General features: G+C 66.7%; 103 protein-coding genes, 1 other RNA gene and 2 pseudogenes (1 of these 106 only partly in view). 44 read left to right on the top strand and 62 right to left on the bottom strand.

What is annotated here, in order from left to right; all coding sequences use genetic code 11:
* The 3 genes in view from J2X70_RS13855 to J2X70_RS13845 are tightly spaced (at most 14 nt apart) and all read left to right on the top strand, a layout consistent with a single transcriptional unit that may run on beyond the window.
* Positions 1-725, top strand: partial view of a carbon-nitrogen hydrolase gene (locus J2X70_RS13855; protein WP_025875046.1) — the 3' portion only. 163 nt of this gene lie to the left of the window's left edge; 725 of the gene's 888 nt are visible here — the last part of the coding sequence; its start codon lies beyond the left edge, outside the window; the stop codon is at positions 723-725.
* A gap of 14 nt (positions 726-739) precedes the next feature.
* Positions 740-1270 (top strand): GNAT family N-acetyltransferase, encoded by a 531-nt coding sequence (locus tag J2X70_RS13850; RefSeq protein WP_025875048.1) that lies wholly within the window; start codon positions 740-742, stop codon positions 1268-1270.
* Complete coding sequence (locus J2X70_RS13845) at positions 1263-2495, top strand: TraB/GumN family protein (RefSeq protein WP_032951769.1); 1233 nt, start codon at positions 1263-1265, stop codon at positions 2493-2495. Before J2X70_RS13850 ends, J2X70_RS13845 begins: the two co-directional genes overlap by 8 nt.
* 195 nt (positions 2496-2690) lie before the next feature.
* On the opposite strand, the gene J2X70_RS13840 is transcribed toward J2X70_RS13845, so the two are convergent.
* The 3 genes and pseudogenes from J2X70_RS13840 to J2X70_RS13830 all read right to left on the bottom strand — a co-directional run bounded on the left by J2X70_RS13840 (position 2691) and on the right by J2X70_RS13830 (position 10437).
* Positions 2691-5771 (bottom strand): efflux RND transporter permease subunit, encoded by a 3081-nt coding sequence (locus J2X70_RS13840; protein ID WP_309910788.1) that lies wholly within the window; start codon positions 5769-5771, stop codon positions 2691-2693.
* Positions 5768-9223 (bottom strand): annotated as a pseudogene (locus J2X70_RS13835) (efflux RND transporter permease subunit); the annotation flags it as partial. The gene J2X70_RS13840 and the pseudogene J2X70_RS13835, both read right to left, overlap by 4 nt.
* Positions 9224-9285: 62 nt before the next feature.
* Entirely contained in the window at positions 9286-10437 is a 1152-nt protein-coding gene (locus J2X70_RS13830) for a MexH family multidrug efflux RND transporter periplasmic adaptor subunit (protein WP_025875055.1), read from the bottom strand.
* Positions 10438-10642: 205 nt separating this feature from the next.
* On the opposite strand from J2X70_RS13830, the gene J2X70_RS13825 reads away from it, so the two are divergent.
* Together J2X70_RS13825 and J2X70_RS13820 are read left to right on the top strand one after the other, a co-directional pair.
* Positions 10643-11035, top strand: a complete 393-nt coding sequence (locus tag J2X70_RS13825; protein ID WP_140227110.1) for a c-type cytochrome — start codon at positions 10643-10645, stop codon at positions 11033-11035.
* Positions 11036-11044: 9 nt separating this feature from the next.
* Positions 11045-11506, top strand: a complete 462-nt coding sequence (locus tag J2X70_RS13820; RefSeq protein ID WP_032977578.1) for a cytochrome c — start codon at positions 11045-11047, stop codon at positions 11504-11506.
* A 132-nt stretch (positions 11507-11638) separates the two neighbouring features.
* On the opposite strand, the gene J2X70_RS13815 is transcribed toward J2X70_RS13820, so the two are convergent.
* The 3 genes from J2X70_RS13815 to J2X70_RS13805 all read right to left on the bottom strand — a co-directional run bounded on the left by J2X70_RS13815 (position 11639) and on the right by J2X70_RS13805 (position 15038).
* Positions 11639-13519 carry an ATP-binding cassette domain-containing protein gene (locus tag J2X70_RS13815; protein WP_025875062.1) on the bottom strand — a complete coding sequence of 627 codons (1881 nt, stop codon included), beginning with the start codon at positions 13517-13519 and terminating at the stop codon, positions 11639-11641.
* Positions 13520-13618: 99 nt separating this feature from the next.
* The gene (locus tag J2X70_RS13810; RefSeq protein WP_202968380.1) at positions 13619-13825 is read right to left on the bottom strand and encodes a hypothetical protein; all 207 of its coding nucleotides are present in this window, start codon (positions 13823-13825) and stop codon (positions 13619-13621) included.
* Between the two features lie 334 nt (positions 13826-14159).
* A complete protein-coding gene (locus tag J2X70_RS13805) occupies positions 14160-15038 on the bottom strand; it encodes a LysR substrate-binding domain-containing protein (RefSeq protein ID WP_309910782.1) in 879 nt (292 codons plus the stop codon).
* Between the two features lie 102 nt (positions 15039-15140).
* Here J2X70_RS13805 and J2X70_RS13800 point away from each other — a divergent pair, with 102 nt between their 5' ends.
* The 3 genes from J2X70_RS13800 to dbpA all read left to right on the top strand — a co-directional run bounded on the left by J2X70_RS13800 (position 15141) and on the right by dbpA (position 18000).
* Entirely contained in the window at positions 15141-16220 is a 1080-nt protein-coding gene (locus J2X70_RS13800; protein WP_309910780.1) for a YeiH family protein, read from the top strand.
* A gap of 28 nt (positions 16221-16248) precedes the next feature.
* Entirely contained in the window at positions 16249-16521 is a 273-nt protein-coding gene (locus J2X70_RS13795; protein WP_309910778.1) for a hypothetical protein, read from the top strand.
* 102 nt (positions 16522-16623) lie between these two features.
* Entirely contained in the window at positions 16624-18000 is a 1377-nt protein-coding gene (gene dbpA / locus J2X70_RS13790; RefSeq protein ID WP_025875072.1) for an ATP-dependent RNA helicase DbpA, read from the top strand.
* Positions 18001-18078: 78 nt separating this feature from the next.
* On the opposite strand, the gene J2X70_RS13785 is transcribed toward dbpA, so the two are convergent.
* Positions 18079-18618, bottom strand: a complete 540-nt coding sequence (locus J2X70_RS13785; protein ID WP_032951771.1) for an adenine phosphoribosyltransferase — start codon at positions 18616-18618, stop codon at positions 18079-18081.
* A 300-nt stretch (positions 18619-18918) separates the two neighbouring features.
* On the opposite strand from J2X70_RS13785, the gene J2X70_RS13780 reads away from it, so the two are divergent.
* Together J2X70_RS13780 and J2X70_RS13775 are read left to right on the top strand one after the other, a co-directional pair.
* Positions 18919-21342: a membrane-bound PQQ-dependent dehydrogenase, glucose/quinate/shikimate family gene (locus J2X70_RS13780; RefSeq protein ID WP_309910776.1), complete on the top strand. Its 2424-nt coding sequence runs from the start codon at positions 18919-18921 to the stop codon at positions 21340-21342.
* Positions 21343-21443: 101 nt separating this feature from the next.
* Complete coding sequence (locus J2X70_RS13775) at positions 21444-22298, top strand: IclR family transcriptional regulator C-terminal domain-containing protein (protein WP_025875077.1); 855 nt, start codon at positions 21444-21446, stop codon at positions 22296-22298.
* 80 nt (positions 22299-22378) lie between these two features.
* Here J2X70_RS13775 and pcaC read toward each other — a convergent pair whose 3' ends face one another.
* The 14 genes from pcaC to J2X70_RS13705 all read right to left on the bottom strand — a co-directional run bounded on the left by pcaC (position 22379) and on the right by J2X70_RS13705 (position 37112).
* Positions 22379-22765, bottom strand: a complete 387-nt coding sequence (pcaC, locus tag J2X70_RS13770; RefSeq protein WP_025875079.1) for a 4-carboxymuconolactone decarboxylase — start codon at positions 22763-22765, stop codon at positions 22379-22381.
* Positions 22766-22788: 23 nt separating this feature from the next.
* Positions 22789-23574 (bottom strand): 3-oxoadipate enol-lactonase, encoded by a 786-nt coding sequence (pcaD, locus tag J2X70_RS13765; RefSeq protein ID WP_059063877.1) that lies wholly within the window; start codon positions 23572-23574, stop codon positions 22789-22791.
* A gap of 25 nt (positions 23575-23599) precedes the next feature.
* Positions 23600-24943, bottom strand: coding sequence for a 3-carboxy-cis,cis-muconate cycloisomerase (locus tag J2X70_RS13760; RefSeq protein WP_309910773.1), 1344 nt, complete (start codon positions 24941-24943; stop codon positions 23600-23602).
* A 90-nt stretch (positions 24944-25033) separates the two neighbouring features.
* Complete coding sequence (gene pcaG, locus J2X70_RS13755) at positions 25034-25597, bottom strand: protocatechuate 3,4-dioxygenase subunit alpha (protein ID WP_309910771.1); 564 nt, start codon at positions 25595-25597, stop codon at positions 25034-25036.
* A gap of 4 nt (positions 25598-25601) precedes the next feature.
* Positions 25602-26312 (bottom strand): protocatechuate 3,4-dioxygenase subunit beta, encoded by a 711-nt coding sequence (gene pcaH, locus J2X70_RS13750; RefSeq protein WP_032977592.1) that lies wholly within the window; start codon positions 26310-26312, stop codon positions 25602-25604.
* Positions 26313-26380: 68 nt separating this feature from the next.
* Positions 26381-27589: a 3-oxoadipyl-CoA thiolase gene (gene pcaF, locus J2X70_RS13745; RefSeq protein WP_309910872.1), complete on the bottom strand. Its 1209-nt coding sequence runs from the start codon at positions 27587-27589 to the stop codon at positions 26381-26383.
* Between the two features lie 7 nt (positions 27590-27596).
* Entirely contained in the window at positions 27597-28244 is a 648-nt protein-coding gene (locus J2X70_RS13740; RefSeq protein WP_033830892.1) for a 3-oxoacid CoA-transferase subunit B, read from the bottom strand.
* On the bottom strand, positions 28241-28921 hold the full coding sequence (locus tag J2X70_RS13735; RefSeq protein WP_025875093.1) for a 3-oxoacid CoA-transferase subunit A: 681 nt from the start codon (positions 28919-28921) through the stop codon (positions 28241-28243). The genes J2X70_RS13740 and J2X70_RS13735 overlap by 4 nt, the downstream gene beginning before the upstream one ends.
* A gap of 171 nt (positions 28922-29092) precedes the next feature.
* Complete coding sequence (locus J2X70_RS13730) at positions 29093-30412, bottom strand: MFS transporter (RefSeq protein ID WP_080149067.1); 1320 nt, start codon at positions 30410-30412, stop codon at positions 29093-29095.
* Positions 30413-30465: 53 nt separating this feature from the next.
* Positions 30466-31317 carry a type I 3-dehydroquinate dehydratase gene (gene aroD, locus J2X70_RS13725; protein ID WP_025875097.1) on the bottom strand — a complete coding sequence of 284 codons (852 nt, stop codon included), beginning with the start codon at positions 31315-31317 and terminating at the stop codon, positions 30466-30468.
* A gap of 35 nt (positions 31318-31352) precedes the next feature.
* Positions 31353-32642, bottom strand: a complete 1290-nt coding sequence (locus tag J2X70_RS13720) for a carbohydrate porin (protein ID WP_025875099.1) — start codon at positions 32640-32642, stop codon at positions 31353-31355.
* A gap of 22 nt (positions 32643-32664) precedes the next feature.
* Complete coding sequence (locus tag J2X70_RS13715; RefSeq protein WP_025875101.1) at positions 32665-34176, bottom strand: NosD domain-containing protein; 1512 nt, start codon at positions 34174-34176, stop codon at positions 32665-32667.
* A gap of 649 nt (positions 34177-34825) precedes the next feature.
* Complete coding sequence (locus tag J2X70_RS13710) at positions 34826-36391, bottom strand: YdiU family protein (protein ID WP_309910764.1); 1566 nt, start codon at positions 36389-36391, stop codon at positions 34826-34828.
* Positions 36392-36422: 31 nt separating this feature from the next.
* A complete protein-coding gene (locus tag J2X70_RS13705) occupies positions 36423-37112 on the bottom strand; it encodes a glutathione S-transferase (protein ID WP_093819888.1) in 690 nt (229 codons plus the stop codon).
* A gap of 91 nt (positions 37113-37203) precedes the next feature.
* Here J2X70_RS13705 and J2X70_RS13700 point away from each other — a divergent pair, with 91 nt between their 5' ends.
* A complete protein-coding gene (locus J2X70_RS13700; protein WP_025875106.1) occupies positions 37204-37623 on the top strand; it encodes a hypothetical protein in 420 nt (139 codons plus the stop codon).
* A gap of 78 nt (positions 37624-37701) precedes the next feature.
* Here the strand turns inward: J2X70_RS13700 and J2X70_RS13695 are convergent, their stop codons facing one another.
* The gene (locus J2X70_RS13695) at positions 37702-37911 is read right to left on the bottom strand and encodes a cold-shock protein (protein ID WP_025875108.1); all 210 of its coding nucleotides are present in this window, start codon (positions 37909-37911) and stop codon (positions 37702-37704) included.
* A 304-nt stretch (positions 37912-38215) separates the two neighbouring features.
* On the opposite strand from J2X70_RS13695, the gene J2X70_RS13690 reads away from it, so the two are divergent.
* A complete protein-coding gene (locus J2X70_RS13690) occupies positions 38216-38704 on the top strand; it encodes a YaiI/YqxD family protein (RefSeq protein ID WP_025875110.1) in 489 nt (162 codons plus the stop codon).
* 13 nt (positions 38705-38717) lie between these two features.
* Here the strand turns inward: J2X70_RS13690 and J2X70_RS13685 are convergent, their stop codons facing one another.
* A complete protein-coding gene (locus J2X70_RS13685; protein ID WP_309910761.1) occupies positions 38718-39587 on the bottom strand; it encodes a pseudouridine synthase in 870 nt (289 codons plus the stop codon).
* Positions 39588-39767: 180 nt separating this feature from the next.
* On the opposite strand from J2X70_RS13685, the gene J2X70_RS13680 reads away from it, so the two are divergent.
* The 3 genes from J2X70_RS13680 (at position 39768) to J2X70_RS13670 (ending at position 43658) form a co-directional block, all read left to right on the top strand.
* Positions 39768-40316: a YaeQ family protein gene (locus J2X70_RS13680; RefSeq protein ID WP_025875114.1), complete on the top strand. Its 549-nt coding sequence runs from the start codon at positions 39768-39770 to the stop codon at positions 40314-40316.
* The gene (locus J2X70_RS13675) at positions 40313-41497 is read left to right on the top strand and encodes an NAD(P)/FAD-dependent oxidoreductase (protein ID WP_059063859.1); all 1185 of its coding nucleotides are present in this window, start codon (positions 40313-40315) and stop codon (positions 41495-41497) included. The genes J2X70_RS13680 and J2X70_RS13675 overlap by 4 nt, the downstream gene beginning before the upstream one ends.
* A gap of 91 nt (positions 41498-41588) precedes the next feature.
* Positions 41589-43658 carry an EAL domain-containing protein gene (locus J2X70_RS13670; RefSeq protein ID WP_059063907.1) on the top strand — a complete coding sequence of 690 codons (2070 nt, stop codon included), beginning with the start codon at positions 41589-41591 and terminating at the stop codon, positions 43656-43658.
* 118 nt (positions 43659-43776) lie between these two features.
* Here J2X70_RS13670 and fabV read toward each other — a convergent pair whose 3' ends face one another.
* From fabV to queA, 6 genes are all read right to left on the bottom strand, one after another.
* A complete protein-coding gene (gene fabV / locus J2X70_RS13665; protein WP_309910758.1) occupies positions 43777-45036 on the bottom strand; it encodes an enoyl-ACP reductase FabV in 1260 nt (419 codons plus the stop codon).
* A 679-nt stretch (positions 45037-45715) separates the two neighbouring features.
* On the bottom strand, positions 45716-46696 hold the full coding sequence (gene secF / locus J2X70_RS13660; protein WP_025875120.1) for a protein translocase subunit SecF: 981 nt from the start codon (positions 46694-46696) through the stop codon (positions 45716-45718).
* Positions 46697-46711: 15 nt separating this feature from the next.
* Positions 46712-48568: a protein translocase subunit SecD gene (gene secD, locus J2X70_RS13655; RefSeq protein WP_033830879.1), complete on the bottom strand. Its 1857-nt coding sequence runs from the start codon at positions 48566-48568 to the stop codon at positions 46712-46714.
* Positions 48569-48629: 61 nt separating this feature from the next.
* Positions 48630-48974, bottom strand: coding sequence for a preprotein translocase subunit YajC (gene yajC / locus J2X70_RS13650; protein ID WP_025875124.1), 345 nt, complete (start codon positions 48972-48974; stop codon positions 48630-48632).
* 134 nt (positions 48975-49108) lie between these two features.
* Positions 49109-50239: a tRNA guanosine(34) transglycosylase Tgt gene (gene tgt, locus J2X70_RS13645; RefSeq protein ID WP_025875126.1), complete on the bottom strand. Its 1131-nt coding sequence runs from the start codon at positions 50237-50239 to the stop codon at positions 49109-49111.
* A gap of 137 nt (positions 50240-50376) precedes the next feature.
* On the bottom strand, positions 50377-51444 hold the full coding sequence (queA, locus tag J2X70_RS13640; RefSeq protein WP_309910754.1) for a tRNA preQ1(34) S-adenosylmethionine ribosyltransferase-isomerase QueA: 1068 nt from the start codon (positions 51442-51444) through the stop codon (positions 50377-50379).
* A gap of 210 nt (positions 51445-51654) precedes the next feature.
* Between queA and J2X70_RS13635 the strand changes: the two genes are divergently transcribed.
* Together J2X70_RS13635 and J2X70_RS13630 are read left to right on the top strand one after the other, a co-directional pair.
* Positions 51655-53151: an aminotransferase class III-fold pyridoxal phosphate-dependent enzyme gene (locus J2X70_RS13635; protein ID WP_218789122.1), complete on the top strand. Its 1497-nt coding sequence runs from the start codon at positions 51655-51657 to the stop codon at positions 53149-53151.
* A gap of 194 nt (positions 53152-53345) precedes the next feature.
* Positions 53346-53939 carry a TIGR00730 family Rossman fold protein gene (locus J2X70_RS13630; protein ID WP_025875132.1) on the top strand — a complete coding sequence of 198 codons (594 nt, stop codon included), beginning with the start codon at positions 53346-53348 and terminating at the stop codon, positions 53937-53939.
* A 19-nt stretch (positions 53940-53958) separates the two neighbouring features.
* Here the strand turns inward: J2X70_RS13630 and J2X70_RS13625 are convergent, their stop codons facing one another.
* Positions 53959-56805 carry an EAL domain-containing protein gene (locus tag J2X70_RS13625; protein WP_309910751.1) on the bottom strand — a complete coding sequence of 949 codons (2847 nt, stop codon included), beginning with the start codon at positions 56803-56805 and terminating at the stop codon, positions 53959-53961.
* Positions 56806-57052: 247 nt separating this feature from the next.
* Between J2X70_RS13625 and J2X70_RS13620 the strand changes: the two genes are divergently transcribed.
* The 5 genes from J2X70_RS13620 to J2X70_RS13600 all read left to right on the top strand — a co-directional run bounded on the left by J2X70_RS13620 (position 57053) and on the right by J2X70_RS13600 (position 61216).
* Positions 57053-57571: an RNA polymerase sigma factor gene (locus J2X70_RS13620; RefSeq protein WP_229291374.1), complete on the top strand. Its 519-nt coding sequence runs from the start codon at positions 57053-57055 to the stop codon at positions 57569-57571.
* Positions 57568-58551, top strand: a complete 984-nt coding sequence (locus J2X70_RS13615) for a hypothetical protein (protein ID WP_309910749.1) — start codon at positions 57568-57570, stop codon at positions 58549-58551. The genes J2X70_RS13620 and J2X70_RS13615 overlap by 4 nt, the downstream gene beginning before the upstream one ends.
* 34 nt (positions 58552-58585) lie before the next feature.
* Positions 58586-59182 (top strand): YigZ family protein, encoded by a 597-nt coding sequence (locus tag J2X70_RS13610; protein ID WP_223482269.1) that lies wholly within the window; start codon positions 58586-58588, stop codon positions 59180-59182.
* A complete protein-coding gene (locus tag J2X70_RS13605) occupies positions 59175-60953 on the top strand; it encodes an ABC transporter transmembrane domain-containing protein (protein WP_223482268.1) in 1779 nt (592 codons plus the stop codon). The genes J2X70_RS13610 and J2X70_RS13605 overlap by 8 nt, the downstream gene beginning before the upstream one ends.
* Positions 60954-61021: 68 nt before the next feature.
* Positions 61022-61216: a hypothetical protein gene (locus tag J2X70_RS13600; RefSeq protein ID WP_025875144.1), complete on the top strand. Its 195-nt coding sequence runs from the start codon at positions 61022-61024 to the stop codon at positions 61214-61216.
* 168 nt (positions 61217-61384) lie between these two features.
* Here the strand turns inward: J2X70_RS13600 and J2X70_RS13595 are convergent, their stop codons facing one another.
* From J2X70_RS13595 to J2X70_RS13585, 3 genes are all read right to left on the bottom strand, one after another.
* On the bottom strand, positions 61385-62509 hold the full coding sequence (locus J2X70_RS13595) for a prephenate dehydrogenase (protein WP_080149109.1): 1125 nt from the start codon (positions 62507-62509) through the stop codon (positions 61385-61387).
* Positions 62506-63414 (bottom strand): pyridoxal kinase, encoded by a 909-nt coding sequence (gene pdxY, locus J2X70_RS13590; protein ID WP_059063846.1) that lies wholly within the window; start codon positions 63412-63414, stop codon positions 62506-62508. Before pdxY ends, J2X70_RS13595 begins: the two co-directional genes overlap by 4 nt.
* A gap of 587 nt (positions 63415-64001) precedes the next feature.
* Complete coding sequence (locus J2X70_RS13585; protein ID WP_309910746.1) at positions 64002-65201, bottom strand: MFS transporter; 1200 nt, start codon at positions 65199-65201, stop codon at positions 64002-64004.
* Between the two features lie 73 nt (positions 65202-65274).
* On the opposite strand from J2X70_RS13585, the gene J2X70_RS13580 reads away from it, so the two are divergent.
* On the top strand, positions 65275-66072 hold the full coding sequence (locus tag J2X70_RS13580) for a helix-turn-helix transcriptional regulator (protein ID WP_033830869.1): 798 nt from the start codon (positions 65275-65277) through the stop codon (positions 66070-66072).
* A gap of 99 nt (positions 66073-66171) precedes the next feature.
* Here J2X70_RS13580 and dnaJ read toward each other — a convergent pair whose 3' ends face one another.
* The 4 genes from dnaJ to hrcA all read right to left on the bottom strand — a co-directional run bounded on the left by dnaJ (position 66172) and on the right by hrcA (position 71232).
* Positions 66172-67305, bottom strand: a complete 1134-nt coding sequence (gene dnaJ, locus J2X70_RS13575; RefSeq protein WP_025878872.1) for a molecular chaperone DnaJ — start codon at positions 67303-67305, stop codon at positions 66172-66174.
* A 154-nt stretch (positions 67306-67459) separates the two neighbouring features.
* A complete protein-coding gene (gene dnaK / locus J2X70_RS13570) occupies positions 67460-69385 on the bottom strand; it encodes a molecular chaperone DnaK (RefSeq protein ID WP_025878871.1) in 1926 nt (641 codons plus the stop codon).
* Between the two features lie 203 nt (positions 69386-69588).
* Positions 69589-70104, bottom strand: a complete 516-nt coding sequence (gene grpE / locus J2X70_RS13565) for a nucleotide exchange factor GrpE (RefSeq protein ID WP_025878870.1) — start codon at positions 70102-70104, stop codon at positions 69589-69591.
* A gap of 63 nt (positions 70105-70167) precedes the next feature.
* A complete protein-coding gene (gene hrcA / locus J2X70_RS13560; protein ID WP_025878869.1) occupies positions 70168-71232 on the bottom strand; it encodes a heat-inducible transcriptional repressor HrcA in 1065 nt (354 codons plus the stop codon).
* A 115-nt stretch (positions 71233-71347) separates the two neighbouring features.
* On the opposite strand from hrcA, the gene recN reads away from it, so the two are divergent.
* Positions 71348-73009, top strand: coding sequence for a DNA repair protein RecN (gene recN / locus J2X70_RS13555; protein WP_059063844.1), 1662 nt, complete (start codon positions 71348-71350; stop codon positions 73007-73009).
* A gap of 203 nt (positions 73010-73212) precedes the next feature.
* Here the strand turns inward: recN and J2X70_RS13550 are convergent, their stop codons facing one another.
* The gene (locus J2X70_RS13550; protein WP_025878867.1) at positions 73213-74130 is read right to left on the bottom strand and encodes a LysR family transcriptional regulator; all 918 of its coding nucleotides are present in this window, start codon (positions 74128-74130) and stop codon (positions 73213-73215) included.
* 97 nt (positions 74131-74227) lie between these two features.
* On the opposite strand from J2X70_RS13550, the gene J2X70_RS13545 reads away from it, so the two are divergent.
* Positions 74228-75478 (top strand): SGNH/GDSL hydrolase family protein, encoded by a 1251-nt coding sequence (locus tag J2X70_RS13545; protein ID WP_218789114.1) that lies wholly within the window; start codon positions 74228-74230, stop codon positions 75476-75478.
* A gap of 63 nt (positions 75479-75541) precedes the next feature.
* Here the strand turns inward: J2X70_RS13545 and fur are convergent, their stop codons facing one another.
* The gene (gene fur, locus J2X70_RS13540) at positions 75542-75949 is read right to left on the bottom strand and encodes a ferric iron uptake transcriptional regulator (RefSeq protein ID WP_025878865.1); all 408 of its coding nucleotides are present in this window, start codon (positions 75947-75949) and stop codon (positions 75542-75544) included.
* 103 nt (positions 75950-76052) lie between these two features.
* Between fur and bamE the strand changes: the two genes are divergently transcribed.
* The gene (bamE, locus tag J2X70_RS13535) at positions 76053-76448 is read left to right on the top strand and encodes an outer membrane protein assembly factor BamE (RefSeq protein ID WP_032977650.1); all 396 of its coding nucleotides are present in this window, start codon (positions 76053-76055) and stop codon (positions 76446-76448) included.
* 35 nt (positions 76449-76483) lie between these two features.
* On the opposite strand, the gene J2X70_RS13530 is transcribed toward bamE, so the two are convergent.
* Together J2X70_RS13530 and J2X70_RS13525 are read right to left on the bottom strand one after the other, a co-directional pair.
* The gene (locus J2X70_RS13530) at positions 76484-76741 is read right to left on the bottom strand and encodes an RnfH family protein (protein WP_309910742.1); all 258 of its coding nucleotides are present in this window, start codon (positions 76739-76741) and stop codon (positions 76484-76486) included.
* A gap of 3 nt (positions 76742-76744) precedes the next feature.
* Positions 76745-77170 carry a type II toxin-antitoxin system RatA family toxin gene (locus tag J2X70_RS13525; RefSeq protein WP_025878862.1) on the bottom strand — a complete coding sequence of 142 codons (426 nt, stop codon included), beginning with the start codon at positions 77168-77170 and terminating at the stop codon, positions 76745-76747.
* Positions 77171-77227: 57 nt separating this feature from the next.
* Between J2X70_RS13525 and smpB the strand changes: the two genes are divergently transcribed.
* Together smpB and J2X70_RS13515 are read left to right on the top strand one after the other, a co-directional pair.
* Positions 77228-77731: an SsrA-binding protein SmpB gene (gene smpB / locus J2X70_RS13520; protein ID WP_025878861.1), complete on the top strand. Its 504-nt coding sequence runs from the start codon at positions 77228-77230 to the stop codon at positions 77729-77731.
* A complete protein-coding gene (locus tag J2X70_RS13515) occupies positions 77731-78159 on the top strand; it encodes a GNAT family N-acetyltransferase (RefSeq protein ID WP_309910740.1) in 429 nt (142 codons plus the stop codon). The genes smpB and J2X70_RS13515 overlap by 1 nt, the downstream gene beginning before the upstream one ends.
* A gap of 82 nt (positions 78160-78241) precedes the next feature.
* On the opposite strand, the gene J2X70_RS13510 is transcribed toward J2X70_RS13515, so the two are convergent.
* Both J2X70_RS13510 and J2X70_RS13505 read right to left on the bottom strand, forming a co-directional pair.
* On the bottom strand, positions 78242-78814 hold the full coding sequence (locus J2X70_RS13510) for a hypothetical protein (RefSeq protein WP_025878859.1): 573 nt from the start codon (positions 78812-78814) through the stop codon (positions 78242-78244).
* Between the two features lie 142 nt (positions 78815-78956).
* On the bottom strand, positions 78957-79388 hold the full coding sequence (locus J2X70_RS13505) for a GNAT family N-acetyltransferase (protein ID WP_309910737.1): 432 nt from the start codon (positions 79386-79388) through the stop codon (positions 78957-78959).
* 163 nt (positions 79389-79551) lie between these two features.
* Between J2X70_RS13505 and ssrA the strand changes: the two genes are divergently transcribed.
* The 11 genes from ssrA to J2X70_RS13450 all read left to right on the top strand — a co-directional run bounded on the left by ssrA (position 79552) and on the right by J2X70_RS13450 (position 87751).
* Positions 79552-79944, top strand: a transfer-messenger RNA (tmRNA) gene (gene ssrA, locus J2X70_RS13500).
* 119 nt (positions 79945-80063) lie between these two features.
* Positions 80064-80417 (top strand): TM2 domain-containing protein, encoded by a 354-nt coding sequence (locus J2X70_RS13495; protein WP_309910870.1) that lies wholly within the window; start codon positions 80064-80066, stop codon positions 80415-80417.
* A gap of 24 nt (positions 80418-80441) precedes the next feature.
* The gene (locus J2X70_RS13490) at positions 80442-80765 is read left to right on the top strand and encodes a HEAT repeat domain-containing protein (protein ID WP_309910735.1); all 324 of its coding nucleotides are present in this window, start codon (positions 80442-80444) and stop codon (positions 80763-80765) included.
* Positions 80766-80857: 92 nt separating this feature from the next.
* Positions 80858-81325: a hypothetical protein gene (locus tag J2X70_RS13485; RefSeq protein ID WP_032977818.1), complete on the top strand. Its 468-nt coding sequence runs from the start codon at positions 80858-80860 to the stop codon at positions 81323-81325.
* Positions 81326-81441: 116 nt separating this feature from the next.
* Positions 81442-83445 carry an alpha/beta hydrolase gene (locus J2X70_RS13480; RefSeq protein WP_309910732.1) on the top strand — a complete coding sequence of 668 codons (2004 nt, stop codon included), beginning with the start codon at positions 81442-81444 and terminating at the stop codon, positions 83443-83445.
* Between the two features lie 65 nt (positions 83446-83510).
* Entirely contained in the window at positions 83511-84491 is a 981-nt protein-coding gene (locus J2X70_RS13475) for a hypothetical protein (protein WP_100436108.1), read from the top strand.
* Between the two features lie 78 nt (positions 84492-84569).
* Positions 84570-85442, top strand: coding sequence for a glyoxalase III HchA (gene hchA / locus J2X70_RS13470; protein ID WP_059063830.1), 873 nt, complete (start codon positions 84570-84572; stop codon positions 85440-85442).
* A gap of 5 nt (positions 85443-85447) precedes the next feature.
* On the top strand, positions 85448-86152 hold the full coding sequence (locus J2X70_RS13465; protein WP_059063827.1) for a PA1136 family autoinducer-binding transcriptional regulator: 705 nt from the start codon (positions 85448-85450) through the stop codon (positions 86150-86152).
* Positions 86153-86240: 88 nt separating this feature from the next.
* Entirely contained in the window at positions 86241-86477 is a 237-nt protein-coding gene (locus J2X70_RS13460; protein ID WP_100436600.1) for a hypothetical protein, read from the top strand.
* Positions 86478-86521: 44 nt separating this feature from the next.
* Positions 86522-86761, top strand: coding sequence for a hypothetical protein (locus J2X70_RS13455; protein ID WP_223485122.1), 240 nt, complete (start codon positions 86522-86524; stop codon positions 86759-86761).
* Positions 86762-86896: 135 nt separating this feature from the next.
* Positions 86897-87751, top strand: coding sequence for an endonuclease/exonuclease/phosphatase family protein (locus tag J2X70_RS13450; RefSeq protein ID WP_309910729.1), 855 nt, complete (start codon positions 86897-86899; stop codon positions 87749-87751).
* An 18-nt stretch (positions 87752-87769) separates the two neighbouring features.
* Here J2X70_RS13450 and J2X70_RS13445 read toward each other — a convergent pair whose 3' ends face one another.
* Positions 87770-88033, bottom strand: a complete 264-nt coding sequence (locus J2X70_RS13445) for a hypothetical protein (RefSeq protein WP_025878847.1) — start codon at positions 88031-88033, stop codon at positions 87770-87772.
* A gap of 141 nt (positions 88034-88174) precedes the next feature.
* On the opposite strand from J2X70_RS13445, the gene J2X70_RS13440 reads away from it, so the two are divergent.
* Positions 88175-88552, top strand: coding sequence for a VOC family protein (locus J2X70_RS13440; RefSeq protein ID WP_033830848.1), 378 nt, complete (start codon positions 88175-88177; stop codon positions 88550-88552).
* A gap of 41 nt (positions 88553-88593) precedes the next feature.
* Here J2X70_RS13440 and J2X70_RS13435 read toward each other — a convergent pair whose 3' ends face one another.
* The 6 genes from J2X70_RS13435 to J2X70_RS13410 all read right to left on the bottom strand — a co-directional run bounded on the left by J2X70_RS13435 (position 88594) and on the right by J2X70_RS13410 (position 96417).
* Entirely contained in the window at positions 88594-90015 is a 1422-nt protein-coding gene (locus J2X70_RS13435) for an efflux transporter outer membrane subunit (RefSeq protein WP_025878845.1), read from the bottom strand.
* A complete protein-coding gene (locus J2X70_RS13430; protein ID WP_025878844.1) occupies positions 90009-90746 on the bottom strand; it encodes an SDR family oxidoreductase in 738 nt (245 codons plus the stop codon). The genes J2X70_RS13435 and J2X70_RS13430 overlap by 7 nt, the downstream gene beginning before the upstream one ends.
* Positions 90747-90809: 63 nt before the next feature.
* Positions 90810-93980, bottom strand: coding sequence for a multidrug efflux RND transporter permease subunit (locus J2X70_RS13425; protein ID WP_025878843.1), 3171 nt, complete (start codon positions 93978-93980; stop codon positions 90810-90812).
* 127 nt (positions 93981-94107) lie between these two features.
* On the bottom strand, positions 94108-95331 hold the full coding sequence (locus tag J2X70_RS13420; protein WP_025878842.1) for an efflux RND transporter periplasmic adaptor subunit: 1224 nt from the start codon (positions 95329-95331) through the stop codon (positions 94108-94110).
* A gap of 91 nt (positions 95332-95422) precedes the next feature.
* Positions 95423-96193 carry an SDR family NAD(P)-dependent oxidoreductase gene (locus J2X70_RS13415; protein WP_025878841.1) on the bottom strand — a complete coding sequence of 257 codons (771 nt, stop codon included), beginning with the start codon at positions 96191-96193 and terminating at the stop codon, positions 95423-95425.
* Positions 96190-96417, bottom strand: coding sequence for a hypothetical protein (locus tag J2X70_RS13410; protein WP_025878840.1), 228 nt, complete (start codon positions 96415-96417; stop codon positions 96190-96192). The genes J2X70_RS13415 and J2X70_RS13410 overlap by 4 nt, the downstream gene beginning before the upstream one ends.
* Positions 96418-96564: 147 nt before the next feature.
* Here J2X70_RS13410 and J2X70_RS13405 point away from each other — a divergent pair, with 147 nt between their 5' ends.
* A complete protein-coding gene (locus J2X70_RS13405) occupies positions 96565-97596 on the top strand; it encodes a LysR family transcriptional regulator (RefSeq protein ID WP_025878839.1) in 1032 nt (343 codons plus the stop codon).
* 181 nt (positions 97597-97777) lie between these two features.
* On the opposite strand, the gene J2X70_RS13400 is transcribed toward J2X70_RS13405, so the two are convergent.
* Complete coding sequence (locus tag J2X70_RS13400) at positions 97778-98473, bottom strand: OmpA family protein (protein WP_025878838.1); 696 nt, start codon at positions 98471-98473, stop codon at positions 97778-97780.
* 141 nt (positions 98474-98614) lie between these two features.
* Positions 98615-100030: a deoxyribodipyrimidine photo-lyase gene (locus tag J2X70_RS13395; protein WP_309910725.1), complete on the bottom strand. Its 1416-nt coding sequence runs from the start codon at positions 100028-100030 to the stop codon at positions 98615-98617.
* Between the two features lie 112 nt (positions 100031-100142).
* Here J2X70_RS13395 and J2X70_RS13390 point away from each other — a divergent pair, with 112 nt between their 5' ends.
* A complete protein-coding gene (locus J2X70_RS13390; RefSeq protein ID WP_309910722.1) occupies positions 100143-100724 on the top strand; it encodes a hypothetical protein in 582 nt (193 codons plus the stop codon).
* 105 nt (positions 100725-100829) lie between these two features.
* On the opposite strand, the pseudogene J2X70_RS13385 reads toward J2X70_RS13390, so the two are convergent.
* From J2X70_RS13385 to J2X70_RS13370, 4 genes and pseudogenes are all read right to left on the bottom strand, one after another.
* Positions 100830-100964, bottom strand: a pseudogene (locus tag J2X70_RS13385) (inorganic diphosphatase); the annotation flags it as partial.
* Between the two features lie 10 nt (positions 100965-100974).
* Positions 100975-102282, bottom strand: a complete 1308-nt coding sequence (locus tag J2X70_RS13380; RefSeq protein ID WP_309910868.1) for a metallophosphoesterase family protein — start codon at positions 102280-102282, stop codon at positions 100975-100977.
* A gap of 53 nt (positions 102283-102335) precedes the next feature.
* A complete protein-coding gene (locus J2X70_RS13375; protein WP_309910720.1) occupies positions 102336-103454 on the bottom strand; it encodes a phytase in 1119 nt (372 codons plus the stop codon).
* Positions 103454-106012 (bottom strand): TonB-dependent receptor, encoded by a 2559-nt coding sequence (locus tag J2X70_RS13370; RefSeq protein ID WP_309910718.1) that lies wholly within the window; start codon positions 106010-106012, stop codon positions 103454-103456. The genes J2X70_RS13375 and J2X70_RS13370 overlap by 1 nt, the downstream gene beginning before the upstream one ends.
* Before the next feature lie 153 nt (positions 106013-106165).
* On the opposite strand from J2X70_RS13370, the gene upp reads away from it, so the two are divergent.
* Complete coding sequence (gene upp, locus J2X70_RS13365; protein ID WP_025878832.1) at positions 106166-106798, top strand: uracil phosphoribosyltransferase; 633 nt, start codon at positions 106166-106168, stop codon at positions 106796-106798.
* 117 nt (positions 106799-106915) lie between these two features.
* Positions 106916-107209 carry a PsiF family protein gene (locus tag J2X70_RS13360; RefSeq protein ID WP_309910716.1) on the top strand — a complete coding sequence of 98 codons (294 nt, stop codon included), beginning with the start codon at positions 106916-106918 and terminating at the stop codon, positions 107207-107209.
* 348 nt (positions 107210-107557) lie between these two features.
* Here J2X70_RS13360 and J2X70_RS13355 read toward each other — a convergent pair whose 3' ends face one another.
* From J2X70_RS13355 to rsmD, 6 genes are all read right to left on the bottom strand, one after another.
* Positions 107558-108445: an MBL fold metallo-hydrolase gene (locus tag J2X70_RS13355; RefSeq protein WP_025878830.1), complete on the bottom strand. Its 888-nt coding sequence runs from the start codon at positions 108443-108445 to the stop codon at positions 107558-107560.
* A 120-nt stretch (positions 108446-108565) separates the two neighbouring features.
* On the bottom strand, positions 108566-110293 hold the full coding sequence (gene ggt, locus J2X70_RS13350; RefSeq protein WP_309910714.1) for a gamma-glutamyltransferase: 1728 nt from the start codon (positions 110291-110293) through the stop codon (positions 108566-108568).
* Positions 110290-110571, bottom strand: a complete 282-nt coding sequence (locus J2X70_RS13345) for a YfhL family 4Fe-4S dicluster ferredoxin (protein ID WP_025878828.1) — start codon at positions 110569-110571, stop codon at positions 110290-110292. The genes ggt and J2X70_RS13345 overlap by 4 nt, the downstream gene beginning before the upstream one ends.
* 132 nt (positions 110572-110703) lie before the next feature.
* Entirely contained in the window at positions 110704-111195 is a 492-nt protein-coding gene (locus J2X70_RS13340) for a hypothetical protein (protein WP_025878827.1), read from the bottom strand.
* Between the two features lie 78 nt (positions 111196-111273).
* Complete coding sequence (gene coaD / locus J2X70_RS13335) at positions 111274-111783, bottom strand: pantetheine-phosphate adenylyltransferase (RefSeq protein ID WP_008267036.1); 510 nt, start codon at positions 111781-111783, stop codon at positions 111274-111276.
* Between the two features lie 26 nt (positions 111784-111809).
* Positions 111810-112388 carry a 16S rRNA (guanine(966)-N(2))-methyltransferase RsmD gene (gene rsmD, locus J2X70_RS13330; protein WP_025878826.1) on the bottom strand — a complete coding sequence of 193 codons (579 nt, stop codon included), beginning with the start codon at positions 112386-112388 and terminating at the stop codon, positions 111810-111812.
* Positions 112389-112629: the final 241 nt, after the last annotated feature.

Raw genomic sequence — 112629 nt, 5'->3', positions numbered from 1 at the left:
AGCACGAATCGGTCGATGAATTCGACCTGGCCGAGCCGATTCCGGGCCCGAGCACCGAGCGCTTGGGCGCGCTGGCCAAGAAGCATGGCGTGGTGCTGGTCGGCTCGCTGTTCGAGCGCCGCGCTGCCGGCCTGTACCACAACACCGCCGTGGTCTTCGAGAAGGACGGCACCTTGCTGGGCAAGTACCGCAAGATGCACATTCCCGATGACCCGGGCTTCTACGAGAAGTTCTACTTCACCCCGGGCGATATCGGCTTCAAGCCGATCGACACCTCGGTCGGCCGCCTCGGCGTGCTGGTGTGCTGGGACCAGTGGTACCCGGAAGCAGCGCGCCTGATGGCGCTGGCCGGTGCTGAGCTGCTGCTGTACCCCACCGCGATCGGCTGGGACCCGGATGATGTGCAGGACGAAAAGACCCGCCAGCGCGACGCCTGGGTACTGAGCCACCGTGGCCATGCCGTAGCCAACGGCGTGCCGGTGCTCAGCTGCAACCGCGTCGGCCACGAGGCTTCGCCGCTGGGCGCCTCGGGCATCCAGTTCTGGGGCAACAGCCACGTGCTGGGCCCGCAGGGCGAGTTCCTGGCCGAAGCCGGCACCGACGCGACCATCCTGATGTGCGAGGTCGACCTGCAGCGCAGCGAACACGTGCGCCGCATCTGGCCGTTCCTGCGTGATCGTCGCATCGACGCCTACGGCGACCTGCTCAAGCGCTACATCGACTGACCCGGAGCCCGCGCATGGCCGTACTCATCCGTGATGCCGGCCCTGCCGACATCGCTGCGATCACCGCGATCTACGCGGTGGAAGTGACCGACTTCGTCAATACCTACGAGTACGAGATCCCTGACCAGGCCGAGATGCTGCGCCGCATGCGCGACATCATCGACCGCGGCTTCCCCTACCTGGTGGCCGAGGTCGACGGCCAGGTTGCCGGCTATGCGTATGCCAATACCTACCGCACGCGTATCGCCTACCAGTGGACCGTTGAGAACTCGGTCTACGTCGATGCCCGTTTCCAGGGCCGTGGCGTCGGCACCAGCCTGCTGCAGGCACTGATCGATGCGTGCACCGCGCGCGGTCATCGACAGATGGTGGCGGTGATCGGCGAGCCGACCAACACGGCCTCCATCAAGCTGCACGAACGCTTCGGTTTCCAGCTGGTGGGCGTGTTCCGTGGCCTCGGCCGCAAGCACGGCCGCTGGCTGGACACCGTACAGATGCAGCGCGCGCTCGGCGATGGCGCCGATTCCGCTCCTTCCAATGAATGATTCCATGACCGAAACCCTTCCCGAAACCGGCGACGATCTGTTCGCCGGCCAGCCAGTGCGCGTCGTCGAGCGCGATGGCGTGCGCTACACCCTGCTGGGCACTGCCCACGTCTCCCATGCCAGCGTCGAGGCGGTGGAGAAAGCCATCGACAGCGGACGATTCGATGCGGTGGCCGTCGAGCTGGACCCGCAGCGCCTGCAGGCGCTGAGCGACCCGGACACGCTGGCCAAACTGGACCTGGTGGAAGTGATCCGCAAGGGCCGCGTCGCGTTGTTCGCGGCCAACCTCGCGTTGTCGGCCTACCAGCGCCGACTGGCCGAACAGCTCGGCATCGAGCCGGGCGCGGAACTCAAGCGTGCGGTGGACCTGGCGCGCGAGCGCAACCTGCCGGTGCACCTGATCGACCGCGAAGTCGGCCTGACATTCCGCCGTGCTTCGCAGCGACTGGGCTTCTTCGGCAAGCTGAAGCTGGTCGCCGGGCTTGGCGCCGGCCTGTTCTCGTCCGAGGATGTCGGCGAAGACGAGATCGAGAAGCTGAAGCAGGGCGACATGCTGGAATCGAGCTTCGGCGAGTTCGCCAGCGAGAACCCGGCGTTGTACGAAACGATCATCGGCGAGCGCGACCGCTACATGGCCACGCGCCTGCGCGAAGCGCATGATCCGCAGCAGCGCGAAGTGCTGGCGGTGGTCGGCGCCGGCCATCTGGCCGGCCTGGCGCGTTACCTGGAAACCGATACCGAGGCGCCTGCGCCGTTGCGCGAGCAGCTGGAAGCGGTGCCGAAGAAGCGCAACATCCCGTGGTTCACCCTGGCAATCCTCGCCATCGTGGCCACCGGCATCGGTGTCGGCTTCTATCGTGGTGGACTGGGCGTGGGCACCGAACTGCTGGCGACCTGGGCGATGTATACCGGCGGCCTGGCTGGCCTGGGCTGCCTGGTGGCCGGCAGCCACCCGCTGAGCATCCTCACCGCGATCGTGGTGGCGCCGTTCAAGCCGTTCCGCCTGAGCATCCCCACCGGCGCATTCGCGGCACTGGTGGAAGCGCGCCTGCGCAAGCCGACCTACGAGGATTTCCTCAAGCTGCGTGACGATGCACAGTCGTTGAAGGGCTGGTACCGCAACCGTGTCACCCGCGTGGTGCTGACCTTCATGCTGACCAACCTGGGCAGCATGCTGGGCCTGTGGCTGACCGCGGGCAAGGTGTGGAGCAAGGTGGCGAGCTGATCGCCCTGCCCCGCCGGGCATGGCCCGGCGCTACCGGTAGGTGCCAACTTTGGTTGGCACGTCATTTACATCCACGGCGATGGTAGCGCCGGGCCATGCCCGGCAAAAAAAAGGGGAGACCGCCCCACTACGACCGGTCTCCCCCCACCACAACACGTTTCCGCCCCTCCGGTCGAGCAAGCTCGACCACTACACCTACACCGGGGTTCCCGCCACGACCTCGCGGCCGCGAGCGCGCTGGATCAGCCGCACCACCGCATTGCGCAGGTCATCAAGCACCGCGTAGATCGTCGGCAGGAACAGCAGGCTGACCACGGTAGAGAACGCCAGGCCACCGGCAATCGCACGCGCCATCGGCGAGTACTCCGGCCCGTTGCCGAACATCTGTGTATCGGTCAGCGAGATCGGCACCATCGCCAGGATCGCCGTGCCCATGGTCATCATGATCGGGCGCAGACGCTCGCGTGAGCCCTCCACCAGCGCCTGGGTACGGCCCATCCCGCCCCGGCGCAGATTGTTGATGTGCTCGATCATCACGATGCCGTTGTTCACCACCACGCCCATCAGCACCAGGATGCCGATGAAGGACATGATCCCGAACGAGGTGCCGGTGATCCAGAACAGCCAGAACACGCCGAAGATCGAGAACAGCACGCCGCTCATGATCGCCGCCGGGAACAGCAGCGATTCGAACACTGCGGCCATCACCACGTAGATCATCACCAGCGCGATCAGCAGGTTGAACACCATCTGCTGCATCGCCTCGTTGTCATCGCCGTAGTCGCCGCCATCGAAGGTGAAGCCGTAGCCGGCCGGGAAGTTCATCGGCCTGAGCACTGCTTCCATGGCCTTGCGGCCGTCCGGTGCGGTGATCTTCTCGGCCAGGTTGGCCTTGATGGTCAACGTGGTCTGGCGGTTGGTGCGACCGATCTGGGTCGCTGATGAACCCACATCGACACTGACCAGGCTCAACAGCGGTACGCTGCGGCCATCGCCGGTGCGCACGCTGAAACCGGCCAGGTCTTCAGGGCTGCTCTGTTCGGCACCGGCGAAGCGCACCCATACCGGCACTTCGTTGTCACCACGACGGAACTCGCGCATCGGTGCACCACGCAGCGCCAGGCCAACGAAACTGGCAACCTGCTCGGCATTGAATCCGAACGCCGCTGCACGCTCGCGGTCGACGTGCACTTTCAGCTCGCCGCCCTTCTCGCCGTTGTCGATGCGCACATCGCGCAGCTCGGCGCGCTGCGCCAGCAGCGGCAGCACTTCCTGGCCGATCTCCTGCAGCATCGCGCTGGAGTCGCCGACCAGCTGCACCTGCACGCCTTGGTTGCCGCCACCGCCACCATCACCGCCCTGGTTGCCGACGAAGTAGTCGGTACGCGCGGATTTCGGCAGCCCTTTGCGCAGCTCTTCCTGCAGCGCCTTGATGTCCTTGGCGTACTTCTCGTCCAGGGTGACCACGGTCGAACTGCCTTCCTGTTCGCTGTACCAGGAATAGACCTGCTGCACGTGCAGGCGCTCGCGGTTCTGCTCGATCCAGCCTTCGACGCGGGCCACTTCCTCGGACATCTGCCGGTAGGTGTAGGCGCCCTTCCACATGTAGCCGATGAAGATGTCCTTGCCACCATCGCCACCGAACATGTCGATCTTGGTCAGCTTCATCGGCACCAGGCTGACCAGCACCACCAGCAGGATGCCCAGCAGGCTCCAGCCGCGATGGCGCAGTGACCAGTCCAGCAGCTGCGCGTAGCGGCGCTGCAGGCGCGCGATCACGCCGGTCTGCGAGTGCACCAGCTTCGGCGTGGCCATGCGTGCGGACAGCATCGGGATCAGGCTGACCGCCACCAGCCACGAGGCCAGCAGGGAGACCGAGATGGTGATCGCGATCTGCGCCATGAAGATGCTGATGTTGTTGGTTTCACCAAACAGGTTGGGCACGAACACGATGCAGTGGCACAAGGTGCCGGCGCTGAGCGCGATGGCAACGTTACGGGTGCCGATAATCGAGGCCAGGCGTGGCTGGTCCGGCAGCCGCTCACGTTCCTGGTAGATGCTCTCGACCACCACCACGGCATTGTCGACCAGCATGCCCACGGCCAGCAGCAGGCCCATCATGGTCAGGATGTTGAGCGTGACGCCGGCGAAATACATGAAGCCCAGGGTGATGGTGAAGCAGATCGGAATGGCCAGGGTCACCATCAACGTGGACGGCCAGTGGCGCAGGAAGAAGAACAGCACCGTCACCGACAGGATCAGGCCGACGCCGCCGGCCTCGGCCAGCTCCAGCAGGGACGAGGTCACCGCCTTGCCCTGGTTGTCGATCACCTTGATCTGCACGTCGCGCATCGATGCCTGCGCGCGGATCGCCTCAACCTCGGCAAGCGCGCCGCGCGAGACGTCCACCAGGTTGGCGCTGCGTTCCTTGTAGATGTCCAGGCCGACGGCAGGATTGCCATCCAGACGGCGGCCATAGCTCATGCGCGCCGGCTTCAGCCGCACATCGGCAATGTCACCCAGGCGCAGTCCCTTGGCATTGATCACCAGGTCACGCATTTCCTGCAGGTCGGTGATCTCGCCCACCGGCTGCACGCGCACGCGCTGGCCGTTGTCGTCGATCTGCCCGGCCGAGATCGAGAAATTCAGCGTGCGCAGGCGATCGCTCAGCTCGTTGATGCTCATGCCGTGGGCGTTCAGGCGGTTCGGATCGATCGCGATCTCCACCTCGTTCGGTGGCGCGCCGGTGATCTCGACCCGGGCCACGCCCGGAATCCGCTCGATACGCCGCTTGAATTCGCGGTCGAGCATGTCATAGGCGGTGGTCAGGTCGGTGGTACTGGCCAGGCGCACTTTCAGCACCGGCTGGTCGCTGCTGGACCACTTGAACACGTTGTAGCGCTGCACATCGTCAGGCAGGTCACTGCGGATCGCGTCGATGCGCTCGCGCGCGTCCGAGGCGGCGATGGCGATATCACGATCCCAGTCACTGAACTCAATGAAGATCGACGCAGCTTCGGAGGTCGCCGACGACCGCATGCGCTTGATGCCGGTCATCGTCGCCAACGACTCCTCCACCGGCCGGATGATGGTCCGCTCGACTTCTTCCGGCGTGGAGCCGGTATAGGGAATCTGCACGAACAGGAACGGTGCGGAGATGTCCGGCAGCGCTTCCAGTGGCAGCCGGAACGAGGCGATCAGGCCGACCACCACCAGCGACACGAAACACATGATGGTGGTGACCGGGCGGCGGATGGAGAACTCGGCAACGCTCATGCCGGTTCCTCCGCACCCGACGCACTGCCCTCGGCACCGTGCAGGCCCTCACCGGCATGCTTGCGACCGCGTTCGCGGTAGTAGGCATCGCCGCGGCGGTCCATCAGGTCGTACACCACCGGGATCACCAGCAGGGTCAACAGGGTCGACACCAGCAGGCCACCGATCACGGTGATCGCCATCGGTGCGCGCACTTCGGCGCCCTCGCCCATCGCCACCGCCAGCGGCAGGAAGCCGAACAGCGTGCACAGGGTGGTCATGATGATCGGCCGCAGGCGCGAACGCGCACCTTCCACCAGTGCCTCGTGCTTGGCAACGCCGGCCTCGCGCAGCTGGTTGACCTTGTCGATCAGGATGATCGCGTTCTTGGTGACCAGGCCGACCAGCAGGATCAGGCCGATGAACACCACCACCGAAATCGGCTTGCCGGTCAGCATCAACGCCAGGATCGCGCCGACCAGCGCCAGCGGGATGGTGAACAGGATCACGAACGGATGCAGCAGCGATTCGAACTGCGAGGCCATCACCAGGTAGACCAGGAAGATCGCCAGGCCGAAGGCGAAGATCAGCGACTTCGCCGCCTGTGCCAGTTCCTCGCCCTGGCCGCCGATGTGCAGGCCCACGCCAGCGCCCAGCGGCTGTTCGGACACCATCTGCTGTACTTCGCGCATGGCCGCGCCCAGGTCGATGTCGCGCAGGTTGGCCGAGACCACGGCCACCCGGGTCTGGTCGGCACGATGGATCTCGCTGGGGCCGGTGGTGGCCACCACGTCGGCAACCGCATCCAGGGTGACCGGACGGGTGCTGCCCGGATTGACGATCAACCGGCGGATGCTCTCCACGCTGGCACGATCGGTTTCCTGCGCGCGCACCAGCACGTCGATCTTGCGGTCGCGGAAGCTGTAGCGGGTGGCGACATCGCCGCGCACCTTCTTCACCACCACATCGGCGATCTGCCGCGTGGTCAGGCCCAGTGCACCGGCTCGCTCCTGGTCGAAGCGGATCTGGATTTCCGGGAAGCCCTCTTCCACGGTGGATTTGACGTCGGCGTAGTGCGCGTTGCCGCGCAGCAGCGCCGCCAGGCGCTGGCCCGCCACTTCCAGGGTTGCCATGTCCTGCCCACGCAGTTCGATTTCCAGCGGCGTGGAGAAGCTGAACAACGCCGGCCGCGCGAAGTCCACCTGCGCACCCGGGTGCTGGCCCATGGTGTCGCGCAGGCGCTCGGTGATCTCCGCTTCGGTCTGCGGGTTGCCGCCGCCTTCCATCACGATGGTCAGCTTGCCGATGTTCTCGCCACTCTCGGTCGGGCTGGCATCCAGGCGGGTACCGCTGCCGCTGACACCGTACAGCGATGCCACGCCTTCGCCCTTGCCATGCGCCAACTGCAGCTCACGCACCAGCGCATCGGTCTGCTTCAGCGGCGTGCCGGCCGGCAGCTTGACCGTCATTTCGAAACGGTCCTGCGCCAGCTGCGGGATCAGGTCGGCGCCGAGCATCGGCACCAGCGCCATCGTGCCGACAAACGCTAGCGCAGCCAGGCCCAGCACCTTGCCAGGGTGGGCCAACGCACGCGGCAGCAGCCGCAGGTAGCCACGTTCGGCACCGGCATACGGCTTCATGGCGATGTCACTGGCCTTGCGCATCACCGGGCCGACCACTGCAGCCACGCCACGGCAGAGGCGCACCACCAGCCATGCCAGCGCGTAGAAACTCCAGCGCATCGTCGCCACCACACCACGACGGCCGAGTGCGACCGGCTTCTGCCAGCGGCTCTGCGGTTGCCACGGCTCGGCTGCGGCTTCTTCCGGGAAGGCCAGCGGCGGCCGACCCTTCAGCGAGCTCAGCATCGGAATCAGGGTCATCGACACCAGCAGCGAAATCGCGATGGCGATAGCCACGGTCAACGCCTGGTCGCGGAACAGCTGGCCGGCGATGCCGTCGACGAACACCAGCGGCAGGAACACCGCGATGGTGGTCAGGGTCGAGGCGACCACGGCCATGCTCACTTCACGGGTACCGGCGATCGCCGCCTGCAGGATGCCCAGGCCGCGTTCGCGCGCCTTGGCGATGCTCTCCAGCACCACGATGGAGTCATCCACCACCAGGCCGGTGGCCAGTGCCAGGCCGCCCAGCGACATCACGTTCAAGCTCAGGCCAAGCTGGCCCATGAAGAAGAACGTGGCGATGATCGAGACCGGCAACGACAGGCTGATCACGAACGTGCTCCAGCCGTCGCGCAGGAACAGGAAGATGATCAGGATCGCCAGCAGGCCGCCGATCACCGCGTCCTTCTTGACGTCGGCGATGGCGTGCTCGATGAAGCGCGACTGGTCTTCGATCGTGGTCAGTTCGGCATCGGCCGGGAACGTTGCCTTGATCTGCTCCAGACGCTTGCGCAGCGCTTCGGCGGTGGCCACGGTATTGGCGTCGCCTTCCTTGTAGATCGCCAGTTCGACCGACTCCTTGCCGCCCAGGCGGATGACCGCTTCGCGTTCCTTGTAGCCCTGGCGCACGGTGGCCACGTCCTTCAGGCGCACCGGCACGCCGTTGGCGACCACGCTGGAGGCGCCGCCAGAGGAAGCGCTCTGCGCAGCGGAAGCGGCGGCGACGGCTGCAGCCGAGCCCGTAGAGGCAGCGATGTTGAACATCTGCTGCAGCGCCGAGTCGGCCGCGCTGCCGTTGGCGGACTGGGTGGTGACCAGCAGGTTGCGGATTTCTTCCAGATCGGCGAACTGGTTGACGGTGCGCACCAGGAAGCGCTGCGAGCCCTCCTCCAGGCGGCCGCCGGAAATGTTGATGTTCTCTTCCTTCAACCGCTTGATGACGGTGTCGATCGGCAGGTTGAGCTGGGCCAGTTTCTGCTGGTCGATGTCGACCTGGATCTCGTCTTCCAGGCCACCGCCAACCTTCACCGCCGCCACGCCGGTAACCGGCTCCAGCTTCTTCTTCAGGTCTTCGTCGGCATAGCGACGCAGGCCGGTCAGTTCACGGATCGCTTCTTCGTCGGTCGCAGGCGCGGCCTTGGTCGACAGCACCAGGCGCATGATCGGCTCGGTGGACGGATTGAAGCGCAGCAGCACCGGCGCCTTGGCTTCCAGGGGCAGGTTCAGCGCTTCCATCTTGTCGCGCACTTCCAGGCTGGCCTGGTCCATGTTGGTGCCCCAGGCGAACTCGAGCACCACATCACTCTGGCCGGTACGCGAGACCGACTTCAGCTTGCGCAGGTTCTTGACCACGCCCACGGCTTCTTCGACCGGCTGGGTGATCAGGGTTTCCATTTCCGTCGGCGCCGCACCGGTGTACTCGGTGCGCACGGTCAGCGTCGGATAGCTCAGGTCGGGCAGCAGGTTGACCTTGAGGTTGCCTAGTGCGATCAGGCCGAACAGCAGCAGGGTGACCGTGCACATGGCGATGGTGACGCGGCGGCGGGTGGCGAACTCCACCAGGCCGCCACGCATGCCTGCGGCGGCGCCATCGCTCCCGGGCGAGGCACCGTGGTCGTGGCCGGGCGCGGTCATTGCGTGCTCCCGGCCTTCTCTGCCGGCTTGGCCGAGGCGGTTACGGTCTTCGCCTTGGCCTTCGGATCGGCGATCACCTGCACCGCGGTGCCGTCGCGCAGGGCGACCTTGCCGGCGGTGACGATCTGGTCACCCGCCGCCAGTCCCTCACGGATTTCCACCCACGGCCCTTCGGCGTAGCCAAGCTTGACCGGCACCCGCGCGACCTTGCCCTCGCGCACGCGGAACACTGCCGGCTCACCATCGTCCAGCAGTGCCAGGCGCGGCACCACCAGTGCATCGGCACGCTGGTCGTAGTCGATGCGGATACGACCGAACATGCCCGGCTGCAGCGACTGCGCGGCACCGTCGAAAGCACTGACCACACGGAAGGTACCGCTGCCCGAATCCACCACCGGCGCGATACGGTCCACCACACCAGTGAAGGTCTGGCCCGGCAGCGCATCGGCCGACAGCGTGACCGGCTGGCCCGCACGCAAGGTCGCCAGCTCGCGCTCGGGCACGTTGAGGGTGGCTTCCAGCCGCGAGTTGTCGACAATGCGGAAGATCGGCGTGTTGATCTGCACGAAGTTGCCGGTCTTGATCGATCGCGAGGCGATCACGCCGGAAATCGGTGCGACCACGGTGGTGTAGGACAGTTCCAGCGTGGCCAGGCGGTACTGCGCGCGCACGTTTTCCAGGTCGTAGCGCAGCTGGTCGACATCGGCAGCGCTGACCATCTGCTGGCCGACCAGCTTCTGTGCGCGCTGGTAGTTGTTCTCCAGCTTGCGCATCTGCGCCTCGCTCTGGGCAACGGCCAGGCGTGCGCGGTCCGGATCCAGCCGCACCAGAGGCTGCCCGGCGCTGACCCGCTGCCCTTCCTCGACCAGGACCGCCAGCGCGACGCCCGAGGTCTTGGCGACCACCTGCGATTCGGCGCGCGGCTCCAGTGCCGCCGTTCCGGTGTAGCTGGCGGCCACCGCGCGATGGCTGGCCACGGCCACTTCCACCGGCACCGCGTCGACCTTCTTCTCGTCCTTGGTCTCGGCCGCCTTGGCCTCGTTGTTGGGCCCAGCGGCGCAACCGCTCAGCAGCAGGGAGGTGGAGAGCAGCAGCGCGGCAGCGCAGAGTCCGCTGCGGGGGCCGGGCAGGAAGGTTTGGTGCGACATCGTCAGATCCCTGGAGGATGCGTGGGCAGGTGTGGTAGCAAAGTAATGCACCACTTCACGGCAACACCATATCCCAAAGGTCATGGTGTCTTCACGACGCCGGTCGGGCCGACCCCATTTCAGCTAGATGAAACCTGAGGCTATACTCGGGTCGTTCCGTACCCCACGCCGGAACGACCAGACCCGAATCCCCGGAAAAGACACCATGCGCCCGCAGCCGCTCGCCGCTTGTCTCGCTCTGGCCGTCCTCCTGCCCCTCGGGGCCGCCGCACAGCCCGCACCTGCTCCTGCAGCAACACCCGCCCCGGCACCGGCTCCGGCCCCTGTGCCGGCGGCTGCCACGCCCACCGGCAGTTTCGACAATGGCCGTGTGCTGGCCTACACCTGCCAGGGTTGCCACGGCATCACCGGTTACAAGAACGCCTACCCCAGTTACCGGGTACCGAAGATCGGTGGCCAGACCCAGCAGTACCTGACCCAGGCCCTGACCGAGTACCGCCAGGGCAAGCGCCGGCATCCGACGATGCAGGCGCAGTCGATGAGTTTCAGCGAACAGGAGATCGCCGATCTCGCTGTTTACCTGTCCACCGTCAAGTAAGGCCCGCCCATGTCGAAAGCCGCGCATCCACTGCGTCACGCCATCGCCCTGTCCGTCGCCCTGCTGCTGGCGGCCTGCTCGCAGTCACAGGTGGAGAACAGCGAGAAATCCGCCGGCGATCCCGGCCACGCCAGCGGCGAGCACGGATCGTCCTCCTCCGCGGGCCTGCCTGCCGGGCGTGAAGCCGCCGGCGAGGCCCGCGCCAAGGTCAAGAGCAAGGCCACCAGCCAGAGCTGCATCGATTGCCACGGTGCCGACGGCAATGCGCCGATCGATCCGACCTATCCGAAGCTGGGTGGTCAATACGGCGATTACCTCGCGCATGCGCTGCAGGCCTACCGTGCCGGTGATCGCCAGCATGCGCTGATGACACCGCAGGCGAAGGACCTGAGCGATCAGGACATCGCCGATCTGGCCGCGTACTTCGGCAGCCGGCCGAGCCAGCTGCGGGATCTGCACGGGGTCAAATGACCGCCGGCCCGCCCCAGTGGGTGCGGACCGTTGGCCGGTGGGTGCGGACCGTTGGTTGGTGGGTGCGGACCGTTGGTCCGCACGTATCCGGATATCCACGCATGGCGTGGATCTACTGAATCCGGCCGGCGATCAGCCTTCCAGCTCTTCCCAGCGTGCGTACGCGGCATCCAGTTCAGCCTGCACCTTGGCCAGCTGCTGGGTGTGCGCGGTCACTTCGGCGCTGCTGCGCGTGTAGAACGACGGATCGTTCATTGCCGAGGTAAGCCCTTCGACATCGCCTTCCAGCTTTTCGATCGTCTTCGGCAGCTGTTCCAGCTCACGCGCTTCCTTGTAGGCAAGCTTGCGCTTGGGCGCTGCCGGTTCCGCAGCAGCCGCCGGGGCAGCGACCACCGGCTTGGCGGCAGCAACCACCGCAGGCGCAGCGGCCACGCTGGCCGCGTAACGCTGCCAGTCGCTGTAGCCGCCCACGTACTCGCCGATCACGCCATCGCCTTCCATCACCAGCGTGGAGGTCACCACGTTGTCGATGAAGTCACGATCATGGCTGACCAGCAGCAACGTGCCGTTGTATTCGCCCAGCAGCTCTTCCAGCAGCTCCAGGGTTTCCACGTCCAGATCGTTGGTCGGTTCGTCCATCACCAGCAGGTTGGACGGCTGCGCGAACAGCTTGGCCAGCAGCAGGCGGTTGCGCTCGCCACCGGACAGGCGGGTGATCGGCGCGCGCGCGCGCTCGGGGGTGAACATGAAGTCCTGCAGGTAGGCGTGCACGTGCTTGCGCTTGCCGTTGAACTCGAGGAAATCGCGGCCTTCGGCCACGTTCTCGATCGCGCTCCAGTCTTCGCGCAGCACTGCACGGTACTGGTCGAAGTACGCGACCTGCAGATTCGTGCCGGCGTTGACCTCACCCTGCTGCGGCTGCAGTTCGCCCAGCAGCAGCTTCAACAGCGTGGTCTTGCCACTGCCGTTGGGGCCGATCAGGCCGATGCGGTCGCCACGCAGGATGGTGGTGGAGAAATCGCGGACCATCGTGCGATCGCCGAAGGCGAACGAAATGTCCTTGATGTCGATGACCTTCTTGCCCGAGCTCACGCCCTGGGCCGCTTCCATCTTGACGTTGCCGCTGAGGTCGCGGCGCGCGGAACGCTCGTTGCGCATCGCCTTCAAGCGGCGTACGCGGCCTTCGTCGCGGGTGCGGCGTGCCTTGATGCCCTGGCGGATCCACACTTCTTCCTGCGCCAGCAGCTTGTCGAACCGTGCGTTTTCCTGGGCCTGCGCGTTGAGGCGTTCTTCGCGACGGCGCTCGTAGTTGGCCCAGTCGCCCGGCCAGCTGGTGACCTGGCCGCGGTCGATCTCGACGATGCGGGTGGCCAGCGCACGCAGGAAGCGGCGGTCATGGGTGACGAACACCACGCTGCCGTTCCAGTTCTTGAGGAACATTTCGAGCCAGTCGATGGCTTCGATGTCGAGGTGGTTGGTCGGTTCGTCCAGCAGCAGCAGGTCGGGGCTGGAGACCAGCGCGCGGCCGAGCAGCACGCGGCGCTTCATGCCGCCGGACAGGCGCGCAAACTCCGCGTCGCCATCGAGGTCGAGCTTGGTCAGGGTCTCGCTGACGCGCTGGTCCAGGCCCCAGCCGTTGGCGGCATCGATCTTGGCCTGGACGTTGCCCAGCGCTTCGCCATCGAACACGTCGGCGTGGCTGAGGTGATGGAATTCGGCGAGCCATTGGCCCAGTTCGCCCAGGCCATCGGCGACGACGTCGAACACCGAGCCAGCGGCGCCGTGCGGCACCTCCTGCTCCAGGCGAGTCACGCGCACGCCCTGCTGCACGCGCACTTCACCGTCATCGGGCTTGTGGTCGCCGGACAGCAGCTTGAGCAGGGTCGATTTGCCGGCGCCGTTGCGGCCGATCAGGGCGATACGCTCGCCCGGCTCGATCGACAGTTCGGCTTTTTCCAGCAACAGCGGGCCGCCGACGCTGAAGTCGACGTTTTGCAGAGTAATCAGAGGCATCTGACTATTGTACGGGTTGCCGGGCCTGCCTGGCGGGGTGACGGCCCCCGTAAGGGCGAGCTTGCTTGACGTGCCGCGTGGCAACAATGTCGCCGCGGATCAGGTTGCAGCCTTGATCTTTCTGACCTCAGGGGTCAATGCAAAGCAGTCCCCCAACGGCTCCCCCTCGATCGACCAGTACTCGATCAGATCGCGGTGCTCGTGACGGTCTTCGGAAAGCGCAGCCAGCACGGCGACGATGCTGCGATCCGCCGGTCCAGCGCCAGAAGACAGCAGATCATTGCTCACATCAAGCGCGAGGGTCATCAACTCCTTCCTGGCATCCAGTGGATAGCCCCCTGCGTGATACGCCTGCAGGTATCTGTCCAGCCATGCCAGGGTTCGATACTCCTCCGGAAGCTCGTATGCCCAATCCTGGGTGCATGCGTTGCCAGACGGCAAGCCAAGGTCGCTGCAGAGTCTGTCTATTGCATGCATGTTCCACTCCTGCGGGCCACCGTGCGCGGCAAGGCAGAGGGCCACGACGCGCGAAGCGAAGCATGCAGCATCCCACCCCTGTTTGCTCGAAGACAATGCAGGAGACCGTGAATCCTTCGGCAGTTCAAGGCGGTTCGTGAAGATCAGCCGACAACAGTCGGCCCTATCCCGACACGTCCCCCAACAACGCCTGCAACCCCGGCAACCATCGCTTGCCGGGGTGGCGTACCAGCCACAGCGTGCGGTGCAGGGCCGGCAATGGCGTTTCAAGGATGCGCAGGCGGCCGAGGGCCAAGGGTTCTTCCAGGGCATGGCGCGAGAGGCAGGCCAGGCCGAGGCCGGCGATGGCGGCTTGCTTGATGGCTTCGGTATTGCCCAGCTGCAGGGTCTGGGCGAAGCCGCGCAGATGCGGCAGCAATGCCTGTTCGACAGCCTCGCGGGTGCCTGAGCCGGGTTCGCGCAACAGCCAGCGCGCTGCGCGCAGTTCATCCAGGGACCAGCGCGGGGGCGCATCGGCAGCCGCCACGATCACCAGCGGGTCCTGCTGCCAGGCGGTCACCTGCAGCCCGCGTTCGTGGCATGGGCCTTCGATCAGTCCTGCATCCACGTCCAGCCGTTGAACGGCCGCCACCACGCCTGCGCTGTTGTCGATGCGCAGATCGACCTCGGCCTGCGGTGCCTGCCGCAGCAGCTCGGCGATGCGCGGCGGCAGCAGGTAGTTGCCGGTGGTGGTGCTGGCCGCCAACACCAGCCGCAGCGGCGCGCCTTGGGACGGGTCACCGCCCGCCGCCAATTGCCGCTCCAGATCGGCGGCATTGACCAACAGCGCGCGCGCCGGCTCCAGCAAGGCCCGGCCGTGGCCGTTCAGCGCCAGGCGACGGCCGATGCGGTCGAACAGCGGCGTGCCGAAGTGCGCTTCCAGCTCCTGCAGGGCGGCGCTGCTGGCGGACTGGGAAAGCGCGATGGCTTGGCCTGCGGCGGTGGTGCTGCCCTGGTCGGCGATGGCAACGAAGACCTGCAGCTGGCGGAGCGTCAGGCGCATGTCCGTTACCTGTGTTATGGGTAGGTTTCACCGATATTATTCGTTTTACGGGTCAATCGCATGGATGCAGGCTGTACGCCTCTCTCCCGCACCCCACCCGCCATGAACGCGCCTGCCCTGTCCCCCTGGTCCCTGCCCGCCCTGCGCCAGCGCTGGCAACTGCGCCTGCCCGGCCTGCTGCTGGTCGGCCTGGTGGCGGCGGCGTCGCTGTACCTGGCCGAGCTGCCCTGGCTGCAGGCGCATGGCCTGAGTGCGCTGACCGTCGCCATCGTCGCCGGCATCGTGGTCGGCAACACCGTGTACCCGCGACTGGCCCCCGCCAGCGCGGCGGGCGTGGGCTTCTCCAAGCACTGGCTGCTGCGTGCGGGCATCGTGCTGTACGGCCTGCGGCTGACCTTCCAGGACATCGGCCACGTCGGCGTCGCCGGCGTGCTGATGGACGTGCTGGTGGTGGCGAGCACCTTCGGCCTGGCGTGCTGGCTGGGTGTACGGGTGTTCAGGATGGAGCGCGAGGCCGCCATGCTGATCGGTGCCGGCAGCGCGATCTGCGGTGCAGCGGCGGTGATGGCCGCAGAGCCGGTGGTGCGCGGCCGCGCTGCGCAGGTGACGGTGGCGGTATCGACGGTGGTGGTGTTCGGCACGCTGGCCATGTTCCTGTACCCGGCGCTGTATGCGCTGGTGCAGTCGCACGGCTGGCTGGCAATGGACGCGCGGCAGTACGGCCTGTTCACCGGCGCCACCGTGCATGAAGTGGCACAGGTGGTGGCTGCCGGACGTGCGGTGGGCGAGTCAGCCGCCGATACCGCGGTCATCACCAAGATGGTGCGGGTGATGCTGCTGGCACCGTTCCTGATCGCACTGTCGCTGTGGCTGGCCCGTGGTGGCAAGGCGGCGGCGGACGGTGGCAAGGCCCGGATCGTGGTGCCGTGGTTCGCGTTCGGTTTCGTGGCGGTTGCCGGGCTCAACTCGCTGCATCTGCTGCCGGTGGGTGTGCAGGCCGGGCTGGTGCAGCTGGATACCGTGCTGCTGGCCATGGCGATGGCCGCGCTGGGCCTGACCACCCATGTGTCTGCGCTGCGCCAGGCCGGGTTGAAGCCGCTGCTGCTGGCATCGATCCTGTTCGCCTGGTTGCTGCTGGGTGGCCTGGCGATCCACCAGGGTGTGCTGGCGGTGCAGGGCTGAGGGCAACGTGGATCGTTAGACTTGAGGCATGCCAGTCTCCCCCGCCCTGCTGCAGATCCCGCTGCGCCTGCTGGATGATCGCTATGGGCGGGGCAATGTCGATGAAGCCGAAGACACGCTGGTCGAGATCGTTCAGGCGGTGATGGGCGTGCAGGCAACCTGTTCGTTCGACGTCGACACGCGGCACGCCAACCCGTGGTTCCACCAGCTGCTGCTGGAGCCCGGGGTCGCTGGAAAACCGGCCACCCCGGAGCAGTTGCAGGCGATGGCTGCGCGGCTGGTGGTCATCGGGCTGGGTTGAGGGAACGTTCGGCCAAGGTGCCGACCAAGGTCGCCCGCTACCGGGCGCCCCCACAATCGTGAACGACGGCGGGACCGGGCGCGCGCGCAGGTACAATGCGCCATGACTGATTTCTCGACCCTGCCGCTGAGCCCGGCCCTGCAGCCCGGCCTGGATGCCCTCGGCTACACCACCCTCACGCCGATCCAGGCGCAGAGCCTGCCCGCCATCCTTGATGGCCGCGATGTGATCGCCCAGGCCCCGACCGGCAGCGGCAAGACCGCCGCCTTCGGTCTTGGCCTGCTGCAATCCATCGACCCCAGCCTGATCCGCGTACAGGCGCTGGTGCTGTGCCCCACCCGCGAGCTGGCCGACCAGGTGGCCAAGCAGATCCGCAAGCTGGCCACCGGCATCCCCAACCTGAAGCTGCTGCTGCTGACCGGCGGCACGCCGCTGGGCCCGCAGCTGGCGTCGCTGGAAAGCCACGACCCGCACGTGGTGGTCGGCACGCCCGGCCGCGTGCAGGAACTGGCGCGCAAGCGCGCACTGAATCTGGGCGCCGTGCGCACCCTGGTGCTGGATGAAGCCGACCGCATGCTCGATATGGGCTTCGAGGAACCGATCCGTGAGATCGCCGGCCGTACCCACCGCGATCGCCAGAGCCTGCTGTTCTCGGCAACCTTCCCCGACACCATCCGCGCCATGGCCCGCGACCTGCTGCGCGATGCCGTGGAAGTGACTGTGGAAGGCGCCGACCAGGCCCCGGCCATCCGCCACCTGTTCTGCGAAGTCGAACCGGCACACCGGCAGAAGGCACTGGCCGGCCTGCTGCTGAAGTACACGCCCGAATCGGCCGTGGTGTTCTGCAACACCCGCAAGGACGTGGACGAAGTGGCCAACTCGCTGCAGCAGTTCGGCTTCTCCGCGCTCGCCCTGCATGGCGACATGGAACAGCGCGACCGCGAGGAAGTGCTGCTGCGCCTGGCCAACCGCAGCTGCAACGTGCTGGTTGCCAGCGACGTTGCCGCACGCGGGCTGGATGTGGAAGAACTGGCTGCGGTGATCAACTACGAGCTGCCGACCGACGTCGAGAGCTACCAGCACCGTGTCGGCCGTACCGGTCGTGCCGGCGCCAGTGGCTTGGCGATCAGTCTGGTGGCGGGCCGCGAAAAGAACCGCGCCGACGCCATCGAAGCACAGCGCGGCGAGCCGCTGGATTGGCAGAAGACGCCGCTGGCGACGTCGCGCCCGGCCGAGCTGCCGCAGGCGGCGATGCGCACCCTGCGCATCGATGGCGGCAAGACCGACAAGCTGCGCGCAGGCGACATCCTCGGCGCCCTCACCGGCGATGCCGGCCTGTCGGCCAAGTTCATCGGCAAGATCGCGATCTTCCCGACCCGTTCCTACGTGGCGATCGCCCGCGAGCAGGTCAACAAGGCGGTGGCGAAGCTGGAAGCGGGCAAGATCAAGGGCCGTCGTTTCCGCGTGCGGATGATGTAACGGGCAGGACATCCGCCGGGCATGGCCCGGCGCTACCTGCTTGCCGTGGGTAGCGCCGGGCCATGCCCGGCGACGCAATCAGAACACCAGTTCGGTGTGCAGCGGCAGATCCGCTTCCCAGCGGCCACGGCCGCCCAGGCCGTCCAGTTCGACCAGCACGCCGGCGCCGACCACGTCCACGCCCAGGCGGCGCACCAGCGACAACGCAGCAACCAGCGTACCGCCGGTTGCCAGCACGTCGTCGATGATCGCTACGCGCGCACCGGCGGGCAGCGCGTCGGCATGCACTTCAATGCAGTCGCTGCGGTATTCCAGGGTGTATTCCTCACGCAGCACCTTGCCCGGCAGCTTGCCCGGCTTGCGCACCGGCACGAAGCCCACGCCCAGTTCCAGCGCCATGGCCGCACCGAGGATGAAGCCGCGCGATTCGATGCCGACCACCGCGTCCAGCTTCTGATCGCGCCAGCGATCGGCCATCGCCACAATCGCGCCACGGAAGTCCTCGCTGTGAGCGAGCAGCGGCATGATGTCCTTGAACAGGATGCCCGGCTTCGGGAAATCAGCGATGTCGCGCAGGCGTGAGGCCCAGGCGGGGACGGCCACGGTGGCGTCGGTCATTGCAGCTACCAGCTTGTATGGCGGCATAGGGTAACCGGTTCGCCCGTGCCCTGCCCGTTCCCGGCACCACTGCGCCGCTGCGTTCCACCGATGGCGCCGTGGGGCATCACGCCAAAATCGCACACGCGTGCGATAATCGCCCTAACCGGTCATTCACCCAGCCTGCGTCATAAGCAGGCCGACGCCTGCCCGCTGTCACGGCCCGCAGCCGCCCGGGATGCCGTTGGCCCCCGCCACGCCTGGCGCGCGCGGGGCTTTCCCCGCCTCCGCGCGGGTTTTTCGCAATGAGGTTCATGCAACGTGGACGAGACGACGAGAGTTCCGGCCCTGTGCCGTGTGCTGGTGGTCCTGCTCGGCATCCTGGTGACCCTGTTCGGCCTGGCTCTGCTGGTCGGCGGTGTACGCCTGGTGCAGCTGGGGGGCAGTTGGTATTTCCTGCTGATGGGTGCGGTGTCGGCGGTAGCCGGCGTACTGCTGGCGATGCGCCGGCCGAACGGTGCGCTGCTGTACGGCCTGGCCTTCCTGGCCACGCTGTTGTGGGCACTGGTGGATGCCGGCTGGAATTTCTGGCCGCTGGTGTCGCGGCTGGTGATGCCGGCGGTGCTGGCCCTTCTGGTCGCCCTGGCGTGGCCGGTGCTGCGCCGCAGCCGAGGCCAGGTTGCCGGTCGCGGCGCCTATGGCGTGGCCGCCGTGCTGCTGGTTGGCCTGCTGGGCACTGCGGTGTCGGCGTTCCAGCCGCGCCCGGTACAGACCGCGCAGGGCACCACGCCGCCGGTGGTGCCGGTGGCCAAGGGCGCTGAACAGCGCGACTGGATGCACTGGGGCAACACCACCGCCGGCACCCGCTTTGCCGCGCTGGACCAGATCACCCCGGCCAACGTGAAGGAACTGCAGGTTGCCTGGACGGCGCGCACCGGCGATGTGCCGGAAAGCAACGGTTTCGGTGCCGAGGACCAGAACACCCCGCTGCAGATCGGCGACACCCTGTTCCTGTGCACCCCGCACAACCAGGTGATCGCCATCGATGCCGATTCCGGCAAGCAGCGCTGGGCCTTCGACCCCAAGGCCACCGCGCCGAACTGGCAACGCTGCCGCGGTCTGGGCTATTTCGACGCAACCACCGCACCGTCTGCGGCAGATGCAGCCGCTCCGGCACCTGCGCCGCTGCCGGCCGCCGAAACGGCCAGCACGGGCCCGGCGCTGTGCGAGAAGCGCATCCTGATGACCTCCATCGATGCGCGCTTGTTCGCGCTGGATGCGAAGACCGGCGCGCTGTGCCCGGACTTCGGCAGCAACGGCGTGGTCGACCTGAAGGCCGGCATGGGCGAGATCAAGCCGGGCTTCTACACCCTCACCGCCGCACCGTTGGTGGCCGGCGAACTGATCGTGGTCGGTGGCCGCGTGGCCGACAACATCGAAGTGGGTGAGCCGTCCGGCGTGGTGCGTGCCTACAACGTGCGCACCGGCGCGCTGGCCTGGGTCTGGGATCTTTCCAGGGAAACCCCGGACGTGCCGCTGGATCCGTCGATCCACTACACGCGCGCCACGCCGAACGTGTGGACCTCGATGGCCTACGACCCGCAGCTGGGCCTGGTCTACCTGCCCACCGGCAACACCACGCCTGACCAGTGGGCCGGCGAGCGCACCCCGCAGGATGACAAGTACAGTTCGGCGGTGGTTGCGCTGGACGTGGCCACCGGCAAGGAGCGCTGGGTCTACCAGACCGTGCACCACGATCTGTGGGACTACGACCTGCCCGCGCAGCCGACCCTGACCGACGTGCCCGACGGCAAGGGCGGCACGCTGCCGGCCCTGCTGCAGATCACCAAGGCCGGGCAGATCTTCATGCTCAATCGCCAGACCGGCGTGCCGATCAGCGAAGTGCGCAACATCCCCGCGCCGCAGGGCAATGCGCAGGGCGAACGCTATGCCGCCACCCAGCCGCTGTCGGTGGGCCTGCCGCAGATCGGCGCGCAGACGCTGACCGAGTCGGACATGTGGGGCGCCACCCCGATCGACCAGATGCTGTGCCGCATCCAGTTCAAGCAGTTCCGCTACGACGGCATGTACACGCCGCCGGGCGAAGACCTCGCGCTGCAGTGGCCCGGTTCGCTGGGTGGCATGAACTGGGGCAGCGCCTCGGTCGACCCCACCACCGGCTACCTGTTCGTCAATGACATGCGCCTGGGCCTGTGGACCAAGCTGATCCCGCGCGCGCAGATGACCAGCGGCGACGGTGGCGTGGAAATGGGTGCGGCCTCGCAGACCGGCACGCCGTACGGCTCGCTGCGCGACCGCTTCCTGTCCAAGCTGGGCATTCCCTGCCAGAAACCGCCGTTCGGCACGATGTCGGCGATCAACCTGGCCACCCGCCAGCTGGTCTGGCAGGTGCCGGTGGGCACGGTGAAGGACACCGGGCCGATGGGCATCAAGATGGGCCTGCCGATTCCGATCGGCATGCCGACCCTGGGCGGTTCGCTGGCCACACAGTCGGGCCTGCTGTTCTTCGCCGGTACGCAGGATTACTACCTTCGCGCCTATGACAGCCGCACCGGCGAGGAAGTGTGGAAGGCTCGAATGCCGGTTGGCAGCCAGGGCACGCCGATGACCTACGTGTCGCCGAAGACCGGTCGCCAGTACGTGGTGATTTCCGCCGGTGGCGCACGCCAGTCACCGGACCGTGGCGACTACGTGATCGCCTACGCGCTGCCCGAGCGCAAGTGACCGGCGCCACGCGGCGCAGCCTCGCAGGCTGCGCCGCGTGGGTACCGGTTGCTGGTTCGAGCCCTTACCATGCGAGGTCGAACCCGATGAAAGCTGCTGCCATGCCTGCCGTTCCTCCCAGCCGTCGACCCAAGCGCCCCCCTGCCCCACCGCAGGATCGTGGCCTGGCCCATGAGCTGATGCAGCAGATCCAGGACAACCAGGGCGATCCGGACTTCATGACGTCGCTCGGCCGCGGCCTGGCCGTGCTGAGCGTATTCTCGCAGCACCCGCGCGAAGTAACGATGTCACAGATCAGCAGCGATACCGGCATTTCCCGTGCAGCGGTACGGCGCGTGCTGTACACGCTGGAAAAGCTCGGCTACGTGGGTGAACAGGGCCGTGGCTTCGTGCTGCTGCCGCGCGTGCTGGGCATGGGCGGCGCCTATGTCGCGTCGTCGTCGATGACCGCTGCTGCACAACCGGTGCTGGATGCCCTGCGCGATGCCGTGCACGAATCCTGCTCGCTGGGCGTGCTCGATGGCGATGACATCCTGTACGTGGCGCGCGCGGAAACCGTACGCATCATGTCGATCGGCCTGCGCGCAGGCAGCCGCCTGCCGGCCTACTGCACCTCGATGGGCCGCGTGCTGCTGGCCTCGTTGCCGCGCGACACGCTGGAAGGCTACCTGGAACGCAACCCGCTGCGGCCGCGCACTGAACGCACGGTCACCCGCATGGATGACTTCCTCGACCTGCTGGAAAAGGTGCGCCGCGAAGGCGCGTCGCTGGTCGACCAGGAACTGGAGATCGGCCTGCGCTCGATCGCCGTGCCGGTTCGTTCGCGCAGCGGCGATGTCGTGGCCGCGCTGAACATCGGCACCCAGGCGGGCCGTATCGGCCTGGGCGTGATGCAGACCCAGCTGTTGCCGCGCCTGCGCGAAGCCGCACAGCGGCTGGGCACGTTGTTGAATTGAGGTGCAGCCGCCGGGCATGGCCCGGCGCTTCCGGGACCGCGCGCTGGTAGCGCCGGGCCATGCCCGGCGGATGTTCGGCGTCAGCGCTCTGCGGCCTGCTCTTCCAGGATCGGCTTGGCCAGCGCGAACGCATGGTTGGCCGCGGGCACGCCACAGTAGATCGCGGCCTGCAGCAGCGCTTCCTTGATCTCCTCCGGCGTCACGCCGTTGTTGCGGGCGGCACGGATATGCAGCTTGAACTCCTCGTCATGGCCCAGCGCCACCATCATCACGATGGTCAGCAGCGAGCGCGTATGCCGCGGCAGGCCCTCGCGCGTCCACACCGTGCCCCACGCCGTGCGCGTGATGAATTCCTGGAATTCGGTGGTGAACTCGGTGCGCGCCTGCAGCGAGCGTTCGACGTGTGCCTCGCCCAGTACCTGGCGGCGCACCGCAAGGCCGGCTTCGTAGCGTTCCTGTTCGTCCATCGTGGTCTACCTGTTGTGCGGGATCAGTGCTGCGCCGAAAGATGCGCGGCCAGTGCGGAGGTGAACGCCTGCGGCGATTCCAGGTTGCAGATGTGGCGGCCCGGCACGGCGGCATGGTGGCCATGGGCCACGCCGTCGGCGATTGCCTGCAGCTCGGCCGGAGCGCACACCGGGTCGTCATTTCCGGCAATGGCCAGCAGCGGCACGCCAATGCGGCCCAGCGCATCACGGAAGTCGGCCGTGCCCACGGCGTTGCAGCAGCCGGCATAGCCAGCCACGCTGGTGGCGAGGAAGCGCTGCAGGATGTCTTCCACCTGGCTGGCATGGGTCTGCGCGAAAGCGGCGGTGAACCAGCGTTCGCGGGTGCCATCGACCAGCGGCAACAGGCCATCGTGCTGGACCTGGGCGATGCGCGCCTGCCAGCCGTCCAGCGTGCCGATCTTCGCTGCGGTGGCAGCCACCGTGAGCGTGCGCAGGCGATTGCCAGCATGCACGCCCAGCCACTGCCCGGTCAGGCCACCGATCGACAGCCCGCAGAAATGGCTGCGCGTGATGCCGAGGTGGTCCCACAGCGCCAGCACATCAGCGCCCAGTTCGGCCACGCTGTACAGCCCCGGCGGCGTGCTGGACTGGCCATGGCCGCGACGGTCATAGCGCAGGATGCGGTACTGCGAGGCGAGTGCATCCACCTGCGGCTGCCACATGCCCAGGTCGGTACCCAGCGAATTGCAGAAGGTCAGCCACTGCCCGTCGGCGCGGCCCTCGGTCTGGTAGTGCAGGCGATGCTGCGGAAGGTCGAGGAATGGCATGCGTGCTCCAGCGTTGAACGTAGGATCAGCCGCGCGCGAGCACGCGGTCGATCCAGGTATCGGCCATGCCGCGCCAGCTGTCTGCGGCGAACAGGGCATCCAGTTGTGCGGCGGAAAGCTGCGCGGTGACTTCGGGCATCTGCCCCAGCACCACGCGCAGGTGCTGCGATTGCGCAAGCGCCTGCCTGGCCGCTTGTTCCACCAGGGCATGCGCGGCGGGCTTGCCGATGCGCTCGCCCAGGGTGACCGCAACGGCTTCGGCGTAAAGCAGGCCGCCGTGACTGTCCAGGTGCCGGCGCATGCGCTCGCGGTCCAGCTGCAGGCCCTGCACCACCACATCCACCTGGGCCAGGCTGCCCGCACACAGACGCACGATCTCCGGCACGGTGTCCCATTCGGCGTGCCATTGGCCTGCTGCGCGCTCGTGCGGCTGCGGCATGGCAGTGAGCAGCGTGGACAGCAGGCCCGGCACGCGCGTGGCGGCGGCAATGGCGGCCACGCAACCCACCGGATTGCGCTTGTGCGGCATTGCCGAGGAACCGCCCTTGCCCTCGCCCGCCGGCTCGAAGGCTTCGGCCACCTCGGACTGCATCAGCAGCACGATGTCGGTGGCGATCTTGCCGAGGCTGCCGGTCAGCAGTGCGAACACGCTGCCGAACTCGGCAATGCGGTCACGCGCGGTGTGCCAGGGCAACGCCGGCAGCGGCAACTGCAGCTCGGCAGCCAGGGCTTCGGCCACGTCCAGCCCGCGCGTCTGCAGCGAGGCCAGGGTGCCGGCGGCACCGCCGAACTGCAGCACCAGCGTGTCTGCGGCCAACGCATCCAGCCTGCGCTGGCTGCGCTGCAGGGCGTCCAGCCAACCGGCCGCCTTCAGGCCAAAGGTCACCGGCACTGCTTGTTGCAGCAGCGTGCGTCCGGGCAGCCCGGTGCCGCGCTCGGCCTCGGCCAGCCGCGCCAGCGCCATGCACAGCACGCGCAGGCGCGCCTGCACCTGGCTGACTGCCGCGCGCAGCTGCAGCACCGCGCCGGTATCGATGATGTCCTGGCTGGTGGCGCCCCAGTGCACCCAGCGCGCGGCCTCGGCATCGTTCGCCTTGACCTGCGCGGTGAGTGCCTTGACCAGTGGAATGGCCGGATTGCCAGCCAGTGCGGTGGCTGCCGACAGCGCCGGCAACGAATACAGATCGGCGCTGCAGGCCGCTTCGATCGGTGCCAGCGCGGCTGCGGGAATCACCCCGCACTGCACCTGCGCGCGCGCCAGAGCGCGTTCGACATCGAGCATCGCCTGCAGGCGTGCTTCATCGCGGAACACGGCGTCGACGGCGGGGTCGCCGAACAGACCGCCCAGCAGCGTTGGGAAGTGGCTCATCGGTGCAGTCCATCCTGGGTAATCACAGCTTACCCGCGCCCGCCGCACGCGGGCGTGGAGTGGCCGGAAGGCGCGTCGGGCGCGCCGCGATCAGTATGCGAAGAACACCGTCTCGTCCGGGCCCTGCATGCGCACGTCCCAGTGGTACAGGCCCTTGCCCTGCGCCTGTGCGACCAGGGTGTGGCGGCGTTCGGCCGGCACCAGCGCGAGGATGCCGTCCTCGGCGTTGCTGGCTTCGTCACTGAAGTAGATGCGTGCACGGGTGGCCTGCAGCAGGCCGCGCATGAACACCAGCACCACCAGGTGCGGCGCCTGCGGCTCGCCACGCAGGCCCGGCACGCGGCCCGGCTTGACGGTGGTGAAGGCGAAGCGACCCTGGTCGTCGGTGGGCACCCGGCCCCAGCCATCGAAGGCCGGGTCGTGGTCCTCACGGCGCGGGTCTTCGCCATGGGCATAGATGCCCTGCGCGTCGGCCTGCCAGATTTCCAGCACGGCATCGGACACCGGCACGCCATTGCCATCGAACACCTGGCCCTGCACTTCCACGCGCTCACCCTGCGCGGTGGCCGGGGCGATGTCGGTGCGGTACAGCGGTTCCAGGCCCAGGCGGTAGTACGGGCCCACGGTCTGCCATGGAGTGGATTGGAAACTCATGGTGTTACTCCCAGACGGTCATCTTGCGACCGCGCAGCACGATGTCGAAACGGTAGCCCAGCGCGAATTCGTTGGCGGTGTTTTCCCAATCGAACGAGGACACCATGCGCTCCCGCGCCTTGGCGTCGTCCACGCAGTTGTAGATCGGATCGAACGCCAGCAGCGGATCATTGGGGAAATACATCTGCGTGACCAGGCGCTGGCCGATGCCTTCGCCATGAAGCGAGAAGTGGATGTGTGCCGGGCGCCAGGCGTTGTAGTGATTGCGCCACGGGTACGCGCCCGGCTTGATGGTGGTGAAGCGGTAGCGGCCTTCGCTGTCGGTCAGCACCTGGCCGGTGCCCTTGAAGTTCGGATCCAGCGGCGCGTCGTGCTGGTCGCCCTTGTGCAGGTAACGGCCGGCGGCGTTGCACTGCCATACCTCCACCACGGTGTTGCGCACCGGGCGACCGTTCTCGTCCAGCACGCGGCCGCTGACGATGATGCGCTCACCCTGCGGCTGGCCGGGGAAGCCGGCGGTCAGGTCGGCGGCATGCTCACCGAGGGTGATGCGGTTGATGCTCGGGCCGGTCACTTCCGAGAGCGTCACCGGGATCGCGATCGGGTCGGTTCCCGGGCCACGCAGCGCGGTGGAGGCATAGGGCAGGTGGATGCGCGGCGGCTGGCTGCCGGGGTACGGCTTGCGGTAGCCGCGCAGTGGGGTGGGATCGCTCATGGCGTACTCCTGTTGGCGAGCGGCCCGGAAGCCGCAGCTGTCTTGAGATTACGGAATCAGGGGATGGTTCACACGCGCTCGATGGCCAGGGCCACGCCCTGCCCCACGCCGATGCACATCGTGGCCAGGCCACGGCGGCCACCGCTGGCCTCCAGCTGGCGCAGCAGGGTCAGCGCCAGGCGCGCGCCGCTCATGCCCAGCGGGTGGCCCAGCGCGATGGCACCGCCGTTGGGGTTCACGTGCGCGGCATCGTCGGCCAGGCCCAGCTGGCGCATGCAGGCCAGCCCCTGCGAGGCGAAGGCCTCGTTCAGTTCGATGGCATCGAAATCGGCGATGGCCAGGCCCAGCCGTGCCATCAGCTTCTGGCTGGCCGGCACCGGGCCCATGCCCATGATCGCCGGCTCCACGCCGGCACTGGCAAAGCCGAGGATGCGCGCGCGCGGGGTCAGGCCCAGCGCCTGTACCTCCGCACCGGAGGCCAGCAGCAGCGCGGCCGCACCATCGTTGATGCCCGAGGCGTTGCCGGCGGTCACCGTGCCCGGCTGGCGGAACAGCGGCTTCAGCTTGGCCAGTGCTTCGGCGGTGGTATCGCCGCGCGGGTGTTCATCGCGCTCGACGGTCACGGTTTCGCCGCGTTTGCGGCCCGGTACGTCCACCGCCACGATCTCGCCGTCGAAGAAGCCGCGCGCCTGCGCGGCGGCCGTTCGCTGCTGGCTGCGCAGGGCGAACGCATCCTGGTCCTCGCGGCTGACGCCGTAGCGCTCAGCCACGTTCTCGGCGGTCTGGCCCATGGTCTCCACGCCGTGCAGTTCACGCAGTCGCGGGTTGATGAAGCGCCAGCCCATGGTGGTGTCTTCGATCTGCTGGTCACGGGCGAACGGCGAGGTTGCCTTGCCCATCACGAACGGCGCGCGCGACATCGATTCGACGCCGCCGGCAATGGCCAGGCCGAGCTCGCCGGCAGCAATGCCACGGGCCACGGTGCCGATCGCATCCAGGCCCGAACCGCACAGGCGGTTGATCGTGCTGCCGGGCACGCTCACCGGCAGGCCGGCCAGCAGCAGGCTCATGCGGGCGACGTTGCGGTTGTCCTCACCGGCCTGGTTGGCGCAGCCCAGGTAGACGTCCTCCACCAGCGCCGGGTCCAGCTGCGGGTGGCGCGCCAGCAGTGCCTTCAGCGGAATCGCGCCGAGGTCGTCGGCGCGCACACCGGACAACGCGCCGCCGTAGCGGCCGATCGGGGTGCGGATGCCATCGACGATGTAGGTCTCGTGCAGCGGCATTTCAGACTCCCTCGGCCAGTGCCAGCGGCAGGCCGGTCAGTTCACGCAGTTGATCGATGTCCACGCCCTCGACCATTTCCAGCACGGTCGCGCCGTCGGCGCCGAGGTCGAACACCGCCACATCGGTATACACGCGCGACACGCAGCGCAGGCCGGTCAGCGGATAGCTGCATTCGGCCACCAACTTGCTTTCACCCTGCTTGGTGAACAGGTCCATCATCACGAACACCTGCTTGGCCCCGATGGCCAGGTCCATTGCACCGCCCACGGCGGGAATCGCATCGGAGGCGCCGGTGCTCCAGTTGGCCAGGTCACCGTGCGCCGAGACCTGGAAGGCACCGAGCACGCAGATGTCGAGGTGGCCGCCACGCATCATCGCGAACGAATCGGCGTGGTGGAAATAGCAGCCACCGGTCAGCAGGGTAACCGGCTGCTTGCCGGCATTGATCAGGTCCGGGTCTTCCTGGCCGGGCGCCGGCGCCGGGCCCATGCCCAGCAGGCCGTTTTCAGACTGCAGCAGTATCTCCTTGTCCGCCGGCAGGAAGTTGGCCACCGTGGTCGGCAGGCCGATGCCCAGGTTGACGTAGGCCCCTTCGGGAATATCGCGCGCCACGCGCGCGGCCATCTGTTCGCGGCTGAGCTTGTTCATGCCTGCACTCCTTCTGCGGCCACCGGCACCACGCGCTGCACGAAGATGCCGGGGGTCACCACGGCCTCCGGGTCCAGTTCGCCCAGCGGCACAACCTCACGCACCTGCACGATGGTGCAGCGTGCGGCCATCGCCATCAGCGGGCCGAAGTTGCGTGCAGTCCGGCGATACACCAGGTTGCCCCAGCGATCGCCGCGGTCGGCCTTGATCAGCGCGAAATCGGCATGCAGCGGGTACTCGAGCACGTAGTGGCGACCGTCGATCTCGCGCGTTTCCTTGCCCTGGGCCAGCTCGGTGCCATAACCGGTGGGCGTGAAGACCGCGCCCAGCCCGGAACCTGCCGCATGGATGCGCGCGGCCAGGTTGCCCTGCGGCACCAGCTCCAGTTCGATCTCGCCGGCGCGGTAGGCCGCGTCGAAGTGCTGCGAATCGGCCTGGCGCGGGAAGGAGCAGACGATGCGGCGCACGCGCTTGTGCTTGATCAGCGCAGCCAGGCCGGTATCGCCGTTGCCGGCATTGTTGTTGATGATGGTCAGCTCGCGCGCACCCTGTGCAATGAGCGCATCGATCAGCTCGTCGGGCATGCCGGCAGTGCCAAAGCCGCCGATCATCACGGTCGCGCCATCATGGATATCGGCCACCGCTGCTTCCACGCTGGCTACGCTCTTGTCGATCACTGCATTGCTCCTTGCCCTGCCTGCCGGCGGTCATCACCGCCACGCTGCAGGGCCACTGCGAAGGGAAAACATGACCCGGACATGGTCGCCATGGCACGTCACCCGGTCAATGCGATATTCGGCCATTCGATTCGATAATCGCACATTGAGTGATGTGCTCCGGCCATCGGTTCAACGCCGGTTCTGACCCACGCCCACGCGCAGGCCGAGGCACGCCCATGCCGCCAGCAGCAGCGGCGCAGCGCACAGCACGTACAACGAGGACGGCTGCCAGCCACCATCGACCAGAACACCCACCGTGAGTGGCGAGAGGATCGCACCGACCCGGCCGATGCCGATGGCCCAGCCCAGGCCGGTGGTCCGCACTTCGGCGGCGAACACCACCGGCGCGGCCGCATACAGGCCGGCCATCGCTGCGAACAGTGCCGCACCGATCACGAAGGCCAGCGGGAAGGCCACGCCCAGCTGCGTGCTGAAGGCCGCAAAGCCCAGCATCGAAACCATCGCCAGCAGCAGCGCGCCGGCCGTCAGCCTGGACAGCGACCAGCGCGAGGCCAGCCAGCCGAACAGGCTGCCGCCAACGATGCCGCCCAGGTTCAACAGCACGCCACCGGTGATGCCCTGCTGCGCCGACACGCCGGCCGAGACCAGCAGCTTCGGCGTCCAGCTCAGCACGAAATAAAACGCGAACATGTGCAGGAAGAACGCCAGCGCGATCAGCAGCGCGACGCGGCGCAGGTCACCCACGAACAGCGCGGCATAACCCTGGCGCTGGCCGTCGCGCACCGGCGCTGGCGGCAGCGCCTGCAGCTCTGGCATGCGCATGCGCGAGAGCAGCGCGTTCAGGCGTGGCAAGGCATTGGCCGGGCGACGCGCGACCAGGAAATCCAGCGATTCGGGCAGGCATTTGAGCACCAGCGGAATGCACAGCAGCGATGCCGCTGCGCCGACCAGGAACACGCTGTGCCAGGCCCAGTGCTCCAGCATCCACGCAGCCAGCAGACCGCCAGCGGTCGCACCGATCGGGTAGCCGGTGGCCTGCAGCGCGACTGCGGTGCTGCGCCACTTGGCGTTGGCGTACTCGGCGGTGATCACCCCCACACCGGCCAGCATGCCGCCGATGCCGATGCCGGTGTACACGCGCAGCGCACCCAGCTGCCAGGCGTCGGCGGCCAGCGCGGACAGCGCCATGCCACTGGTGAGGATCAGCAGGCAGCAGACGATCATCGGCCGCCGCCCCCAGCGGTCGGCCAGCGGTGCCAGCAGGAACGAACCCAGCGCCATGCCGACCAGGCCGGCACTGAGCATCAGCCCCAGTACCTTGCCCGACAGCGCCCAGTCCGCCGAAACATGCGGCGCGGTGAAGGCCATGACCATCACATCGAAGCCATCAAGCATGTTCAACAGCACGCAGATGGCGATGGCGGTCCACTGGAAGGGACTCATCCGTTCAAGGACAAGCGACGGTGCGGCGGCGGAGGCGTGGCTCATGGTGCGGTTTCCTGCAACAGCGTGGTGCGGTGGAACGTCCGGCGGGGAAGGTCTCAGTGACCGGCCTGGCTGGATGCATGAATGACCTGCAGGACGTCCTGGAGGCGCTCAACCTCGACCTGGCCTGGCGCCGACGGGGTGCCGATCATGCCGAAGGTCAGGGCCTGGCCGAAGGTTTCTCCGGCCAGGCGCGAAACCACGCCGGTGCCGCCCATCGACATGGTCAGCAGCGGCTTGTCGCTCTGCTGGCGTACCTGCCAGGTGGCATCGAGCAAGGCCAGCACATCGCCAGCGTCGCGCGGCATCACCGCGATCTTCAGCACGTCCGCGCCAAGGGCCTGCTGCTTGAGCAGGCGTGCGACGATTTCCTCGCGCGGTGGCGTGGCGTGGAAGTCATGGCTGGACATCACCACTTTCACGCCAGCCTTGTGGGCCTGCGCCACCAGCGCCTGCACCACCTTCGGATCGCGGAACATCTCCACGTCGATCAGCTGGGCGACACCACCGCGCAGCAGCGCAGCGTAGAGCTTGCCGTAGTCGGCATCGCTGATCGGCTTGGCGCCCCCTTCGGCCTTCGTGCGGAAGGTCACGATGGCCGGCTTGCCCCCCAGCGTGGCCTGGATGCGCTTGCCCAGCGCGACCAGCGCCTTGCCATCGGTGGCGATGTCCAGGTAGTCGATGCGCCACTCGGCGATGTCGGTGGATCTGCTGGCGGCGATCGCCGCGGCCTGCTGCAGAGCGACATCCGCGGTGGCACCGGTAATCGGTACGATGGTGCGCGGGCTGCCCTCGCCGATGCGTAGTTGGCCGACCTGCAGCACCGCCGGTGGCGGCGCGGCCAGGGCCAGCAAGGGGGAGGAGGCGAGCACGCCGGCGAGGACAACGGAAGCGAGCGGAATTTTCATCGCGGTCACCACAGCATGGAAGGAGCGCGCGGCCATCAGAAGGTCACCTTGGCCTGGACACCCACGGCCCAGGCGTTGTCGGTACCGCTGTAATTGAACGTGCCCGGGTTGACGATGTACTGCACGTCCGGGCGGATCATCAGCCAGGGGTTCACCTGGAAGCTGTAGGACAGCTCGAACAGCTCCTCGGCCTGGCTGAGGTTGTACAGCGGCGAATCGGTGGGCACGCCCCCGGCGGCCAACGTGGCGCGCCGCGCATCGACCAGGCGGTCATTGATGTCAGCGCCGACGTAGCCCAGCGCGATGCTGTCCTGCGCACGCGCGCCGATGCCCTGGTAGACGCCGCCCAGCGCGTACCAGCGCTTGATCTGCGCGGTATCGGTGTCGGACACCATGTACTGCGCGAAGGCGGTCAGGCCGCGGCTCGGGTCGGCCGATTCCTGGGTCAGGCGCTGTTCGGCCAGCACGTAGGCGCCGTGGCGCCCGGTGGTCGGCGAGGTATCGAGGCCGCGCCTGTCCACGCGCGACGTGTCGTAGTAGCCACCGAACTTGTAGACGCCGGCGTAGCGGCTGCCCTTGGCCGGCGTCCAGGTCACCTCCACCGGAAACAGCGAGCCGGTGGTGCCCGAAACGAACGGACGGAATGCGTTGCGTTCGATGTTGCCGCCCAGGTTCGGGTTGACCTGGAACCAACCCGTGCGCACGTTCACCGCCGGGCTGATCTGCTGGGCGAACTCACCGCCCCAGCGTGCCATCGGATAGTTGTACCAGCCGCTGTTGCCGGACATCGCCAGCGGGTGGGCGCAGAATGCGGCGTTGACGAAGTGGGTCAGCAGGCTGTGCAGGCCGAACTGGTTGCCCATCGCGTAGTACCCCAGCTTGTAGTACGACCGGCCCGCATTGAAGGTCTGGTCGTAGCTCAGCTCGGTCAGCCGCGTGTACTGGCCGCCATACGCCTCCTGGATCGGGAAGCGGTTGCCGACGAAGTCCACCGAGGTGCTGCGGCCACGACGATCGTTGAGGGTGAAGTGGAACGCACCGCCGTCCCAGCCGGCCAGCTTGCCCATGTCCAGGTCCACGCCCACCCGCACCTGCTGCGCATAGCGCGCGCCGGTTTCGCCGTAGCCACCATCGACCACGCCCATGGCCTCGCCCACGTAGTCGCCGCGGAAGGCAACGCCGCGCTCGAACAGTTCGGTGCGGGTGCCGCCCCAGTCGCCGGTAAGCGTCTTGCCTTCGTAGCGGTTGCTGGACTGCGCGCTGGCCACGGCTGGCAGCACCAGGGCGGCCAGCAGGCCCAGGGAAACAGGTTTCGCAGGATTCATGATCGCGGTCTCGTGGAGGTGATCAGCGCAGCGACAGCGGCGCACTCAGCGGGGAGGTGGCGCCCTGCGCCGAGGTAACCGTGGCGGTCAGGCTGCCGGCAGCGGCAGCGTCGGTCCCTGCACCGAGCGGGAAGGTGAAGCTGCCCTGCCCCTGCGCGTCGGTACGTGCTTCCACACTGCCCAGCACCCACTCGGCCTCGCTGCCGGTGGCGGCCCGGTTGCCGAACACTTCCACCTGGTAGCGGGCATCAGGCACGCCCTGGAGACGACCCGTCAGCTGGCGCTGCGCACCCTTGCCCTGCACTGCGGTCAGCTGCGGCGCGGCCTGGCCGAGATTCGGCAGTGGCTGGCAGCCAGCCTGGCCGGCAGCGGTGCAGATGCGCGCACGCTTGGACGCATCGTTGTCCACGCCACGGCCACGGGAGCCGACGAAGCTGGCGTGCTCCAGGCCCGGCACACCGAACACGATGGCGCCACGCGGCTGGCCCTTCACACAGGCGCCGCCGGCTTCGCAGCGCTCGATCGGCAGGCCGTTGCCGTAGATGCGGTTGCCGGTGAAGCGGTTCGGCGCACTGACCGGCTGCGGGCGCACGCCGATGCCGATGCCATTGCCGGTGATGGTGTTGCCGTCGACCACGTTGCCGCTGCCGGTGATGCTCAGGCCCAGCGAATTGCCGGTGAAGGTGTTTGCCGCGATGTAGTTGCGGTTGCCCCAGTTGATCTGCAGGCCATCGGAGTAATCGACGAAGCGGTTGTGGACCACGCTGTTGTCGTTGCCCCACAGGATCTCGATGCCCTGCGAGGGTTCCGGGTTGGCCCTGGTGGATTGGAACAGGTTGTCGGCCACCAGGTTCCAGGCCGCGCCGCGGGTCAACTCCAGGCCGTCGCCGTTATCGAGGAATACGTTGCGCACGATGCGGTTGTGCACGGTGGTGGTGGCGGTGGACTGGCCCTTGCCGTCATCACCGGTGAGCATGATGCCGGCACCGCCCTTGTTGGCGACGATGCGGTTGTCATGGATCTCGTTGTGGCTGGAGCGGTTGACCAGCACGCCGATGCAGAAATTGCGGATCTCCAGGCCGGCCAGCTCCACGCCCTGGGTATCGCGCAGGACCAGGCCCGGCAGCGTGGTGGTGCGCACGTTGGTGCCGGACTGGCCCGGCTCGGCGCCTGGGCAGGCATCGGTACCGGTGCCGGTGACGTAGGCCGAGCCATCGATGGCGACGTACTGGCCATCGCGTTCCCAGGACGTGCCGATGATCTGCACCGGCCCCTTGATCTCCGGCAGCGGCGTGGCCGGCGTGATGACGTAAGGCGCAGCGCCAACGGCCGCGATCTCGATGCGGTAGCGACCCGGCGCCGCATTGGCAGTGGTGATCGCCCAGCGCAGCGAGCCGGCGTTGGCGTCGTCGGCGTAGCGGTCCACACGCAGCACCTGCAGTGCCTCGCGCGGCGGTTCGGCCTGGTAGGCCAGCGCCAGCGACGGCAGCACGGCAAGCAGGGACAGGGAAACAATGGACAGACGACGGCGCATGCGATCACTCCGCGCAGAGGAAGGAAAATCCGGCGGCCTTCCCCCTGCACCTGGCATCAGCACCGGACCGGCTGCTGCCCTCGCCCCGCCAGGGGTGGATCGCTTGGACTGCTATGAAACTGCGGAAATGAAAGTAGGTTTATCGCACTGCACCATTCAAGTGCGGTAATCGACTGAGTGTGCGAATATCGCACTGAATGGGTACTACCATCGTTGTAGGCGAGGTGTTTGCAGGGCTTGCAGCCCTGCACCTGCTTGGAGCCAGAGCAACGTCGAGGTCAAGGGAGGCTCGGGTTTTCTGCTGGCTGGGCGGGGCGGTGCGGGTGGGCAGGACACGCCGTCAACCCATCCTTGGGGGCTCGTAGGCGCCATCCATGGCGCCTGCGGTCCTGCCCACCCACACCGCCCCACCCCTCGACAATTTCCGGATGACGGCTGGTCCATCCACGCTTCGCGTGGATCACATCTGGTTGAAATCGAATATTTCGAATTGAAATCGAAAACATCCGCGCATGGCGTGGCGCTACTGGCCACCGGGGGTTTACGGCGTCCCCGCATACACACAGTGCCCCGCCATCCCACAGGATGCCCGCTGTTGCTGTTGCTCCGGCCTCGGCGGGTGCAGGGCGCAGCCCTGCAAAAGAAAACCCTACGAACTGCAGGAAAGCATCGAACAGCCTGCGCGGTCGTCAGCCCACGCCGGCCGCTTGCCGGCGTAATGCTCCAGCCCCGCGCGTTCGGTGTACGGATCACGCAGTACGTCCTGCAGGGCATGCACACCGCCCAGATCGCCCTGCTCGGCGCGGTCGATCGCTTCCTGTGCCAGCCAGTTGCGCAGCACATACAGTGGATTGGCCGCGCCCATCTTGGCGACACGCTCGGCTGCCGGCAGCGGATCGGCACGCAGCCGCGCCGCGTACTCCTGCAACCACTGCTGCAGAGGTTCCTGCACCGCGTGCTGGCGCTCGGCGTCGTAGAAGACCTCGGCCAATACGCTTGCATCGGGTGCGTTGGCATCGATGCGCATCAACGCACGCCATGCCAGGGTCATGTCCATGCCGCCGTCCTGCATCAGCTGCTGCCAGCGCTGGTAAAGCTGCAGATCGGCATCATCGGCCGCGGCCAGCCCCAGCTTGGCCGCAACATCGCGACGGGTGCAGGCGACAAAGGTCGCCTGGTAAGCGGCCAGCCCTGCCTGCAGCGGCTGCACGTCGGCGAACAACGGCGACAGCGCCTGCGCAAGCCGGTTGAGATTCCAGTACGCCACCTGCGGCTGGGTGCCGAAACGATAGCGGCGTCCTTGCGCATCGGTGGTGTTCGGGGTCCAGTCCGGGTCGAAGTCTTCGACCCAGCCATAGGGGCCATAGTCCAGCGTCACGCCGAGCACGGAGAGGTTGTCGGTGTTCATCACCCCATGCACGAAGCCCACGCGCATCCAGTGCGCGATCATCTCTGCGGTACGCACGGCGATCTGTGCGAACCAGTCGCCATACAGCGCTTCGCCCTGCCCCGTCAGTTCCGGGAAATCGCGGGCGATGCACGCCTCGACCAGTTGCTTCAGCAGTGCGGTCTCGCCACGTGAAGCAGGCAGTTCAAACGAACCAAAGCGCAGGAACGAGGGCGATACCCGGCAGACGATCGCGCCGGGCTCCGCGCGCGGATGACCGTCGTAGAACATGTCGCGCACCACGTCTTCGCCGGTGCCGACCAGCGACAGGGCGCGCGTGGTCGGCACACCCAGGTGATGCATGGCCTCGCTGCACAGGAATTCACGGATCGACGAGCGCAGCACCGCACGGCCGTCGGCGCCGCGCGAATACGGCGTTGGCCCGGCCCCCTTCAGCTGAAGCTCCCAGTGCCGGCCATCGGGGGCGATCACCTCGCCCAGCGAGATGGCGCGGCCATCACCGAGCTGACCGGCCCAATGGCCGAACTGATGGCCCCCATAGTTGGCCGCCCACGGCTGCATGCCCGCGTACAACGCGTTGCCGCCGAACACCTCGGCGAAGCCTTCGTCATCGACCTGCGCAGGATCGAACCCCAGCATCCCGGCAACCTCCGGCGACCACGCCAGCAGCACCGGCGCTGCGACAGGCGTCGGCATCACCGACGACCAGGCCGCACCCAGCACTTCGCGCCGGCGCGGACCGGACTCGGGATCGCCCGGCAGCAGATTCAGCAGGCGGTTGTCGAACTGGGGGGCAGTGGTATGCATGGGCAAAGCATGGGGGCGGCGACGGCCATCCTCAATCGCCGCGCAAGGCCTGCAATGCCCCGCCGTGCGCCTCGGCGCGCCGGTAGGCCGGACGCTCACCGATGCGCTTGAGGAAGCCACGCAACGCCGGCTTGTCGTCCAGCCCGCCGCCGCGTGCGGCCGCCGCCTGGATCGGGAAGCTCATCTGGATGTCCGCAGCGGTGAAGCGTTCGCCTGCAAACCACGGGCTTTCGGCCAGGCGCCGTTCCATCCAGTCCAGATGCAGGCGTCGCTGCGGGCCGATGAAACCGCGCTCGGCCTTGTCGGCGATGCTGCGGGCGATCGGCCGCGCGAAGAACGGCATCGGCGCGCTGCGGATGCGGCTGATCACCAGGGTCAGCAGCATCGGCGGCATGGCCGAACCTTCGGCATAGTGCAGCCAGTAGCGGTAATCGATGCGCTCTTTGCCTTCGGCCGGTACCGGCGACGGCGACAGCTGGCGATGCACGTCGTAGCGGTCAACCAGGTAGTCGAGGATGGCGCCGGATTCGGCCAGGATGAGCTCGCCATCCTGCAGCACCGGCGCCTTGCCCAGCGGATGCACCTGGCGCAGTTCCGGCGGCGCCAGCAGGGTCTTCGGGTCGCGCGGGTAGCGGCGCAGTTCGTAGTCCAGCCCCAGCTCTTCCAGCATCCACAGCACGCGAAGCGAACGGGAATTTTCCAGATGATGGACGATGCGCATGGGCGGCTTCCGCAGAAAGGTGCCCGATGGTAGCGCGGCCTGGTGCACGCAGGTGTCTGCTACCCTGCCCGGCCGTGGAAGGCCTGCCAGCATGGACACCCCGCCGTTCGATGCACTGCTTGGTTACCTCGGGCAATCCGAGGACCACAACTGGACGCAGTACATCTGCGAACACGTCGCCAAGGGCGTCCTGCGCAGATTCGAAGCGCATGATTGGCAGCGCCTGCAGAAGATGATCGCAGCGCAGCCCGCGTTCTGGCAGCAACGCTGCACCGACGCGCTGGGTGAATGCATGAGGCCCGAAGCCTTGCCGCTGCTGTTCAGTCAGCTCCATTCCAGCGATGACGACAGCCGGATACTGGCGGCCTATCACCTGCAATGGATGGAAGTGCCGGTGGGTCCGGAGGTGGTTGATGTCCTGCGCGAGATCCTGTCGCGCATTCCGGCAGCCGAACGCGCCGAGTACCAGGAAATAACCCAGCTGCTGGAGCGGGCGCTGGCTGCGGGTTGAACCCGTCGTGCGACGCAAACGAAAAACGCCGGGAGCTTTCGCTCCCGGCGTTCTGGCTACCAAACGGTAGCAGACGGATTAGACCGCCTGCACCTGGTCAGCCTGCATACCCTTCTGGCCCTGGACGGCGACGAAGGTAACCTTCTGGCCTTCCTGCAGGGTCTTGAAGCCGGTGCCCTGGATCGCGCGGAAATGCACGAACAGGTCCGGGCCGCTTTCCGGGGTGATGAAGCCGAAGCCCTTGGCGTCGTTGAACCACTTGACAGTGCCGGTCTGACGATCAGACATATTTACTAACTCCTGAAACACATGTTGAAAAAAATCGCAGCCACCGGGTATCGGGGCCGAGACTGAGTTGCAGGCGTTGGTAAAGCGGATCGATGAGCGGATCGTGAGATCAACTGCACCAGGCCACGATTCACGGTGACCCTAGCAAACACAGTGGGCCAGACGATACGCGTGTTTTGAGCAAAAAGCGATAGCCATGATATTCAGCGTCAAATGGCCCGCCCCTAGACAGGGCAAGGGGTTGCACCAGATCGAGGCTAAACCCGGGTCCCCATTCAGGTTTTTCCTACCCTACACTGGGTAAATGACTGAAGCTGAAACCCGAGCTGAACCCCTGCTCCCCCGCATCTGGGTGGACGCAGACGCCTGCCCTGTTGTCATCCGCGACATCCTGTTCCGCGCAGCTGAACGGGTCGGCGTGGAGCTGACCCTGGTCGCCAACCAGTGGATCCGCACCCCGCCTTCGCGCTGGCTGCGCTCCATCCAGGTCCCGCAGGGACTGGATGTGGCTGACAGCGCCATTGTCGAACGGATGGCTGCCGGCGACCTGGTGGTCACCCAGGACATCCCCTTGGCGGCCCTGGTGCTGGAGAAGAAGGGCGTGGCCCTGAACCCGCGCGGCCAGCTGTACACCCCCAACAACATGGCCGAGCGGCTGTCGATGCGCAATTTCATGGAAGAACTGCGTGGCGCCGGCGTCCAGACCGGCGGGCCACCGCCGCTCGGCGCGCGTGACCGCCAGTTGTTCGCTGCCGAGCTGGACCGCTGGCTGGCGCGACGCCCGGGCAGGTGAATCCGGCTGTGCGTCAGCCGGGAACGCACAAGGTGCGCGCGCTGCGGAAGCTGCGTCGCTGGCCTGTCAACGGATCATCGAAGGCCAACACCTGCGCCAGCAGCTGCAACGGCGGCTCGGCCGCACCCTCTGGCCGCACGTGCAGCTGCGGATAGAGCTCGTCCCCCAGGATCGGCGCCCCGAGCGCGGCCATATGGACGCGCAGCTGATGCTTGCGCCCGGATTCGGGCGCAAGCCGGTAGCGCCAGACCGGACCGTGCGCCTCAATGACCTCGACACGTGTCAGCGCATTCGGCTCGCCGGGAACTTCAGCCATACGGAAGAACGGTTCCCCCGGCTGCAGCCGGCTATGCCGCTCCAGCGGAAACCGCAGGTCCGGCATGGCCGGCGCCAGCGCCTCGTAGGTCTTCTCGATGCGGCGCTCACGAAACAGCCTCTGGTACGCGTCGCGCGTTTGCGCCTGGGTGGAAAACAGCACGAGGCCGGCCGTCAGCCGGTCCAGCCGGTGCAACGGCACCAGGTCGACGTTGCCGGTCCGCTCGACCAGGCGCGCCAGCAGGGTCTGGCGCACGAATGCGCCGGCCGGCGCAGTCGGCAGGAAGTGCGGCTTGTCGGCCACCAGCAGGTGCGCGTCGTGATGCAGGATGTTCTCTTCGAAGGGAATCACCGGCTCATCGGCCACTTCACGGAAGTAGCGTATCTCCAGTCCCACCTGCCACGGCATGTCCGGTGCCAGCGCCCTGCCCTGTGCGTCCTGTATCCGCCCGCGTGCGAAGCGACTCTCCCATTGCAGCCGGTCGATGCGCGGGAAGCGCGCGCACAGGCCGTCCAGCAGGGAATTCCAGTCACCGGGCGGCAGCTGCAGTCGGCTGGGCGTGGTCATGGCGCGATCGGGGCGCCATCGCTCTGCAGACGGCGCGGACGTGAAAGGGACATACGACAGGACACGCCAGAAGCATCAGGGCGGCCAGCGTGCCACCGATCATGCCCTGCCGACACCCCCATACCGGACACCCCCGGGGCAAACCTCTATCATTGACGGTCTTTACCCCTCTGGATCTTCATGGCCCTCACCGCCACCATCCGCAAGGCCGAACTGCAGATCAGCGACATGGATCGCGGCTACTACGCGACCCACAACCTGACCCTGGCCCAGCATCCGTCCGAAACCGACGAACGCCTGATGGTGCGCCTGCTCGCCTTCGCGCTGAACGCTGGCGATCGCCTGGAATTCGGTCGCGGCCTGAGCACCGACGACGAGCCGGACCTGTGGGAACACGACTACACCGGCGACATCCTGCAGTGGATCGACCTCGGCCATCCGGACGAGTCGCGCATCCGCAAGGCCAGCAACCGCAGCCGGCAGGTGCAGGTGGTCAACTACGGCGGCAATGCATCGGACATCTGGTGGCAGAAGCAGGGCAAGGGCCTGGCCCGCTTCGACAACCTGTCGGTGGTCGACCTGGACGGCGGCTTCGTCGATCTGTGGGGCCAGCAGATCCAGCGTGCGATGCGCTGGAGCGTGCTGATCCAGGACGCCGAAGTGCAGCTGCTCAACGATCAGATGCAGCTGGACGTGATCCCCAACTGGCGAAAGCGCGCCAAGGCATGAGCACGATCCGCTGCGACGTACTGGTGATCGGTGCCGGCGCTGCCGGGCTGATGACCGCGATCACGGCGGGCCAGCGAGGCCGGCATGTGCAGGTGATCGACCACGCCAACAAGATCGGCAAGAAGATCCTGATGTCCGGCGGTGGCCGCTGCAACTTCACCAACACCGGCACCACCCCGGCCAACTTCCTGTCGGCCAATCCGCATTTCTGCAAGTCGGCGCTGGCGCGTTACTCGCCGTACCACTTCATCGACATGGTCGAGCGCCACGGCATCGCCTATCACGAGAAGGAACTGGGCCAGCTGTTCTGCGATGTCTCGTCCAAGCAGATCGTGAAGATGCTGGTGGACGAATGCCAGCAGGCCGGCGTGCAGATCCGCACGCAGTGCAGCGTGGAGCGCATCGAGCACGGCACTGACGGCTTCCGCGTGCACACCACGCACGGCCTGTTCCATTGCGCCTCGCTGGTGGTCGCCACCGGCGGCCTGTCCATTCCCAGCCTGGGTGCAACCGGGTTCGGCTATGAGATCGCGCGCCAGTTCGGCCACCAGGTGCTGCCCACCCGCGCCGGCCTGGTGCCGTTGACCCTCAGCGGCACCCACCAGGAGCGCCTGGCCGAGCTCAGCGGCGTCGCCCTGCCGGTCGAGGCCAGCAGCAACGGCACCCGCTTCCGCAACTTCATGCTGCTGACCCATCGTGGCGTCAGTGGCCCGGCCATCCTGCAGATTTCCTCGTTCTGGCAGCCCGGCGACGCGCTGTCGCTGGATCTGCTGCCCGGCCAGGATGCCGCCGAATGGCTGCGCCAGATGAAACGCGAACGCCCCGCCGCGGAACTGCGCACGGTGCTGGGCGATGTGCTGCCCAAGCGGCTGGCGCAGCGCCTGTGCGAGCACTGGCTGCCCGACCGCCCGGTACGCCAGCTGGACGAGCCGGACCTGCGCAAGGCCGCACAGGTGCTTTCAGCGTTCCCAATGGTGGCCAGCGGCACCGAGGGCTACCGCACCGCCGAAGTCACCCTGGGCGGCGTCGATACCAACGAGGTCTCTTCCTCGACGCTGGAATCCAAGCGCGTACCCGGCCTGCATTTCGTCGGCGAGGTGCTGGACGTGACCGGCTGGCTGGGCGGCTACAACTTCCAGTGGGCCTGGGCCAGCGGGCACGCGGCCGGCGGCGTGGTGTGAACCGCATCGCCGTTCCATGCACGCAACCGTTGCGCGCATGGACGCGCCGCCACGCATCGTGTATCTAGATTTGCAGATTGGGGAGCAGTGCATGCAGAACGCGAACGACATCACCATCCGCCTGCTGATCGTCGATGACAGCGGCGAGAACGCCGAAGCCATCGTCAGCACCCTGCGCAACAGCGGCATCGCCGTGCGCCCATGGCGCCCGCAGGACTCGGCCGAGCTGTCGCAGGTGCTGGCCAGCCAGGCGATCGACCTGGTGCTGGCTGCGCCCTCGCAGAGCATTCCGCTGCCACTGGTGGCCCAGCACATCGCCGCCAGCGGCAAGGACATCCCGCTGGTGCTGCTGGCCGAACGCATCGACGAGGACGAACTGGTACAGGCCAGCAGCAACGGAGTGCGCGCCCTCGCCCTGCGCCAGCGCGCCGAACACCTGCTGGCGGTGGTCCGCGACCAGTGGGTCGACCTGCAGGCGCGCCGCGGCCTGCGCCGGATCGAAGCGCAGATGCGCGAGACCGAGCGTCGCTGCGACGCGCTGATCGCCTCTTCGCGCGAGCCGATTGCCTATGTCCACGAAGGCATGCATATCCGCGCCAACGATGCCTACCTGGAAATGTTCGGTTACGAGGATTTCGAGGAGGTCGAAGGCATCTCGCTGCTGGACATGGTTGCCGCCCAGCACGTGGATGATTTCAAGCAGCTGCTGAAGTCACTCAGCCGCGGCGAAGCACCGCCGCCGCAGTACCAGCTGGATGCCCGCCACCAGGACGGCAGCGCCTTCCCGGCGACGATGGAATTCACCGCAGCCACCTACGAGGGCGAATCCTGCCTGCAGGTGGTGTTCCGCCGGCGCATGGAATTCGACCCGGAGCTGGCGCGCGAGGTCGAGGACCTGCGCCAGCGCGACCAGGTCACCGGCCTGCTCAACCGCCCCACCTTCATGCTGCAGGTCGAGGACGCGGTTGCCCAGGCCGGGCGCAGCGAAGGCCAGTTCGGCCTGCTGATGGTCGAGCCGGACCATTACGCGCGCCTGCTCCCGGATATCGGACTGGCCTCGGCCGACGCCCTGATCGGCGCCCTCGCCGCCCTGCTGGCCGACGTTGTTGGCGACGATGCGCAGCTGGCCCGTTTCGGCGAACACAGTTTCGCCGTACTGCAGTCCGGCCCCTATGCGCAGACCGTGGCACTGGCCGAGCGCATCCGCGAAGCCTACGCCGCACACGTCTTCAGCATCGGCGCGCGCTCGGCCACGGTGACCGTCAGCATTGGCGGGGTGCAGGTGGGCGAGAAGATCGCCAGCATCGGCCAGGTGCTGGCGCGCGCCAGCGAATGCACGCAGGCCGCAGCCGCCCTCGGCAATACCTGCCGCATCTTCGACCCGGCCGCTGTTGATCGCGTGGAGGAAGAGCGCGTGCAGCGCTGGGTCGCACGTATCCGCGAAGCCCTGGCAGGCGATGGCTTCCAGTTGCATTACCAGCCGGTGCTGAACCTTCAGGGCGAGTCGCTGGAGCTGTATGAAGCCTACCTGCGGCTGGAACACAACGGAGAACTGCTGAGCCCGACCGCCTTCCTCGGCATTGCCGAAGAACATGGCCTGCTGGCGGACATCAACTGCTGGGTCGTGTCGCAGGCAATCGCGGTGCTGGGCGCGCGTGCCCGCGAGGGTCATCCCACCCAGGTGCTGGTGAAGGTCACGCCGGAATCGTTCGATGATCCGAAGATGATCGCCACGCTGCGCCAGCAGCTGCAGGCGCACGGCGTGCCGGGCGAACGCCTGTGGCTGCATGCACCGGAATCGAAGGTGTTCACCCACCTGCGCAGTGCCCAGCAGTTCCTGGCGGAAGTGGCACCGCTCGGCTGCCGGATCGGCCTGGAGCAGTTCGGCTCGGGCCTGGACTCGTTCCAGCTGCTGGCCCACTTCCAGCCGCAGTTCCTCAAGCTTGATCGCGGCTTCACCAGCGACCTGGCCGCCACCCGCGAGAACATCGACCGGGTCAGCCAGATAACCGCACGCGCGCAGGAAGCGGGCATCCGCACCATCGCCGAGTTCGTCAGCGACGCCAACTCGATGACACTGCTGTTCAGTGCCGGCGTGGACTACGTGCAGGGCGATTTCGTCGGCCCGGCAGCGCCGGCGATGAACTTCGAGTTCGGCTGACACCTCATCGGTAGCGCCGGGCCATGCCCGGCGGGTGGCCTGCAGACCGCTGCGCTCGCCGGGCATGGCCCGGCGCTACCCATGAAGAAGGCCGGCTTGCGCCGGCCTTTTCCGCTGATCAGGTCAGATCGACCAGGTTGTCGATCTTCACGTCCGGGTTGACGTCGGCTTCGTAGTCGACGCCTTCGACACCGAAACCGAACAGGCGCAGGAAATCGGCCTTGTAGCCGGCCAGGTCACTGATCTCGTACAGGTTCTCGTTGGTCACCTGCGGCCACAGCGCCAGCACCTTGCCCTGCACGTCAGCGGCCATTTCCTTGTAGTCGGCGCGCAGGCGGCCTTCCTCATCGATCAGCGCAACGGTATGGCCATCGCCATCGACCAGGTCGTGGCGCAGTCGATCGACCGCCACGCCATCGGCCTTGGCGCCGTACAGGATGTCGTACAGCACGTCGAGCTGCTCGATGCAGCCTTCGTGGGTGCCCTTTTCCTTCATCACCTTGAACAGCAGCGACAGGTACAGCGGCATGGTCGGAATGGCCGAGCTGGCCTGGGTCACCACCGCCTTCAACACCGACACGCGCGCATCGCCGCCGATCCTGGCCAGCTTCTCGCGCAGCCCCAGCACCTTGTCGTCCAGATCCTTCTTGGCAGCACCGATGGAGCCGTTCCAGTAGATCGCCTGGGTGATCTCTTCGCCCACATAGGTGAAGGCCGTGGTGGTGCAGCCGTTGGCCAGCACGCCGGCATCGGCCAGCGCGTCGATCCACATCTGCCAGTCCTCGCCGCCCATCACCGCGACGGTGCCGGCGATTTCTTCCGGGGTAGCCGGCTGCAGGTGGGTTTCGGTCAGCACTTCCTTGTCGGTATCCAGGCCGCGCAGGGTGATCGGCTCGCCGATCGGCTTCAGCGTGGAGCTGATGATCTCGCCGGTCTTGGGATGCTTGCGGCGCGGTGCAGCCAGGCTGTAGACCACCTGGTCGACCTGGCCGAGATCGGCCTTGATCATCTCGATGGTCTTGGCCTTCACCTCATCGGAGAACGCATCGCCGTTGATGCTCTTGGCATACAGACCCGCTTCGTCGGCGTACTTGTGGAACGCCGCCGAGTTGTACCAGCCCGCCGTGCCCGGCTTGGTTTCACTGCCCGGGCGCTCGAAGAAGATGCCCAGGGTTGCCGCGCTACTGCCGAAGGCGGCAGTGATGCGCGCGGCCAGGCCGTAGCCGGTCGAGGCGCCGATCACCAGCACGCGCTTGGGGCCGTTCTGGATCGGCGGGCGCGCACGGATGTAGTCGATCTGCTGCTTGACGGCGGCGTCGCAGCCGGTCGGGTGGGTGGTGACGCAGATGAAGCCGCGGACGCGCGGTTTGATGACCATGAAGACCTCGGGTTGGCAGGTGCGGCGCGCGGGGCGCTCAGCAGGAATACGTGGCGCGCGCGTGCGCGCGAACCGCAGGATCGTAGTGCGCGGGGGAAGATTGCACAACCGACGGCGGCGTAGGGTGGAGTTTGTTCTGCAGGGTTGCACCCTGCACCCGCAGAGGCAACGTCGACGGCAGAAGCCGGGTTCCTGTGGATTGGCGGGGTGGGTCCGGTTGAGGGGGACGCTGCAAGTACGTCCATGTAAGCTCGGTCGCCGCATCCATGCGGCTCACGCCCCCTCAACCGGACCCACCCCGCCTTCGACAGTTACCCGCGATCTGTTGGAACAGCGTCCGGCCCTGGTAGGTGTCGACCTTGGTCGACACGGATGAGTTCATTCGATATCTCACAGATGTGTCGACCAAGGTCGACGCCTACCAACAGCCGCAGGAATCTGTCGGGGGTGGGGCCATGTGGGTTGGCAGGACCGTTGGCGCCATGGATGGCGCCATCGAGCCCCCATGGACGGGTTTACGGCGTGTCCTGCCAACCCACATGGCCCCGGCCAGCCAGCAGAAAGCCAGCTCCGCTTTGGACGTTGACGTTGCTCTTGCCTCTGCGGGTGCAGGGCGCAGCCCTGCCAACAAAAAACCCCGCTTGCGCGGGGTTCTCTGTGTACTGCGTGCAGCAGAGGCTTACGGACGGCGCGCCAGGGCCTCGACGTCCTTGGCCTTGGGCAGCAGGTCCTGCTTGGTCACGCGCAGCGCGCCGACCGTCAACATCGGCACCGCCACCAGGATCGAGGACAGCACCACGATCACCGCACCGATCATGTGCGTCTCGGCCAGGCCTTCCATCGAGCTGCCGCCGTACAGGTACAGGGCCAGTGCGGACAGGAAGAACATCACCGCGGTGATCACCGTACGCGACAGCGTCTGGTTGATCGAACGGTTCAGCACTTCCATCGGCTCCACGCGCAGGCTGCGGAAGTTTTCGCGGACGCGGTCGAACACCACGATGATGTCGTTGATCGCAAAGCCCATCACCGACAGCAGGCCGGCCAGCACGGTCAGGTCGAACTCACGGCCCAGCAGCGACACGTAGGCCACCGTCACGATCAGGTCGAACATCGCCACGATGCTCGCGGTGACCGCGAACTTCCATTCGAAACGCACCGCGATGTAGATCAGGAAGCCGGCCAGCATGAAGATGGTGGCATACAGGCCATTCATCGCCAGGTCCTTGCCGATCTGCGGGCCAACGAACTCGTTGCGCAGCACGGTGGCCTGGTTGTCAGCCGAAGAGACCGCCTTGACCACGGCCGCGGCAGTCGCCTTGTCCTCGGCCGAAGCGCCGCCGGTACCCGGAGCGTGCTCACCGTGCGGGGCCAGGCGGATCAGCAGGTCGGTGTTGCCACCGACGCTCTGTACCTGGGCGCCGTCGAAGCCGTTCTGCTCAAGTTTGCTGCGGACGTCCTCGACATCCACCGCGTGTTCGAAGCGGGCTTCGATCAGGGTGCCGCCGGTGAAGTCCAGAGCGTAGTTGAAGCCCTTGAAGCCGATGATGCCGATCGAGGCCAGGAACACGATGATCGTGACGACCATCGCGACATGGCGCCAGCGCATGAAGTCGATCTTGGTATCGTTCGGGAGGATGTGCAGCGGAAACAGTTTCATGTGCGTGTCGTCCCGTCAGATGGCCACGTTCTGGAGCTTCTTGCGACGGCCGTAGATCAGCGTCGCCAGTGCACGCGATACGGTGATCGCGGTGAACATGGAAGCGAAAATACCGATGATCATGGTCAGCGCGAAGCCCTTCAGCGGACCGGTACCGAATGCGAACAGCGCCACACCGACGATCAGGCCGGTCAGGTTGGCGTCGAGGATGGTGCCCGACGCGCGCTCGTAACCGGTCACGATCGCGGTCTTGCCCGGCACGCCGGCACGCAGTTCTTCACGGATACGCTCGTTGATCAGCACGTTGGCGTCGACCGACAGACCGACCGACAACGCCAGGCCGGCGAAGCCCGGCAGGGTCATGGTCGCGCCGAACAGCGACATCACCGCCACCACGATCAGCAGGTTGAACAGCATCGCGATCGAAGTAATGAGGCCGAACATGCGGTAGTAGATGGTGAAGAACACCAAGGTGAACATGAACGCGTAGACCACCGCGGTGATGCCGTTCTTGACGTTCTCCGCGCCCAGGCTCGGGCCGACCACGCGCTCTTCGACGAAGTCCATCGGCGCAGCCAGCGAGCCCGACTTCAGCAGCTTGGCCAGGTCCTCGGCTTCCTTCTTCTGCAGACCGGTGGTCTGGAAGTTCTTGCCGAACACGCCGTTGATGTTGGCCACCGAGATCACTTCCTCGTTGACCTTGAAGCCACGCACTTCCTCACCGTCGACGACGGTCACGGTCGGCACGCGCTCGGTGTAGACCACCGCCATCGGCTTGTTCACGTTCGCGCTGGTGAAGTCGAACATGCGCTGGCCACCGACGTTGTTCAGCGTCACGCTGACTGCCGGGGTGCCGCTGGTGGAGTCGGTCACCGCCTGCGCGGCCACCATCTGGTCACCGGTGACGATCACGCGCTTGTTCAGCAGCACCGGACCGCCGTTGTCACGGCGCTGGTAGACCTTCGCTTCCGGCGGAATACGACCCGACGCGATGGCGTCCTGCGCGTTGCCTTCCACCACGGCCCGGTATTCCAGGGTGGCGGTGGCACCGATCATGCGCTTGGCTTCGGCCGTGTCCTGCACGCCCGGCAGCTGCACCACCACGCGATCAGCACCCTGGCGCTGGATGATCGGCTCGGACACGCCGAGCTGGTTCACGCGGTTGCGCAGGGTGTTGATGTTCTGCTCGATGGCGCCGTTGGCGATCTGCGTGATTTCCGCTTCCGGAATGGAGACCGTGATGCGGTTGCCACTGACGTCATAGCCGAGGGTCGGCTGCGCCTTGGCCAGCGCGGCGCGGGCACGGGTACCGGCGTCTTCGCCGGCCGAGGGGCTCAGGTTGGCGACGATGGTGTTGTCGGCACGACGCTCGACCGACTGGTAGGCGATGCGCGCATCACGCAGGGTGCTGCGCACGTCCTCGGTGTAGGCGTCCAGGCGCTTGTCCAGCGCGGCTTTCTGGTCGACCTGCAGCACGAAGTGCACGCCGCCCTGCAGGTCCAGGCCCAGCACCATCGGGCGGCCGCCGAGCTTGGCCAGCCAGTCCGGCACGGTCGAGGCCAGGTTCAGGGCAACCGTGTAGTTCTCGCCCACGCTGTCACGCAGCGCATCGCTGGCGGCAGACTGCGACTTCAGGTCCGACAGGCGGACGATCAGGCTGTCCCCTTCCTTCTCTGCACCGATCGTGGTGACACCGGCCTTTTTCAGGTCGGCCAGCACACGGTCGCGCAGCGCATCGTCGATCTGCCCGCCACGGTTGGCGGTGATCTGGATGGCCGGGTCCTTCTGGTAGATGTTGGGCAGTGCGTACAGCGTGCTGAGCGCCAGTACGATCACGATGACGACGTACTTCCAGCGTGGAAATTCGAGCATTGCTTGGGTCCCGCGCGGCGCCATCCCCGGCGCCGCGGTTGTGCTTCAGAAAGGGAGTGGCTTACTTGGCCGAATCCAGGGTGCCGGTCGGCAGCACGCTGCCGACAGCGCCCTTCTGCACGCGGATGCGCACGTTCTCGGCCACTTCGACGGTGACGAAGTTGTCGCCGATATCGGTGACCTTGCCGGCGATGCCGCCGTTGGTCAGCACTTCGTCGCCGCGCTTGATCTTCTCCAGCATGGCCTTGTGCTCCTTCTGCCGCTTCATCTGCGGGCGGATCATCAGGAAGTACATGATGGCGATCAGGATGATCGGGAACAGCAGCGTGGTCAGGCCCATGCCCTGCGGTTGGCCGCCAGCGGCCTGGGCGTGGGCGGCGGGAATCAGGAAGGCAAGCAGGTTCATCGTTGGTCCTTTGGTTGGGCGGCGCTTCGGCCGTTTCACGGGCACGAGGTGTCGACCGCGGATCTGGGTCAGCCTTGAAGTATGCCACGGCCCCGGGCGTTCGTCCTTGGGCCGTTTGGCAGGGTGCTGCGGGTTTACAGGGGCGGCGCTACCGCCCCGCGTGCTGCGTAGAAGGACTCGCGGAAGGCCAGGAAGGTTCCCGCCTCGATGGCTGCACGGATGTCGGCCATCAGTTTTTCGTAATAGAAGAGGTTGTGCTGGGTGCCCAGCATCGGCGCCAGCATCTCGTTGCAGCGGTCCAGATGGCGCAGGTACGAGCGGGTATAGCCGCCGGCACAGGCCACGCAGCCACAGCCCGGCTCGATCGGGTCCATGTCCCGCGCGTACTGCGAATTGCGGATGCGGACGGTGCCAAACGAGGTGAAATAGTGGCCGTTGCGCGCATTGCGGGTCGGCATCACGCAATCGAACATGTCCACGCCACGGGCGACACCCTCGACCAGGTCTTCAGGGCGGCCAACGCCCATCAGGTAGCGCGGACGGTCGGCCGGCAGCTCCGGATCCAGATGGTCGAGCATGGCGTTGCGCTCGTCTTCCGGCTCGCCCACGGCCAGGCCGCCAATGGCATAGCCGTCGAAGCCGATCCCCTGCAGGGCCTCGGCCGAACGGCTGCGCAGGTCGGTATGCACCCCGCCCTGGACAATGCCGAACAGGGCCGCATCGTTGCCCAGTTCGTCATGCGCGTTGCGGCTGCGCTGGGCCCAGCGCAGGCTCAGTTCCATCGACCGGCGGGCGACGTCCTCGGTGGCCGGGTACGGCGTGCACTCGTCGAAGATCATCACCACGTCCGAATCGAGCACCTTCTGGATCTTCATGCTCTCCTCCGGGCCCAGGAACACCCGGGCACCGTCGGTCGGCGAGGCGAAGGTCACGCCCTGCTCGGTGATCTTACGGCGGTGAGCCAGCGAGAACACCTGGAAGCCGCCGGAGTCGGTCAGGATCGGGCCATCCCAGCGGCAGAAGCCGTGCAGGCCGCCGTGGTCGGCGATGATGTCCAGGCCCGGCCGCAGGTACAGGTGGAAGGTGTTGCCGAGGATGATCTCGGCGCCCAGCGCACGCACCTGGTCCGGCAGGATCCCCTTGACCGAGCCATAGGTCCCCACCGGCATGAAGGCCGGCGTTTCCACCGTGCCACGCGGGAAGGTCAGGCGGCCACGGCGGGCGCGGCCATCACGGGTCTGGAGCTGGAACTGCAATCGGGACATGGAGCGGTCGTTCGGGCAAATAGTCGCCCATTGTCTCCCAAAACCGCCCTTCCTGCTCCGGTGGCGCCGGGCCATGCCCGGCGGATGACCCGCAACTGCTGCCCACCGGGCATGGCCCGGCGCTACCCACCTCGCCCCTACCCCGCCTGCGGGAACAGCAGCATCGCGTCGCCGTAGCTGAAGAACCGGTAGCGCTGCTCGATCGCGTGCTGGTAAGCCTCGAACACGCGCCCCTTGCCGGCAAACGCCGAGATCATCATCAGCAGCGTGCTTTCGGGCAGGTGGAAATTGGTCACCATCGCGTCGACGCTGCGGATCCGGTAGCCGGGGGTGATGAAGATCTGCGTTTCGCCCGCGAACGGCAGCAGCTCGCCCTCACGCATCGCGCTTTCCAGCGCGCGCACCACCGTCGTGCCGACGCCGATCACCCGGCCACCGGCCGCACGCGTGCGTCGCACCTGCTGCACCAGCTCGGCACCGACGTTCAGCCACTCGCGGTGCATGACGTGGTCCTTCAGGTCGTCGGCGCGCACCGGCTGGAACGTGCCTGCGCCCACGTGCAGGGTGACGTGGCCGAAATCCACGCCTTTGTCCTTCAGTGCTGCCAGCAGCGCCTCATCGAAGTGCAGGCCGGCGGTCGGTGCCGCCACGGCGCCCACTTCGCGCGCGAACACGGTCTGGTAGCGCTCGCGGTCGTCCACACCGGGCTCGCGCTGGATGTAGGGCGGCAACGGCAGCCGGCCGGCGTGCAGCAGCCACTGCTCCAGCGATTCCGGCACATGGAACTGCAGCACGTAGAACTCGCCGTCGCGCCCCAGCACTTCGGCTTCGCCACCGGCATCCAGGGCGATGCGGCTGCCGGCCTTCGGCGACTTGCTGGCACCGACCTGGGCCCGCGCCTGCTGGCCGCCGAGCAGGCGCTCGATCAGGATTTCCACGCGGCCACCGCTGGCCTTCTGCCCGAACAGGCGCGCCGGAATCACCCGGGTGTCGTTGAACACCAGCAGATCGCCCGGTTGCAGCAGCGATGGCAGGTCGCGCACCTGCAGGTCGGTGAAGGCAGCCGGCGCCGGCGGCACCAGCAGCAGGCGGCTCGCCGAGCGTTCGGCCAAGGGGGCCTGGGCGATCAGTTCGGCCGGCAGTTCGTAATGGAAATCGGACTTCTTCAAGGCAGTGGACGGCAACAGGTCGACAATGGCGCGCATTGTACGTCCAGCGTCTGCGAGCCGGCACGAGCGAGGCCGAACGTCGCGCAAAATGCTGCTATGCAGCAGTCTTTTGCGGGGTTATCGCGCAAAAAAACAAGTGCTAGCATCGACGAGGAAGTCCGCTGCACGAGCCCGCCCCAAGCGCGCGTGAAGACGCGCGTTTTGCTTTTGAAGGCCCGTGCGACCCAACGTTTCAGGAGATCTGCAATGAGCTTCATCGAACGCCTCGCCCCCCTCCGCGCCCAGCCCGGCACCCGCCTCACCAACGGCCTGGATGACGCAACCCTGACCACCCTCGCCGCCAACCATCCGCAGCTGGTCGCCGCGGTCGATGCCGCTGCTGCCGAATTCGCGCGCGTGCAGGCTGAGCTGGGGCCGCTGCTGGCACAGGATGAGCAGGCGCAGATCGATGCCATGCAGGACGGCTTCGTCAATTTCTACGCCGATGATGCGGTGACCCCGTACGTGGCGCTGGCCGCGCGTGGTCCGTGGGTGGTCACCCTGAAAGGCGCGGTGCTGTACGACGCCGGCGGCTACGGCATGCTGGGCTTCGGCCACACCCCGGACGCCGTCATGGAGGCGATGTCACGGCCGCAGGTGATGGCCAACATCATGACCCCCAGCCTGTCCCAGCAGCGCTTCATCACCGCGCTGCGGGCCGAGATCGGCCACCGTCGTGGCGGCTGCCCGTTCACGCGCTTCATGTGCCTGAATTCCGGCTCTGAAGCGGTTGGCCTGGCCGCGCGCATCGCCGACGTCAACGCCAAGCTGCAGACCGACCCGGGTGCCCGCCATGCCGGTGCGGCAATCAAGCGCGTAGTCATCAAGGGCAGCTTCCACGGCCGCACCGACCGACCGGCGCTGTATTCCGATTCCAGCCGCAAGACCTACATGCAGCATCTGGCCAGCTACCGTGGCGAGGAGTCGGTGATCACCGTCGCCCCGTACGACGAGGCCGGCCTGCGCAAGGTGTTCGAGGATGCCGCGCACAACAACTGGTTCATCGAAGCGGTGTTCCTGGAGCCGGTGATGGGCGAAGGTGACCCGGGCCGCTCCGTGCCGCCGGCGTTCTATGCGCTGGCCCGCGAACTGACCCGCGCCCACGGCAGCCTGCTGCTGCTGGACTCGATCCAGGCCGGCCTGCGCGCCCATGGCGTGCTGTCGGTGGTCGACTATCCGGGCTTCGAAGGCCTGGACGCGCCGGACATGGAAACCTACTCCAAGGCACTGAACGCCGCGCAGTATCCGCTGTCGGTGCTGGCCGTGACCGAGCACGCCGCGCAGCTGTACCGCAAGGGCATCTACGGCAACACCATGACCAGCAACCCGCGTGCGCTGGACGTGGCCTGCGCCACCCTGGCCCAGTTGACCCCGCAGGTCCGCGCCAACATCGCTGAGCGCGGTGCCGAGGCCGTGCGCAAGCTGGAGCAGCTGAAGAACGAACTGGGCGGCCTGATCACCAAGGTGCAGGGCACCGGCCTGCTGTTCTCCTGCGAACTGGCCCCGCAGTTCAAGTGCTATGGCGCCAATTCCACCGAGGAATGGCTGCGCCAGCACGGCATCAACGTGATCCATGGTGGCGAGAACTCGCTGCGCTTCACCCCGCACTTCGGCATGGACAGCAGCGAGCTGGACCTCCTGGTAGGCATGGTGGGCCGTGCGCTGCGTGAAGGGCCGCGCCGCGAACAGGCGGCCGCTGCGTAATCCCAGACCCTCGTAGAGCCGGGCGCTGCCCGGCTGAAGGGCTGGCCCTGATCTGAACGAAATATCGCCGGGCAAAGCCCGGCGCTACAGAGAACAACGGCAAAGCCTCATAATTGCCCGGACACCCCGCCCTGCGACCGGCTTCACTGGTTGACCGCGGGGCGTTTTCGTTTCCGGCCAAGACAGGAAGATCCATGAAGTCGATCTGTGTGTACTGCGGTTCCAACGCTGGCAGCAAGCCGGTCTACACCGAACGCGCCATCGCGCTGGGCGATCGCATCGCCCGCGACGGCATGCGCCTGGTGTACGGCGGCGGCAATGTCGGCCTGATGGGTACCGTGGCCAATGCCGTGCTCGCCGCCGGCGGTGAGGTCACCGGCGTGATTCCGCGCCAGCTGGCCGACTGGGAAGTGGCCCATCGCGGCCTGACCGAACTGGAGATCGTCGGTTCGATGCATGAGCGCAAGTCGCGCATGTTCGATCTGTCCGATGGCTTCGTCGCCCTGCCCGGCGGCTTCGGCACCATGGAAGAGATCTTCGAGATGCTGACCTGGCGCCAGCTCGGCATCGGCAACAAGCCCTGCGCGTTCCTTGATGTGGACGGCTTCTATGCGCCGCTGATCGGCATGATCGATCGCATGGTGGAAGAGCGCTTCCTGCACCCCGAGCAGCGCCAGGACCTGTGGTACGGCTCGGACATCGAGGAGATGCTGGCCTGGATGAAGAACTACCAGCCGGCCCAGGCCTCGAAGTGGATCGACGAGAAGCGCCGCGCGGCGCTGCGTTGAGGACTACGTGCGCGGTGGCTCAGGCTGCCGCGCGCGTCCACGGTGCCGGCCGGCCCAGCAGGTAGCCCTGGCCGTAGTCGCAGCCGAGCTCGAACAGCGTGGCACGCTGCGCCTCGGTCTCGATGCCTTCGCCGATCGTCTCGATGCCCAGCGTGCGTGCCAGTGACAGCACGCCTTCGACCAGCGCGCGCGTGCTCTGTGCCTCCGGGCCGTGCAGGCCGGCAATGAAGCTCTGGTCGATCTTCAACGTGCTGATCGGGAAACGGTGCAGGTAGGACAGCGCCGAGAAACCCGTGCCGAAATCATCCAGCTGCACCTGGATGCCGCGTTCACGCAGGCCCTTCAGGATGCGCAGCGTGTGTGGACCGTCATCGAGCAGCGCCACCTCGGTGATCTCCAGGCGCAGCCGCCGCGGGTCCGCGTTGCTCGCCTCCAGCAGGCCATACAGGCGCCCGCTGAACTCGGCGGAGCGGAAATGCCGCGGCGACACGTTGACCGACACATAGCCACGCCCACCATCGGCAAGGCCGGCGATGACCTGCTCGTAGATCAACCAGTCGACCTGTTCGATCAGGCCGCTTTCCTCGCCCAGTTCCAGGAACGCGCCTGGCAGCAGCAGGCCACGGCGCTCGTGCTTCCAGCGCAGCAGGGCCTCGTGGCCGACCACCTCGCCGTCGGAGAGGCGCACGATCGGCTGGTAGAACGGCACGAAATCACGGTTGTTGATCGCCCGCCGCAGGTCGGCCTCGAGATCCAGGCTGCGCAGCGCCTGCTCGCGCATTTCCTCATCGAAGATCGAGCAGCGGTCGTGGCCCTGGGCCTTGGCCCGGTACATCGCCGCATCGGCGTCGCGCAGCAGTTCCTCGCCGGTGCGATAGCGCGGGTTCCACAAGGCGATGCCCAGGCTGCCGGAGGGGAACAGCTCGCGACCGGCGATCCACATCGATTCCTGCAGCGCCAGCAACAGCCGCTGGCCGAAATCCAGCGCCTGCGCCAGGCCCTCCGGACAGTGCAGCAGCACGGCGAACTCATCACCGCCCAGGCGCGCCACCACATCATTGTCGCCGGCCATGGACACGATGCGCTTGGCTACTTCCACCAGCATGCGATCGCCGGCGGCGTGACCGATGCTGTCGTTGACCAGCTTGAAGCGGTCAAGGTCCAGGAACAGCACCGCGAACACCGGGCCGCCTTCGCGCCGGGCCAGCGCCAGCGCATCCTGCAGCCTGTCCAGCAGGTGCAGGCGATTGGGCAGTCCGGTCAGCGCGTCGTGCATCGCCTGGTGGGTCAGTCGCTGCTCGGCGCGCAGGCGCTCGCCGATCTGGCCCAGCAGTTTTTCGTTCACCTCGCCCAGCTCGCGGGTGCGCTCCTCCACCCGCTTTTCCAGCTCGGCATGCGCCGAGCGCAGTCGTTGCTGGTCGCGCTGGCGCGCAAGACCGGTGCCGATGTTCTGCGCAACGAAGATCAGCAGTCGCTGGTCATGCACGCTGAAGGCGATCTGCTCGGTGTAACTCTGCACCACGATCGCACCGACCACTTCGTCGTCGCGCAGCAACGGCACGCCGAGCCAGCACTGCGAACGTGCGCCGGATTCGCGCACCTCGCCGGTTTCCAGCAGCGCATCGATCTGCTCACGCGAGGCCAGCAATGGCCGACGATGGCGGACCACATACTCGGTCAGGCCGCGACTGAACGCGCGTGGTGCACGACTCGCGTTGTGCTCGTCGACCGAATAGACGAAATCCAGCCCATCGCCCTCGGCATTGACCAGCGCGATATAGAAATTGCGCGCATCCAGCAAGCGCCCGACCACGCCGTGTACCTGCCCGTAGAACTGCGCCAGGCTGTCGGCCGACATCGCCATTTCGGCGATGTTGTACAGCGCGGTCTGCAACTGCTCGGCGCGGCGGCGCTCGGCCACTTCATCCTGCAGGCTGAGATTGGCGCGCTGCAGTTCCTGCGTGCGCCGTTCCACCTGCTGCTCCAGCCGCACCTGCGCCTGGCGGCGGTCCATGGCGGTCTGCACGTGCTGGGCGACAAAACCCAGCAGGGCCCGTTCGGCCTCGCCGTAGCGGTCGGCATGCTCGTAGCTCTGCACCACGATCGCACCACACACGCGGCCATCGCGCAGCATCGGCACGCCCAGCCAGTCCAGGCTCTCCGGGCCGCGCTGCGGGTCGTGCTCCTGGTCTACCCGCGCCAGCAGTTCGCGCGAAGGCCCGCTCAACGGCCGGCCATGCCGCAGCAGCGCCACTGTCAGGCTGCGCGGCATCTGGTCGATGTCGTAGCCCTGGGCAGGATCGGCGACGAAATCATCGACCTGGTCGGCGAAGTACAGGAAGCGGATCTGCCGGCGGGCATCGTCATACTCGACGATGTAGCAGTTCTGCGCGTACATCAGCGTGCCCAGCACGCCATGCACGTGGCGCAGCATCTCGCTCATTTCCAGGTCGGCACCGGCCAGGTCGGCAATCTGGAACAGGGCCTGCTGCAACCGCTCAGCTTCTTCCAGCGCCTTGATCTGCCCCGCCTGGCGGCCCCGCTGCAGGGCCAGCTCCATGGCCTGCCGGGCCAGCCCCCACCAGGCCGGGGAAGGCGTCGCGCCGCGTACCGACAGCAGCAGCCGGGCGCCGTCGTATTCCCAGCCGTGGCGGCCTTCAGCATGGTCGGCCAGCGGCTGCCAGATGTCCTCCTCGCCACCGCCGATCGGCCAACCGCCCTGCCCGCTGCCGAGCTGCGGATCGTCCCAGCCGACGCGCACGATCGCCGTTTCCGGCAACAGCGCATGCAGCGCGCGCACCAGCGCTGCGCTCAGCACAGGCTCGTTGTTTGACGCTTCCAGCGCGCGGTCGGCTTCGGTGGACAAATGACGTTCTCTTGGCGCCGCCTGAGCGCCGCCTCCCCTGAATTACCGAGCATAACGCGCCACCCGGGGGGCAATGGAAGCCCGGCAACCCCGAAACGTGCCCTCGGGCGTTTTTCCTTTCGATCCCCTCCCGGTTCCTGCCGTGACTGTCGCCCTGTCCCACCCCATCGCTGGCTATGCGCCACCGCCTGCAGGGCTTACCCTGTACGGCGTGGATGCCAGCGCCCTGCCAACCGATGAAGCCTTGATGCTGGCCTGGGCCGCCGGTGAAGTGCACGCGTTCGAAAGCCTGTATGCCCGTCATCGCAAGCGCCTGTTCGGCTTCCTGCTGCGGCAGCTGCGCGACACCGCGCTGGCCGAGGAGATGTTCCAGGACGTCTGGCAGCGGGTGATCAGCGCGCGTGCAGGCTGGCAGGCCGATGCCGCCTTCAGCACCTGGCTGTTCCGCATCGCCCACAACCGCCTGAACGACCATTGGCGCGCCGCCCGCCATCGCCCCCCTGCACCGGCCGATGCCGATCTGCGCTTGGCCGCGCTGGAAGATGGGCAGACACCGGAAGCGGAATTGTCCGAATTCGAGCAACGTCGCCGCATCCAGCTGGCGATGGAAGAACTGCCCGCAGAACAGCGCGAAGTGCTGCAGCTGCGGCTGGAACAGGAACTGAGCCTGGAGGAGATCGGCCAGATCACCGGCGTTGGCCGGGAAACCGTGAAATCGCGGCTGCGCTATGCGATGGACAAGCTGCGTGCGGGACTGAACGCATGAACCGAGACGATGCACTGACGCCGGAAGAACGCGAACTGGCACGCCTGCTTGGGCGCCGCACCGAACAGGGCCCTCCGCCGGCACTGGACGCGGCGATCCTCGCCGCTGCGCGTGCGGCCGTGGAGACGCCAGCACGCGAGGCGGCCCCAGCGCCGGTGGCACCGCGCACGCTGCGCCCGCGCCGCCGCTGGCCGGCCGTATTCGGCGTGGCCGCATCGGCGGTGTTCGCCGTTGGCATCGCCTGGCAGATGCGTCCAGAGCCGCCCTCGGCCCCTGCCGAGGCAGTTGCCACCGCGCCGGCTGCACAGGAAATGGCGGCCGATGCGAGCGCCGAAGGCACGGCCTACGACAGCGCGGCCGCCGATGTCGCGGCCACCGAAGCCGCACCGGTACCTGCACCGGCCGCAGCACCGGCACCTGCGGCGGCCAAGACAGCACCGGCACCGGCACCGACCATCGCGGAGGTGGTGAAACCCGCGCCTGCCGCACCCCGGCAGGCACCTGCTCCGATGATGGCGCCGGCACCGCCACCTGCGCCTGCAGCCGACACAGCGTTTGCGCCGCCTCCGATGCCAGCGGCAGCGCCCCCCGCGGCCGAAGCCTATTCGGCACCTGCGCCTGCGGCCCCTGCCGCGACGATGAGGGCGCGCAAGGCCACTGCGGCGGCGGCCGAATCAATGTCCTCCGCACAGGCCACGGCCGAAGACCGCGTCGCGCTCACCGCGGCCAAGCAGGACGCGGCCGGCAGAACCGCGCCTGGCGTCATGCGCCGCGCAAGCGACGCGAACCTCAGCGCGGACGCGGTACAGGCCGAAGTGCAGGCCGATGCCCGGCTGCCACGCCGGCAATGGCTGCAGAAGATCCGCGAGCGCCGCGACGCCGGCCAGCGCGACCTGGCCCGGGCGAGCCTGGAGCGTTATCTGCAGACCTATCCAGAGGCGCGCCTGCCAAAGGATGTGCGACCGTTGCTGGACGACTGAGGCACGTCGGCGGCAAGCCCGTAGAATGAAGGGAATGCCCGACACCCTCGCCCAACCGGTCAACCACACCCTGGACGTCAAGCACAGCCGCTTCATCGCGCATGCCGCGCCGATCGAGAGCGCGTCTGCGGCGATGGCATTTCTGCAGGACGTATCGGTAGCCGATGCGACCCACAACTGCTGGGCCTACCGGCACGGCCAGGACTATCGCTCCAGCGATGACGGCGAGCCCGCCGGCACCGCGGGCCGCCCGATCCTGGCCGCCATCGATGGCCAGGGATTCGACCGGGTGATGGTGGTGGTCACCCGCTGGTTCGGCGGCATCAAGCTGGGCGCCGGTGGCCTGGTCCGGGCTTACGGCGGCGCCGCTGCCGAATGCCTGCGCACCGCGCCGCGCCTGCCACTGGTGGCGATGGCGCGGCTGCAGCTGGTGGCTGGATTCGAGGACCTGGGCGCGCTGCATGCGGCCCTGCCGGCCCACGCGGCCGAAAAGCGCGATGAACAGTTCGATGCCAATGGCGTGAGATTGCGGGTGGAATTGCCCGCAGAGCAGGTCGACGCATTGAAAATCCGCCTGCGCGACGCCACCCGTGATCGTATCCGTATCCAAGATGACCGCCTCGATGACTGACAAGGACGCACCGGCGACCGACCCGGCCTCCCCGCCGCTGCGCCGCCTCGGCAGCCTGCGCACACTGTGGCCGTTCGTGCGCCGCCACAGCGGATTGTTCAGCGCCTGGCTGCTGGCCCTGGCCGTTTCTTCAGCGGCGACCCTGAGCCTGCCGCCGGCGGTGAAGCAGATGATCGACCACGGCTTCAGCAGCGGTGGCCAGATCAACCGTGCCTTTGCGCTGCTGATGCTGGTCGCTGTGGTGCTGGCGTTGGCGACGGCGGCGCGCTTCTACTTTGTTTCGCTGCTCGGCGAGAAGGTCGTGGCGGATCTGCGCAGCCGGCTGTACGCGCACCTGATCCAGCTCGGCGCCGGCTTCCACGACCGCAGCCGCAGCGGCGAGCTGGTTTCGCGCCTGACCGCCGACAGCGAACTGCTGCGCAGCGTGGTCGGCTCGACCATGTCCGTGGCGCTGCGCAGCAGTGTCACCGTGGTCGGCAGCCTGGCGATGCTGTTTGTCACCAGTCCGCGGCTGGCCGCCTGGTCGCTGCTCGGCATCCCGCTGGCAGTGCTGCCGATCATCATCGGCGCGCGCAAGCTGCGTACCATCGCGCGCAGCAGCCAGGACCGCATTGCCGATGCCAACAGCCTGGCCAGCGAAACGCTGGGCGCGGTGCGCACCGTGCAAGCGCATGCGCGCGAGCCCTATGAACGCGGCCGTTTCGACCATGCGCTGGGCGATGCGATCCGTGCCGCGCGCCGGCGCATCGGCGCGCAGTCGCTGGTGACCGCCAGCGCCATCCTGCTGGTGTTCGGTGCGATTGTCGGGGTGTTGTGGCTGGGCGCGCACGACGTCATCGACGGGCGGCTCAGCGCCGGTACGTTGGGCCAGTTCGTGCTGTACGCACTGATCGGTGGTGGTTCGGTCGGTGCGCTGGCCGAAGTGTGGAACGAACTGCAGCGCGCATCCGGCGGCATGGGCCGCATCGGCGAGCTGCTGCAGGAAGACATCGAGATCCGTGCGCCGGCCAAGCCGCGTGCGCTGCCACAGCCGCTGCGTGGCGAGATCCGTTTCGACGACGTGGTGTTCAACTACCCGCAGCGACCGGACCAGCCCGCGCTGGACCATTTCAACCTGCACGTGCGGCCGGGTGAAACCGTCGCCCTGGTCGGCCCGTCAGGCGCCGGCAAGAGCACGGTGCTGTCGTTGCTGCTGCGCTTCCACGATCCGGCAAGCGGCCGCATCTGCGTGGACGGCATCGATGTGCGCGAGGTCGATCCGGCCGAGCTTCGCGCGCAGCTGGCGCTGGTGCCGCAGCAACCGACATTGTTCGCCTCCAGTGCGCGCGACAACATCCGCTATGGTCGGCTGGAGGCCAGTGACGCCGAGGTGGAGGACGCAGCCCGTGCCGCCGAGGCCGACGCCTTCCTGCGTGCGCTGCCAGAGGGCTACGACAGCGAACTGGGCGAGCGCGGTGCCCGCCTGTCCGGTGGCCAGCAGCAGCGCGTGGCGATCGCCCGTGCCTTGCTGAAGGACGCACCGATCCTGCTGCTCGACGAAGCCACCAGCGCGCTGGATGCACAGAGCGAACATGGCGTGCAGCAGGCGCTGGAACGCTTGATGGCGGGGCGCACCACGGTGGTCATCGCCCATCGGCTGGCGACCGTGCTGAAGGCCGACCGCATCGTGGTGATGGACCATGGCCGTATCGTGGCCGAAGGCACGCATACGCAGCTGCTGGCTGAAGGCGGCCTGTATGCGGAGCTTGCACGCCTGCAGTTCATCGATTGATGACGGCCGGCTAACACCGGCCGGATCACTCTGGTGGCGTAGCGAAGAACCACTGAAGGAGGCCAGGCATGTCGTTCCGTCAGTTCCCCGCTGTCGACAGCAATGGCGAAAGCCACATCATCATCGAGTTCAAGCCCGAGGCCAGCGGCAGTGGGCATGGCTCCGAAGCGACGCCGCGTTATGAGCTTGATGACGGACGCCAGCTGGTACGCAACGGCCGCGAGTTCACCACCAGCGGCGGCGAGGTCAGGTTGTCGATCTAGCGATCCACCGCAGAGCCGGGCATGCCCCGGCTCTACTGCTGTTCCGGCCAGAAAAAAGGTTGGTCATTTTTTGACCAACCATCTTGACAGCCTTGCACGCCAAGGCCTGCCGCCGGTTATCCACATGTTTGCGCAGAAGCCATCCACACGCCCTGTGGATGAATGGCGTTACGCCAGCACCCGGCCGATCCCGCTGGCATCCACTTCGGCCGCGGCTGCCGCGATAGCCCCTGGCTCACTCCCGGCCACGAAACCGATGCGGAAATGCACTTCGCCAGCAGGCGTGCGCGAGGAGTGGATAGAGGCGAGGCTGATGCCATGCTGCTCGAACACGTTCAGCAGCTCACGCAACGAACCGGCGCGGTCTTCAGGCAGATGCACCGACAGTGCATTGCGCTCCGTCAGGTCGGCCAGCAGATAGCCGACGCGCTCGAAGGTGTAGTTGCCCGCAGCCAGGGCCTGATCGCCGAAGGCACTCCTGTTGGCCTCCAGCAGGTGATCGCGGAACGCACCCCGCGCAGCATCGTCGCCCTGCCCGACCTGCACCTGCAGCGTCTGCAGCTGGCCGATCAGGCGTTGCAGCATCGGCGCCACATAAGGATTGCCGAACTGGATGTCTTCGTAGATCGCCGGATTCAACGACAGGATGCGCGAGATGATCGCGGTATCCAGTTCGAACGAGGCCGATCGATACGGCAGCATCGCCGCCAGCGTGCCCAGCTGCGGCTGGTACTCGCGCAGCACACCTGCCTGGGCCAAGTGGGTCGCATGCACCATCGCCTGCACCAGCGCCATCATCTGGTCATGGTGCTGCGGGGTGGCACGCACGCATTCGGCCTGCAGTGCCAGGCACAACGCGTCCACCCAGGGCCGCCAGTGCTGCAGTCGCGCCTCGCAGACCACCATCACCCGGCCCTTCAGGGTCGGCGCCTTGGGCGGCGCCGTCATCGGATGCAGGCCCACCACTTCGGCGCACGAGGCCAGCATCGCCTGCACCGGCGCTTCCTTCACCGAGGTCACATCCAGCCACAAGCGTTCCTGCTCGCGGCCCGCCGACAGGCGCGCGTACTCGGCGATCAACGTGGACGTGTGCCGGATCGGTGCGGAGAACACCAACACGTCGGCCTGTTCCAGCAACTGCTCCGGCGCATGCGAACCCGGATCGGCCGGATCGTGGCCGATCACGCGCACCTGCATGTGCTGTTCGAAGAACCGGGTCAGCCAGCGTCCATAGGCGCCGGCACTGCCGACGATGCCGACCGTGCGCGGCGTGCGTTCGTGCAGATCGCTCATGCCAGCCGTTCGGCGCGGAAGCGCATGCCGTCGGCCAGTGCCGCCGGTGCGGCCGCGATCACGTCGAACTCTTCGAAGCCGTGGGCCAGGGTGGCCTCCAGCGCCGCATGGGTGCCGGCGATGGCCCGCGAGATGGCCATCTGCATCGGCTCACCACGCAGCAGGAAGGACACCATCAGCGACATCAGCACATCGCCGGTGCCTGCCACATCCACAGGCAGCAGCGGCGAGGTCCAGCGCCAGGTTTCCTCGCGCCCCACAGCCAGCGTCACCAGCTCGCCCGGATTGCCGCCGACGCTGTGTGCCAGCACCCACTGCGGCCCCCGTGCCAGCAGCGCGCGCGAAGCAGCAATGGCATCGGCTTCGGCCAGCGCCGGCATGCCGGTCAGGCGACCGAGTTCGAAGGCATTCGGGGTAACCAGCCATGCATGCGGCAGCAGGCGCTCAGCGAAGATCGCTTCCAGTCCCGGCTCCACGTAGGGACCGGTGTGGGTATCGCCGATCACCGGGTCCAGGCAGTAGCGCAGCTGCGGACATGCCGGCAGGATCTCGTCCAGCCAATCAGCAAAGGCCGCACCGTTGGCAGCGCTGCCGAAGTAACCGGAGACCAGCATCTTCGCCCGCTGCGGAAGACCCCGTTCATGCGTGCCGAGCAGCAGATCGGCGAACCAGTCGCTGGGCAGCACACGGCCACGGGTGGTCTCGTAGAACGGCGCATTGCTCAGCAGCGTGGTCGGGATCGAGGCCACGCGCACGCCGAGCGCACGCATCGGGGGCAGCGCGGCGCTGTTGCCGGCATGGCCGTAGACCAGTTGTGATTGGACCGAAATGACATCGATCGGCGAAGGGCCGTCGGGCCGCTGGCGGCGGCCGTGGACCAGGTGGTTGTCGAGGGATTCGCTCATGCCCGCATTCTACGCCCAAGGGGGTTTTCGGCAGGGCTGCGCCCTGCACCTGCAGAGGCAACAGCCACAGCCAAAGCCGAGGCAACAGCAACAGCCGGCTCTGGCTATTCTCTGGTTTGGCGGGGCGGCATGGGGCTGCAGGACACGCCGTAAACCCATCCATGGGGGCTCGATGGCGCCATCCATGGCGCCAACGGTCCTGCAGCCCCATACCGCCCCGCCCTCGACAGTTTCCCGGTGACGGATGGTGATGGAGCCACGACATGCGTGGATGAATCTCCATCGGAATCGAATATTTCGAATTCGAATCGAAGAGCATCCACGACGTGTCGACCAAGGTCGACACCCACCAACAGCAAGTCATGCCATCCCGACAGATTGCAGAAATCTGTCGAAGGCGGGGTGGATCCGGTTGCGGGGGCGTGAGCGCCATGGATGGCGCGACCGAGCTTACAGGGACGTACTTGCAGCGTCCCCCGCAACCGGACCCACCCCGCCTACCCACAGGGAACCTGCTTTTGCTTCGGCCGTTGCCTTGGCTTGAAGCATCTGCAGGTGCAGGGCGCAGCCCTGCCGAAGAACACCCCTCAGTGCGCAGCAGGCCTGGACGGCGGCAGCCAGGCCGCGACGATGCCCAGCAACGGCAGGAACGCGGTCAGCTGGTAGACGAATTCGATGCTGGTCTTGTCAGCCAGCAGACCGAGCACCGCTGCGCCGAGGCCGCCCATGCCGAAGGCAAAGCCAAAGAACAACCCGGACACCATGCCGATCCGGTGCGGCATCATTTCCTGCGCATAGACCACGATCGCGGAGAAGGCCGAAGACAGCACGAAGCCGATCAGCACCGCCAGCACCGTCGTCCACAGCAGGTCGGCATGCGGCAGCATCAGCGCGAACGGTGCCACGCCCAGGATCGAGGCCCAGATGATCGGCTTGCGACCGATACGATCGCCCAGCGGACCGCCGAAGAATCCACCCGCGGCGGACGCCACCAGGAAGGCGAACAGATGCAGCTGCGCCTGCGCCACCGGAATGCCGAAATGATGCATCAGGTAGAAGGTGAAGTAGCTGCCGATGCTGGCCATGTAGAAGTACTTGCTGAAGATCAGCACCAGCAGGATGGCCAGCACCCGGGCGATCATGCGCGGCGGATGGCGCGCGGCAGTCACACCGTGTGCTGCTGGCCGGGGCACGCCCAGATGCAGCGAGTACCAGCGACCGACATAGGTCAGCAGGGCAATGCCGATCAACGCTGCACCGGCAAACCACGATGCGGCATGCTGGCCATAGGGCACGATCACCGCTGCGGCGATCAGCGGCCCCAGCGCCGTGCCGAAGTTGCCTCCCACCTGGAATACCGACTGCGCCAGGCCATGACGGCCGCCGGAGGCGAGGCGTGCGATGCGCGAGGCTTCCGGATGGAAGATGGCCGAACCGATACCGACCAGCGCGGCGGCCAGCAGCACCATCGCGTAGTTGGGCGCAAAGCCGAGCAGCAGCATGCCGCACAAGGTCGAGGCCATGCCGATCGGCAGCGAGTACGGGGCCGGCCGGCGGTCGGTGGCAAGGCCGACCAGCGGCTGGAAGATCGAGGCGGTGAGCTGGTAGGTCAGCGTGATCAGGCCGATCTGGGTGAAGCTGAGATTGAAGCCGCCCTTGATCACCGGATAGATGGCCAGGATCAGCGACTGCATCATGTCGTTGACCATGTGCGAGCTGGAGATTGCCGCCAGCACTCCGGGCGATACGGGGCGGGCGGATACGGCGGGAGAAGCCAGAGTCGACATTGCGCACGGTCAGGATGGGGGCGAGCCGTGCATGCTACGGTGGGCATCCGCTCCCTTCTGCCGCGTTCTGGTCATGGCCTATCGCAAAAAGGACACCCCCTGCCCCATCCGCGAAACCGCGCCGTGGAACGAGGTGCCGGTGCATCGCCCGGTCACCTGCCGCGCACGCGACTACCGCGCCGGCACCCACATCGCGGCGCACAAGCACCGGCGGCACCAGCTGGTCTATTCCATGTCCGGGCTGATGGTGGTGCGCTCGGAGGTCGGCCGCTGGGTGGTGCCCTCCACCCGCGCCATCTGGATGCCGGCGGGCATGGCGCATGCGGTCGACTGCATCGCCGAGGTGCACATGCGCAGCCTGTACATCGAACCGTCATTCGCCCCGCAGCTCCCCGCCGAGCCCTTCGCCGTGCAGGTGGCCCCCCTGCTGCGCGAACTGCTGCAGGCAGCCATCCTGATCGACGGGCCGCATGAAGAAGACAGCCGCGATGGCCGCGTGGTGCGGCTGATGCTCGACGAACTGCGCCGCATGGACGTACTGCCGTTGCACCTGCCCGAGCCCGTCGACCCGCGCCTGCACAGGATCTGCCAGCACATCCAGAAACATCCCGGCGACGAGGCGACCCTGCAGGACTGGGCGCAGGCGTTGGCGATCGACGTGAAAACCATCCAGCGCCACTTCGCCAGCGAACTGGGCATGACCTTCGGCCAGTGGCGGCAGCAGGCGCGCCTGCTGGCCGCGATGGAACGGCTGGCCCGCGGCGAGAAGGTGATCGATGTGGCGCTGGCGATGGGCTACGACAGCCCCAGTGCATTCACCAGCATGTTCAAGCGCCAGCTGGGGCAGACGCCGGCGGCATTCTTCCGTTGATCCGTTGCACCGCGTCCACGCATGGCGCGGATCTGCTGCGCCGGAAACGAAAACGCCGGGCATGGCCCGGCGCTGTCGTTCAACATTTCCCTCAAGGGATCAGGACGTCATCCGATCCCAGAAGCCCTTGACGCCGTCGATGAAGGTCGCCGACTTCGGCGAATGCTTGCGCGCATCCTCGCCGTTGAAGGTGGCTTCGAACTGCTCCAGCAGTTTGCGCTGGTCGCTGGTGAGGTTGACCGGCGTCTCCACTACCACGCGGCAGTACAGGTCACCCTCGCTGCGGCTGCGCACCGACCGCACGCCCTTGCCGCGCAGGCGGAACAGCTTGCCGGTCTGCGTCTCGGCCGGGATACGGATTTCCGCTTCACCACCGAGGGTGGCCACGCGCACGGTATCGCCCAGTGCGGCCTGCGAAATGCGGATCGGCACTTCGCAGTGCAGGTCGTCGCCGTCGCGCTGGAAGATGTGGTGCTCGCGCACGCGCACTTCCACGTACAGATCGCCCGGTGGCGTCCCCGCAGGGCCGGCCTCGCCCTCACCCGCCAGGCGGATGCGGTCGCCGGTATCCACGCCCGCCGGCACCTTCACCGACAGCACCTTGTCTTCTTCGACACGGCCGTTGCCGTGGCAGGTCTTGCAGGGCTTGGCGATGATCTGGCCACGGCCACCACAGTTGTGGCAGGCCTGCTGCATGGCGAAGATGCCGCGCTGGATGCGCACCTGGCCACGACCATGGCAGACATTGCAGGTCTCGACCTTGCCGTCCTCCGAGCCGCTGCCATCGCAGTCGCCGCATTCGGCCAGGGTCGGAATCTCGATGCGGCGCTCGACGCCACGCACCGCTTCTTCCAGGTCCAGCTCCATCACGTAACCGATGTCGGCGCCGCGACGCGCCTGGCGCGGGCCACCACCGCCGGCACCACCAAAGATGTTGCCGAAGATGTCGCCAAAGATATCGTTCATGTCCGGGCCGCCCGGACCACCGCCACCACCGCCCATGCCGTGTTCGAACGCGGCATGGCCATGGCTGTCGTACATGCGGCGCTTGTTGCCGTCGGACAGGACTTCGTAGGCTTCCTTGCACTCCTTGAAGGAGGCTTCGGCCGCCGCATCACCCGGGTTGCGGTCCGGGTGGAACTTCATCGCGCAACGGCGGTAGGACTTCTTCAGTTCTTCGTCGGTGGCGGTGCGGGCAACGCCCAGCACTTCGTAGTAATCGCGCTTGCTCATATCGTGGATCGCATTCCGGAAAGTCGGGATTCGTCAAAGCGGAAGAGCGGAACCAGGTCCGCTCTTGCGTCGGGCGCCCCGACACGCCAGAGGGCGGTCAGGACCCTGGTACGACAACGGGACGCTGGCAACCAGCGTCCCGTGTCGGTCCGGATCAGGACTTCTTGTCGTCCTTGACTTCGGTGAACTCGGCGTCCACCACGTCATCCTGCGCCTTGCCCGCATTGCCGGCGTCGGCACCCGGGGCGGCACCGCCCTGGTCGGCCGAAGCCGCAGCGAACAGCGACTGGCCAGCTTCTTCCAGCACCTTCGACTTGGCTTCGATCTGCGCCTTGTCGTCACCCTTCATCGCGGTTTCCAGATCGGCCAGGGCCGCTTCCACCTTGCCGATCACTTCGCCACCAACCTTGCTGCCGTGCTCGGTGATCGCGCTGCGGGTGCCGTGGATCAGGGCATCGGCCTGGTTGCGGGCCTGCACCAGCTCCTGGAACTTCTTGTCTTCTTCGCGGTTGGCTTCCGCGTCGGCGACCATGCGTGCGATCTCTTCCTCGGACAGACCCGAACCGGCCTTGATCTCGACCTTCTGTTCCTTGTTGGTCTTCTTGTCCTTGGCCGACACGTGCAGGATGCCGTTGGCGTCGATGTCGAAGGACACTTCCACCTGCGGCAGGCCGCGCGGGGCCGGCTCGATGCCGGACAGGTCGAACTTGGCCAGCGACTTGTTGAAGCGGGCCTGTTCGCGCTCACCCTGCAGCACGTGCACGGTCACGGCCGACTGGTTGTCCTCGGCGGTGGAGAACACCTGCGAGGCCTTGGTCGGGATGGTGGTGTTCTTTTCGATGATCTTGGTGAACACACCGCCCATGGTTTCGATGCCCAGCGACAGCGGGGTCACGTCCAGCAGCAGCACATCCTTGACGTCGCCGCCAAGCACGCCGCCCTGGATCGCAGCACCCAGTGCCACGGCTTCGTCCGGGTTGACGTCCTTGCGCGGTTCCTTGCCGAAGAACTCGGTGACAGCCTGCTGCACCTTCGGCATGCGGGTCTGGCCGCCGACCAGGATCACTTCGCTGATGTCGCTCGAACGCAGGCCGGCGTCATTCAACGCAACGCGGCACGGCTCGATCGACTTCCTGATCAGCTCTTCCACCAGCGATTCCAGCTTGGCGCGGGTCAGCTTGATGTTCAGGTGCTTCGGACCCGACGCGTCAGCGGTGACGTACGGCAGGTTCACTTCAGTCTGCTGGGCGCTGGACAGCTCGATCTTGGCGCGCTCGGCAGCATCCTTCAGGCGCTGCAGGGCCAGCGGATCCTTACGCAGGTCGATGCCCTGGTCCTTGTTGAACTCTTCAACCAGATACTCGATGACGCGGTTGTCGAAGTCTTCGCCACCCAGGAAGGTGTCGCCGTTGGTGGCCAGCACTTCGAACTGCTTCTCGCCGTCGACATTGGCGATCTCGATCACCGAGACGTCGAAGGTGCCGCCGCCCAGGTCGTAGACAACGATCTTGCGATCCTTGTTGTCGCCCTTGTCCAGGCCATAGGCCAGCGCGGCCGCGGTCGGCTCGTTGATGATGCGCTTGACGTCCAGGCCGGCGATGCGGCCAGCGTCCTTGGTTGCCTGGCGCTGGCTGTCGTTGAAGTAGGCCGGCACGGTGATGACCGCTTCGGTGACCTTCTCACCGAGGAAGTCCTCGGCGGTCTTCTTCATCTTCTCCAGCACCTTGGCCGAGATTTCCTGCGGTGCCATCTTCTTGGCATCGCTGGTGGCCACCCAGGCATCACCATTGTCATGGGCCAGGATGCTGTACGGGACGTGCGCGATGTCCTTCTGCACTTCGGCGTCGGTGAACTTGCGGCCGATCAGGCGCTTCACCGCGTAGAAGGTGTTCTTCGGGTTGGTCACGGCCTGGCGCTTGGCCGAGGCACCGACCAGGACTTCGCCGTCCTTGGTGTAGGCGACGATCGACGGGGTGGTGCGATCGCCTTCCGAATTTTCGATGACGCGGGCCTTGCCGCCGTCCATGATCGCCACGCACGAGTTGGTGGTGCCGAGGTCGATACCAATGATCTTGCCCATGGGGGAGACTCCTTGAAGGATGTTGTTTTTGTCAGTCCGGCCGTTCGGCCGGTGGATGAATGGGATGTGGGGGAGGCTCGTGGAACATTCAAGCCATCCCCCGAACGCTGTGTTTCCGTTCGCCCAACACGTTCAGCGTCGGTCGTGCCGATGCCCCGGTCGCGGCGGGAAAACCCGCGCCAGGCCAGGCCCGGCGCCCGCGGTCAATCGGCGGCAACCACCACCAGCGCCGGCCGCAGCAGGCGCTCGTTGAGCAGGTAGCCCTTCTGGAACACGGTCACCACGCTGCCCGGGGCGGCGCCGGGGGCAGCGACCTGGCTGATCGCCTGGTGGTGTTCCGGGTTGAACGGCTGCCCGGTCGGGTCCAGCAGCACCAGGCCGTTGTCACCAGCGACCTTCAGCAGCTGCTTGTAGGTCAGCTCCAGGCCCTCGCGAAGCGGATGGGCATCGTCGCCGGCGGCCTTGAGGCCGGCATCGAGGCTGTCGAATACCGGCAGCAGTTCGCCCAGCAGCTTCTCGTTGGCGAACTTGCGCGCCTGTTCGATGTCGCGGGCCACGCGCTTGCGCTGGTTGTCGAGGTCGGCGCGCTCACGCAGCGCTTCGGCCTTGACCTGCTCCACTTCGGCACGGAGCTGTTCGATCTGTTCGTTGACGCCCTCGGCGGCAGCTGCGTCGGCGGCGGCCTGCTGGGCGGCGATGTCTGGCTGATCTTGATTCATGTCTGGGTCCCTGGCGGTCACTCTCCGCCTCCACCCACCCTAGTGTGGGCGGGATGCTGCGTTTCAAGCGTCCGATGCACCCGGAGTTCGCCCGCCCGGCGAAAAGGCCGCGCCGAGCACATCGGCGGTGGCCTGGACCAGCGGAATCATGCGGTCGTACGCCATCCGCTTCGGCCCGATCACGCCCAGCACGCCCAGTACCTGGCCGTTGGCGGTGTACGGCGCGGTGACCAGCGAGACGCCCTGCAGGGGTACCACGCCGGTTTCCTCGCCGATGAAGATGCGCACGCCGGGGGCCTGGATGGTCCGCTCCAGCAGCTGCAGGATCTCGCGCTTGCTGGAAAACAGCTCGAACAGCTCGCGCAGGCGCTCCAGGTCGGACAGGTCCTGCACCCCCATCAGACGCGTCTGGCCGGCCACCAGCATGTCGTCGGCCGGCGGCTGCAGGGCCTGCTCGGCCAGCTCGACGCTGTGCGCCAGCACCTGTTCCAGCTCGGAACGGGCGTCGCGCAGCTCCAGCAACAGGCGGGTACGGATCTCGGCCAGGGGCAGCCCGGCAAAGTGGGCATTGAGGTAGTTGGCCACCTGCTCCAGCTGCCCCGGTGCGAAGTCCTGGCGGGTCTCGATCACCCGGTTCTGCACTTCATTGTCGGCAAACACCAGGATCGCCAGCACCCGGCGCCCGTCCAGCGCCACGAAATCGATCTGGCGGAAGGCGAACTGCTCGCGGCGCGGCGCGCTGACCACGCCAACGAAGTGGCTCATCGCCGACAGCAGCTCCGACGCACTGCCGAGCAGCGCCTGGGTACTGCCGCCTCCGGCCAGCTCCTGACGCAGTCGGGCCAGCTCCCCTTCGCCCGGCGGCTGCATCTGCAACAGGCTGTCGACGAACACCCGGTAGCCATGCGCGGTCGGAATCCGGCCCGCCGACGTATGCGGCGAGGCCAGCAGGCCCAGGTCTTCCAGGTCACCGAGGATGTTGCGGATGGTGGCCGGACTGACCTCCAGGCCGGCCACGCGCGCCAGCGTCTGCGAACCCACGGGCTCGCCATCCTGGATGTAGCGCGCGATCAGCGTGCGCAGCAGGTGCCGCGCGCGCGGGGCAAGTTGGTCGGGAGAACCGTGCATGGAATCAACCTGTGAGACAGGGACATTAGATAATGGCGACGCATCCCCTTGGCAAGTCATTGGACGACCCCGCCGCGCGTGCTAGCGTTGCGCGGCTGCAGACACCCCCTTACCCATGCTCAGACATCTTTCAATCAAGGATTTCGCCGTCGTCCGCGCCACCGAACTGGAGTTCGGGCCGGGCATGACCGTGGTTTCAGGCGAGACCGGCGCGGGCAAATCGCTGATGGTCGACGCCTTGGGCTTCCTGTCTGGCCTGCGCGCTGACAGCGGCGTGGTCCGCCATGGCGCGGCCCGGGCCGAACTGTCGGCCGAATTCGCGCTGGACCAGCTGCAGGCCGCCCGCCAGTGGCTGGCCAGCAATGAGCTGGACGATGAAGACCAATGCCAGCTGCGCCGCGTGATCCGCGCCGACGGCGGCTCGCGCTCGTGGATCAACGGCCGCCCGGTCACCCTGGCGCAGCTGGCCGACCTCGCCGGCCTGCTGGTGGAGATCCATGGCCAGCATGAGCAGCAGGCCCTGCTGACGCGCCCGTCGCAGCTGGCCCTGCTGGACGCCTATGCCCGCAACGAAAGCGAACGCCGCCAGGTGCGCCGCGCTGCCGCCACCTGGCAGGCGCTGGTCGATGAATCCCTGGCACTTTCGCAACAGGGCGACGTGAGTGACCGCATCGGCTTCCTCGAACATCAGCTGCGCGAACTGGACCGTGAGGATCTGGAGCCGGAGTCGATCACCGCGCTCGGCGCCAGCCATCGCCGTCAGGCGCATGCCAGCGCCCTGTTGGCCGCCTGCCAGGCAGCTTCGGACCAGCTCAACGGCGACGAAGGCCACTCGGCGCTGGATCAGCTGCAGCAGGTGCGGCATGAACTGGCCAGGGTGGCCGAACATGACCCGCGGCTGGGCGACGTCGATGCCCTGATCGACAGCGCCTCCATCCAGCTGCACGAGGCGCTGGCCCTGCTCGACCGGGTGCATGACGACCTGGACGCCGATCCGGACCAGTTCGAGGAGAACGAGCGCCGCCTCGGCCGCCTGCACGACCTGGCCCGCAAGCACCGCGTGCCGATGGATGAGCTGGGTGCGCAGCGTGAGCGCATGCACGCCGAAGTGGAACAGCTGCGCGGCGCCGACGAGCGCCTGCAGCGTCTGGCCGGCGAAATTGAAAAGGCCGCAGCGGCCTGGCGTGTCGAGGCTGCAGCACTGACCACCAGCCGTCGCACCGCTGCTGCCGAGCTGTCGGCCACCACTACCGGCATCATCGCCGAGCTGGGCATGGGCGGCGGCCAGTTCCTGATCGAGCTGGAGCCGCAGGACAACGGCAAGCCGGACCCGCAGGGCGCCGAGCGCGTCGAGTTCCTGGTGGCTGCCAATGCCGGCCAGCCACCGCGTGCGCTGCGCAAGGTCGCTTCCGGTGGCGAGCTGTCACGTATTTCGCTGGCCATCGAAGTGGCCGCGCTCGACCTGGATGCAGTGCCGACCATGGTGTTCGACGAAGTCGACTCCGGCATCGGTGGCGCGGTGGCCGATATCGTCGGCCAGAAGCTGCGCGCCCTCGGCGAAAAGCGCCAGGTCCTGTGCGTGACCCATCTGCCGCAGGTCGCCTCCAAGGGCCACGCCCATTACCGGGTCAGCAAGGCACCGGTGGAAGGCATGACCCAGAGCGCGGTGGAGAAGCTCGACGCAAAGGCCCGCGAGGAAGAGCTGGCGCGCATGCTGGGTGGCGTGGAAGTGAGCAAGGAAGCCCGCGCCGCCGCGCGCAAGCTGCTGCAGGTATAGGCCCCTGCACGCCTGTTGGCGCGCGTGAATCGCGGGCATTCATCCACGCATGGCGTGGATCTACTGCAGGCCTGACGCCTGGTAGTGCCGGCCGCTGGCCGGCAACCCGACGCACGTGGACGAAGACCTGGTAGTGCCGGCCGCTGGCCGGCAACCCAACGCACGTGGACGAAGGTCATGACGCTGCCGGCCGGCGGCCGGCGCTACCCCCGCGGCTGCGTCAAATCAACGTTCTCCACCAGGAAATCAAGGAACGCGCGCACCCGAAGCGGCAGGTAGCCCCCCTGCCCCAGGAACACCGCGTGCACCTCTTCCAGGTCGCCCGGGTTGGCGTCCTCCAGCACCGGCAGCAACCGGCCTGCCGCGATGTCGGCCTGCACCTGGAACGCCGCCAGCCGGGCCAGGCCCAGCCCACCCAGCACCAGCTGACGCAGCGCGTCGCCATTGCTGGCGCGCGCATTTCCGCTCGGCAGTACCCGCTGCTGCTGACCATCCTGCAGCAGCGGCCAGCCCTGCACCGACCGTGCATGGCCGATATCCAACCGGTTGTGCGCCAGCAGCGCATCGGCATTGGCCGGCAGTCCGTGTCGTGCCGCATAGGCCGGTGCCGCCACGATCATCATCCGCGTCGCCCCCAGCCGGCGCGCGACCAAGCTGGAACTCTTCAACGGACCGGCCCGCACCGCCACGTCCGTGCGCTGCTCCAGCAGATCGATCACCTCGTCGGTCAGCGTCAGGTCCACACCGACCTGCGGATGACGCTGCAGGAATTCCGGTAGCAGCGGCAGCAGGAAATGCTGGCCGAACGGCACGTTGGCATTGACCCGCAGCCGCCCGCGCGGCTCGGCGTGGGCGCTGGCACAGCGTTCGGCCTCTTCCAGATCGGCCAGCACCCGCAGGCCGCGCTCATAGAACGCGCAGCCCTCCGGGGTCAGCTGCAACTGGCGGGTGGAGCGCTGCAGCAGACGCGTGCCCAGCCGTTGTTCCAGCCGCGCAACCAGCTTGCTGACCGCCGACGGCGTCATCTCCAGGCTGCGGGCGGCGGCGGAAAAGCCGCCGGTTTCGATCACCCGTACGAACACTTCCAGTTCGCCGGATCGGTTGATGTCGGTGCGTGCCATGCCAATGAATTAGATTCACAGATGATTGTCCATGCGCAGTCTAGTTCACAGATAACCCTGGACGCACCATGACCGTCCCTCCCACCAGGTCATCTCGATGAATCGCCTGAGCCAACTGACCGCTACCGCCCTGCTTGCCCTGTCCGGCGCCGCCGCCGCGTCACCTGCCCCGCACTGGGTCGCCAGCTGGCAAGCCAGCCCGCAGCCGGTGTGGGGCGGCGATTTCCTGTTTCCTACCCTCATTCCCGGCCAACTGCAGGACCAGACCTTCCGCCAGAGCGCTCGCATCAGTCTGGGCGGGTCGCGCCTGCGGATCCGCCTGAGCAATGCCTACGGCACCCAACCTTTGCGGATCGGCGCTGCCAGCATCGCCGCCCATACGGGGGACACGCCGCAGCCGCTGCGCTTCGACGGCCAGCCCGGGGTCGTGATTGCGCCCGGGCAGGACCGCCTGAGCGATCCGCTCCCCCTTCCCACCGCTGATCGGCAGGCGGTGCAGGTCAGCGTTTACCTGCCCGACCGCACGCCGCTGCAGACCTTCCATTGGGAAGGGCGGCAGACCAGTTGGATTGCGCCGGGCGACCAGCATCAACGGCCCGCGCTGCGGGACGCCAGCAGCACCACGGCCCGCCTGCTCCTGTCGGCTATCGACGTCGAGGCCCCGGCCATCGCGCGCAGCGTGGTGGTGATCGGCGATTCAATCACCGATGGCGCCACCGCCAGCCTCGACCAGGACCAGCGCTGGACCGATCACCTCGCCGCGCGGCTGGCACCAGAAGGTGTAGCGGTGGTCAATGCCGGCATATCCGGCGGTCGCCTGCTGCGCGATGGCATGGGCGAATCGGCCCGCAAGCGTTTCCAGCGTGACGTGCTCGACCAGCCCGGTGTCGCCAGTGTGATCGTGCTGATCGGCATCAACGACATCAGCTGGCCGGGCACGGCCTTTGCCCGCGCGCAGGCCCGGCCCAGCCTGGCCGAGCTGCAGTCCGGCTACCGCGACCTGGCCCAGCGCGCCCACGCACGCGGCCTGCGCATCCTCGGCGCGACCCTGACCCCGTTTGCCGGCGCCCTGCCCGACACCCCGTTGGACGACTACTACGCCGCGGACAAGGACGCCCTGCGCCAGCAGCTCAACGCCTGGCTGCGCACGGACAGCCCGTTCGACGCGGTGATCGACCTCGACGCGGCCCTGCGCGATCCGGCCGATCCCTCACGGATGGCGGCTGCCTACGACTCCGGCGACCACCTGCACCCGGGCGATGCGGGGAACCGGGCGATGGCCGAGGCGGTGGATCTGGACGTCCTGATTGGGCCATCCACGCAGGGCGTGGATCTACCGCGACGCTGAGGCCAGACAAACAAAAACCCCGGGCATGCCCGGGGTTTCGTCGCAATCAGCTGGCTGCGGGGCTTACTTGCGCTTCTTGCGCACGTACAGCACCAGCGAGTGTTCTTCCAGCTCGTAGCCGTGATCGGCCGCGATCTTGCGCTGCAGGTCTTCGATCTCGGTGCTTTCGAACTCGATGATCTTGCCGCTGTCCACATCGACCATGTGGTCGTGGTGGCCGCCGCGGTCGAGTTCGTAGACGGCCTGGCCGCCTTCGAAATTGTGCTTGAGCACGAGGCCGGCAGCCTCGAACTGGGTCAGCACCCGGTACACCGTGGCCAGGCCGATCTCGTCGCCATGCTCCAGCAGCTGGCGGTAGATGTCTTCGGCGGTCATGTGGTGCTGGGCATTGCGCTGCTCGAGCAGCGCCAGGATCCGCATCCGCGGATGGGTCACCTTCAGGCCGACTTTACGCAGGTCGTGGGTTTCCATAGGTCTCCGTTCATTGGCGATTTAGCGCCAGCTGCCTCGGATTGGGTCGCGGTGGCACGCCGGGAGTGTATCATCGGATTGATTTCCCCAACCGCCAGTCCCGATGCGCAATCTCCTGTTGGTCGCCGCCGTCGCCTTGTCCACCACCGGGTGCGGCATCATCTACAAGCAACCCATCTACCAGGGCAACCTGATCCGGGAAGATGCCGTTGCCAAACTGCAGGTCGGGCAGAGCAAGCAGCAGGTCACTGCCCTGCTGGGCACCCCGTCGGTGCCGGATCCGTTCCACGCCCAGCGTTGGGACTACACCTCGACCGAGCGCGTGAACCGCCTGGGCCGTACCGACGTGAAGAATTTCGTCGTGTACTTCGAAAATGATGTGGTCACCCGCTGGGAAGGCGATTACTTCCCGGCCAACGACAAGGCCCTTGCCCAGCAGACCGTGCGCCAGTTCGGCCGCAATCTGCCGAAGGACAAGAAGAAGAAGGGCGGCCGCTGAGCCACCCTGCCCGTCCTCCGGACGGGCCTTGGGGATCAACCGCCGCGCGCGCGTCGCCGGCGGTTGTCCTTCGGGTCGGCCTGCAGGCCACGCAGCAGCTCCACGCGATCACCATCCAGCAGCACCTGATGCGGCTGCGCCAGTACGCCATACACGGCGGCGGCAGGACAGTCGGCACTGCCTTCGAGCCGGGCCGCTGCCACGGCATCAGCCACGGTCGCCCCCTCCTCCAGCTGCAGCCGGCGCGACAGCACCTGGTGTGGCCAGGCCAGCACGACCTCGACCTCGATCATCGTTCAGCCCTCGTCGGCGACGCGGACGAAATCGTTGACCATGCGATCGGCCAATCCCTGGAAGCCGATGGCCAGCGCCGGACCCAGCAGGCGTGAACTCGGCTCGAAGTCCAGGGTGAGGGTGACCTTGCAGGCATCTTCCGCCAGGGCGTGGAATTCCCAGCGGCCGTGCAGTTGCTTGAACGGCCCCTCGCGCAGCTGCATGTCGATGCTGTGCGGGCGTTGCAGGGTGTTTTCGGTCTGGAACCAGGTGCTGAACGAACCCAGGCCCAGGTCCAGGCGAGCGACCAGCCGGTCTTCGCCCTGCTCGAGGATGCGGGCGTCGGAGCACCAGCGGAAGCGGCGCGGATAGGCCTGGACGTCGTTGACCAGATCGAACATGCGCGCGGCCGAATGTTCGACCAGGGCACTGCGGCGGATAGTAGGCATGAATACAGGACGCTTCGGCAATCGACCGGGCGGGCCCGAATCGGAGACAATACGGAAATGAGCAAGAACACCGGCAAGGATAAAGCAAAGAGCGCGACGGCCAACAAGACCATCGCGTTGAACAAGCGTGCCCGTCACGAGTACCACATCGAAGACCGCTTCGAAGCCGGCCTGGCCCTGCAGGGCTGGGAAGTGAAGTCGATCCGCGCTGGCCGCGGCAACATCGTCGACGCCTACGCCTATGTGAAGGACGGCGAGATCTTCCTGATCGGCGCGCAGATCACCCCGCTGATCCAGGCCTCCACCCACGTGGTGGCCAACGACCGGCGCGAGCGCAAGCTGCTGCTGCACCGGAGCGAGATCGACAAGCTGGTTGGCAAGGTCGAGCGTGATGGCTACACGATCGTGCCCACCGCCATGTACTGGAGCAAGAACAAGATCAAGCTGGAAGTGGCGCTGGCCAAGGGCAAGCAGACCCACGACAAGCGCGATGCCGCCAAGGATCGTGACTGGGCGATCGAGAAGCAGCGGGTGATGCGTCGCGGCAACCGCGACGCCTGATGGAGCGCGCCGACGCTGCTGCGACGGCCAATGCTGAAGACGCGCGCGAGCTGTGCGCGCGGTTGTCTGCGTTCAACCGCGCCAGCAGCGGTTTCAACTTCGAAGACGTGCCGGTCCGGCTGGTCTGGCGCGATGTACAAGGTGAACTGCGCGGCGGACTGCTTGCCGATGTCTGCGCAGGTTGGCTGCAGGTGCATGTCCTGTGGGTCGACCCGGAACTTCGCGGGCGTGGCATCGGCCAGCGCCTGTTGGCGGATGCCGAGGCCCAGGCCCGTGACGTTGGTGCGTGCGGGGTGATGCTCGACACCTTCGACTGGCAGGCCGAACACTTCTACCTGCGACAGGGCTATGAAGTGTTCGGGCGGCTCCCCGACTGCCCGCCGGGCCACGAGCGGATCTATCTGCGCAAGGTGCTGCCAGTCCTTTAGCCCACGGCACCTCCGTCGGCTTTCGAAGGACTGCGCCAGACTGCCCCAGCGCGAGGCGTCGCCCACCGTTACGGGCAACGACTCAACCCGCCAGCATGCCCTGCCCGCGCAGACGCGGTGACAGCGCCGCGTGCATCACCGCCAGGTGCATCACCACCGACAGCTCCGGGGCATGGCGATCATCACCGGCACGCCACTGCTGCGCCAGCCGCGCGGCGTCGACGGGCAGCAGGGCCAGCAACTGGGCGTCGTCCAGCGCGTCGGCGGAGGCCTGCAGCTGCCGCGCCAGTTGCCGCGACTGCCACACGTGCACGCCAATACTGAGACTGGCCAGCGACATCAGGGTCAGGGCCAGGCCATGCTCGAACCACTGTGACAGTACATCCGGACCCCACAGGAGTGCGGCCAGTACCGCCAGGGCCGGCAGCCGCCAGCCCAGCCAATGGAAGCGGCCACGCCGAGGCCAATGCACCACCACCGCACTGGCGATCAGCGCGGCTGCAGCCGTGGCCGGCAACTCGGTTGCCCAGGTTGCAGCCAACAACACCGCCAGCACCGCCCAGACCCAGCCGGGCGGCAGTGCCCGCCGCTGGTAATCGGCCCCTACCGGGCCAACCAGCTGACGCAGGCTGCGCTGTTGCATTGCTTCGGTCACCGGCCGTCTCCGTATCTGTCCTGGCTGGAATGGTCGTAGCCAGTGTGTCGCAAATTCGTGCCCACGACGTTAGCAATCCGCTATGACGGACGCTCTACAACATGTTGCGGATTGACGTGGCGACCGGGCTGACGCCTGCCATTCACGCCGCGCGGAGATCCTTGCTGAGGAACACGCGACTGGTCCCCGGCGGATCGCACGGGACCTGGCCGAATACGGTCCAGCCATGCTTCACATAGAAGTCCGGCGCTTGAAAGCTGATGGTGTAGAGCACGGCGGAACGGCAGCCGCGCCGGCGTGCTTCCTCTTCGGCAGCGGCAAGCATCTGCGACCCCAGGCCATTACCCCGGTGTGCGGGCGGCAGGTAGAACAGGTCGATGAACAACAGGCCCAGCGAGGTGCGCCCGCTCAAGCCACCCACCACTTCGCCGCTGGCCGGATCGGTGGCCAGCACGGCCAAGGTGCGTCGATCGGCATGGCCGGCCGCCTGCAGATTGAACTGATCCAGGCCATCGGCAATCAGCTCCAGTGCTCGCGGGCTGGGGGCGTCGGTCACGGCGATTTCGAGCTGCATGCGGTCCATTCCCTGGGCGACTATCGGAACCACCGATGCTAGCAAGCGACCTGCGGAAGCGGGTGACTGTTCAGGTTTTTTGGCGTAGCATGCGCAGCGTTGGGCAGGCACTGACCGTGGCGACACGGAACAGGCCTCGTACCTTGCAGAACTTGAAGAAACCGGGGGTGCATTGGTTTCGACGGGGGTTGTGAAGTCGCCTGGCGCATGCCGAGGGGGTAGCTTTCCTCGTAAATCCAGCTGCAAAACTCTAGTTGCCAACGACGACAACTACGCTCCGGTCGCTCTCGCAGCCTAAAAACTGCGGTGCGTGACCTTCTGCCGACTTAGGCGGAGCCTCGAAACTGCTTGTGTCCATGCTCGCAGCGTAGAGTCATTATCATGGAATCGCGCTGGGCGGCTGCCTGTCAGTCCGGCACAAGAACACAACAGGCTGGTTCCCGGGTGCGCTTTGCACACCGTGCTGCTCGGGGATGAGATTCAACGGTGAGCTAAGCATGTAGTGCTGGGGATGGAGTGCCTTCGGACGGCGGTTCAATTCCGCCCACCTCCACCATTTGTACCGCCCTTCGGGGCACGAAAAGCCAGATCTCCCGTCGATTGGGGTCTGGCTTTTTTGTTGGCCGCATCAGGTCCAGAACCGCTGCCTCGACAAGGAGAAGCACCGTGGCGTTGATGAACAGCTCCGAATGCAACTGCAAGGCACGCAGCGATACGGCGATCTGCCCGACCTGCGATGCAGCTGCCCCACCGGCCACTCAGCAGCCAATCGACGCTGTCTATGCGGCACCGGTATCGCAATCTGCGCCTATCACCAGGAACCGGGCCATCTACATCCTGCTCGCCTTGTTCCTGGGCATTTTCGGCGTCCACAACTTCCATGCCGGTTACCACGGACGCGCGGTCTGCCAACTACTGATCACGCTGTTGTTGGGCTGGCTCTTGATCGGCGTGCTGTTCACCGGCCTATGGGCACTGGTGGAAATGATCACAGTGGAAACCGACGCCTCTGGCGTGCAGATGGTGTAGTCCTTGGCTACGGGAGGGACTGCCATGGATCTCCACAGAATCGACGTTGTCTCCTGGCTCGACCAGATCCTGGATCAGGATCCGGCAACCTTCGAAGACGCCTACTGGGGTCTTCGCCCGGCTGCGGCCATTGCGGTGCCGCACCTGCTTGCCCGGCTGCCGGCCGTGGATGATGGTTACTCGCGCGGAAAGCTGCTGGAACTGCTCGGCGAATCAGGCGACAGCACGGTCAGCCCGACCCTGCGGGCTGAGCTGCAGCATCCGTTGGAAGAGGTCCGCCAGTGGGCGCAACTGGCCTTAGATGCCCTTGATCGGGGAATTCCTTGGCAGCCCAGCGAGGGGGCCTAGCCGACAACGCTGCCCTGCCCCACACTTCAGCCTGTCTTCCCGGACTTGGTGCCGGCGCCTACGCTGCTCCGCGACATACAGAAGGATCTGCAATGAACAAGCCGCTTATCGCCCTGATGCTGGGACTGCCCTTGACAACCGCCGCTGTTGCCGCACCTCCGGCAACCAGCACCACCGCGCTGGAAACTCTGCTGGCCTGCAAGGCGGGTTCCGATTTCACTGAAGCGCAGGTGGAGCAGGCATTCCATGCCGCCGGCCTGAGCCGCGACCCCGGCAGCGTGTTCGAGCCCAAGGGCAAGCCGGTGGCGCTGTTCGGAGGCACCGTAGCCAGCGCGGATGTGAGCATTTCCAAGCCCTACAAGAGCCTGCACGTGTATCTGCAGGGCGTCGATCACCAGCGTTTGGCCCGATCCTGGGGAGTGACGACGGTCAACGACGCGGCCGAAACCGAAGCGCCTTCCTACCTCAAGAAGATTGATGCCACGCACACGCTGCATGTGGGTGCCGGTGACGACTACGAAGGTTATTCGGCTGCGGTGACCTGCCTGATCGAGGGATGATCTGCGGGGAGACCGGCTGACAGGCGGGGTTCGCCGGGCACGGTCCGGCGCTGCCGCAGGCCTGCTTCCGCGTTGACACGCCTGCCGCTAGAGTGGCGCCAGCGCAGGGAGTTCACATGGAAAGAACAGGCATCGGCGTCATCCGCTCCACCTTCGTCCTCATTGCCCTGCTCGCCCTGAGCGGGTGCGCGACGCTGCGCCAGTTCGGCCCATCGGTGCAGGTGGGCACGGTCACGCCAGGACAGTACATCGCGCTCAAGCGCGGTGACATCCTCACCAGCGGCAAGCTCAGCGCAGCCACCATGGAGACCCTGCGCGTGGCCGGCCTGGACGAGGGCGACTGTGCCAAGCCCGGCCTGCCCTGCATCGAGGCGATGGAGGGCAGCATCGTCGTCCGCGAGGAGGACAAGCGCTCGGCGCTGGCCGAACTTTGGGTGCAGTACGCGATGACGATGCCGGCGCCGAAGCGCGAGTCGGCGTCGGTGGCCCGCAGCAAGGCCGCGACCGCCCCGCCTGACCCGACCTTCCAGCCGCGCCTGGATGCGTGGATGCAGATCGCGCGGCAATCCTATGCATATCTGTTCTTCACCGAACGCACCGCCAACCAGCGTGGCTTCGAAGACCGCCAGACCCAGGTGCGCGACTACTACAACCTGGCTGTGCAGGAATCAGCCGTGCTGCTGTTCGAAGCCTATTCGAGCAAGCAGGTGCGCAACGACAACGGGCGGTTCCAGCTGGGACGCTGGACCTTCGTGCTCGCGCCTGCCGACGATGGCCCGGCAGCGGACACCCGCGAGCCGCTGGAACTGGTACCGGCCGCATCGATGTCCTTCACCGGCACCCTGCGCAGCGTGCATCGCCGCGACGGCTTCGGCGCCGAACTGGTGGCGGTGATGGCAGACCCGGCCAGCACCGGGCTGGCGGCCGCCGCCGCTGGTACCGCAACGAAGGCCGAGCGCGACTGGAGCGAGATGCCGTCGCCGTCGATGACCGTGCTGCTGCGTTTTTCCGGCAACAACCTGTGGGAAGTGCTGCACGACGACGAGCCGGAACTGGAGATCCACGACCCGTACCAGGTAGCGGTGGTGGAACTGCACGGCGAGCAGGTGCCACTGGCGGCGAACTTCACCGCCGGGTACGCGCTGTGGCTGGCCCGCTCCAACTTCAGCCGGCAATCGCTGCGTACGCTGTTCGGCGGCAAGGGCGGCATCGACAAGCCGCATCTGTTCATGATGCAGCCGTACGATCCGGACCGCCGCGTGGTGCTGATGATCCATGGCCTGGCCAGCAGCCCGGAGGCGTGGGTCAACGTGGCCAACGAACTGATGCGTGACGATGAGATCCGCGGCGACTTCCAGATCTGGCAGTTCTACTACCCGACCAACATGCCGATCGCCCTCAGCCACGATGAGATCCGGCGGATCCTGCACGAGGCACTGCAGCACTTCGACCCAACCGGCAAGGCGCTGGCATCGCACGACATGGTGGTGGTCGCGCACAGCATGGGCGGGGTGATTTCGCGGCTGATGGTGTCCTCCTCCGGTGACCATCTGGTCGACACCCTGCTGGCGACCGCGCAGATGACCCCGGCGCAGCGCGAACTGCTGCGTACGAAGGGCGCGCCGGTGCTGACATTCCAGCCGGAACCGGAAATCTCGCGGGTGGTGTTCATCGCTACCCCCCATCGCGGCACCGATGTTGCCGGCACGCGCCTGGGGCGCTGGCTCGGCCGCTTCGTGCGCCTGCCGCTGACCGTGCTGGAGGATGTCGCGACGTTGGCAAACGACGGCAAGGTCGAGCGCAACGACGACAAGCACGGCTACCAGATGAACAGCATCCAGAACCTGGACAAGGACGATGCCTTCGTCAAGGCCGTGGCCGATCTGCCGATATCGCCGAAGGTGCGTTACCACTCGATCATCGCGCGCACCCAGGCTGAAGGTCCGCTGGAAAAGACCGACGATGGACTGGTTCCCTACTGGAGCTCGCATCTGCCGAAGGCCGTCTCGGAAAAGGTGATCGTGTCCGGTCACAGCGTGCAGGAAGCCACGCCGGCCATCGTCGAACTCCGCCGCATCCTGCATGAGGACATGGAGGCTCATCCTCTGCCGGCAAAGTAGCGCACGACTTACAGCAACCATGGCCCGTGCTTTCCCGACCGGGCCACCGACAACGAGGCAATGGAATGCATATCTCAACACTGGTCGAGCTGCTCGGCAGCAAGGGCTCGGATGCTCATCTGCAGGCATGGTTCGCGCAGCACGGTATCGGCAAGCCCCCGACCACGATCAGCGCGAACCAGGGGCAGAAATCGGTCAAGGACAAGCTCCACGACATGGAGTTCTATTTCGCCTTCGACATCATCAACGATCGCTTCTATCCGCCCACCGTCGGAGCGCGTGGCAGCCTGCTGAGCCACTTCAAGTCCGCCACCCTGTTCAGTCGCCGGCCCAAGGGCAATCCGCCAAAGCCCGAAGGCTTCTGGGACGGATACGTGCAGCCATCAGCCACGCTCCAGGACTGCCTGGCGTACTTCAACGGCCGGTTGGAAGAATTCGGCGACACCGCCTACTTTGAAAAGCCGCTTACCGGGGACGTCGACATCAAGCTCTGGTTCTGCAAGCGCAGGCAGCGCGTGGACACCATCCAGCTCAATCTGCATGAGGACCGCGAGTTCATCGGCCATCATGATTTCGACCCTGGCAATGAACACAACACCACCCCGCAGGCGGCAACGCTGGTACTGAAGTGGCTGTTCGATCGCCGGCACCTGCGGGTGCCGCAGGCACTCTACGAGGCCGGGTTGGAGGATGATCACCAAGCGATCCTGCGCTTTGCCGAGCAACATCTTGGCAACCACGTCTGGGCAGGCCAGCTTCACGATTCACCTGCGCTGCGCAGCGTGCTGGCCCACACCAGGACCACCCGCCCCCTGCAACTGGACAACGGCAGCCCGCTGCACCTGTTCGACAAGTGGCTGTACCTGAAGGCAGGCGGAGCATGGGAACGGCATCAGGCCCTCTACAACGACGACACACTGGCGGACTGGAGTGCGAGCGTGGATGCGTTCGAACGCGCGGTGGTGCTTGATGCCGCGCAGCGACAGGCGTTTCTGGCAATGCTGGACGACGCCTACCAGCGGGTTCAGCAAGCGCACCCTGCCTGATCGCATTGGGGGAAATCCCTCATCGTGCGTACGCATCGCTCTGGCTAAGGTGACCACTCTCTTCCGCAGGAGGTCCGCATGAACACGTCAGAGCCCAGCCGTCAGCCCAGCCCAGATCCGGCCGAGCGCGATGCGTTTTTCCCGTCGCCGTACTCGCTGTCCCAGTTCACTTCGGCAACCACCGATCTGTCCGGCGCGGACTATCCCGATGCCCGCCGTGACGGACGCTGGAAAGTGCTGATGATCGCCGCCGACGAACGTTATCTGCCGACCGCCAACGGCCACCTGTTCTCGACCGGCAACCATCCGGTGGAGACGCTGCTGCCGATGTATCACCTGCACAAGGCCGGTTTCGGGATCGACGTGGCGACGCTGTCGGGCAACCCGGTGAAGTTTGAATGGTGGGCGTTCCCACGCGAAGACCGCGAGATCGGCGGCCTGTACGAACGCTACGAATCCCGCTTCCGCCAGCCTCTGCACCTGGACGAGGTGGCGAGGGCACTCGATGCCGGTTCGGACTACGCCGCGGTGTTCATTCCCGGCGGTCACGGTGCGTTGATCGGCCTGCCGGAAAGCCGCGCGGTGAAGGCCACCCTGCAGTGGGCGGTGGACAATCAACGTCACATCATCACCCTCTGTCACGGCCCTGCCGCGCTGCTGGCGGCCGGCGTGGATGAAGCCGGTGGCGGTTCATTGTTCCGCGGGCATCGGATCTGCGCCTTCCCCGATGCGATGGACCGGCAGACCCCGGATATCGGCTACATGCCTGGTCAACTGCCGTGGTTCTTCGGTGAGCGCCTGGCCCAGCAGGGCGTGCAGATCGTCAACGAGGGCATCGATGGCAGCGTGATGCAGGACCGCCTGCTGTTGACCGGCGACAGCCCGCTGGCGGGCAATGCGCTGGGCAAGCTGGCTGCGCGCACCCTGCTGGATGCGTTGGCCGCACGCTGACCGGCATGGATACCGTCGTGCAGTCATTGCTGGTGCTGGAACGTGCACGTTCGCTGGCAGCCATCGGTACCGTACTGCGCGGCGTCGGCGCGCCGCTGGGTTATGACCGCACGCTGATGTTCGCTACCGGCACCGATCTGGACCGAGGCGCGCAGCGCCTGTACTGGATCGATGGCGATTGGTTCGGCGAGGGCGCCAGCAGTGGCGTGGCGCACTACCTGCATGCGTGCCCGGTCAATCGCCATGTGCTGGACAGCGATGCGCCGTTCTTCTGGAGCAAGCAGCAGGGCGTGCGCGGCGAGCGCTACCAGGTCGTGCGGCAACCGCGCGGCGAAGGACTGCACGGCCTGCAGGTGCCGGTGTTCGGTGTGACCGGCCTGGAAGGGGCAGTCAGCTGGGGAGGACGCACGATCGACGCATCTCCATCGGCACGGTTGCTGCTGGAGCTGATTGGCACCGCCGCCTTCCGTATGGCGCATCGGCTGTCTGTCGCCCCGGCGGTTGTGCCTGCCGGCACCCTCAGCGCCCGCGAGCGTGAGGTCCTGCGCTGGGTTGCCGCTGGTCGTCGCCAGGCCGATATTGCTGCGACTTTGGGGCTGTCCACACGCACGGTGGAAAACCACCTGCGCAGAGCACGCCAGCGGCTGGGCGTGGCGACCACGGCGCAGGCAGTGCGCGCGGCCAGCCGGCGCGGTGAGATCGGGGACTGAGCGCAGGCGCGGCACTTCCGGCTACTGCGGTCGCATGTTAAACAGGCCAGGCGCATGTGCGCGATTGCAGAAAGCAAGGATGATGCTTATGAAACTGCAACTGGCCTCGATGGCCGCATTGATGTTGGCAGTGGGCAGTGTGGTACCGGCAAGCAGCCACGCGGCCGGGTCTCCCGGATCGACGACCGATTGCGTGCCCGTAAGACTGGGGCCAAACCTTGTGCATCAACGCTGCACAGTTACCCGCACGCTGGCAGATGGCACCGTTTTCACGTCGGTGTACTGGATCGACCAGAACGGCCAGTGGTACCTCCCGGCAGACTGAACTGCATTGGACACCGACTACGACTACAAGGAGTGTGATCGATGATGCTGCACAAGAAACTGTTCGCGTGTTCATTCGGTGCCGTGCTGGCGCTTGCCGCGCTGGTGCCTTCAGCACCGGCAAATGCCGCCGAAGAGGTCGGCCTGCAGGAAGAGTGCGTGCCCTTCCGGGCCGGCTTCGGCATCCACCAGCGTTGCACGCTGTACGTGGTCTATGACGATGGCACCCGCGTGGCCAGCGACCACTACAACCGCGACGAGAACGGGATGATGTACGACCCCTGATCGCCCAGCGGTATCAGCCGGGCGGTCGCACGCCGTCCGCCCGGCCCTTGCAGCCGCCCATCCCGGCATACCGCTGCCCTTGCCTTCCATGGCATCCTCCATGAAACCGCTTTCATGGAATGGAGGGATTCCACGATGTTGTCTCGCTTCCGCACGTCCGCGCTCTGCGCACTCCTGGCTTTTGCACTGCCCGCCGCCACCTGGGCAGCCTCGCCCGCGCCGTTGAAGGTGATGTCCTTCAACGTACGCACCCCTGCCGACACCGACCCTGGCAAGCGCTGGGAAGACCGCCGCGATGCCATGGTCAAGGTGATCCAGCAGGCGCATCCGGCGGTGATCGGCACCCAGGAGCTGGTGCTGGAGCAGGCCAATTACCTGGCCGAACACCTGCCCGACTATCGCTGGTTCGGCGAAGGCCGCCGCGGTGGCAGTGGCGACGAACACATGGGCGTGTTCTACGACAGCAAGGTGCTGGCGGTGGAAGAGTCAGGCAACTTCTGGCTGTCCGATACGCCCGAGGTCGCAGGCAGCATCAGCTGGGGCAACCTGTTCCCGCGCATGGTCACCTGGGCCGTGTTCCGCCGCCTGGATGATGGCCGCCGCTTCTACTTCATGAACACCCACCTGCCCTACCGCGACGAGGACGAGCCGCGCCGGATCAAGGGAGCCGAACTGATTGCCACGCGCGTGGCCGCGCTGCGTTCCGACCTGCCGGTGGTACTGACCGGTGATTTCAACAGCGAGCCCGGCGGCGGCACCTATCAGGCCTTCACCAGGGTGCTTCAGGACACCCGTCGCCAGGTCAAGTCGCCGCAGGGTCCGCGCCTGACCTTCCACAACTTCACAGGAACGGCGACCGCCGAGCTGGACTGGGTGCTGGTACGTGGCTTCCACGCGCGCAGCTTCCTGACCGATGATCGCCGCATCGACGGCGTACTGCCCTCCGACCACTTCCCGCTGGTGGTTGAGCTGGACTGGCCGAAACACTGAGCAATGCGGCGACCCTCGCTACGGCGACGGTCGCTTGCCCAGCAGGCGGTACAGCGCCTGGTGCTGGTCGCGCGCCTGGCAGATGCGTGCGCCGACGGCAAGGAACACCGCAATGCCGACAAGGCCAACACCCAGCATTGAATCGGGCAGGCGCACGAAGCCGATCACCGCGGCCATCGCTGCCAGTACCAGCAACACCACCACGCCGACCGACAGCCCGGCCCCCGGCAGGCCGGGATCACCGAGCAGCGTCCGTTGCGCCGATTGCTTCTGTTCGCCCATGTCCTGTGCTCCCGTGGTTTTTCCCCACTAGTTACACGGCGGGCGGCACTTCCGGCAGAGTCAGAAACGTCACAGCGGCGAGAACGTCCACGGCGGCCCACGCGCTACCCTGCCAGCATCCTCGTTGAGCGGAGACAACGCATGACCCATCGCAGCCGACTGGCCGGGTTCATCATCGATTGCCAGGACACGCCCGCCGCAGACAGCGCGCGCTTCTGGGCCGCAGCGCTGGGCCTGCAGGCCGAGCCCGCCCGTGCTGAAGGCGACGCAGAGTATGCCGATCTGACGGGCGCGCCGGCGGGATTGAACGTGGAGGTGCAGCGGGTCGATCACCCGTCGCGGGTGCATCTGGATATCGAAAGCGACGACATCGACGCCGAAGCCGAAAGGCTGGAAAAACTCGGTGCCCGCCGGGTCGGTTTCGTCAAACGCTGGTGGGTGATGGAAGCGCCCACCGGTCATCGATTCTGCATCGTGCGCATGCGTGATCACGATGCTCCGGCCAACCACTGGCCATGATGAAAAAAGGGACGGAAGCAGATGCTTCCGTCCCCTGTCGATCAGCGCGCCTGCGCCACGCTCGGCGCCTGCGGTGACTGGCCCCAGCCACCGAGTGCCTTGTACACACCCACCACACTGACATTGACCTCTGATTCGGCGGCCGCCAGTGCATCATCGGCCACCAGCTGCGTGCGCTGCGCGTCCAGCAGGGTCAGGAAGTCCTCCGACCCTTCGCGGTAGCGGATCTGCGCCAGCGATTCGGCACGCCGCGCCGCCTGCGCCTGCTCGACCACGATGGCCAACCGTGCCTGCTGCTTGGAGTAGCGGGTCAACGCGTTTTCGGTGTCCTCCAGCGCCAGCAGCACCGCCTGTTCGTACTGCGCGGCCACGCCCTCGGCCTCGGCCTTGCTGGCACGCAGGCGTGCCTTGACCGTACCGAAGTCGAATGCCGCCCAGCTCAACGACGGGGTCAGCGACCAGGCCTTGTTGTTGCCGTTGACCAGGCCACTGGCATCGCCGCCAAGGAAGCCGACGAAGCCGGACAGCGACAACCGCGGGAACAGATCGGCCGTGGCCACGCCGACACGCGCGGTGGCGGCAGCCAGGCGACGCTCGGCCACGCGCACGTCGGCACGCTGGCGCAGCAGTTCGCGGGTGTCACCCAGCGGCAGTGCCTTGGCAAACGCCGGCACTTCGTGCGGCGCCAGCATGGCGGTCAGCACTTCCGGGCGCTGGCCAAGCAGGACAGCCAACCGGTTGCGCGACTGCGTCTCGGCCACTTCCAACAGGGGGATGTCGGCCTCAATGGCCTTCAACCGTGCGCGGCTGCTCTGCACGTCCAGCTCGCTGCCGGCACCCAGTTCCCAGCGCGCCTCGGTCAGCCGCTGCGTATCGCGCAGGTTGACCAGGGTGCGCTGGGCCACCGCGATGCGCTTCTGGGTGCCACGCAGTTCGAAGTAGTTGCGTGCCACTTCGGCAGCGATCAGCACCTGCGCGTCGGCAAGGTTGGCCTGCTCGGCGTCCAGGTCGGCACGCGCAGCCTCTGCAGCTCGGCGCTTGCGGCCGAACAGATCCAGCTCCCAGCCCGCATCGAAGCCGAGCTGGTAGCTTTCACTGAACACCCGCTGCCCACCCAGCTGCGGATCGGGTTGCTTGCGGCGGTCGTAGCTGCCGCCAGCGGTAACGTGTGGCGCCTGGTCGAAGCGGCTCTCGACAAACACGGCACGGGCCTGGCTGACACGGGCGACAGCCACGCGCAGGTCCAGGTTGTCCGACAGCGCGCCGTGCACCAGTTCTTCAAGCACCGGGTCATCGAACTGCGCCCACCAGCTGGCCACCGGCGAGGTGGTGCTGAAGACCGGCTGCTGTGCACCCTGCAGGACGACGGGCTCCTGCACCGGTGCCTTGTAGTTGGGGCCGACGCTGACACAGCCCGCCAGCACCAGGCTGGAGACGGCCATCGCCAGGGTGCGGATCACCATGGCAGCACCTCGCCCAGGTAGGTGAAGCTGCCGCTGGCGCCAGACTCGCCGATCAGCGCCATCTGCACGCTGGAACGCGCGCCCTCGGCGATTTCGATCTCGCCGTTGCCACCGTTCATATCGGTTTTCACGTAACCGGGGTGCACGGTGTTGACCTTGATCGGCGTACTGCGCAGTTCATGGGCCAGGGCCAGGGTCCAGCTGTTCACCGCGGCCTTGGACGCGTTGTAGGCCGGGATCTTGAAGTCGTAGATGCCCGAGGTCGGATCGGCATGCAGGGTCTGCGAGCCGAGCATGCTGGAGACGTTGACGATGCGGCCGGACTTGGCCTGCTTGATCAGCGGCAGGAAGGCCTGGGTCACCGCCACCAGCGCATACACGTTGGTCTCGAACGTGCGACGCCAGGTGTCCAGCGACTGCTCCGACGGCAGTTGCGCTGGGTTCTCGATCATGATGCCGGCGTTGTTGACGAGGATGTCCAGACGACCATGGCGCTGACGCACCTGCTCGACCGCCTCGGCGATGCTGGCGCCATCATTGACGTCCAGCTGCAGCGCTTCCACCGGCAGGCCCTCGGCCTGCAGCTTCAACGCCAGTTCCACTGCGGTTTCGCGCTTGCGCCCGGCCAGCAGCGTGTGCACGCCGGCCTGTGCCAGCTGGCGCACGGTTTCCAGGCCGATGCCGCGGGTTGCGCCGGTGACCAGCGCGATCTTGTTCTGATGGGTGTTCATGGATTCGTTGCCTTGGTAGGGGGAAGCGGGCGCCGGTGATTGCCGGCGCCGCTGTTTTCCATGTCAGTGATGGATGGTCGGCTCGCCGTGCTGCACCAGCTGGCCACCACCGTTGCGGGTGACGAACTTGCGCAGTGCCACGTAGAACACCGGGGTCAGGAACAGGCCGAACAGGGTCACGCCCAGCATGCCGGCGAACACCGTGATGCCGGTCACCGAGCGCACTTCGGCGCCAGCGCCATGCGACAGCACCAGCGGCACGGTGCCGGCGATGAAGGCGATGGAGGTCATCACGATCGGGCGCAGACGCAGGCGGCAGGCTTCCAGTGCCGCTTCGACGATGCCCTTGCCGCCCATTTCCAGCTCTCTGGCGAACTCGACGATCAGGATCGCGTTCTTGCACGCCAGGCCCATCAGCACCACCAGGCCGACCTGCACGAACACGTTGTTGTCGCCGCCGGTCATCCACACGCCGAACAGCGCGGACAGCAGGGTCATCGGCACGATCAGGATCACCGCCAGCGGCAGCGACCAGCTTTCGTACAGCGCGGCCAGCACCAGGAAGGCCAGCATGATCGCCACCGGGAACACGATGAAGGCCGCCTTGCCCTGGGTCGCCTGCTGGTAGCTCAGGTCGGTCCATTCGGTAGCCATGCCCACCGGCAGCACCTTGGCGGCGATGGCGGTGAGGTTGTTCATCGCTTCGGCCGAGGACAGCACACGCGGGTCGGCTTCACCGGCCAGGTCAGCGGCCGGGTAGCCGTTGAAGCGCAGCACCGGGTCCGGACCGTAGGTTTCCTTGACGGTGACCATCGAGCCGATCGGCACCATCTCGCCACGGTCGTTGCGGGTCCGCAGCTTGCCGATGTCTTCGACGCTGTCACGGAACTGGCCATCGGCCTGCGCGATCACCTGCCAGGTACGTCCGAACTGGTTGAAGTCGTTGACGTAGGCCGAACCCAGGTAGGTCTGCAGCGTATCGAACAACTCGGTCAGCTGTACGCCCTGGGCCTTCGCCTTGACACGGTCCACCTCGGCATCCAGCTGCGGCACGTTGGCCTGGTAGCTGGTGATCGGGAAGGCCATGCCCGGGGTCTGTGCAACCGCACCCTGCATCGACTGCACCGCGTTCTGCAATGCGCCATAGCCGAGGTTGCCACGGTCCTGGATGAACATCTGGTAGCCGTTGCCGTTACCGAGGCCGAGGATCGGCGGCGGCATCATGGCGAAGGCGAACCCTTCCTGCAGGCCTGCGATCTTCTGGTTGATCTCCGCATTGATCTGCGCCGCGGTGCGGCCATGGCGCTCACTGAACGGCTTGAGCGGAATGAACGCAACACCGGTGTTGGGCGTGTTGGTGAACTGCAGGGCATTCAGGCCCGGGAACGAAATGGTGTGAGCCACACCGTCGGTTTCCTGGGCGATCTTGGCGACCTTGCGCAGCATTTCATCGGTACGCGCGATCGACGAACCCTCCGGCAGCTTCACGCCGGCGATCAGGTACAGCTTGTCCTGGGTCGGAATGAAGCCCGGCGGCACCAGCTTGAAGATGAAGCCGGTACCGACCAGCAGCACCGCATACACCACGAACACCGCACCACGACGACCGAGGATCTTCGACACGCCACGCTCGTACTTTTCAGAGCTGGACTTGAAGAAGCGGTTGAACGGACGGAACACCCAGCCGAACAGACGGTCGATGATGCGGGTCGGGGCATCCTTCGGCGCGCCATGCGGCTTGAGCAGGCGGGCCGCCAGGGCCGGCGACAGGGTCAGCGAGTTGATCGCCGAGATCACCGTGGAGATGGCGATGGTGACCGCGAACTGCTTGTAGAACTGACCGGTGACGCCCGACAGGAACGCCATCGGCACGAACACCGCACACAGCACCAGCGCGATGGCGATGATCGGCCCGGACACTTCGCGCATCGCCTGATGCGCAGCGGCCAGCGGGGTCAAGCCTTCTTCGATGTTGCGCTCAACGTTTTCCACCACCACGATCGCGTCATCGACCACGATGCCGATCGCCAGCACCAGGCCGAACAGGCTCAGCGTGTTGATCGAGAAGCCCAGCAGGTACAGCGCGCCGAACGTACCGACGATCGACACCGGCACCGCGATGAGCGGGATGATCGAAGCACGCCAGGTCTGCAGGAACAGGATCACCACCAGCACCACCAGCGCGATGGCTTCCAGCAGGGTGGAGACCACGGCCTTGATCGAGTCGCGCACGAAGATGGTGGTGTCATACACCGCTTCGTACTTCACGTCGGCCGGCATGGTCTTCTGCATTTCGTCCATGCTGGCCATCACCGCATCGCGGATCTCCAGCGCATTGGCGCCGGGGGCCTGGAAGATACCGATACCCACCGCGTTCTTGCCGTCCAGCTGCGAGCGCAGCGTGTAGTCACCGGCACCCAGTTCGACCCGGGCCACGTCCGCCAGCCGCACCACTTCACCGTCGGTGCCGCTCTTGAGCACGATGTCGCCGAACTCCTGCTCGCTGCGCAGGCGGCCCTGGGCATTGATCAGGGTCAGGAACTGGCTGTTGGGCATCGGCTCGGCGCCGAGCTGGCCGGCCGAGACCTGCACGTTCTGCTCGCGCATGGCGCGCACCACGTCGCTGGCGGTCAGGCCGCGCGCGGCCACCTTGTCCGGGTCCAGCCAGGCGCGCATGGCGTAGTCACCACCGCCGAAGATCTGTGCGTCGCCCACGCCCTGGATACGTGCCAGCGCATCCTTGACGTGCAGGCGGGCGTAGTTGCGCAGGTACAGGGTGTCGTACTTGCCGTTGGGCGAGGTCAGGTGCACCACCATCAGGAAGGTGGGCGACTGCTTCTGGGTGGTCACGCCTTGCCGGCGCACGTCCTCGGGCAGTCGCGCCTGGGCCTGGGCGACACGGTTCTGCACCTTCACCGCCGCTTCGTCCGGGTCGGTGCCCGGGCGGAAGGTGATGGTCATCTGCAGCACGCCGTCGGAACCGGCCACCGACTTGAGGTAGATCATGCCCTCAACGCCGTTGATGGCCTCCTCCAGCGGGGTGGCCACGGTTTCGGCGATCACCTTCGGGTTGGCGCCCGGGTAGACCGTGCGTACGACCACCGACGGCGGCACCACTTCGGGGTACTCACCAATGGGCAGCATCGGAATCGAGATCAGGCCTGCGGCGAAGATCACGATCGACAGCACCGCCGCGAAGATCGGCCTGTCGATGAAGAAACGGGAAAAGTCCATGGAAGAATTCCTGGAAAAGGCCGTCGGCGGGCAACAGCCGCCCTGCCCCTCGCCAATCTGGCGAAGGCAGTGACGGCTGCCGCTGGCACCGGCAGCTAAGCGGGGACGCGGATCAGGAGCCGGCGGATCAGTGGTTCAGTGCGGCAGTTGCATCGCGACCCGGCGCCGGCGCAGCGGTGGGCTGCATCGCCACCGCCTTCGCCTGCACCGGCATACCGGGCATGAAGACCTTCTGCACGCCATCGATGATCACCTTGTCACCGGCGGCCAGGCCCTGCTCGACGATGCGCAGGCCTTCGGCGGTGCGGCCGAGGCGGATGTCACGGCGCTGGGCCTTGCCATCCTTGTCGACCACATAGACGTACTTGCGGTCCTGGTCGGTCAGCACGGCCTTGTCGTCGATCAGCATGGCCTGGAACTGGCCGCTGCCGAGCAGCTGCACGCGGGCGAACAGGCCCGGGGTGAACTGGCGATCGGCGTTGTCCAGCAGTGCGCGGACGCGGATGGTGCCGGTGCTGCGGGTCACCTGGTTGTCGAGGAAGTCGACCTTGCCCGAGTGCGGGTAGCCTTCTTCACCGGACAGGCCGATCTTCACCGGCAGCTCGCTGTCGCGCTCGCTCGGGCGCTCGCCCTTGCGTGCCATCTGCGCGTAGCGCAGGAAGGTGCTTTCGTCGGCATCGAAGTACACGAACACCGTATCCAGCGAGACCAGCGTGGTCAGCACGCTGGCGCTGTCGCCGGCGGTGACCAGGTTGCCGGCGGTGACCATCGCCCGGCCGGCACGGCCGTCGATCGGCGCACGCACCTTGGTGAACTCCAGGTTGAGGCGGGCGGCATCCACCGCGGCCTGCGCAGCCTGCACCGCCGCACCGGACTGGTCGGCGGCCGCACGACGCTGTTCGGCGGTCTCGGTGGAAATCGCCTGCTGTTCGGCCAGGCGCTTGGCACGCTCGGACTCGCTGCGGGCCAGCACCGCCTGGGTGCGCGCACGGGCCAGTTCGGCGTTGGCGCGATCGTACTCGGCCTGGTAGCTGCGGGCATCGATGGTGAACAGGACAGCGCCCTTCTTCACTTCTTCGCCTTCAACGTAGTTGACCTTGTCGATGTAGCCGGACACGCGCGGGCGCAGCTCGACGCTCTGCACGGCCTCGACGCGACCGCTGAATTCATCCCACTGGCTGACCTGCTTGAGCAGCACGGGGGCAGCTGAGACCTGCGGCGGGGGCGGCGCGCCGGCTTCTTCGGCATGGCCACCGCTGCAGGCCGCCAGGACGGCGGCAGCGAGGATCGACACGCCAGCCATCGCGATGCGATGACCGAAACGATGTGGAGTGGTATTGGGGGAAGTCATGGCATGCATCCGTACGGAGGGGTGGTACAGCTATTTGAGAATTGCTATCAACTTTCGGCGGCGTATCCTGCGACCTCAACCAAAGTCGAGGTCAAGCAACGCCTGCGGTGTCGCGCCACAGCGGCGGTATTTCCAGGTGCAGCAGGCCGCGTGGCAGTTCGGCATCACTGCTGTCGCAACGGACGATTGCGCGGTTGTCGCGGCACCCGTCGAGCAGGGACACCACGCGGCGACCGACCAGCAGTGAACTCGGCCATTCAATACAGGCGTTGGCAGCGTTGGCCGGCGTGCAGACCGGACTGCACACTTCCAGCATCTGCGCGCGTACGCCTACGGCCTGCGCTTCCTGGTGTACCACCTGCGCGTACATGCGCAGCGCGGCGGTGGTGATCGAGGTCTCGCCATAGCCTGCCCAGGGCTTGAGCCCGGCCGGGCTGCCGATCATCACGTAGCGGCGGGCGTGCACGTTGTCCTGCAGCAGCGGCAGCAGGTGGTGCACTGCGTGCACATGCGGCATCAGGTCCGCCTGCAATGCCGCCGACAGGGCGTCACCGCCACGCTCGACCACGCGGCCACGGTTGTACGGGCCGCCCATCGCGGCAACCACCGCTGCCAGCGGGCGCGGGCGCTGCGCCACGCGTTCGGCCAGCGCACGTGCCGAACTGTCGTCGCTGAGCGAGCCCAGCATCGTCTGCAGGCCCGGCTCATCAGCGAACTGCTCGTGCAACGCCGCCAGGCGGCCGGGATCGCGGCCGACCACCAGCACGGGGCTGCCGGCCTCCAGCAATGCGCCGACCACACCCTGGCCCACGGCACCGGTGCCGCCGAGAACCAGGACCTCGGGCGTCAGAATCCCATTCACGGGACATTTCCTCCCAAATCCGGGATAGTCCCGATTCGGCGCAGTCGGTCACCCTTGTGCGAGGCAAGGTGCAAGGCACCGCCACGCTGCTGACGCATGGGTGCGGTAAACTCCCGAAAATCCTTGTTAACCAAGGAGCTGGGACGGGATTCAACGGTCATTGCCAGGTCCAGGGCGTTCTGGCCGGCAATCCGGAAGCGGGCAAGAATGTTGCGCAGGCTCATGGCGGACGGGCTCCAATTAGCGAATGGCGCCACGATAGACCTCAAACCCCTACTTGATTAGTCCTGATTAAGGGGAATAATCATCCCGTCCCCGGTCCAATCGTTCTGTCACGATTGCCCCATCCCCGACGTCCAGGATCCCTGACCATGTCCCACGATCTCAACGAGACGCTGATCTTCGTCAAAGTGGTCGAGCAAGGCAGCTTCATCGCGGCTGCCAAATCGCTCGGCCTGCCCAAGACCACGGTCAGCCGCAAAGTGCAGGAACTTGAGACGCGCCTGGGTGCGCGCCTGCTGCACCGGACCACGCGCCGCCTCGGCCTCACCGAAGCCGGTTCGATCTATCACGAGCATTGCCAGCGCATCGCGCGCGAACTTGAAGAAGCCGAAAGCGCGGTCAGCCAGCTGCAGTCCGGTCCACGCGGATGGTTGCGCTTCACCGTGCCCTATTCGATCGGCATCACCTGGATCGCACCGCTGCTGGGCCAGTTCCATGCGCAGTACCCGGAAATCCGCCTGGACATGCACATGGGCAACGAGAAGCTGGACCTGATCGCCGGTGAGGCCGATCTTGCCCTGCGCGTAGGTGCCCTGCCCGATTCCAACCTGGTGGCGCGCAAGCTCGGCAGCCTGCGCACGCAGGTGTTCGCCAGCCCGGCCTACATCGAGCGCTACGGCGAGCCGCTGCATCCGGAAGAGCTGCAGTTCCACCGCATCCTGGCCATGCGCAAGCCGTACCACACCGGCAATTCGCCACGCTTCACCTGGCAGCTGGGCGAGAACGGTGGTGAGCTGCGCGACTTCCCGGTGACGCCGCTGATGACGGCCAACGACATGTCTGCGCTGAATGGCGCGCTGGTGTGTGGCGAAGGTCTGCTGCTGACCGGCGACGTGATGGCCAAGCCGTTCGTCGAGTCGGGCATGGTGCGCCGGGTTCTGGCCGGCTGGACCGGCCCGGAAGTGGATTTCAACGCGGTGTTCGCCGGTGGCCGGCTGGTGTCGCCGAAGGTGCGCGCGTTCGTCGATTTCCTGGTGGAGAAGCTCAACTTCGATGCCAACTACATGCTGGCGCAGTGCCCCGGTGCGAAGCTGGCGCGGCAGCAGCAGGAACAGGAAGAAGCGGCGCTGGCGAGCAGCGGCAAGCGGATCCTGGAGAAGGTGGCTGCTTCGGCGGCGTAAGCTGCAGCGATGCCGCCTGTACCCTGCCCCTGGGTCGCCTCTGGTAGATGCCGACCTTGGTCGGCGCGGCTTTCCACATGGGCTATCGGCGTGCCGAGCACACTCGGCACCTACAGAAAATGCCGCCTGCTAGGGCGGCATTTTCGTTCCGGCTGCGCCGGAACAGCAATAACGCTGCGCGTTATTGCTTGAGAGGAATCACGCGGATCTCGACGCGGCGGTTCTTGGCACGGCCGGCATCGGTGCTGTTGTCAGCGATCGGGTAGGCCTTGCCCGCGCCCAGGGTTTCGATGCGCACGCTCTGCACGCCCTGGCCGATCAGGTACTGCGCCACCGAATCAGCACGCTCCTTGGACAGGCGGTTGTTGACCGCGTCGCTGCCGATGCTGTCGGTGTGGCCGACCACTTCGATCATGGTCTGGTTGTAGTCACGCAGGGTGCCGGCAACGCCATTGAGCGAGCCGTAGAACTGCGGCTTCAGTGCCGACTTGCCGAAGTCGAAGGTGATGCCGTCGGGCAGGTTCAGCATGATGTTGTCGCCCTGGCGCTCGACGTCGATGCCGGTGTTGGCGGTGCGCTCGCGCAGCGCGCGCTCCTGGCGATCCTGGTACTGGCCCACCGCGGCGCCACTGAGTGCGCCGATGCCCGCGCCGATCAGCGCATGCTGGCGACGCTCGGTCGCGCTGTCGCCGGACAGCAGGCCCGCGGCCACGCCGATGGCGGTACCGATCAGGGCATTGCGACCGGTGCGGTTCTGCTGCTCGGTCGGGTTGCCGTACGGATCACTCTGCACATAGGAGCCGCCGGTGGCGCAGGCCGACAGGACGGCCGCACTCATCAGGGCCAGTGCGACGTTGCGGGTGGTGTTGCGGATCATGGTGTTCTCCTTGGTTTCCGGTCGGGCCGGCGGCTTGCGGGCGGCAACGAGGATAAACAGCCGGACGCGATGTCGGGATGATGATCACACCGGTCGACAGGGACGTGTTCAGCTAGCTGTCTGGACCGCTCAGCCAGCGCTTTACCCCGCCGCCGACTGACGGTAGGCGGCCAGAGCGGCATCCCGGCCAGCCGCCAGGTCCACCAGCGGCGTGCGCGGGTAGCCGGGCGAGAGTTCGGCCAACAGCTGCGGGTGCTGCCATGGAGCGAACCGTGCCTTCACCGGCAGCGCCGCCAGCTCAGGCACCCAGCGGCTGATGTAGCGCGCCTGTGGATCGAATTTCTCGGCCTGTGTAACCGGATTGAATACCCGGAAATAGGGAGCCGCGTCGGCACCGGTGCCGGCCACCCACTGCCACCCCATCGTGTTGTTGGCCAGGTCCGCATCCACCAGCGTGTCCCAGAACCAGCGCGCGCCGTGCAGCCAATGCGCACGCAGGTGCTTGCACAGGTAGCTGGCAACGATCATCCGCACCCGGTTGTGCATGTAGCCGGTATGCCAGAGCTCGCGCAGGCCAGCATCAACGATGGGCACACCGGTGTTGCCGCGCTGCCAGTCGTGCAGCTGGGCAGCACTGGGGTTGGACCACGGGAAGCGATCGAAGCGTGGATTGAGGTTGTCGGTGGGCGTGTTCGGGAAGTGGTGCAGCAGGTGGTAGGCGAAATCACGCCAACCGAGCTGGCGCAGGTAGCCGTCGATGTCGGCATCGGTGCCGGCACTGCGCAGGCCTTCCAGCGCGTGGGCGATGCGCCACGGCGCGATTTCGCCGAAATGCAGGTGCGGCGACAGCCGCGAGGTACCGACCCGATCCGGCAGGTCGCGCTGCTCGCGATAGCCGCGCAGCGCACCATCCTCGAACACGGACAACGCCTCGAGCGCACCGGTCTCGCCCGGCTGCCAGTGTTCCCAGAACCCGGTATCCCAGTGAAGCGTGGGCGCCAGCTGCAGCGTATCCAGCGCAAGGCTGTCGACCGTGTGCGCCGGCAGCGTCTCCGGTGTGGCCCGCAAGGCGGGCAAACGCCAGTGGCTGAGTACGTTGCGCCAGTACGGAGTGAATACCTTGTAGGGCTGCCCCTGCTGGGTGGCGATGTCCCAGGGCTCGAACAGCAGGCTGCCGTTGCTGCTCTGCGCATCGATGCCCTGCTCGCGCAGCGTGCGTTTGATGGCGGCATCGCGCGGTTGCGTCGCCGGTTCGTACTTGCGGTTCCAGTACACCGCTTCAGCGCCGGTCTGCTCGATCAACGCCTGCAGGGCCGGCAGGCTGTCACCGGCACGCAGCACCAGCGATGAACCCCGTGCACGCAGGCCGGCATCCAGCGCTGCCAGCGAACGATGGCGCCATGCATTGGAGGCCGCGCCCGGCGCCCACTCGCCCTCTTCGTGCGGCGCGTGGATGTACACCGGCACCACATCGTGGCCCGCTTCCAGCGCCGCCTGCAGCGCCGGATTGTCCTGCAACCGCAGGTCCCGACGGAACCATACCAACGCTACCGACACGTGCACTGCCTCTCAGTTGCTGGGCGGCCATGATAGCCAGTGACGGTGAAGGCGATGCGTGCGACCGGCTCTGCTAGGCTGCGCGCTCTTCCGCTTCCGCCCGGCCCACGTCATGGATGATCTTCGCGCCACGTTTGCCCGCTTCGGCCCCCTGCAGCCGCAATCCGCCGACGCGTGGCAGGGGCCGTTCCCGCTGCCGGACGTGCTGGCCGGATTCTACGCACGCGTCGGCCCGTTCGGCGAGGTATTCAATCCTGCAAAAGGCCCCTGCGGCATCACCATTCCAGGCCTTGAGGTGTGGATACCGCCCTTGCAGCGCCTGTGGGCCTACCAGGCAGGCTATCGCTGGAACGGCAACGATGGCGAACCGATCAGCGACTGGCCGGCGCAGTGGCTGGTGATCGCCGACCGTGGCGCCGATCCCCTCATCCTCGACATCGACGATGGTCGCGTACTGTTCGCCCGTCATGGCGCGGGCCACTGGGACGCCGATGACTTCACCGCCGACGTGCCGACCCTGATGTCCGCGTTGGCTGCGGCCGGCAGCGTTTACCTCGATGCCGACGAGGATCTGTACAGCGATGACGATGATGGCGGGATCCGTCCGGTTCATCGCGACGCGGCGTTGCGCGCTGTCGCTGTGGTGCTGGGCAGCACGGATGAAGCAGAACTGTTCCTGGACGCGATGCAGTAGAGCCACGCCATGCGCGGATGGTGCACGGAAAGGTTCAATCCACGCGTGGCATGGATCCACTTCTGGACTGCTGCATCGCTTCGCTGATCACCCGTCCGTCGTTCTTTCCTGCGGCACCTGCTCCGGCTGAGCGGCCAGGAACGGGTGCAGTACGGTATCGGCAGCAACCACCGCGCCCACCACCAGCAGCAGGGCAACGGCAATGGCAGCCATCGGAACGAGGCGCGGGCGCGTGCTCATCGGTCGTTCCTCACTCCCAGCACCGGTCGGTGCGGCCCTTGGCGGTCTGGGCACGCGCGCAGTCACGCGGCGCGATCCGTCCCTCCTGCTGCTCCACCCGTTGCTTGCCGCCATTGTCATCGCGCTTCAGCTCGAAGGCGTCGTACAGGCGCCCGGTCACCGTGCGGGCCTCGTAGCGAAGGCGCTGCGGATCGATGCGCAACACCTGGAACAGCTGAGTATCTTCGCCCACAGGGTCCATCGTCCTGCGTGCTTCGTCCGACAGGCGGTACTGTTTCGGTCCAGCCACTGTCACAACGTACTGCGGTGTTGCCGCCTGCCCTTCGCCGCGACGGCCGTAGGTATGGTCATGCCCCTGCAGTACCAGATCCACCTTGTGACGGCGCACCACCGGCAGCAGCACCTTGCGCAGGGCAGCATTCTCGCGGCCCTCGCGCGGCGAATAGAACGGCTGGTGCAGCAGCACGATCGTCCACGGCTGCCGGTTGCCGGCCAGCACCTTGTCCAACCACTGTGCCTGCGCCTTGGCGGTACCCAGATCCAGCGCCGAGGTGCCATCGACCACGGCCACGCGCACGCCCTGTGCGTCGAACCAGTAGCTGGTACCCGCCGCCGCGCTGGCACCGTTGCCCGGCAGGGCGAAGGTCACCGGCCAATGGCGGCCCAGCACACGGCGCTCCTGTGGCGTGTCCTCGAATTCCTCGAAGTACTCGTGGTTGCCGATCGCCGGCGCCACCAGCGTCTCCTGTGCCAGCCAGCTGGTGGCGGCGAACCATTCGCCCCATTCGCTGTCGTCCATGTTGTCGCCACCGCTGACCAGGTCGCCGGCAAACAGACTGATCCGTGCATCCGGCGCGGCCTTCTGTGCAGCCCGCACCACGCGGCTTACATGGCTGACGTTCTTGTTCTGGGTATCGCCGAAATACAGCAGGGTCAGCGGCTGGTCGGCAGCGGCCAGCGTACGCAGCTGGTTCCACGCGCTCCAGCTGCCATTGCCCTGTACGCGGTAGACATACAGGGTGTCCGGCTGCAAACCATCGATGTCGGCGCGATGATGATGCGAAAAGCCGTTCTCGGTCTGCAGCACCTGGGTCTTCGCGCGCACCTGGACGATGCCCTCGATGGCCGGCGAATCGTCGGCCCGTGCGATTTCCAGCAGCGGCGACTGCACGCTGCCATCGGTGCGCCAGGCCACTGCGAAGCCGTGGCTGGGGTCGACCGATGGAGAGGCAACGATGCGGTCCGGCACCGGTGTGGCCGCGTAGTAGCGGCTGCCCGACGGCACCTGCGTATTGGGCTCGGCCGCAGCCATCGCCATCGATGGCAATGCCAGCAGCAGCCCGATCGCAAGCAAGCGCACCAAACGCGCGCTCACGAGCCACACTCCAGCGGCAGGGCCAACTGCTTGGCGATGCTCTCCCAGTCGAAGGCCACCACACCCTGGTCATCGTGCACCGCATACAGGGCACCGTGCGGGAACCGTGGCGTCGGCTGCTGCATCATCCAGATGCCATCGGTGTTGGCTACGGTATTGCCCTGGAACGCACCCACCGGCTTCAGCGTATGGCGGTCGAACAGATGGAACACGCTGCGCTGCTTGCCCTGCTCGGTGGTGATCCACCAGCCGTCCTTGCCGCAGGTGCGCAGCATCACGCCTTCGGCCTGCGCCTTGAACACGTCGCGGCCGAAGGTGGTGCCGGTGAAGCGCCCCGCCAGGGTGTAGACCTTGAATTCGCTGGCGTAGCTTTCGTCCTCTTCGGCGATCAGCAGGCGATCATTGGCCGGATCCCCCCAGATCGATTCGACCACACGCAACGCGCCGGCTTCGCTGGTATCACCGATGCTGGCCGACAGTGTTGCCTGCACCTTCGTGCCATCGCGGGACACGTGGTACTGGCGCACGCGCTTGTCCAGCTCAGCCAGCGGCGGCAGGATGTCCTTGCCCTGTGCGTCCTCGCCGTTGTCCCAGGAGTCGGTGACGTAGACGCTGTAGCCATCGGCACGGCGGTCCACCCACAGGCCGTAGGGCTTGCGCAGATCGTCGGCACCGAAGGTGGCCAACGGAGTGAAGTCCGGCAGCGAAAGCACCTGCACACGGTGGTTGTCGCGCTCGACGATCCACAGCAGGTCATCGATCACCGCGATGCCGTTGGGACGATCGAACTGGCCCAGGCCGGTGCCGGTGCTGCCGACGTCGCGCAGGTGCTGGCCGTTGCTGCCATCGTAGACCACCAGCTTGTCGGTGGCCTTGGCCGTGGCGATCAGCCAGGTCTTGCCATCCGGGGTCTGCCAGGACGCGGGCGAATCGATGTTGTCGGCCGGGGTCATCAGGGTCAGGAAGGCCTCGGCGATGGTCGCCACGTTGCGCTCGACCGGTGCCACAGCGCCGGTCGCTGCAGCCGCTGCCGGCGCCTTGTCCGCGGCCGGCGTGCAGCCGGCGGCAAGAACGGCTGCCAGCGAGGCCGCCATCAGGGTCATGCAACGCGCCATCACAGGGCCACCTTCAGGCCCACGGCGTAGGTGCGGCCATACTCTTCCATCTGCAGGGTGCGCGAGCGCGTGCCCTGGTACAGCTCCAACGGCTTGTCCAGCAGGTTCTGCGCTTCAAAGTACACGCTCACGTTCGCGTTGAACTTGTAGTCCAGCGAGAAGTCGAGCTGGGTGTTGGGCGCGACGTAGATGTCGAACGCACGGCCCTTGCCGATGCTGTCCAGGTACTCGCTGCGGTACACCGCCGCCAGACGGGTGCTCAGGCCGTACTTTTCATAGCCGATGTGGGCGCTGTAAACGTGCTTGGAGGCACGCGGCAGGGTGAAATCCTCACCGGCGCGATCCTCGATGCCAGCGTCGAATCCGGTATCCAGCCAGGTGCCGCTGGCGCCCACCAGCAGGCCGTCCAGGCCGGCGGGCAGGAAGGCCAGCTGCTGCTGCCAGTTCAGCTCCGCACCACGCACGGTGGCTTTGCGGCCATTGATCGGCTGGGTCACGTCGAAACCACCATAGGCCGGATCATTGGTGCGCACCGTCTCGACGATATAGCCGTCGATGGACTTGTGGAACAGACCGAGCGAAACGATGCCGGTGCTGCCGAGGTACTTCTCCACCGACAGGTCGATGTTCTTCGACTCGTACGGGTCCAGCTCAGGATTGCCCAGGCGCACTTCCTCGTCGCCGCGGCTGTAGCCGACGCGCGGCGAGATATCGCCGAAGGACGGGCGCGAAACGGTCTTGTTGGCCGAGGCGCGCAGCACCCAGTCATCGGCCGCGTCATAGCGCAGGTGCAGGCCCGGCAGTACGTTGGTATAGCTGCTGTTGGCCACGCGCGGGGTTACGGTGTAGCTGCGGCCGTTGGCCGCCACATCGACCTGGTTGCCTTCGGCCCTGAAGCGCGTGTTCTCCACACGCACGCCACCGATGATGCGCAGCGCACCGACATCCCAGGTCCCCATGGCGTAGCTGGCGAAGATGTCTTCACTGGCGGTGTAGTCCTCTTCCAGCGAGGTCATCGCGTTGGCGCCGGCATCCTGCGGGCGAGCACTGAACTGGCCACGGTTGGCCGCCCAGTACGCGCGCATCGCGTCCGAATCCATGCCGTCACCCAGGGTGCCGTGGCGGTGATCCGGGGAGCCGGTGGTCCAGCTGGACAGGGCAACCTTCGGGCCGACGCGCAGTTCGCTTTCGTCGACGTTGACGTCGCGGTCGCGCCAGCGCCCCAGCAGGCCGAACTTGATGCTGCCGCTGTCGCCGTCGAAGCGGACGTTGACCTGTGCGCTTTGCTCCTTGTCGTTCACCTGCTTGGGTGAAATCACGAAGCGGTCGAACGCGTAGTTCGCGTTGTCCAGCCACTGCGGATTGTCGAAGCTGTAGCTGGGCATTCGACTGCTCTGGTCCAGCGTACCGTTGAAGGCCTTGCCGTTGAGCTTGAAGCGCGCCTCCATTTCATCGTTCACCCGCTCTTCGGTGCGGGTGAAACCAACCTTGTAATCGACCACGGCGTTGGTCAGCGTGTTCTCGCCGCCCAGGCTGGCCGCAAAGGTGTTCTCTTCCTTGGTGCGGTAGCGCATGCGCTTGTCGATGGAATCCTTCGGCATGCCGTCCAACCGGTACTGGTCGGTACCGGTCTTCACCATCTTCGCGTCATCGAAGTTGAAGATCACCCGCTGGCGGGTTTCGGCATCATCGAACTGGCTGTACAGCGCACGCAGGTAGTACTTGCTGTCCTCGTTCGGGCGCCAGTCCAGGTTGAGGTTGGCGCCGATGCGCTTGCGCTCGATTTCGTACTTGCGGTGCTGCAGGTTGATCGCGGTGACGTCGCCCGGTGCGGCATCGTCTTCGCCGTCGTACTCCACTTCGGTGTTGTCCGATTCGAACGTGCGCTTCTGGTAGTTCACGCCCAGCGCGACGCCGAAGGTGTCGTTGAACACTTCGCTGTAGTTGAAGGCCGCCTTCGGGCTGGTTTCGCCGGACAGCTGCTGGTGGCTGGCTTCGATCTTGCCACGCAGGCTGCGGCCGTCACGATCGAAGGCCGAGGCCGATTCAACCAGGATCGCGCCACCGATGGCGTCGCCCGGCATGTCCGGGGTGGGCGACTTGACCACGCGCAGGCGCTCGGTCGAATCGGACGGAATCACATCCAGCGGCGCCGCGCGGCTGGAATCTTCCGGGGTGCCGATGGCGATGCCGTCGACGCTGACGCTGTTGAGGTTGGCATCCAGGCCACGCACCACCACGAACCGGCCTTCACCCTGGTCGCGGGTCACGCTGATGCCCGGCAGGCGCTGCAGCGACTCGGCCACGTTCTTGTCCGGGTACTGGCCCAGTGCGTCTGAAGACACGGCGTCTTCGATGGCATCGCTGCTGCGCTTCAGGTCGACGGCGCGTACCTGCGATTCCAGCTGTGCACGCACTTCGATGCGCTCCAGATCGGTCGCTGCGGCGGCACCCCCTGCCACGGCAGCGGCAGCGTTTTCGGCCGCCAGCACCGACGGGCTGGCCGTCACCAGCAGCGAGAGGCTGATTGCCAGGCCCAACGTATTCTTCTTCTGCACAGCTATCCCCAACGGTGTAAAGATTGGGTCAGCACGGTATGTCCGGCAGGTTGCATGGGCATGACACCGGTGAAGCCTGGCCTGCCGGACCCGGCTCGGCACCACCGCGCATTCCGCTTAAAATGGGGGCCTCCCCTTCTGCCAGACCCTCCCATGAAGATCGTCGAAGTGCGCCACCCGCTGGTGCAGCACAAGATCGGCCTGATGCGCAACGCCGCGCTCAGCACCAAGGATTTCCGCGAACTGGCCAACGAACTGGGCACGCTGCTGGCCTACGAGGCCACCGCCGACCTGGAAACCGAGCCGCACACCCTGCCGGGCTGGTCCGGCCCGGTCACCGTGCAGCGCATCGCCGGCGCCAAGATCACCGTGGTGCCGATCCTGCGCGCCGGCCTGGGCATGCTCAGCGGCGTGCTGTCGCTGATTCCGGCCGCCCGTGTCAGCGTGGTCGGCCTGCAGCGCGATGAGGAAACCCTGCAGCCGGTGCCCTACTTCGAGCGCCTGACCGGCCGCCTGGAAGAGCGCGACGCGCTGATCCTCGACCCGATGCTGGCCACCGGCGGCACCCTGATCGCCACCATCGACATGCTCAAGCGCGCCGGCGCCCGCCGGATCAAGGGCATCTTCCTGGTTGCCGCGCCGGAGGGCATCGAAGCGGTGAAGGCCGTGCACCCGGACGTGGAGATCTACACCGCCGCGATCGACGCGCAGCTCAATGACAAGGGCTACATCCTGCCGGGCCTGGGTGATGCCGGCGACCGCATCTTCGGTACCCGCGTGGGCTGAGATCGACCGGGTCGGAGCGCTTTCGAAAGGAAGTGCTCCACCTGCTCCAGGCACCTTCACGCCGGCTTTGCGGCAACGGGCGAATGCTCCGCGCACCCGCCCTGCCCTGGAGCCACCATGAAAGCCTCTTTGCTGCTCGCCGCCGCCCTGCTGGTCGGCCTACCGTTTGCCGCCAACGCAGCCACCCCACAGCAGCAGCGCATGGCCGACTGTTCGGCAAAGAACAAAGGGCTGAAAGGCGACGCCTACAAGTCCGCGCAGAGCGCATGCCTGAGTTCGCACGCAGCCGCACCGGCAACCCCTGCCACGCCGCAGGAGCGCATGAAGAAGTGCAACGCAGACGCCGCCACCCAAAAGCTCGCCGGCGACGCCCGCAAGACCTTCATGAGCAGCTGCCTCAAGGCATCGTAAAAACAGCGAAGAAAGGCCCCATCCACGCATGGCGTGGATCTACTGACAGTCATTTGGAACCTGTCCGTCGAATGGGGTCAGAGCCCGTTGCACAGCAACGGGATCCGACCCCGAAAGATCCAACGGGTGTCCCATCCGTCACCGGAAATCTGTCGAAGGCGGGGCGGTGTCGGATTGCGGGGTGTCAGCCGCATGGATGCGGCTGCCAAGCCTACAAGGACGTACTTGCGGCGTCCCCGCAATCCGACACCGCCCCGCCACCCCACGGATAGCCCGCTGTTGCTGTTGAGGTTGCCGGCCAGCGGCCGGCACTACAGCAGGTGCAGGGCGCAGCCCTGCCGGCCAACCTCACCCCAGCGCGCGCGCCTTCAGTTCGCCCTGCTCATGCAGCGTCACGAAACGTCCCTTCTCATCCCGCCCGACCTGCGCCAGCGCCACCTGCGGATCATGGGTGAAGAACAGATGCACGTTGCGCGCCAGCTTGTCTTCCAGGAACTGTCGCTTCTCGTCGATCAGCAGCTCGGCGTTGCGGTCGTACCCCATGGTGATCGGCACGTGCACCCACGAGCGACCCGGAATCAGATCGGCGCAGAACACCACGCCGCCATGCGCCCCCTCGCCTGCGCGTGCCTGCCCGACGATCTCGGCCAGCATCAGCCCCGGCGTGTGCCCGTCGCTGTAACTGAAACGCACGCTGTGGCCCAGCACCTTCGAATACTCGCCGTCCACCACTTCCAGGCGGCCACTGGCCTGCAGCAGGCCCGGCAGTTCTGGAATGAAGCTGGCGCGATCGCGCGGGTGCGGCTGCAGCGCGCGCTGCCAATGCTGCGCCCCGACCACGTACGTCGCATTGGGGAACAGCAGTTCCGGTTCACGGCCTTCGTGCCACGCGGCCAACAGGCCGCCGGCATGGTCGAAGTGCAGATGGCTGAGCACCACCACGTCGATGTCTTCGTGCTCGAAGCCGGCTTCGCGCAGCGAATCGATCAGCACATGCTGGCTTTCCTGCACGCCATAGCGCTCGCGCATGCGCGGCTCGAAGAACGCACCGATGCCGGTTTCGAACAGCACCGTCTTGCCTTCCAGCGGGCTCGCCAACAACGCACGACAGGCCAGCTCGATGCGGTTGAGCTCATCCGGTGCTGCCCACTTTTCCCACAACGCGCGCGGCGCGTTGCCGAACATTGCACCGCCATCCAGGCGTTGGGTATTACCGCGGATCGACCATAGTTTCATGACGCAATTATCGGTGGCCGCTCGTTAAATAATCGCTAGTGGGAAAATGAAAAACCCCGCCGTTGCGGGCGGGGTTCCCAGGTTTGCGTCCGCCGGGCATGGCCCGGCGCTGCCGCCGGATCAGGGAGCCGGCTCAATCTGGGCACTGCCGACCGGGTTGCGCGGGTCACTGCCGCCAAACAGTTTGTTGGCCTTGCGGTCCCACTCCACCGTCTGCAGGTTGCCCCACACGTGGCTGGAGCCGCGGCCGCCGGCAGCGACCTCGCCCGGCAGGTCGATCTTGTGGCCCATCGCCTGCAGCTGCTTGATGGTGCCAGCGTCGAAAGCATTGCTTTCCGCTTCGATCAGGTCCGGCAGCCACTGGTGGTGGTAGCGCGGCAGCGCGGCGACCTGCTGCGCATCCAGGCCAGCGTCGTAGCCCAGGATACCCAGCAGCACCATGGTGATGATGCGGCTGCCACCGGGCGTGCCCAGCACGATCACCTTGTCGTCGTTTTCCATGAAGGTGGGCGTCATCGAGCTGAGCATGCGCTTGCCCGGCTTCGGCGCGTTGGCCGCGTAGCCCATCACGCCAAAGGCATTGGGCGTTCCCGGCTTCAGCGCGAAGTCGTCCATCTCGTTGTTCAGCAGCACGCCGGTGCCCTTCGGAATCAACCCCGAGCCGTACAGCAGGTTGACGGTCTGGGTGGCACCGACACGGTTGCCATCACGGTCGATGATCGAGAAGTGGGTGGTCTCGTCATCCTCCAGCGGCGTCGGGTTGCCCGACAGCAGGTCGCTGGGGGTCGCCTTTTCCGGGTGGATGGTTGCGCGCAGGCCCTGCGCGTAATCCTTGCTGGCCAGCACCTTCTGCGGGATCTGCACGAAATCCGGATCGCCGAGGAAGAAGGTGCGGTCACGGTAGGCACGACGCATCGACTCGACCACCAGATGGGTGCGGTGCGCGGCATCCATCTGCTTGATGTCCCAGCCTTCCAGGATCTGCAGCATGCTGGCCAGGGCGATGCCACCGGAGGACGGCGGCGGTGCGGTGGTGATCTTCCAGCCGTTGTAGTTGAAGACGATCGGCGCACGCTGCTTGACGCGGTAGCCGGCAAGCTCTTCGGCGGTCCACTTGCCGCCCGCCTGCTTCACGCCGGCCAGCAGCAGCTTGCCGGTCTGGCCTTTGTAGAAGCCGTCGAAGCCACCGGCCGCCAGGCGCTCCAGGGTCTGCGCCAGTTCCGGCTGCTTGAACAGGTCACCGGTGGCGATCGGCTTGCCATTGCGCAGGTAGACCTCGCGCGTACCGGGATAACGCTCCATCACTTCACGGCGCGAGGCATAGCCCTTGGCCATGCGGTCGTACACCGGGAAGCCTTCACGCGCGATGCGGATCGCCGGCTGCAACGATGCCGCCAGCGGCAGCTTGCCGTGCTTGGCCGACAGTTCGACCAGCGCCGCCGGCAGGCCCGGAATGCCGGCAGACCACGGGCCGTTGACCGAGCGGTCGCGGTCCAGGTCACCCTTCTTGTCGAGGAAGGCCTGCGGCGTGGCCGCGGCCGGCGCGGTCTCGCGCGCGTCCAGCATCACGTCCTTGCCGGTAGCCGCATCATGCAGCAGGAAGAAGCCGCCGCCACCAAGACCGGAGCTGATCGGCTCGACCACTGCCAGTGTGGAGGACACCGCCACCGCCGCGTCGAAGGCGTTGCCGCCCTGGGCCAGGATGTCGACACCGGCCTGGGTGGCCAGGGCGTGACCGCTGGCGATGGCCGCGCCATCGGGGCGCTCGGCACGGACCGGGGCATCAGCCCAGGCGACGGAACTCAGCAGCAGGCCGAGCAGCAACAGGGGGCGGGCGAACGACTTCATTCGGATGGGGGCTCCGCATAGAGTTCGGGATGATCGTGCTGCAGTTGGCGCAACTTGGCCAGCAGCTCGATTTCGGTTTCGACGATGTCCGGATCGGGGTCGATGCATTCGACCGGGCAGACGACCACGCACTGCGGTTCGTCGAAATGGCCCACGCACTCGGTACAGCGGGCGGGGTCGATCACGTAGATGGTTTCACCCATCGTGATGGCCTGGTTCGGGCAGGCCGGCTCGCATACGTCGCAGTTGACGCAGAGCTCATTGATTTTCAGCGACATGGCGATACTCCACGCCCGCGCCTTGGGACAAGGACCGGCCTGCGCGGGCGCGCGGGCCGGTCAGGTCATCAGCGGCGCCCATCGCAGGGCGCCGCCCGGGCCGTGCCGAAGCACGACCGCCTCGGCTCGGTCTTACTTGGCTTCGACGAAAATGTACTCGGCACCGGTCGGCTGGACCACGGCCTGCACGCGGGCGTTGTCGGCGGACTGGCCGATGAAGACGACGCGCACGCCCTTCATCGAATCCGGCGAGACATCCTTGAACACGGTCTGGATCATGTCAGCCATCTTGCCCGAGGCCGACGAACCGAAGGCCAGCATGTTGCCCGGCTGCACGCCACGGGCCACGGCCTGGGTCGCGCTTTCGGTCTGGCGCTCGTACTTGGCCTGGAAGTCCGGATCCGATTCCGGCGACAGGTAGTACAGGAACGGGCTGTTGGTGATGTTGCCCATGTTCTGGATGGCCACTTCCTGCAGGTACTTCTTCCAGCCTGCGTCGTCTTCCTTGGCCGGCGCGACCAGCGCCTGCTTGGCTTCGTCGACCGGAGCGGCTTCTTCCTTCTTGCAGGCGGTGAAAGCCAGGGCAAACGAAGCGATCAGCATCGCGCGCATGGTGTTGTTCATGGGTTTCCTCCCGGAATGTTGCGTGTTGGTGTGCGTAATGGAATGCGTGGTGCTACAGGATCTACTGCTGGCCAGGGCTTACGACTGGGCCGACTTCGCTTCGCGGACCTTGCGCAGCGCCTCGAGCACGGCGGCCGGCACGAAGCCGGACACATCGCCACCCAGGCGTGCGATCTCGCGGACCAGCGAGGACGAGATGAAGCTGTGCTGCTCGGCGGGGGTCAGGAACAGGGTCTCGACCTCCGGAATCAGGTGGCGGTTCATGCTCGCCATCTGGAATTCGTACTCGAAGTCGGACACCGCGCGCAGCCCGCGCAGCAGCACACCGCCCTGCACCGAACGCACAAAATGGGCCAGCAGCGTATCGAAGCCGATGACCTCGACGTTGCTGTGGTGGCCCAGGGCGCCACGCGCCAGCTGCACGCGCTGTTCCAGCGGCAGGGCCGGTCCCTTCGAGGGGCTCTGCGCCACGCCCACCACGACCTTTTCAAACAGCGGCGCGGCCCGGCTCACCAGGTCGATATGACCATTGGTGATGGGGTCGAACGTGCCGGGATAGACGGCGATGCGGCGGTTGGCCACGGTCATGGGCGGTAGCAGATGTTCAGATGAGGTCAAAGTGTAGCAGCGGCGCGGCGGTACAGGGCAAAGCGCACCTCGCGGGTGCCGCCATCGCGGTGCAGCAGCCATTCCGGGGGCAGCACCGGCACGTGGCTGGCCGGCGATTCCAGGTACAGCCAGGCATCGGCGGCCAGGTGCCGCGGCAGCTGGGCCAGCACGTCCTGCCACAGGCCATCGGCGAACGGCGGGTCGATGAACACCAGATCCGCCTGCTGTGCCGGCGCGGCCTGCAGCCAGCGCAGTGCATCGGCCTGAGCGACCGTCACGACGTCACCCGCCTGCAGTCTGGTCACCGCCGCCGACAGGTTGCGCGCGAGCTGCGGGTCGCGCTCGACCAGGGTGGCATGCGCGGCCCCCCGCGAGACCGCCTCCAGCCCAAGCGCGCCGCTGCCGGCGAACAGGTCCAGCACGCGCGCCCCGCCCAGCTTGGGCATCAACCAGTTGAACAGGGTCTCACGCACGCGGTCGCTGCTGGGCCGCAGGCCCGGCAGGGTCGGAACCGGCAGTCGGGTATTGCGCCAGCGCCCACCGATGATGCGCACCTGGCCTTCGTTGCCACCGCGGCCGCTCACAAGCGCCCCTGGCGAGGTTCATTCGAGAATTTCAGCATGAGCGGGATTGTAGTTCGGCCGGGCTGCGCCCGGCACCCGCAGAGGCCGAAGCAACGGCCGAAGCAACGTCAAAAGCTGGCTTCCTGCGGGTTGGCGGGGTGGGTCCGGTTGCGGGGGCCGCCGTAAATCCGTCCATGGAGGCTCGGTCGCGCCATCCATGGCGCTCACGCCCCCGCAACCGGACCCACCCCGCCTTCGACCG

It is taken from the genome of Stenotrophomonas sp. 1337 (genome assembly GCF_031455455.1).
GTDB classification, from domain to species: domain Bacteria; phylum Pseudomonadota; class Gammaproteobacteria; order Xanthomonadales; family Xanthomonadaceae; genus Stenotrophomonas; species Stenotrophomonas indicatrix.
This window is presented reverse-complemented; position numbering and strand designations above follow the sequence as displayed.

Coding starts and splice junctions, on each gene's coding strand:
- pcaD (WP_059063877.1), bottom strand. CDS start 23,574: ATGCCATTCCTCGACCTTCCGCAGCATCGCCTGCACTACCAGACCGAG.
- J2X70_RS13475 (WP_100436108.1), top strand. CDS start 83,511: ATGCATATCTCAACACTGGTCGAGCTGCTCGGCAGCAAGGGCTCGGAT.
- J2X70_RS13670 (WP_059063907.1), top strand. CDS start 41,589: ATGCAGAACGCGAACGACATCACCATCCGCCTGCTGATCGTCGATGAC.
- J2X70_RS13800 (WP_309910780.1), top strand. CDS start 15,141: ATGAACGCGCCTGCCCTGTCCCCCTGGTCCCTGCCCGCCCTGCGCCAG.
- grpE (WP_025878870.1), bottom strand. CDS start 70,104: ATGAATCAAGATCAGCCAGACATCGCCGCCCAGCAGGCCGCCGCCGAC.
- J2X70_RS13485 (WP_032977818.1), top strand. CDS start 80,858: ATGAACAAGCCGCTTATCGCCCTGATGCTGGGACTGCCCTTGACAACC.
- J2X70_RS13805 (WP_309910782.1), bottom strand. CDS start 15,038: ATGCGCCTGACGCTCCGCCAGCTGCAGGTCTTCGTTGCCATCGCCGAC.
- J2X70_RS13600 (WP_025875144.1), top strand. CDS start 61,022: ATGTCGTTCCGTCAGTTCCCCGCTGTCGACAGCAATGGCGAAAGCCAC.
- J2X70_RS13795 (WP_309910778.1), top strand. CDS start 16,249: ATGCCAGTCTCCCCCGCCCTGCTGCAGATCCCGCTGCGCCTGCTGGAT.
- queA (WP_309910754.1), bottom strand. CDS start 51,444: ATGCGCGCCATTGTCGACCTGTTGCCGTCCACTGCCTTGAAGAAGTCC.
- J2X70_RS13435 (WP_025878845.1), bottom strand. CDS start 90,015: ATGGTGATCCGCACCCTGGCGATGGCCGTCTCCAGCCTGGTGCTGGCG.
- J2X70_RS13505 (WP_309910737.1), bottom strand. CDS start 79,388: ATGCAGCTCGAAATCGCCGTGACCGACGCCCCCAGCCCGCGAGCACTG.
- J2X70_RS13720 (WP_025875099.1), bottom strand. CDS start 32,642: ATGAATCCTGCGAAACCTGTTTCCCTGGGCCTGCTGGCCGCCCTGGTG.
- J2X70_RS13730 (WP_080149067.1), bottom strand. CDS start 30,412: ATGAGCCACGCCTCCGCCGCCGCACCGTCGCTTGTCCTTGAACGGATG.
- J2X70_RS13440 (WP_033830848.1), top strand. CDS start 88,175: ATGACCCATCGCAGCCGACTGGCCGGGTTCATCATCGATTGCCAGGAC.
- pcaC (WP_025875079.1), bottom strand. CDS start 22,765: ATGGACGAACAGGAACGCTACGAAGCCGGCCTTGCGGTGCGCCGCCAG.
- J2X70_RS13355 (WP_025878830.1), bottom strand. CDS start 108,445: ATGAAACTATGGTCGATCCGCGGTAATACCCAACGCCTGGATGGCGGT.
- J2X70_RS13690 (WP_025875110.1), top strand. CDS start 38,216: ATGACTGAAGCTGAAACCCGAGCTGAACCCCTGCTCCCCCGCATCTGG.
- dbpA (WP_025875072.1), top strand. CDS start 16,624: ATGACTGATTTCTCGACCCTGCCGCTGAGCCCGGCCCTGCAGCCCGGC.
- J2X70_RS13430 (WP_025878844.1), bottom strand. CDS start 90,746: ATGAACACCCATCAGAACAAGATCGCGCTGGTCACCGGCGCAACCCGC.
- J2X70_RS13710 (WP_309910764.1), bottom strand. CDS start 36,391: ATGCATACCACTGCCCCCCAGTTCGACAACCGCCTGCTGAATCTGCTG.
- J2X70_RS13530 (WP_309910742.1), bottom strand. CDS start 76,741: ATGATCGAGGTCGAGGTCGTGCTGGCCTGGCCACACCAGGTGCTGTCG.
- dnaJ (WP_025878872.1), bottom strand. CDS start 67,305: ATGAGCAAGCGCGATTACTACGAAGTGCTGGGCGTTGCCCGCACCGCC.
- J2X70_RS13465 (WP_059063827.1), top strand. CDS start 85,448: ATGGATACCGTCGTGCAGTCATTGCTGGTGCTGGAACGTGCACGTTCG.
- smpB (WP_025878861.1), top strand. CDS start 77,228: ATGAGCAAGAACACCGGCAAGGATAAAGCAAAGAGCGCGACGGCCAAC.
- J2X70_RS13605 (WP_223482268.1), top strand. CDS start 59,175: ATGACTGACAAGGACGCACCGGCGACCGACCCGGCCTCCCCGCCGCTG.
- J2X70_RS13525 (WP_025878862.1), bottom strand. CDS start 77,170: ATGCCTACTATCCGCCGCAGTGCCCTGGTCGAACATTCGGCCGCGCGC.
- J2X70_RS13620 (WP_229291374.1), top strand. CDS start 57,053: ATGCTGGCCTGGGCCGCCGGTGAAGTGCACGCGTTCGAAAGCCTGTAT.
- J2X70_RS13740 (WP_033830892.1), bottom strand. CDS start 28,244: ATGAACAAGCTCAGCCGCGAACAGATGGCCGCGCGCGTGGCGCGCGAT.
- J2X70_RS13460 (WP_100436600.1), top strand. CDS start 86,241: ATGAAACTGCAACTGGCCTCGATGGCCGCATTGATGTTGGCAGTGGGC.
- J2X70_RS13410 (WP_025878840.1), bottom strand. CDS start 96,417: ATGAGCCTGCGCAACATTCTTGCCCGCTTCCGGATTGCCGGCCAGAAC.
- J2X70_RS13490 (WP_309910735.1), top strand. CDS start 80,442: ATGGATCTCCACAGAATCGACGTTGTCTCCTGGCTCGACCAGATCCTG.
- pcaH (WP_032977592.1), bottom strand. CDS start 26,312: ATGAGCGATCCCACCCCACTGCGCGGCTACCGCAAGCCGTACCCCGGC.
- J2X70_RS13705 (WP_093819888.1), bottom strand. CDS start 37,112: ATGCGCATCGTCCATCATCTGGAAAATTCCCGTTCGCTTCGCGTGCTG.
- J2X70_RS13445 (WP_025878847.1), bottom strand. CDS start 88,033: ATGGGCGAACAGAAGCAATCGGCGCAACGGACGCTGCTCGGTGATCCC.
- secF (WP_025875120.1), bottom strand. CDS start 46,696: ATGAAACTGTTTCCGCTGCACATCCTCCCGAACGATACCAAGATCGAC.
- J2X70_RS13845 (WP_032951769.1), top strand. CDS start 1,263: ATGAATGATTCCATGACCGAAACCCTTCCCGAAACCGGCGACGATCTG.
- bamE (WP_032977650.1), top strand. CDS start 76,053: ATGCGCAATCTCCTGTTGGTCGCCGCCGTCGCCTTGTCCACCACCGGG.
- J2X70_RS13340 (WP_025878827.1), bottom strand. CDS start 111,195: ATGAACAACACCATGCGCGCGATGCTGATCGCTTCGTTTGCCCTGGCT.
- aroD (WP_025875097.1), bottom strand. CDS start 31,317: ATGAAAATTCCGCTCGCTTCCGTTGTCCTCGCCGGCGTGCTCGCCTCC.
- J2X70_RS13700 (WP_025875106.1), top strand. CDS start 37,204: ATGGACACCCCGCCGTTCGATGCACTGCTTGGTTACCTCGGGCAATCC.
- J2X70_RS13450 (WP_309910729.1), top strand. CDS start 86,897: ATGTTGTCTCGCTTCCGCACGTCCGCGCTCTGCGCACTCCTGGCTTTT.
- J2X70_RS13360 (WP_309910716.1), top strand. CDS start 106,916: ATGAAAGCCTCTTTGCTGCTCGCCGCCGCCCTGCTGGTCGGCCTACCG.
- J2X70_RS13595 (WP_080149109.1), bottom strand. CDS start 62,509: ATGAGCGATCTGCACGAACGCACGCCGCGCACGGTCGGCATCGTCGGC.
- J2X70_RS13695 (WP_025875108.1), bottom strand. CDS start 37,911: ATGTCTGATCGTCAGACCGGCACTGTCAAGTGGTTCAACGACGCCAAG.
- pcaG (WP_309910771.1), bottom strand. CDS start 25,597: ATGAGTTTCCAATCCACTCCATGGCAGACCGTGGGCCCGTACTACCGC.
- J2X70_RS13550 (WP_025878867.1), bottom strand. CDS start 74,130: ATGGCACGCACCGACATCAACCGATCCGGCGAACTGGAAGTGTTCGTA.
- J2X70_RS13675 (WP_059063859.1), top strand. CDS start 40,313: ATGAGCACGATCCGCTGCGACGTACTGGTGATCGGTGCCGGCGCTGCC.
- J2X70_RS13630 (WP_025875132.1), top strand. CDS start 53,346: ATGAAGTCGATCTGTGTGTACTGCGGTTCCAACGCTGGCAGCAAGCCG.
- ggt (WP_309910714.1), bottom strand. CDS start 110,293: ATGAAGTCGTTCGCCCGCCCCCTGTTGCTGCTCGGCCTGCTGCTGAGT.
- J2X70_RS13345 (WP_025878828.1), bottom strand. CDS start 110,571: ATGTCGCTGAAAATCAATGAGCTCTGCGTCAACTGCGACGTATGCGAG.
- J2X70_RS13775 (WP_025875077.1), top strand. CDS start 21,444: ATGCCTGCCGTTCCTCCCAGCCGTCGACCCAAGCGCCCCCCTGCCCCA.
- J2X70_RS13685 (WP_309910761.1), bottom strand. CDS start 39,587: ATGACCACGCCCAGCCGACTGCAGCTGCCGCCCGGTGACTGGAATTCC.
- J2X70_RS13515 (WP_309910740.1), top strand. CDS start 77,731: ATGGAGCGCGCCGACGCTGCTGCGACGGCCAATGCTGAAGACGCGCGC.
- J2X70_RS13760 (WP_309910773.1), bottom strand. CDS start 24,943: ATGAGCCACTTCCCAACGCTGCTGGGCGGTCTGTTCGGCGACCCCGCC.
- J2X70_RS13850 (WP_025875048.1), top strand. CDS start 740: ATGGCCGTACTCATCCGTGATGCCGGCCCTGCCGACATCGCTGCGATC.
- J2X70_RS13480 (WP_309910732.1), top strand. CDS start 81,442: ATGGAAAGAACAGGCATCGGCGTCATCCGCTCCACCTTCGTCCTCATT.
- J2X70_RS13680 (WP_025875114.1), top strand. CDS start 39,768: ATGGCCCTCACCGCCACCATCCGCAAGGCCGAACTGCAGATCAGCGAC.
- yajC (WP_025875124.1), bottom strand. CDS start 48,974: ATGAACCTGCTTGCCTTCCTGATTCCCGCCGCCCACGCCCAGGCCGCT.
- J2X70_RS13545 (WP_218789114.1), top strand. CDS start 74,228: ATGAATCGCCTGAGCCAACTGACCGCTACCGCCCTGCTTGCCCTGTCC.
- J2X70_RS13825 (WP_140227110.1), top strand. CDS start 10,643: ATGCGCCCGCAGCCGCTCGCCGCTTGTCTCGCTCTGGCCGTCCTCCTG.
- J2X70_RS13455 (WP_223485122.1), top strand. CDS start 86,522: ATGCTGCACAAGAAACTGTTCGCGTGTTCATTCGGTGCCGTGCTGGCG.
- J2X70_RS13810 (WP_202968380.1), bottom strand. CDS start 13,825: ATGACCCTCGCGCTTGATGTGAGCAATGATCTGCTGTCTTCTGGCGCT.
- tgt (WP_025875126.1), bottom strand. CDS start 50,239: ATGTCCCGATTGCAGTTCCAGCTCCAGACCCGTGATGGCCGCGCCCGC.
- J2X70_RS13715 (WP_025875101.1), bottom strand. CDS start 34,176: ATGCGCCGTCGTCTGTCCATTGTTTCCCTGTCCCTGCTTGCCGTGCTG.
- hrcA (WP_025878869.1), bottom strand. CDS start 71,232: ATGCACGGTTCTCCCGACCAACTTGCCCCGCGCGCGCGGCACCTGCTG.
- J2X70_RS13830 (WP_025875055.1), bottom strand. CDS start 10,437: ATGTCGCACCAAACCTTCCTGCCCGGCCCCCGCAGCGGACTCTGCGCT.
- dnaK (WP_025878871.1), bottom strand. CDS start 69,385: ATGGGCAAGATCATTGGTATCGACCTCGGCACCACCAACTCGTGCGTG.
- J2X70_RS13425 (WP_025878843.1), bottom strand. CDS start 93,980: ATGGACTTTTCCCGTTTCTTCATCGACAGGCCGATCTTCGCGGCGGTG.
- fabV (WP_309910758.1), bottom strand. CDS start 45,036: ATGGTCATCAAACCGCGCGTCCGCGGCTTCATCTGCGTCACCACCCAC.
- J2X70_RS13390 (WP_309910722.1), top strand. CDS start 100,143: ATGGATGATCTTCGCGCCACGTTTGCCCGCTTCGGCCCCCTGCAGCCG.
- J2X70_RS13495 (WP_309910870.1), top strand. CDS start 80,064: ATGAACAGCTCCGAATGCAACTGCAAGGCACGCAGCGATACGGCGATC.
- upp (WP_025878832.1), top strand. CDS start 106,166: ATGAAGATCGTCGAAGTGCGCCACCCGCTGGTGCAGCACAAGATCGGC.
- J2X70_RS13585 (WP_309910746.1), bottom strand. CDS start 65,201: ATGTCGACTCTGGCTTCTCCCGCCGTATCCGCCCGCCCCGTATCGCCC.
- pdxY (WP_059063846.1), bottom strand. CDS start 63,414: ATGAGCGAATCCCTCGACAACCACCTGGTCCACGGCCGCCGCCAGCGG.
- hchA (WP_059063830.1), top strand. CDS start 84,570: ATGAACACGTCAGAGCCCAGCCGTCAGCCCAGCCCAGATCCGGCCGAG.
- J2X70_RS13610 (WP_223482269.1), top strand. CDS start 58,586: ATGCCCGACACCCTCGCCCAACCGGTCAACCACACCCTGGACGTCAAG.
- coaD (WP_008267036.1), bottom strand. CDS start 111,783: ATGACCGTGGCCAACCGCCGCATCGCCGTCTATCCCGGCACGTTCGAC.
- J2X70_RS13840 (WP_309910788.1), bottom strand. CDS start 5,771: ATGAGCGTTGCCGAGTTCTCCATCCGCCGCCCGGTCACCACCATCATG.
- J2X70_RS13615 (WP_309910749.1), top strand. CDS start 57,568: ATGAACCGAGACGATGCACTGACGCCGGAAGAACGCGAACTGGCACGC.
- J2X70_RS13375 (WP_309910720.1), bottom strand. CDS start 103,454: ATGGCGCGTTGCATGACCCTGATGGCGGCCTCGCTGGCAGCCGTTCTT.
- J2X70_RS13405 (WP_025878839.1), top strand. CDS start 96,565: ATGTCCCACGATCTCAACGAGACGCTGATCTTCGTCAAAGTGGTCGAG.
- J2X70_RS13400 (WP_025878838.1), bottom strand. CDS start 98,473: ATGATCCGCAACACCACCCGCAACGTCGCACTGGCCCTGATGAGTGCG.
- J2X70_RS13815 (WP_025875062.1), bottom strand. CDS start 13,519: ATGCCTCTGATTACTCTGCAAAACGTCGACTTCAGCGTCGGCGGCCCG.
- J2X70_RS13420 (WP_025878842.1), bottom strand. CDS start 95,331: ATGACTTCCCCCAATACCACTCCACATCGTTTCGGTCATCGCATCGCG.
- J2X70_RS13380 (WP_309910868.1), bottom strand. CDS start 102,282: ATGGCGATGGCTGCGGCCGAGCCCAATACGCAGGTGCCGTCGGGCAGC.
- J2X70_RS13635 (WP_218789122.1), top strand. CDS start 51,655: ATGAGCTTCATCGAACGCCTCGCCCCCCTCCGCGCCCAGCCCGGCACC.
- J2X70_RS13785 (WP_032951771.1), bottom strand. CDS start 18,618: ATGACCGACGCCACCGTGGCCGTCCCCGCCTGGGCCTCACGCCTGCGC.
- fur (WP_025878865.1), bottom strand. CDS start 75,949: ATGGAAACCCACGACCTGCGTAAAGTCGGCCTGAAGGTGACCCATCCG.
- J2X70_RS13580 (WP_033830869.1), top strand. CDS start 65,275: ATGGCCTATCGCAAAAAGGACACCCCCTGCCCCATCCGCGAAACCGCG.
- recN (WP_059063844.1), top strand. CDS start 71,348: ATGCTCAGACATCTTTCAATCAAGGATTTCGCCGTCGTCCGCGCCACC.
- J2X70_RS13820 (WP_032977578.1), top strand. CDS start 11,045: ATGTCGAAAGCCGCGCATCCACTGCGTCACGCCATCGCCCTGTCCGTC.
- secD (WP_033830879.1), bottom strand. CDS start 48,568: ATGCTCGAATTTCCACGCTGGAAGTACGTCGTCATCGTGATCGTACTG.